Origin of the sequence: Bartonella sp. ML70XJBT.G (assembly GCF_028618575.1) — a bacterium.
Classification (GTDB): domain Bacteria; phylum Pseudomonadota; class Alphaproteobacteria; order Rhizobiales; family Rhizobiaceae; genus Bartonella.
This window is the reverse complement of the sequence record NZ_JAQITA010000011.1, coordinates 1-87005: the sequence shown is the minus strand read 5'-3', so window position 1 is coordinate 87005 and position 87005 is coordinate 1. Positions and strand designations below refer to the sequence as shown.

The 87005-nt window shown below is 40.1% G+C and carries 77 protein-coding genes and 6 pseudogenes; 55 read left to right on the top strand and 28 right to left on the bottom strand.

Annotated features, from left to right (window positions below; translation table 11 throughout):
• Window positions 1–137, top strand: a 137-nt coding sequence (locus tag PVV64_RS06525) for an autotransporter outer membrane beta-barrel domain-containing protein (protein ID WP_273760319.1), incomplete at its 5' end; no start/stop codon positions are given.
• A gap of 143 nt (window positions 138–280) precedes the next feature.
• The gene (locus tag PVV64_RS06520) at window positions 281–2326 is read left to right on the top strand and encodes an autotransporter outer membrane beta-barrel domain-containing protein (protein ID WP_273760317.1); all 2046 of its coding nucleotides are present in this window, start codon (window positions 281–283) and stop codon (window positions 2324–2326) included.
• 203 nt (window positions 2327–2529) lie between these two features.
• Here PVV64_RS06520 and PVV64_RS10530 read toward each other — a convergent pair whose 3' ends face one another.
• Together PVV64_RS10530 and PVV64_RS10525 are read right to left on the bottom strand one after the other, a co-directional pair.
• Window positions 2530–2718: a hypothetical protein gene (locus PVV64_RS10530; RefSeq protein ID WP_404978418.1), complete on the bottom strand. Its 189-nt coding sequence runs from the start codon at window positions 2716–2718 to the stop codon at window positions 2530–2532.
• Between the two features lie 63 nt (window positions 2719–2781).
• On the bottom strand, window positions 2782–3147 hold the full coding sequence (locus tag PVV64_RS10525) for a hypothetical protein (RefSeq protein WP_404978417.1): 366 nt from the start codon (window positions 3145–3147) through the stop codon (window positions 2782–2784).
• Here PVV64_RS10525 and PVV64_RS06515 point away from each other — a divergent pair.
• The gene (locus PVV64_RS06515) at window positions 3098–5422 is read left to right on the top strand and encodes an autotransporter outer membrane beta-barrel domain-containing protein (protein ID WP_404978416.1); all 2325 of its coding nucleotides are present in this window, start codon (window positions 3098–3100) and stop codon (window positions 5420–5422) included. The two genes, PVV64_RS10525 and PVV64_RS06515, sit on opposite strands and share 50 nt — an antisense overlap.
• Before the next feature lie 629 nt (window positions 5423–6051).
• On the opposite strand, the gene PVV64_RS06510 is transcribed toward PVV64_RS06515, so the two are convergent.
• A complete protein-coding gene (locus PVV64_RS06510) occupies window positions 6052–6453 on the bottom strand; it encodes a flagellar protein FlgN (protein WP_273760315.1) in 402 nt (133 codons plus the stop codon).
• Window positions 6454–7980: 1527 nt separating this feature from the next.
• Here PVV64_RS06510 and PVV64_RS10520 point away from each other — a divergent pair.
• Window positions 7981–8103 (top strand): annotated as a pseudogene (locus tag PVV64_RS10520) (DUF4102 domain-containing protein); the annotation flags it as partial.
• Window positions 8104–9173: 1070 nt separating this feature from the next.
• On the opposite strand, the gene PVV64_RS06505 reads toward PVV64_RS10520, so the two are convergent.
• The 9 genes from PVV64_RS06505 to parA all read right to left on the bottom strand — a co-directional run bounded on the left by PVV64_RS06505 (window position 9174) and on the right by parA (window position 13901).
• Window positions 9174–9389: an EexN family lipoprotein gene (locus PVV64_RS06505; RefSeq protein ID WP_273760314.1), complete on the bottom strand. Its 216-nt coding sequence runs from the start codon at window positions 9387–9389 to the stop codon at window positions 9174–9176.
• Entirely contained in the window at window positions 9386–9865 is a 480-nt protein-coding gene (locus PVV64_RS06500) for an EexN family lipoprotein (protein WP_273760313.1), read from the bottom strand. The genes PVV64_RS06505 and PVV64_RS06500 overlap by 4 nt, the downstream gene beginning before the upstream one ends.
• A gap of 243 nt (window positions 9866–10108) precedes the next feature.
• Window positions 10109–10315, bottom strand: coding sequence for an EexN family lipoprotein (locus PVV64_RS06495; RefSeq protein ID WP_273760312.1), 207 nt, complete (start codon window positions 10313–10315; stop codon window positions 10109–10111).
• 44 nt (window positions 10316–10359) lie between these two features.
• Entirely contained in the window at window positions 10360–10572 is a 213-nt protein-coding gene (locus tag PVV64_RS06490) for an EexN family lipoprotein (protein ID WP_273760311.1), read from the bottom strand.
• Between the two features lie 45 nt (window positions 10573–10617).
• Complete coding sequence (locus PVV64_RS06485) at window positions 10618–10833, bottom strand: EexN family lipoprotein (protein ID WP_273760310.1); 216 nt, start codon at window positions 10831–10833, stop codon at window positions 10618–10620.
• Between the two features lie 3 nt (window positions 10834–10836).
• Window positions 10837–11103, bottom strand: coding sequence for an EexN family lipoprotein (locus tag PVV64_RS06480; RefSeq protein WP_273760309.1), 267 nt, complete (start codon window positions 11101–11103; stop codon window positions 10837–10839).
• Between the two features lie 180 nt (window positions 11104–11283).
• The gene (locus PVV64_RS06475) at window positions 11284–11571 is read right to left on the bottom strand and encodes an EexN family lipoprotein (protein ID WP_273760308.1); all 288 of its coding nucleotides are present in this window, start codon (window positions 11569–11571) and stop codon (window positions 11284–11286) included.
• Between the two features lie 1473 nt (window positions 11572–13044).
• Window positions 13045–13275, bottom strand: a complete 231-nt coding sequence (locus PVV64_RS06470) for a hypothetical protein (protein WP_273721471.1) — start codon at window positions 13273–13275, stop codon at window positions 13045–13047.
• Window positions 13272–13901 (bottom strand): ParA family partition ATPase, encoded by a 630-nt coding sequence (gene parA / locus PVV64_RS06465; RefSeq protein WP_273760307.1) that lies wholly within the window; start codon window positions 13899–13901, stop codon window positions 13272–13274. The genes PVV64_RS06470 and parA overlap by 4 nt, the downstream gene beginning before the upstream one ends.
• A 1043-nt stretch (window positions 13902–14944) precedes the next feature.
• On the opposite strand from parA, the gene PVV64_RS06460 reads away from it, so the two are divergent.
• Window positions 14945–15274, top strand: a complete 330-nt coding sequence (locus PVV64_RS06460) for a TIGR01244 family sulfur transferase (protein ID WP_273760306.1) — start codon at window positions 14945–14947, stop codon at window positions 15272–15274.
• Window positions 15275–15684: 410 nt separating this feature from the next.
• Here PVV64_RS06460 and PVV64_RS06455 read toward each other — a convergent pair whose 3' ends face one another.
• Both PVV64_RS06455 and PVV64_RS06450 read right to left on the bottom strand, forming a co-directional pair.
• A complete protein-coding gene (locus PVV64_RS06455) occupies window positions 15685–16686 on the bottom strand; it encodes a bifunctional riboflavin kinase/FAD synthetase (RefSeq protein ID WP_273760305.1) in 1002 nt (333 codons plus the stop codon).
• The gene (locus PVV64_RS06450) at window positions 16686–17531 is read right to left on the bottom strand and encodes a TIGR01459 family HAD-type hydrolase (protein WP_273760304.1); all 846 of its coding nucleotides are present in this window, start codon (window positions 17529–17531) and stop codon (window positions 16686–16688) included. Before PVV64_RS06450 ends, PVV64_RS06455 begins: the two co-directional genes overlap by 1 nt.
• 1245 nt (window positions 17532–18776) lie before the next feature.
• Here PVV64_RS06450 and PVV64_RS06445 point away from each other — a divergent pair.
• Complete coding sequence (locus tag PVV64_RS06445) at window positions 18777–19166, top strand: hypothetical protein (RefSeq protein WP_273760303.1); 390 nt, start codon at window positions 18777–18779, stop codon at window positions 19164–19166.
• Between the two features lie 104 nt (window positions 19167–19270).
• Here PVV64_RS06445 and PVV64_RS06440 read toward each other — a convergent pair whose 3' ends face one another.
• Window positions 19271–20005, bottom strand: coding sequence for a nuclease (locus PVV64_RS06440; protein WP_273760302.1), 735 nt, complete (start codon window positions 20003–20005; stop codon window positions 19271–19273).
• Window positions 20006–20153: 148 nt separating this feature from the next.
• Here PVV64_RS06440 and PVV64_RS06435 point away from each other — a divergent pair, with 148 nt between their 5' ends.
• The 16 genes and pseudogenes from PVV64_RS06435 to PVV64_RS06360 all read left to right on the top strand — a co-directional run.
• On the top strand, window positions 20154–20501 hold the full coding sequence (locus tag PVV64_RS06435; protein ID WP_273760301.1) for a TrbC/VirB2 family protein: 348 nt from the start codon (window positions 20154–20156) through the stop codon (window positions 20499–20501).
• A gap of 28 nt (window positions 20502–20529) precedes the next feature.
• Window positions 20530–20856, top strand: coding sequence for a type IV secretion system protein VirB3 (locus PVV64_RS06430; protein ID WP_273760300.1), 327 nt, complete (start codon window positions 20530–20532; stop codon window positions 20854–20856).
• Complete coding sequence (locus PVV64_RS06425) at window positions 20853–23213, top strand: VirB4 family type IV secretion/conjugal transfer ATPase (RefSeq protein WP_273760299.1); 2361 nt, start codon at window positions 20853–20855, stop codon at window positions 23211–23213. The genes PVV64_RS06430 and PVV64_RS06425 overlap by 4 nt, the downstream gene beginning before the upstream one ends.
• Window positions 23210–23944, top strand: a complete 735-nt coding sequence (locus PVV64_RS06420) for a type IV secretion system protein (RefSeq protein ID WP_273760298.1) — start codon at window positions 23210–23212, stop codon at window positions 23942–23944. The genes PVV64_RS06425 and PVV64_RS06420 overlap by 4 nt, the downstream gene beginning before the upstream one ends.
• 23 nt (window positions 23945–23967) lie before the next feature.
• Window positions 23968–24234, top strand: coding sequence for an EexN family lipoprotein (locus PVV64_RS06415; protein ID WP_273760297.1), 267 nt, complete (start codon window positions 23968–23970; stop codon window positions 24232–24234).
• 2 nt (window positions 24235–24236) lie between these two features.
• Window positions 24237–24587 (top strand): EexN family lipoprotein, encoded by a 351-nt coding sequence (locus PVV64_RS06410; protein ID WP_273760296.1) that lies wholly within the window; start codon window positions 24237–24239, stop codon window positions 24585–24587.
• Window positions 24588–24728: 141 nt separating this feature from the next.
• The gene (locus PVV64_RS06405; RefSeq protein ID WP_273760295.1) at window positions 24729–25133 is read left to right on the top strand and encodes an EexN family lipoprotein; all 405 of its coding nucleotides are present in this window, start codon (window positions 24729–24731) and stop codon (window positions 25131–25133) included.
• A 26-nt stretch (window positions 25134–25159) separates the two neighbouring features.
• Window positions 25160–26086 carry a type IV secretion system protein gene (locus tag PVV64_RS06400; protein WP_273760294.1) on the top strand — a complete coding sequence of 309 codons (927 nt, stop codon included), beginning with the start codon at window positions 25160–25162 and terminating at the stop codon, window positions 26084–26086.
• 8 nt (window positions 26087–26094) lie between these two features.
• Window positions 26095–26382 carry a type IV secretion protein VblB7 gene (locus PVV64_RS06395; protein WP_273760293.1) on the top strand — a complete coding sequence of 96 codons (288 nt, stop codon included), beginning with the start codon at window positions 26095–26097 and terminating at the stop codon, window positions 26380–26382.
• Window positions 26379–27050 (top strand): virB8 family protein, encoded by a 672-nt coding sequence (locus PVV64_RS06390; RefSeq protein ID WP_273760292.1) that lies wholly within the window; start codon window positions 26379–26381, stop codon window positions 27048–27050. Before PVV64_RS06395 ends, PVV64_RS06390 begins: the two co-directional genes overlap by 4 nt.
• A 3-nt stretch (window positions 27051–27053) precedes the next feature.
• Complete coding sequence (virB9, locus tag PVV64_RS06385; RefSeq protein WP_273756635.1) at window positions 27054–27905, top strand: P-type conjugative transfer protein VirB9; 852 nt, start codon at window positions 27054–27056, stop codon at window positions 27903–27905.
• 28 nt (window positions 27906–27933) lie between these two features.
• Window positions 27934–29130 (top strand): type IV secretion system protein VirB10, encoded by a 1197-nt coding sequence (gene virB10 / locus PVV64_RS06380; protein ID WP_273760291.1) that lies wholly within the window; start codon window positions 27934–27936, stop codon window positions 29128–29130.
• 12 nt (window positions 29131–29142) lie between these two features.
• Window positions 29143–30195 carry a P-type DNA transfer ATPase VirB11 gene (gene virB11, locus PVV64_RS06375; RefSeq protein ID WP_273760290.1) on the top strand — a complete coding sequence of 351 codons (1053 nt, stop codon included), beginning with the start codon at window positions 29143–29145 and terminating at the stop codon, window positions 30193–30195.
• A 256-nt stretch (window positions 30196–30451) separates the two neighbouring features.
• Entirely contained in the window at window positions 30452–30712 is a 261-nt protein-coding gene (locus PVV64_RS06370) for an EexN family lipoprotein (protein WP_273760289.1), read from the top strand.
• Between the two features lie 131 nt (window positions 30713–30843).
• The gene (locus tag PVV64_RS06365) at window positions 30844–31230 is read left to right on the top strand and encodes an EexN family lipoprotein (protein ID WP_273760287.1); all 387 of its coding nucleotides are present in this window, start codon (window positions 30844–30846) and stop codon (window positions 31228–31230) included.
• 80 nt (window positions 31231–31310) lie between these two features.
• A pseudogene (locus tag PVV64_RS06360) lies at window positions 31311–31526 on the top strand (type IV secretion system protein); the annotation flags it as partial.
• Here PVV64_RS06360 and PVV64_RS06355 read toward each other — a convergent pair.
• Window positions 31523–32116 (bottom strand): Fic family protein, encoded by a 594-nt coding sequence (locus tag PVV64_RS06355; RefSeq protein ID WP_273760286.1) that lies wholly within the window; start codon window positions 32114–32116, stop codon window positions 31523–31525. The pseudogene PVV64_RS06360 and the gene PVV64_RS06355 sit on opposite strands and share 4 nt — an antisense overlap.
• Window positions 32103–32291, bottom strand: a complete 189-nt coding sequence (locus tag PVV64_RS06350) for an antitoxin VbhA family protein (protein ID WP_273760285.1) — start codon at window positions 32289–32291, stop codon at window positions 32103–32105. Before PVV64_RS06350 ends, PVV64_RS06355 begins: the two co-directional genes overlap by 14 nt.
• 605 nt (window positions 32292–32896) lie before the next feature.
• On the opposite strand from PVV64_RS06350, the gene PVV64_RS06345 reads away from it, so the two are divergent.
• The 4 genes from PVV64_RS06345 (at window position 32897) to PVV64_RS06330 (ending at window position 37284) form a co-directional block, all read left to right on the top strand.
• Window positions 32897–33916 (top strand): ATP-binding cassette domain-containing protein, encoded by a 1020-nt coding sequence (locus PVV64_RS06345; RefSeq protein ID WP_273760284.1) that lies wholly within the window; start codon window positions 32897–32899, stop codon window positions 33914–33916.
• Window positions 33891–34715, top strand: a complete 825-nt coding sequence (locus PVV64_RS06340) for an ABC-2 family transporter protein (protein ID WP_273760283.1) — start codon at window positions 33891–33893, stop codon at window positions 34713–34715. The genes PVV64_RS06345 and PVV64_RS06340 overlap by 26 nt, the downstream gene beginning before the upstream one ends.
• Window positions 34699–35487 (top strand): ABC-2 family transporter protein, encoded by a 789-nt coding sequence (locus PVV64_RS06335; protein WP_273760282.1) that lies wholly within the window; start codon window positions 34699–34701, stop codon window positions 35485–35487. The genes PVV64_RS06340 and PVV64_RS06335 overlap by 17 nt, the downstream gene beginning before the upstream one ends.
• Before the next feature lie 1578 nt (window positions 35488–37065).
• A complete protein-coding gene (locus tag PVV64_RS06330; protein WP_273760281.1) occupies window positions 37066–37284 on the top strand; it encodes a hypothetical protein in 219 nt (72 codons plus the stop codon).
• 339 nt (window positions 37285–37623) lie between these two features.
• On the opposite strand, the gene PVV64_RS06325 is transcribed toward PVV64_RS06330, so the two are convergent.
• Entirely contained in the window at window positions 37624–38367 is a 744-nt protein-coding gene (locus tag PVV64_RS06325; protein ID WP_273760280.1) for a hypothetical protein, read from the bottom strand.
• Between the two features lie 366 nt (window positions 38368–38733).
• Here PVV64_RS06325 and PVV64_RS06320 point away from each other — a divergent pair, with 366 nt between their 5' ends.
• The 23 genes from PVV64_RS06320 (at window position 38734) to PVV64_RS06205 (ending at window position 69082) form a co-directional block, all read left to right on the top strand.
• Window positions 38734–39042, top strand: coding sequence for a TrbC/VirB2 family protein (locus tag PVV64_RS06320; RefSeq protein WP_273760279.1), 309 nt, complete (start codon window positions 38734–38736; stop codon window positions 39040–39042).
• Window positions 39043–39064: 22 nt separating this feature from the next.
• A complete protein-coding gene (locus PVV64_RS06315) occupies window positions 39065–39376 on the top strand; it encodes a type IV secretion system protein VirB3 (protein WP_273721029.1) in 312 nt (103 codons plus the stop codon).
• Window positions 39373–41736, top strand: a complete 2364-nt coding sequence (locus tag PVV64_RS06310) for a VirB4 family type IV secretion/conjugal transfer ATPase (protein ID WP_273760278.1) — start codon at window positions 39373–39375, stop codon at window positions 41734–41736. The genes PVV64_RS06315 and PVV64_RS06310 overlap by 4 nt, the downstream gene beginning before the upstream one ends.
• Complete coding sequence (locus PVV64_RS06305; RefSeq protein ID WP_273760277.1) at window positions 41733–42209, top strand: type IV secretion system protein VirB5; 477 nt, start codon at window positions 41733–41735, stop codon at window positions 42207–42209. The genes PVV64_RS06310 and PVV64_RS06305 overlap by 4 nt, the downstream gene beginning before the upstream one ends.
• A gap of 1 nt (window position 42210) precedes the next feature.
• The gene (locus PVV64_RS06300; RefSeq protein WP_273760276.1) at window positions 42211–43179 is read left to right on the top strand and encodes a type IV secretion system protein; all 969 of its coding nucleotides are present in this window, start codon (window positions 42211–42213) and stop codon (window positions 43177–43179) included.
• 205 nt (window positions 43180–43384) lie between these two features.
• A complete protein-coding gene (locus PVV64_RS06295; RefSeq protein WP_273760275.1) occupies window positions 43385–43699 on the top strand; it encodes a type IV secretion system protein VirB7 in 315 nt (104 codons plus the stop codon).
• Window positions 43689–44357 (top strand): VirB8/TrbF family protein, encoded by a 669-nt coding sequence (locus PVV64_RS06290; RefSeq protein ID WP_273760274.1) that lies wholly within the window; start codon window positions 43689–43691, stop codon window positions 44355–44357. Before PVV64_RS06295 ends, PVV64_RS06290 begins: the two co-directional genes overlap by 11 nt.
• Complete coding sequence (gene virB9 / locus PVV64_RS06285) at window positions 44354–45217, top strand: P-type conjugative transfer protein VirB9 (protein WP_273760273.1); 864 nt, start codon at window positions 44354–44356, stop codon at window positions 45215–45217. Before PVV64_RS06290 ends, virB9 (PVV64_RS06285) begins: the two co-directional genes overlap by 4 nt.
• Complete coding sequence (gene virB10, locus PVV64_RS06280; RefSeq protein ID WP_273760272.1) at window positions 45210–46415, top strand: type IV secretion system protein VirB10; 1206 nt, start codon at window positions 45210–45212, stop codon at window positions 46413–46415. Before virB9 (PVV64_RS06285) ends, virB10 (PVV64_RS06280) begins: the two co-directional genes overlap by 8 nt.
• Window positions 46416–46422: 7 nt before the next feature.
• On the top strand, window positions 46423–47493 hold the full coding sequence (gene virB11, locus PVV64_RS06275) for a P-type DNA transfer ATPase VirB11 (protein WP_273760271.1): 1071 nt from the start codon (window positions 46423–46425) through the stop codon (window positions 47491–47493).
• 66 nt (window positions 47494–47559) lie between these two features.
• Window positions 47560–47727, top strand: coding sequence for an antitoxin VbhA family protein (locus PVV64_RS06270; protein ID WP_273760270.1), 168 nt, complete (start codon window positions 47560–47562; stop codon window positions 47725–47727).
• A gap of 49 nt (window positions 47728–47776) precedes the next feature.
• The gene (locus tag PVV64_RS06265; protein ID WP_273760269.1) at window positions 47777–49411 is read left to right on the top strand and encodes a BID domain-containing T4SS effector; all 1635 of its coding nucleotides are present in this window, start codon (window positions 47777–47779) and stop codon (window positions 49409–49411) included.
• A gap of 264 nt (window positions 49412–49675) precedes the next feature.
• Complete coding sequence (locus tag PVV64_RS06255; RefSeq protein ID WP_273760268.1) at window positions 49676–51310, top strand: BID domain-containing T4SS effector; 1635 nt, start codon at window positions 49676–49678, stop codon at window positions 51308–51310.
• 151 nt (window positions 51311–51461) lie between these two features.
• On the top strand, window positions 51462–53378 hold the full coding sequence (traG, locus tag PVV64_RS06250; protein WP_273760267.1) for a Ti-type conjugative transfer system protein TraG: 1917 nt from the start codon (window positions 51462–51464) through the stop codon (window positions 53376–53378).
• Window positions 53379–53959: 581 nt separating this feature from the next.
• Window positions 53960–55558, top strand: a complete 1599-nt coding sequence (locus PVV64_RS06245) for a BID domain-containing T4SS effector (RefSeq protein ID WP_273760266.1) — start codon at window positions 53960–53962, stop codon at window positions 55556–55558.
• Window positions 55559–55857: 299 nt separating this feature from the next.
• Window positions 55858–57099: a BID domain-containing T4SS effector gene (locus PVV64_RS06240; RefSeq protein WP_273760265.1), complete on the top strand. Its 1242-nt coding sequence runs from the start codon at window positions 55858–55860 to the stop codon at window positions 57097–57099.
• A gap of 303 nt (window positions 57100–57402) precedes the next feature.
• Window positions 57403–58953, top strand: a complete 1551-nt coding sequence (locus PVV64_RS06235) for a BID domain-containing T4SS effector (protein ID WP_273760264.1) — start codon at window positions 57403–57405, stop codon at window positions 58951–58953.
• 323 nt (window positions 58954–59276) lie between these two features.
• Window positions 59277–60677 (top strand): BID domain-containing T4SS effector, encoded by a 1401-nt coding sequence (locus PVV64_RS06230; RefSeq protein ID WP_273760263.1) that lies wholly within the window; start codon window positions 59277–59279, stop codon window positions 60675–60677.
• A gap of 250 nt (window positions 60678–60927) precedes the next feature.
• Window positions 60928–63843: a BID domain-containing T4SS effector gene (locus tag PVV64_RS06225; RefSeq protein ID WP_273760262.1), complete on the top strand. Its 2916-nt coding sequence runs from the start codon at window positions 60928–60930 to the stop codon at window positions 63841–63843.
• Between the two features lie 1372 nt (window positions 63844–65215).
• Window positions 65216–66787 (top strand): murein biosynthesis integral membrane protein MurJ, encoded by a 1572-nt coding sequence (gene murJ, locus PVV64_RS06220; protein ID WP_273760260.1) that lies wholly within the window; start codon window positions 65216–65218, stop codon window positions 66785–66787.
• A 79-nt stretch (window positions 66788–66866) separates the two neighbouring features.
• The gene (gene trpS / locus PVV64_RS06215) at window positions 66867–67937 is read left to right on the top strand and encodes a tryptophan--tRNA ligase (RefSeq protein ID WP_273760259.1); all 1071 of its coding nucleotides are present in this window, start codon (window positions 66867–66869) and stop codon (window positions 67935–67937) included.
• 24 nt (window positions 67938–67961) lie between these two features.
• Window positions 67962–68453 carry a universal stress protein gene (locus tag PVV64_RS06210; RefSeq protein ID WP_273760258.1) on the top strand — a complete coding sequence of 164 codons (492 nt, stop codon included), beginning with the start codon at window positions 67962–67964 and terminating at the stop codon, window positions 68451–68453.
• A gap of 50 nt (window positions 68454–68503) precedes the next feature.
• Window positions 68504–69082, top strand: a complete 579-nt coding sequence (locus tag PVV64_RS06205; protein WP_273721007.1) for a NifU family protein — start codon at window positions 68504–68506, stop codon at window positions 69080–69082.
• A 635-nt stretch (window positions 69083–69717) separates the two neighbouring features.
• Here the strand turns inward: PVV64_RS06205 and PVV64_RS06200 are convergent.
• A complete protein-coding gene (locus PVV64_RS06200; RefSeq protein WP_273760257.1) occupies window positions 69718–70050 on the bottom strand; it encodes a zinc ribbon domain-containing protein YjdM in 333 nt (110 codons plus the stop codon).
• A 1194-nt stretch (window positions 70051–71244) separates the two neighbouring features.
• Between PVV64_RS06200 and PVV64_RS06195 the strand changes: the two genes are divergently transcribed.
• Window positions 71245–71658, top strand: a complete 414-nt coding sequence (locus tag PVV64_RS06195; RefSeq protein ID WP_273760256.1) for a helix-turn-helix domain-containing protein — start codon at window positions 71245–71247, stop codon at window positions 71656–71658.
• A gap of 396 nt (window positions 71659–72054) precedes the next feature.
• A complete protein-coding gene (locus PVV64_RS06190; protein ID WP_273760255.1) occupies window positions 72055–72435 on the top strand; it encodes a helix-turn-helix domain-containing protein in 381 nt (126 codons plus the stop codon).
• Window positions 72436–72541: 106 nt separating this feature from the next.
• On the opposite strand, the pseudogene groEL (PVV64_RS10515) reads toward PVV64_RS06190, so the two are convergent.
• The 3 genes and pseudogenes from groEL (PVV64_RS10515) to groES all read right to left on the bottom strand — a co-directional run.
• A pseudogene (groEL, locus tag PVV64_RS10515) lies at window positions 72542–72776 on the bottom strand (chaperonin GroEL); the annotation flags it as partial.
• A 170-nt stretch (window positions 72777–72946) separates the two neighbouring features.
• On the bottom strand, window positions 72947–74590 hold the full coding sequence (gene groL / locus PVV64_RS06185; protein ID WP_273760254.1) for a chaperonin GroEL: 1644 nt from the start codon (window positions 74588–74590) through the stop codon (window positions 72947–72949).
• A 60-nt stretch (window positions 74591–74650) separates the two neighbouring features.
• A complete protein-coding gene (gene groES, locus PVV64_RS06180; RefSeq protein ID WP_005864441.1) occupies window positions 74651–74947 on the bottom strand; it encodes a co-chaperone GroES in 297 nt (98 codons plus the stop codon).
• A gap of 226 nt (window positions 74948–75173) precedes the next feature.
• On the opposite strand from groES, the gene fumC reads away from it, so the two are divergent.
• Together fumC and groEL (PVV64_RS06170) are read left to right on the top strand one after the other, a co-directional pair.
• The gene (fumC, locus tag PVV64_RS06175; protein WP_273760253.1) at window positions 75174–76562 is read left to right on the top strand and encodes a class II fumarate hydratase; all 1389 of its coding nucleotides are present in this window, start codon (window positions 75174–75176) and stop codon (window positions 76560–76562) included.
• Window positions 76563–77217: 655 nt separating this feature from the next.
• A pseudogene (groEL, locus tag PVV64_RS06170) lies at window positions 77218–77457 on the top strand (chaperonin GroEL); the annotation flags it as partial.
• Window positions 77458–77573: 116 nt separating this feature from the next.
• Here groEL (PVV64_RS06170) and PVV64_RS06165 read toward each other — a convergent pair.
• From PVV64_RS06165 to PVV64_RS06155, 3 genes and pseudogenes are all read right to left on the bottom strand, one after another.
• Window positions 77574–77954, bottom strand: a complete 381-nt coding sequence (locus tag PVV64_RS06165; protein WP_273760251.1) for a helix-turn-helix domain-containing protein — start codon at window positions 77952–77954, stop codon at window positions 77574–77576.
• Window positions 77955–78329: 375 nt separating this feature from the next.
• Window positions 78330–78708 (bottom strand): annotated as a pseudogene (locus PVV64_RS06160) (helix-turn-helix domain-containing protein).
• Between the two features lie 359 nt (window positions 78709–79067).
• Entirely contained in the window at window positions 79068–80696 is a 1629-nt protein-coding gene (locus PVV64_RS06155) for an alpha-D-glucose phosphate-specific phosphoglucomutase (protein WP_273760250.1), read from the bottom strand.
• 200 nt (window positions 80697–80896) lie between these two features.
• On the opposite strand from PVV64_RS06155, the gene PVV64_RS06150 reads away from it, so the two are divergent.
• Together PVV64_RS06150 and PVV64_RS06145 are read left to right on the top strand one after the other, a co-directional pair.
• Window positions 80897–81421 (top strand): peroxiredoxin, encoded by a 525-nt coding sequence (locus PVV64_RS06150; protein ID WP_273760249.1) that lies wholly within the window; start codon window positions 80897–80899, stop codon window positions 81419–81421.
• A gap of 335 nt (window positions 81422–81756) precedes the next feature.
• Window positions 81757–82060 (top strand): annotated as a pseudogene (locus PVV64_RS06145) (redoxin family protein); the annotation flags it as partial.
• 523 nt (window positions 82061–82583) lie between these two features.
• On the opposite strand, the gene PVV64_RS06140 reads toward PVV64_RS06145, so the two are convergent.
• From PVV64_RS06140 to pyrF, 3 genes are all read right to left on the bottom strand, one after another.
• Entirely contained in the window at window positions 82584–83114 is a 531-nt protein-coding gene (locus tag PVV64_RS06140; protein ID WP_273760248.1) for a replication protein, read from the bottom strand.
• A 540-nt stretch (window positions 83115–83654) separates the two neighbouring features.
• On the bottom strand, window positions 83655–85142 hold the full coding sequence (hisS, locus tag PVV64_RS06135) for a histidine--tRNA ligase (protein WP_273760247.1): 1488 nt from the start codon (window positions 85140–85142) through the stop codon (window positions 83655–83657).
• Between the two features lie 693 nt (window positions 85143–85835).
• Window positions 85836–86681: an orotidine-5'-phosphate decarboxylase gene (pyrF, locus tag PVV64_RS06130; RefSeq protein WP_273760246.1), complete on the bottom strand. Its 846-nt coding sequence runs from the start codon at window positions 86679–86681 to the stop codon at window positions 85836–85838.
• Between the last annotated feature and the right edge of the window lie 324 nt (window positions 86682–87005).

The following is an 87005-nucleotide window of genomic DNA, read 5'->3' as shown; positions in this document are numbered from 1 at the left end:
TTGAAGGTGGGCTTGGCGTGAATGCACAACTTTCACAAAAGTTTACCCTTCATGCCGATGTGAATTACCAACATAAACTGCAAAAAGCTGGTGTATCGGGAGTGAATGTCTCTGGTGGAATGCGGTACCGCTTTTAAAAATCTCTCATTTTTATTTTAAAAATATCTGCAGCGCTGAAAGACAAACAGCGCTGCTTAGTTTTGTGTATTACAAAAAACGAAAACCAACCTCAAATTATTCAGTCTTCATCAATAAAGAAAAATATATCAGGAGCATTTCTATGCATAAAAAATGTTTACTATTATGTACAACCGCTTGTGCTTTGTTTTTTTCTTATTTTAATGCAACGTATATTAGTAATGCCTCTGATTTAAGCCCGCACGCGCGCCATACACTTGAAGAGATTATCAAATTACCTGAACAATATCGCCATGCCATTGATCTCATCAATACTCCAACGCAGGAAGAAAAAAATCTTGAGATAATAGCTGCTGGTAGCATGGTGGAGGGAAATTCTCATTTTGGTCAGATGCTTCAAGAAGGATTGGATGAGGTAGAAACTAGAATTAACAGATATTTTTCAGGTATCGGTCGTTATGAAACTTCTAATGACAAAGATGAATTGCGAAAGACAAGCAGTTCTGTTTATGCACATGCAATGGCTAATCAATATAATAAGAATGTGCAATATATGCTACAAGCCAATGCCTATCTTGATCGCTTGCGACAAAACCGCTTAAAAATGACGGAAGACTTATTAAAAGGCTACGAGAAAGCCCTTTCCGATTCTGCACAGGCAAAAGCAATACTTGAAGCTGATAACCAACAGCGTGTTAATGGCACACACAAACAATGGATAATGCAAAACAATCAAGAGTGGCATAAACTACAAAATAAAGTGGAAACACTGCACGAAGTGACAGCGATAGATAACGCTTTACAAGGACACAACAAAGAACTTTCCGATACTATACGCACAGCGCTCATAGATACTTGGAATGTCGATACGATAAAAAACGCAGAAGAAAAAAGAGAGGCTTTTGTATCTTCTCTCCCATCCAGAGGAAATAAATCTTCTCTTATCGACCAAAATACAAATAAAGAAGGTTCTATCAGTAAGTTCTCCCCTTTTCATGCGAGTCTAAAAGGCAAAGACAATACATCAACAATAACAGATCCTAGAATGATCCCACAGCCTAAAACCGATAAAGATTTGCAAAAGGATGTGAATTCCAAAACAAACGCCTCATCACCAGATCATGTGAATTTGCCCATAAAAGTTGAAGCTGCCACTCAAACTCCCGCTGATACTGAGAGAGCATCTAAACTTGCAGAGGGTAGAGAAACCGCAGCTTTATCTCATGACTTGCCTCATCCTGAAGAACAAAGTGAAGCTCTCACCCCACAAATAGCGAGCTATTTGGTCATGCCTCAGACGCTGTTTTCCGTTGGAATTGCTGATGTAAATAATCAAAATACATTATTAGACAATATACGAATAACAATGTTTGAAGCAAAAGATCATGAAGAAAAAGGAGTTTTCTTTTCTACTTATGGAAAGAGGAGTATCTTCTCTTCCAACTCTCATACACCACAAAATAGTGCTGATGCCGATATCCGCTATGCGGCCTTACAAGCAGCTCTGACATTAATAGTCTTAGAAGAGCAAAATACCAGCACAGATTTTGGTCTTTTGGGGACATATGGAAAACTCGCTTTCACCCCAAAGAAGAAAGAAAGCGCGCAAAAGAATATGCTGAATAAATGGTCCCTTACCGCATATGGTCACATTCAACATGACAGTGGTATCTATGCAAGTGCATTTCTTTCCTATGGACACTTTAAGGGAGAAAATACCACCGCTCTCATGAGAAACACAAAAACATTGGCGGCCTCTGCGACCATTGGTCAAAAATTGCCAACCATTGTGGAGGGAATAATACTTGAACCACAAGCACAATTTGTTTACCAGCGTCTCATGCTTGGCATTCTTTCCGATACAGAGAGCTTTAAAATCAACATGGGCAATCCAGATCAATGGTTACTGCGTATTGGTGGACGTTTAACGCAAAACAAAGGTGAGGCTGTTTCCTTCTATGGTAAAGCAAATATTATAAATAGTTTCGGTAACAATAACACTGTACAGATTGATAAAAAAAGTTTTCAAATTTCTCCTATAGGAACAAGCCTTGAAGGCGGTTTAGGTATTAATGCCTATTTATCGCAAAATGTAGCGCTTCATGGTGATGTCAGTTATCAGCATAAACTCAAAGAAGCTGGTGAATCTTCTATAAATGTATCTGCTGGAATGCGCTATCGCTTTTAAAAATACTTTTCTTCATATCTTGAAATATAAAGACCCTCCCATATGTTTTATTTTGTATTTTATAAAAAAACATAATGGGAGGAATCCCATTTTTTTCTGTGAGAGGGGGGGGGAGAAAATATTTAGGGATATATTTATATGAAGAAAAGCTTCTTATTATACACAGTTTCGGGAGTTCTCTTTTACTCCTCTTCCAGCCTATCTTATGCCCGTAATGAAATACCTACTCCACAACCAACTATAAGTTCTTCATCTGCACAAGCTACAGCAGACAGTACAACAGCTAAGAAGCGGAAGAGGAGTTTATCTACAAGCGCCACAACTCCAGAAACAGTATCTACAAGCCAAAGCACACCAGAGAGAGTCTCTTCATTGCAAGCTTCAGCTTCCACAACTGCACACTCCAGCTCTCAACCATCTGAAAAACCTAAAGAAAATACTTTACCGCAAAATCCTCATTCCACAGAAGATAGTGTTATGGAATCTGTAACAACGACAGTTCCTAAATCTAGAAAACGTCCCTCCCATTCTTCTACAAGTCCAACCACAGAAGAGACACTACGGAGTTCCTCTGCTCCTACACAATCAATGCCTTCAAAATCTGAGGATGCAGCAACAACCGCATCACCAGCTCCTGCAAACCTTAAAGCTGTAAGACCAACAGTGGGAGCCCCTGAGGGAATACGACCAGCAACAGGAGCATCACCAGCACTCACAAAACCTGAGGATGCAAAACCAGCAACAGAAGCCGTAGCAGCGCCTGTACAACCAATGCCTAAACAGCCAGTGCCAGAACAGCCTGAACAACCAGAACAGGGCAAGAATACACAATCTAAAGTTGAAGCAAAAGCGGGGAAAACTGTAGAACTGCATGATGCTGAGGTTCAAGACAGATATTTTGCTGTATCCGCAGAGGGTGAAAATTCACTTGTTAAAATACACGGGGGGACAGTTGAAGCAAATTTTGTTGCACTCAGTGTATCAGATGGGGGAACAATTGATGCCACAGGTGTTAATGTCACAACAGCATTAACTGGTTTGTTCAACATCAATGGTACAATTAATCTTAAAGATTCAACCATAACTGTTACAAGTGATTATGGGGCAAATGGCATTATTTTCCGAAATGATCCATATTTTGCCTCCAGACAACGCCATGCACGCAGTGCTGAAACAAAATCAGATACCAACCAAGAACAAAATCTTGTCAATCAAGTAACCTTGAAAAACACAAAGCTTTTTGTTGAAAATGGCGTTGGCATAAGCATCTATGGGTTGGATGTGGATGCTGAAGTTTTCCTCAAAAATTCAGCAATCCATGCCGATCTTTTAGTAAAAAATGCAACCGAGCTGGGAGGTGGTACACATAGCTTCATATTAACAGCAGATCATTCTGATTTAGAAGGGCGCGTAAGAACATTGAGTGAAAACCAAACCCTTTTTGATCTTAAAAATGGTACAAAATGGCTTTTAAAAGCAAATAAAAATACAGAACATAATGATAAAGATCTATCTGACTATGAACCGTTTGGTGCTCATGAAAAGACCTATTCTAACCTTTCTGCACTCCAGCTTGCAGACAGCACGATTATGTTTGAAACGCCAAAGGAGGGACAATATCAAACTTTGTTTGTAGGCCCTCCCCCACGACAAGAGGAAAAAGAATCCGAAGATAGCAACGGATCTCATGCAGCAGTGGTTTATAGTGCAAAAGGGAAAGCAGAAGTTCATCTGAACTCTCGGTGGAGTAAACATTCTCCAGTGACTGAACAAGCAACCGACCGCCTTATAATTCATGGTGATGTATCGGGTACTACCACAGTTCACGTCAATCTCTTGGAAAGCAATCAAAAAATGACCGATAGTGGTTCGGTTTGGGGAGAGCAGATGCTTTCGCTTCCCGTCGAGTCCCATGGAATTTCACTCATTCAGGTTTCTGGCAAAGCCAGTGAAAATTCCTTCAAATTAGCAGAAGGTTATTTGACAATGGCTGGCCTGCCTTATAAATATGTCCTGACCGGCTTTGCACCAGGGACATCCCATGAGAGCCAAAATCTCTTTGGCCAAAATAATAGCGATTTCTGGGATTTCCGCTTGCAAAATGATTACCTTGATAAGGATAAGAAAATCAGAGCAGTTTTACCACAGGTAGCAAATTATGTGGTAATGCCTAGTGCTTTATTTTCCGCTGGATATGCTGATGTAAACAACCAAAACACATTGTTAGACAATATATATACAACAATATTTGTAGAAAAACATAAGAAGAAGAACGCTTTCTTTTTATCCTCCTATGGTGAAAAAGTTACCTTATCTTCTAACCGTGACCCACTCCATTATGGCTATGGCGCTGATATAAACTATAATGCCCTACAAGGGGGTGTCGTATTAGCTGCGTTGGAAAGCAAAAATATCAGTACACATTTTGGTCTTTTAGGAACATACGGAAAGCTTTCTTTTACGCCAAAGGGTATGGAAGATTCTGAAAAGACCACTCTTGATAAATGGTCTCTCACAGCCTATAGTGGCGTCAAACATAGCAATGGTTTATACGTAAACGCACTTCTTTCCTACGGAGCCTTGAAAGGAAATATTACCACACCTCTCATTGGCCATGCTGCAAAATTGGATGGTACTAAAATATTAAATGTATCTGCAACGGTTGGCCAAAAATTAGCCACCGGTATGCAGGGGCTGATGTTTGAACCACAAGCACAATTTATTTATCAAAGTCTCATGTTTGACGTACTCTCCGATGCCAATAATTTTGAAGTTGATATGAATAATCCGCATCAATGGTTGGTACGCATTGGTGGACGTTTAACACAAACTCTCACCACCTTAGAAGAAAATTATCCTGTTTCCTTCTATAGTAAATTGAATGTCATCAAAACCTTTGGTGATGGTGGAACAATAAAAATTGCTGATACATTTTATTTGGATCCGATGGGTTCCTCTATTGAGGGAGGTGTTGGTTTTAATGCTTTTCTCTCTCAAAATATTGCTCTTCATGGTGATGTTAGTTACCGGCAGAAACTGCAAAAAGCCGGTGTATCTGGAACCAATTTCTCGGGCGGAATACGATATCAATTCTAAAATAACATGAGTATTATTTTTCATAAAAGGCAGCTTAAAAGGCTGCCTTTTATGTATAAATGACTATTTTGCCAAAAAAAATTATAAGAGAGAGCTAAAAAACTCTCCTATACCCAAGGAAAAACTTTTTTACGCAAAAGAATTTCTTACCTACAAGATATCGATTTATCATAATCATCTAGCGTTGTTCATATTCAAGAAGAGGCTCGTGTATCCTAGAATTCTCTTATGGCAAATCTCTCTCCTATTAGATCAAGTGGAACCATTCATTTATAAATTATAAGCGGAAAGAGCATGGAAATAAAAACATGAAAGAAAGAATGAATAACACTTCTCATGAACCGTTTTTAATTCAAGGGCGACAGCAACTTTTGGAGGCTCCGCAAATCTCTTGGCTCATACAATGTACAACAGCTTATTACAACTTCATCCTCTTACGAGCTAAAGAGCATTATAGCTTTAAGAAACAGTTCTTCTTCCTGTAAGCATCAAAACCGCGTAAATTATGCTGCGCATATGAAACCTCCGCAAGAGATGATAAAATGAGACATAACTGCGAGAGGGCACCACAAGTTATATTATTCTCTTTATTCTTGAGAGCGTCCTGTATTAACTGAAGGTTCACCAGTTCACTCTATTTCTCTTGTACGAGCAGCAATTTGCATATCTTGTGAAAGATCGTTGATCGCATCTAAGTGCGTTTGCAACAATTTGCTATTACGGTGTAATTTTTCCTGTAAATCCGATAATAAACTTTCAACCTCATTCTCAATATCTTCATTCATATAGCGTTTCACATCGCTTATAGATTTATTAAGGTCACGTAAGCCACGTATTTTACAGAGATTGATTTCTTCATAATCTGGAATACCACTGCTCTCTAACATATTGCTTTCGTAATCAACCACTTGTGCTAAACTTTTAACAGCAGCAACAAATTTTGTCATAGCCCAATCACGATCAATAAGATTGTTATCAAGGACTTTTGCTTTTGCTGCAAAACTCTCATCACCATATTGCACAACAGACATTTTTATTTCCCCTTCAACAGTATTGTTCAATCTTACTCTCAAATATCCAATAAGGGAGATTAAACAGCTTTCTCTTCAATGCTGATACACTCAATTGCGTTCATTGTGCGAATATTGCCCCGACAACAGCACGATAATCCTAAAAGCGTATACCCACTTGACTTTCAACACATTACTTTTACAACATTATATAAATTTCTTTGCTTCCCAATCACCCCTGACGCAATACCATTTCAGCAAAGCGCCACAAATTATCAAATCAACTTGCAGGAGATATCCAAAAGTCCGAAATTTATTTTGCCTCTTTTATTCCGCCTATCTGAGACAAGAAACAATAATGCAAACAATAACGCGTTACTCCCTATGCAACAAAAATTTGTTGCATATAAAGGCTTAAACCCTTTAAGGTTTTAGCATTTTAAAGATTGCAGCATTTTACCCTCCATAGCCTTGGCTTTCTATGCACCACTGTCCTCGCCTTTTTGTATTGAGCAAAACCAGTAAGCACACATTCAGAAAGATTCACTCTCCCATGCTGTTTTTTGCACACATACAGCATTTTGTATGAGATACAAAACAGCATTGCTTTTTGAACAAATCAATCACACACCAATATCAAAAGAGGCATTTTAAAATAGCTAAACAGCTATAAATCCCCCTTTTTCAATGATCACTCGCTTTTCTTTGCAATGATCGACTATATAAGATTTTTAAACTTCTTTCAAGAGTTCATAAAAAACACAATTTGATAATTTTTTTATACTATAAGACCTTCAAATGATTTTTCAAGGATGTTTTCAGCATTTTATTGACAACCAAGCTCCTCCCAAACCATTCTACTCTAAACAGAGAGTTGGTTATTCATGCTGCCATCTCGTTACACTCACGCATACATAAAGAAAAAATCATAAATTTCTTAACAAACAAAACTTCTACTGCCAATTGTTATTCCAAATATTCAAGATAAAGCTATAGCGTTGCTCTTTCTTCATAAAACAGCTACGCATCTTGTTTGCTGTAAAATAAAACAGAAAATGTATTTAAAAAGACTTTTTATCAGACGTAGCTTACACATAAAAAATAAAGCAACAGCATAAGTTTTAACTGTTTCTATGTTCCACAGTGCTCAGTTCCTCCCATCGTCATACGAAATAAGAACAATTTTAAGCTTGCCGCAAATATTTTATCACCATATATTACAGTCTGTAACAGACTGTTATTCATAAAGCCCATACTCCCAAGAACGAAAGAGGTTCTTATGGCTGATATCATAAAAACTGCTATGCTTTATTCAACATTGATTGTCACCAGTAATGCTTTTGTTGTGTTCATCCTTATAATGACAATGCATTGATTTATAATAATAAATTGTCATTTTTCAATTTGAACACAATTCTGAATATCGTAAGATTTTCTCATCACAGCCCTCTCATATTGAATCAATGAAGATCACTTTCTTGCACATCAAAAGCGGGGTTGGTGTGTGGGTAAAAACTGACAAGAAAGAAGTAAAAACGTCTCTTATGAATGCTCTCAAATGCAAGGGCTGTCGCAATATTGAACGCTGCCAAAGTGAATAATGGTGCCGGCTTGCTGCTTCATAAGCGTAAAGATGGTGATATTCAATGGCTTTATTGTTATACCATTCACGAGCTACTATCATGATATGGGATAAGGAGCGTTGAAAAATATTTTTTTAAAACAAGCCGTACATTGCAACCCAAGAGAAACACTATAGGCATATTCTGTTAAGTGTTTGTTATAATCTGCGCAATTGAGCGCTTTAATCTTAATATCAAAGAGACGTCTTAAAGCAGCAAGATGATTCATAGATCAAACTATCACTTTTCAGCCTTTTCACATTACTATGTGCTTTTAGATGCACTTTGCACAGTTACACCCAATATTTATTCTTCCTGAATGCCCCTGACTGAATCCCTCCCGCATAAAAGTATGACTCTTCTCCTTCCACCCATCTGCAACAAAATTGATTTTTTTAAAAAGAGTTCTAATACCCAGAATATATTGACTTATAATGATAATTTACAGTTATTCTCTGAAACAACTGCCCAAAATATCAGAGGTTTCTCTCATTTCATCCCCCTATATCAAGCAACACCATTCGCTTGCGCATGGTACACAGAATGAGCCTATGGATAAAAACATCAAAAAAGGGCTAAAAATGCCTGTCATGAACGCCCACAGATGCCAAAAGCTATACTCATTGGCAGCGAACAAAGAGTACGATAGTACTGGCTGTGACTGAACAACCATGCACCTAACGCACCGGCCATTCTCTATTAGGCTTGTATCCTTGATGAGGCAAAAGAAATCTTAAATCAGAAAGAGATGACATGGTTCAATATGCTTGAATATACTCACCGTACTGCAAAACTTTTAAACACTACGGAAATTTTTTCATTCTCCCTATAAGGAGAAAAAGATCCTAAAACCTCGTGAATTGTAAAGTACATGAAGGGGGTGCTCGTTGTGCCGATATGATTTGAAATACAATTTTTTCTCAAAAGCGCTGCTAAAGATTTCCTCCAAAACAAAAAACTCTCCACAGAGGAGAGGTTTTCATTTATTGAAAGTTTTCTCTTTGCGGTTCAAAGCAAAATGATCTCTCACTTGAAGTAGAAAAAACAAGATCCCCATTCTTGTTGAGAATTTCACAGCTGTCCTTTTATGCTTAGATCAACAAGGCCTGAGAGCAAGATTTAACCTCCAAAAAGAAGTTGGTAACCCGCTTTTGCAACATTATCACAATTTTGTGACGCTTGTACAGATGTCCCACCGAGGAAACACTTCTTTTCCCATTTGAGACGTAATTCTTTATCTTTCTTAAATTCTTCGATGCTGTAAGTTCTTTCTTTACAACCACCAGCAACAAATCCAGTGCAAAGCAATAGTGCTGTGATAATAACTTTGTTCATGGATTGGATTCTTTCCAGATCTTATCTATTCTTTTTTGATCTTCTTTAATTCTCTCTCGCCATTTAGCATCTTCTTCAATTCTCTGCCTTTCATATTCAGCTTCCCGTTTTCCAGATTCAGAGAGCCATTTTTCAAATTCTGCGTCGCTTTTCGCTTGTTCTTCTTTTCGCTTTTTCTCGTACTCTTCCATATATTTAAGGTATTCTTCGTGTTCTTTTTTTTGCTTCTTCTCAAGCTCTTCCATATATTTACGGTTTTCTTCTTCTGCTTTTTTCCGGCGTTCTTCGGAAAGTTCGTGATCAGCTACTCGTACATTTTCACAATTTTTTGAAGTTCCTGACCATCCACATCTCACTGCCCATTCTTCAAATAATTTTGGATCTTTCTTAAATTCCTCGACGCTGTAAGTTTTTTCACAACCAGCAACGGCAAGTCCAGTGCAAAGCAACAATGCGGCAATAATAGTTTTATTCATTAAGTAATTCCCCTTTTTTTCAAATTTACAAAGTTTGGGCAAATTGAGTATCTCACTAAAATTGCACATTCTCTTCATTGTGCATTTTTTTTAAATCTTAAATTCCACTTCTGTACGCGGTTTTTCACAACCTGCGACGATAAACCGCGTACAAAGAAAATACTACTATCAATCTTTTGTTGATGATTTAACTGTTATCCTATCTTCAGTTTTTTCATCCTTTTGCATTAAGTTCGAGTGAGACTAACCACCTTTACGAATTTCACGCTCAGCTTGCTCTGCATTTATACAATTTTGTGAATCGAACTTTCCTGTAGCAAAACATTTCCTTTTCCACTGCTCGATTAATTTTGGATCTTTCTTAAATTCCTCGACACTGTAAGTTTTTTCACAACCAACAACGACAAGCCCAGTGCAAAGCAACAATGCGGCAATAATAGTTTTATTCATTAAGTAATTCCCCTTTTTTCAGATTTACGAAGTTTGGTCACAATTTAGTGTCCCATAAAAAGCTCCACATACGCTTGTCGAAGGTTTTTACAATTTTGAGATGACTTTAGTGGTGAATCATCCTTCTCACACTTCTTTGCCCATTCCTCATACAATTTTTCATTTGTTTTAAACTCTTCAACACTATAAGTTTTTTCACAACCAGCAACGGCAAGTCCAGTGCAAAGCAGCAATGCTGCAATAATGGCTTTATTCATTAAGTAATTCCCCTTTTTTTCAAATTTACAAAGTTTGGACACAATTTAGCGCCCCATAAAAAGCTCCATATACGCTTGTTGAACATTTTTACAATTTTTGGACGTTTTTACAGAAGAAGGTCCCATTTTTTCACATTTTGCTCCCCATTCATCAAGTAACTTGTGATCTTTCTTAAACTCTTCGACGCTGTAAGTTTTTTCGCAACCCGCAACAGCAAGGCCAGTACAAAACAGTAATGCTGTGATAATGACTTTGTTCATGATTTAATTCCCCTCCTTTTTCTCTTCCGTTTTTCTCTCATCATCCTTTCCAGAGCCAAAAATTCCCCATTTTTTACGAGTTTCAAATTCAGCCTGTTCTGCGTTTTTACAATTTTTTGAATCGAAATTCCCCTCAATAAAACATTTCTCTAACCACTGATTGAGTAATTTGGGATCTTTTTTAAACTCTTCAACACTATAGGTTTTTTCACAACCAGCAACAGCAAACCCAGTGCAAAGCAGCAATGCTGCAATAATGGCTTTATACATCAAGTAATTCCCCTTTTTTCAAATTTACAAAATTTGAGCCCAACCTATCTGCCCATAAAAAGTTGCAAATTCACCCCATCGTGTGCTTTCACCATAAACCGTCTATGCGCGCAATTTTTGCAACCAGTAGAAGCCGCTTCAATGCAAGAAAGCATCTTCCCATCCAAAATTTCTTATGATTTAATGATTATCTTGTTGCTTCTCCGTTTCATCTTTCTTGAGACCTTCACGAAGTTCCTTAGCAAGATTTTTATAATGATCTTGAAAAAGCTCCATACTGGCTTGGACAACATTTTGACAATTTTTGGATGTCATGGCAGAAGAGAATTCCATCTTTTCACATTTCTTTCCCCATTCTTCCATCAATTTTTTATCTTTTTTAAAATCTGCTACGCTATAGTCTTTTTCGCAACCAGCAACAGACAATCCAGTGCAAAGCAACAGTGCTGCAATAACGACTTTATTCATCAGTAAATTCCCCTTTTTCCTTCTCACTTAAAAAATAATGTGTTTCATATATTCTCTATATCGTACGAACAGATTTCTTTGCTGAATACGCAAAACGGTAAGGCAAATATATTGAGCCATCATAGCTGCCTGCATTTTAAAGATGTGTCTTTATTACATGCCCCGCACAGCACCCCATTGTGAAGTCCTTGAACTTCCATACCACTTGTAAAGCCTTCGTACTGTTCAAGAAGCTTTACACTTCTTTTCTGTCATATCACGCCATTATGAGACATAAAACAATACGAATATCTGCCTTAACCACTTGGTGTGCTTATAATCATGGCAATAGATCAGCAAACAAAAACACCATCTTCTTCAATTCACTGATTGCACTCTCATTATTCTGAAATCACCGGAAAATCAAAGCAAGCTTTGATACAATTTCCCCCTGCATTAACAACAATGCCAATAGAAATAGTCAACAAGCAATCTGATATGTTCAAACAGAACAGAAAAATTGGGCCCTATCCCCTCAAAATTCATAACAACTCATAATGTCACTCCCTTAAACAGTACAGATGTAAGAAACAACATCAAGAGAAAACAACAAATAAGTTCTTTTATGTATTGAGAAAGAATAAATCTTAGCAAGCACCAATATCAATGAACAAATGAATTCTTTTCACTCCCCCTCTAAACTTTAATAAAGTTTAACAAAACAATATAGTGCTGAAAAACAATCAGCATCCCCATTTTCCTACAGTATTAGCTTGTTTATCATAAAATAAACAAGAAATAACTTCGCATTTAAAAACATTATCAACACAATTCTCTAGAAAATTATCCTCATCTATAAAGATAACAAACAGTATGACTTTACAAATGATCACCATCATAAATGAAAAACAAAAAGAATTGGCCATATCTGATTATATGCTATTAAAATCTATGAAATACAGCCCTTTACCTCACCTCGTAGAATGAAGTGGCAGAGTGGAAAAAGTTCTTTTTTGTTATCAGATGGTGTTTTTGTCATCAGGGCTTTTCGTTTGAACAAACCAAGAGGGCTTTTAGAAAAATACCTCTTATTCAAAACAATATGGTGCGCAGTCTTATTTATGGAGTTGAGCTTGCGAGACCACAAAAAACATCACGGTCAAATTTCACAAATAGAGGATATGCTCTCCCTTCTCTGTATGCATATCGCCCTATCTTTTATGGCTGCGAGAATAAATCTCACACCAACAGTACACGCTTTCATTCTCATCACCCAACATCTATTTTCTTAAATATCGTTGATGTTCCATACATACAAAATAACGCGCCAAGTGAAGATTTATTCAATCCAGCTCTTTGAAAGGATGCGGAAGAATAGAGTCTCAACTATAATGCACAATTACAACATGGCTTCCCCTAAAGGGTATATTGAGAATATCTCTTTGTGAGAAAGATAAAAGAAGCCCGTAAAAACGTATTATCGTGTATCATTTTTTACACTTTTCCGTATTTTTGTGCAAGCAATTCGCGCACCTCATCAGCCATTTTTGTTCCACGACTTGCACAACTCACCTTAATCAAACGATGTAAACTTTCCGGTATATCAATTGTGAGACGTTTCATCCCTCCATCCATGCTGCCTTTATTATTTCCAACCCATGCATCCGCCGTTAAAGGAATGGGTTTATTGGTTGGCTTCGTGCCAATCTTAATTTTTTTATTCATCGTGCTAACTCCTTGATTTCCGCTGCAACAGCTTCAATCTCTGCTGCGGCTGGACCTTGCTTATCAACTTCATAAACGGCTTTCCCCTGTGCCACAGCTTCTGCAAAAATCACGCGCTGGGCAATGCTGGCAGAAAGGACATCTATAGGATACACTCCAAGAGCTTCACTCACATCACGCCCTATTGCTGTATTGACTATTTTACGATTAATAACAAAAGCAGATTGCAAATTTTCTTTATAGACTCGTGCTTCATCAAGGAGTTTTACAATTCCATCTGCTGCCCAAATATCATAGGGGCTAGGCTGCACAGGAATGAGAACAAAATCCGAAGCCATAAGAGCACTGCGCGCAAGATCCGTTACGCGTGGAGGACCGTCAATAATAATATGATCGTAACCATGACCAATCTGAGTAATTTCTTTATGAATCGTTGCGCGCGGCAAACCAACAACCGAAAACAAGGGATCCCCTTCACGAGCCGCCGCCCAATCCAATGCACTTCCCTGCGGATCACCATCAATAAGCAATACACGTGCTCCATCCCGTGCAAAGCTAGCAGCAAGGTTTACGCTCAAGGTCGTTTTGCCCACCCCTCCCTTTTGGTTTAAGAGTCCAATAATCATGAATTCCGTCTTTCCGCTTTATCGTTTTTACGATTATACAGAAAACCACAAAGGAAGCAAGCATCGAACCCGCACAAACCAACAGCTCCCTTCTTTATAAGACAAAGCAATGGCTCCCAATTTTCCTTTATAACGTTGTAGAAAACATCATAAAAACAGTCTGAGAGACAAACAAGAATAAACGAACAACAAATTCTTCCTGATATTTTAAACCAGTGCCAAAATCCGTATAGAAAGCATCAAATCTCAGCACAAGCAAACTTTAAAACGATTATCTCTAACCGCTCTCATCAAGAAGAGTTGCATCAACCTGATTTCCCATTATAAAAGCAACAACACACCCAACAAGCACCATTGCCTCCATTGAATGCTTAAAGCATACTCCCCCTTCTGTAAGTTGATATAAACCACTCAACGAAAAAGAGCATATTTTAAAAACACAGGTATTCGCTACCGAATTTATGAATACAACTCCGCATTGCCCACCCCGCACAAAGCATCTGTGCTAAAACAACGGCGAACCACGCGATATCGTACAAAAATTGAGAAAAACATTCAGAATTGAACCATTTTTTGAGTATCCCTCCCACAACAATCTTTCTAGAAAAACCTCCCACATAATCACAGAGCAAATAACAGCAAAAGCCATCACGCTCCCCTTCCCTGTTACAGCGATCCTTACCTGAAAACACTTTGAAAAAGAATTGAAACGCTTTTATCCACTTGCGTCTTGTCTCCTGCCACGTGAAAGCAAACAACTTTTAAAATGGATATAAGAGAAATAAACGCAAAAAAGAATTTTCTTTTTTGCGTTCTCACTTTACAGAAGAAGGGCAATAAATTATCCAATATCAATCAGACAGTTCATCAATATAAAAGAGAACGTGTTGAAAATAAAACGCCTCATACAGCACAATGTGTTTTTTCAAAACCACATCTTATTTTTCTGGATGAAGGAACGTTTTTCAAAGAAAGAACACACATACCCTTAAGATATTCTTTTGGCATGGCAGAGAACATCATAATATGAGGAATAAAGAAATATGCAGTTACAACAAATTGACCCCGATATTTTCATCAGCGCCCAGATTAGCGTTGAAAATATCAAAACATTAGCACAAGCAGGCTTTAAAACGATTATCTGTAACCGCCCCGATCAAGAAGAACCCCATCAACCTAACTTTTTGATCATTAAAGCAGCGGCATGTGAGTATGGCATAACAGCACATCATATTCCTATCGTACCACCGACCATAAATCGGTCAGAGATTGAAACCATGAGAACAATTTTAAAAACAGCATCTCTGCCTCTTCTCGCCTATTGCCACCACGGAACACGCTCCATGCATCTTTATCGCTTAGCCCGTCTTTAATTACTTTTCTTAATAGATAAAAAGAATCCATCATTTAAAACTCTAAAAAATAAGTTTTTATAAAATTCTGCAATCAAAGAGGGAAGCCACGCGGACAATCTTAAAACAGCAGGTTGTCTTCAGCAATTACCCCCACGAAATATGCTCCCTCCATCTTGATCAATGAGCCTGCTTTTCATCACTTGTCTTAACAGATCATAAAGAAACAAGCAGTAAAGTTTTAAAACCATAGAATTTCAGAAAATTATGCAAAAGATTAAAAACAATGCTCAAATCAGATCTTCAGATATTCGATACCCCTTCCCAACAGCGCAAAAAGCATATATTTCATGATATTTTAGAATATATTTTCGTGATTATCGTCAGTTTAACGGCTATTTTTGCTGCTCTTCTTTCTTTTTCAGCTCAACTTAAGTCATATTTTTAAAAGTAAGCAGCCTATCCAAAGGTGATAATGGCTGTACTTTTGCTAAAATTGCTTTTGCTGCTTTTTCATCACGTTGCATTTGCGCAATCAAAGGCTCTAGCCCATCAAATTTTTCTTGTCCTCGCAAAAACTGAAAGAAAGAAACGGTGCAGCTTTCTCCATAAAGATCATCGTTAAAATCAAACAGATAGGTTTCTAACAAAGGAGCACCATCTTCTACAACCGTTGGACGACAGCCAAAACTTGCAACCCCATCATGTAAAACACCATTGGCACGACGCAATCGCACAGCATAAACACCATGCGCCAAACTGGCTTGGAGAGGAAGCATTTGATTAGCGGTAGGAAATCCCAACAGGCGACCGAGTTGCTCACCTTGGATAACATTTGAGCGCACCCGATAATGATAGCCCAACAAATGAGCTGCTTTTTTCACCTCACATTGGGAGAGAAGCTTACGGATAGAACTAGAGGAAATGATCAACGGTTGCTGGTTCTGTTTGCTCGATAGGCAAGGAATTTTCACAACTTCAAAACCACATTCTTTTCCCCATTGAGAAAGCAACTGTGCATTTCCACTTTTTTTGTGACCAAATTGAAAATTTTCACCCGTTACCACCACACAAACATCAAAAGCTTCCTTTAAAATCGCATGAACAAATTGCTCCGCTGAAAGAGTAGCAAAATGCGCATCAAAGGGCTGCTCAATGACGCCATTAAACCCGAGAATTTTAAAAATTTCAGCCTTTTCAGCCGCTTCTGTCAAGCGATCCACAGGCATTGAGGGCTGGAAAAAACTTCTTGGATGCGGTTCAAAGGTTAAGACAACAGCGGGTTTATTTTTGAGCCGTGCTAAATCAAGTGCTTTTTGCAGCACCCTCTGATGTCCACAATGAACACCATCAAAATTTCCAAGTGCCAACACGGCTCCCCGCCAAGCCATAGGAAGCTTATGAACCCCCTGAAGACGCAAAAAATCCGACATTACTGAAGTGCCCACATGACTGCTTGTGGCTTATAGCCATGACGTTCAAGAAAAGATTGCAATGCTTGCTTATCCACCACACCATTTTGCATATAGTCATAACGATGAATACCACCCATGATATAGAGAACATCAAGACCAAAATGCGCCGCCCCTTTCACATCGGTCAAAAGCCCATCACCAATAGCCAAAACCTGACTTTTTTCCACTCTTCCGCGCATTTTTTCTAAGTGTTCAAAGGCACATTCATAAATAGGCGCATGGGGTTTTCCAGCAATACGCACCTCACCTCCTAATTGTTGGTAAAGACGCGCCAATGCACCAGCACACCAAAATTCCTGATTGCCATAATGAACAATCACATCGGGATTGGCACAAATAAAGGGCAAATTCCGCGCACGCATACGCAAAAACATTTCCTTATAAGCGGCTGGTTCTTCATCAAGATCGTCCAGAAAACCACTACACACCACAACCGAAGCTTCCCATTCTTCCACCAATTCGCAATCCAATCCTTCAAACAACATCAAATCACGTTGTTGACCAATGAAAAACACTTTACGCGGTGCAGCGCGAATAAGATCGCGAGTGACATCTCCTGAAGTGATAATGGCATCATAATAATCGCTATGAACGTTCATATTATACAACTGAGCAATAACATCTTCCCGTGGTCGAGGTGAATTGGTCAAAAAAATGACATTTTTTCCCATTTGCCGAATTTTGTACAACACTTTCAATGCCGGTTCAAATGCATGTACACCATTGTGCACGACACCCCACACATCACAAAAAACAGCATCGTAATGCGCTATAACAGTCTCAATATGGGTAAGTTCATTCATGTTGCACCTCTTTTATCTCTTTGCCATTTATCAAACTGTCTTTTGCTTTAAAACTCCTTATCGAAAGAGTGTTGTTCTGTCATCTACTTTCCCACTGTTTTTTCGCCTGTATTAACGCCTCATTCCCTATAGGGAGCATGAGAAAGAATAAAACCCATGAAGTTATCGTTGCACGGTGCAAATTCATGCCTCGTATTAAAAGCTGAGCATTCTGCAAGAATGCTTTTCCTCATAAAAACTTCAATTCTTAAGAATCGCTGTCTTGATACAGTTTTTGATCTTAAATATTCAAGTTATTCTTTTGCAAACAAACCAATAAATCTTTGAAAAAGAAAACCTTTTAAAAGAAAAAGTTCCCCTCCTCTCAAGCACATGAACAAGTACAAAGAGAACAGACAGCAGAGAAATGATGGGCTATTGTATACAATACAATGACACTCAGCTGAAAAGAATACCATAGATTGGAGTAAGAGGACTTAATATTTTGGATTTAGTCTTTCCAAGATTCTTTTATAGCAAGGCAATATGATAAGATCACAAAAACTTTGCGAGAAGAGTTTTTGATGTTTCTCAAAAAATCTATCTCTATACAAGAATGCGTTGATTTATAGGGATAATTCACATGCATCTTGAATAAGAGAGCCGTATATTCTAAAATTTTCTCATTGCAAATTTCTCCCATGGAACATCAATCAAAACCATCCCCCTGCATGCGGTAAACCTATGGATAAAAATTGTACAACAAAGCAGCAAAAATGCCCCTTATGAAGAGTTTTAGCACAAGGGCTGTAAGCAATATGGGGGGTGAGCAAAATGAGAGATGATACCGGTCTATAACTGCAAAGAATGATCGGTTTCCTTGCCTTTTTCAGTAATTTTCTACAATGAGTGATCATTGAAATGATCAGTACTCTCCTCTGTTCTTTACTCAAACTCTTCCATTCTTTGGGCTCTTTAAAGGAAGCAAAATCAGCATACTATACTTTTTGCACGGCAAATGAGAAGTCATCTACTGATGAGAAAAAGCAAAAAACACGAGGGGTATCCATCATTGATTTTTATGATAACCAGCAGCATCTCTCACCACCCCCCTCACCCTTGACATAACCTCTCACACCATCCAGTTTTGGCTTTTACAGTTGTAATAAAGTAACAGTTGCATATTTTATTTCTGCCATGTAATGAAAAATGTGGTGAGAGACGAATAAAGTTGTACCTATGAACTGAGAAATCAAGGGGGGGATAATGGAAGATTTGATCACGCGTCAAGAAATTGAAGAAGAAGTAGAAGAAATAAATTCAGAACCAGAACGAGAGATCTTACGCCGCATCCACTGGAAAAGACATAAGGTACGGATCTACTCCATTTTCCTTTTTCTCTATACTATTCGTGGATGGGTTAAACGCATATTAGGAATCATAGCAGGAATAAGCTTTGTTATGCTCATTGCGGATATTCTGACATACTGGTTAGAAATTCTGGGACCTAGAACCGTAGAACTTAGAGTACCTTTCATAATCATAACAATTATATTGATAATCCTCACTTGTAGTGCTGTAGCTCTCAGTTGGTTTTATGACATGCTTTTATTTCGTTTTGCACCACCAGATATTCGTCTGTTGCTCTCTGATTAAATTGACGCAACACACCCTCAACAGCACTCACACACAGCACGGTTAACGGAAAACGACTTAACCGTGCTACTATCTCTCTTCCTTCTCAGTTTGTTTTAAAATCTTTAAGGATCAATAGGATTATAGCTGCCATGGTCTCTTCTCCACTCTTCTGGCTGGTCAAATTCGCTAGACCATAATCCCACTTGTGCTTTTTGCGCAGCAAATTGTAGGTTTTTATAATCTGCTGGTGAGGGAAAATGCTGCTGATCTTTTGTCAACACCATCATGCCTTCTGCAAGCCCCAAGCGCGCCAAATCAACCCCATCAACAAAACATTGTGCATAATGAACTTGTTGAAGAACACGCGTTTGCCGACAAGTAATATTTTTATCGATTGTTTTTGCCACGAGCCATGCTGTGACAAAAGCCCCACAGGGCCACTTAATACCATGGCGTGAGGCAAATTGCCGCGTTTCACATGTTTCAACACCATATAATCGGATATTGCGCACGATTCTTTTTCTCCACCCCTCATCCATAGGCGTGATCATTTTAAAAGTAATACCGCTTGTCACCTGTATAGCACCAGAATAAACGGGGACATTTTCTTCATAAAATTCTGTTGATAATGATTCTAACGATAAAGGCATTTCTTGTTTATGATCATGATCATGATCCCGTACTGTTAAATCTGGTTCTTGAAACTGTTTTTCCACGGTCTTTTTTATTTTTTGCACAACAGGATTTTCCATAACATCTTCAGAGTTTTCACGAAAATAAAAAACAGCCGCAAGAATAATATAAATAAAAATCAGATATTTAAATGATGATCGAAAAGGTTTTTTAAAAAGTATCATTTTGAATATTATAAAATAATTGTTTATATTACTAAAAAAAAGAAAATACTGTAAATGAAACAGTAGCATTTTTAATTTATTTCCGTTATACATTACATTTAGTTAATATTAAGCAATTTTTATTCTATTAATACGCGGGGACATTTCCATGCTGAAAACAAGCAATTATTCTACAAATAGTCGTGCTTTATCCAAATTCGCCTTTTCAAACGCCCAAAAGAAATGGTTAACGACAATACTGATGTTGTTCATTGCCTTTATAGCACTCAGCGATCCAGCATTTGCAGAAGGCTTTGGAAAAATCGACGATGCTCTTAAAAAAATCGTTGAAGCTTTAACAGGAGCCATTGCAAAATCGATAGCCACCATTGCCGTTGCTGGTGTTGGGCTTGCCTGGATTGCTGGTTATGTTGAAATGCGCAAAGCATTTTTTGTTTGTGTTGGTATCGGCATTGTTATGGGTGCGTCTCAAATCGTATCGATGCTTTCCAATTAAGTAACTGACTTTAGCATTTTCAAAAATCATGAAAGAGCGCGATAAGCTAACGGAAGATACGTTGTTTCTCGCTTGCACCCGTCCTGCAATGATTGCAGGTGTAACGGTGGAAGCTATGGGGTTAAATGCCATGGGAACAATGATATTGTTTATTATGACGGGCAATTTTTTCCTTATAACCTTTGGTGTTACGACACACTTTATCTTTAAGGAAATTCTCAAACACGACCATAATAAATTTCGTATCCTCCTGACATGGCAAAAGACGCACCTCTTTGCCAGAAATTCTAGTCTATGGGGTGGGGGAAGTCTTTCTCCATTACGATTAATTCGTAATTATGAGGAATTGAAATGAAAACACTAGAGCGCAAGCGTGAAAAACAACCGGAATCCATTATTCCTTATGTGCGTCATGTCAACAAGCATGTGATCGCACTGGATTCACGCGCGCTCATGATGGTTGTGAAACTTGAAGGAATTAACTTTGAGACAGCCGATATTATTGATCTCAATGTACTTCATGAACAGTTAAACAACTTGTTTAAGAATATCGCTGATGAACGTATTGCCATTTATAGCCATATTATCAGAAAGCGTGAGACGGTTTATCCGGATGGTACTTTTAGATCAGCATTTGCCAAACAGTTAGATGACAAATACCGTGAACGGATGGTTTCTCAAGAACTTTATCGGAATGATCTTTATCTTTCCATTTTGTGGAATCCCCATGTCGATAAAGCGGATAAATTAGCGGAATTTTTCAAACGTTTAGGCAAAGCAAAAGCGGAAAAAACGGAAGTTGATGAAGAATCCATTCGCAAGCTTGAAGATGTTACCACGGATATTGTTCAAAATTTAGAGCGCTATGGTGCAAAAAGGCTGAGCCTTTATGAACATGAAGGCAATATTTATTCACAGCAAAGTGAATTTATTCACCAATTGGTAGGAGGTCGTCGTGAACGTGTGCCTCTAACATGGGGAACGATAGCCTCCTCTGTCTATTCAGACCGCCTCATTTTCGGTAAAGAAGTGATAGAAATACGCTATGAGGCAGGGCAAAGATTTGCCGGTATGTTTGGTTGGAAAGAATATCCAGCAAAGACCAGAGCAGGCATGACAGATGGTCTTCTCACCCTACCCTTTGAATTTATTTTTACCCAATCCTTTGTCTTTAAAAGCAAAAACATTGCCAAACAGATTATGGGACGCAAGCAAAATCAAATGGTCAATGCAGGAGATCGCGCCGGCTCACAAATTATGGAATTGGATGATGCACTAGATGATCTTGAATCCAACCGTTTTGTTTTAGGCGAGCATCATTTATCCTTAGCTGTTTTTGCTGATAGCACCCAAGAATTAGCAGATAATCTTGCCAAAGCTCGCTCTCGTCTCACCGATGGCGGCGCTGTGATTGCGCGGGAAGATCTTGGTCTTGCGGCGGCGTGGTGGGCACAATTGCCTGGAAATTATGCCTATCGTATTCGCTCTGGTGCCATTACCAGCCGCAATTATGCAGCTCTTTCTCCTTTTCATTCCTTTCCGGTTGGCAAAATAGATGGCAATGTATGGGGACCAGCGGTAGCATTGATGAAAACCTCTGCTGGCTCACCCTTTTATTTTAATTTTCACTTTGGCGATTTAGGCAATACCTTTGTCTGCGGTCCCTCTGGTTCGGGGAAAACCGTCATTGTGAACTTTCTTCTTGCACAACTGCAAAAGCATGATCCCCATATGGTCTTTTTTGATAAAGACCGTGGAGCAGAGCTTTTTGTCAGAGCGGGTGGCGGCACCTATATGCCTTTGAAAAACGGCAAGCCGACAGGGATAGCGCCGTTAAAAGGCTTAGACTATAACAATCCAGCAGACAGAGTCTTTTTGCGGCAATGGATTACCAAACTTGTTTCTGCAGAGGGGCAAAAGATTAGTGAATCCGAAAGACAAGACATTGCTGCAGCTGTAGATCAACTTGCCTTGCTTCCCAAAGAACAACGCACAATTTCTGCTCTGCAAATGTTTTTTGACACCACGCACAGAGAAGGCATAGCAGGGCGTTTAGAGCGATGGTGCAAGGGCAATGCCTTGGGCTGGGTATTTGACAATCCTGATGATGACATTGGCATTGAGGCAAAATTTATTGGTTATGATATGACCGACTTTTTGGACAATGACGAAATTCGCCCCCCGTTAATGATGTATCTCTTTCATAGAATTCTGTCTCTGATTGACGGGCGTCGTATTATCATTGTCATTGATGAGTTTTGGAAAGCCCTAGAGGATGATTCCTTTAAAGCCTTTGCGCAAGATAGGCTGAAGACCATTCGAAAACAGAATGGCTTGATGTTGTTTGCCACACAATCGCCAAAAGATGCGCTCAATTCAACAATTGCCCACACCATTATAGAGCAATGCCCAACCCAGATTTATTTTCCCAACCAAAAGGGAAATCACGCAGATTATATAGAGGGTTTTAAATTATCCGAAAGAGAATTCAACCTGATACAAACAGAATTAAGCCGTGAGTCACGGCGTTTTCTCATCAAACAGGGGCAAAGTTCTGTTGTCGCAGAGCTGAATTTACGTGGCTTTGATGATGAAATAGCCATCCTCAGCGGCACCACCAAAAACATTGAACTTTTAGAAACCATCATGGATGAAGTTGGTGAATCTCCAGAAAAATGGCTTCCTCTTTTTCAAGAAAGGTCAAAACAATGAAAAAACTTTTATATGCAACAGCCTTCTGCACAATTTCTTTTGCATCTCAAGCAAATGCACTTGGCGGTGGTCCCTTTGATTGGCAAATACTGCAGCAAAACATAGGGCAATTGAATCAATTAAAAGAACAGTTTAAAAAATTACAAGATCAACTTGATCAAATGAAAGAGCTCTATAAATCCTTAAATGTCAAGCCTGATATATCGGCATTGAAAGACCTGTTCAACAAGCAGGGGAGCAATGGCGCCCTGCCTTCTGATTTTAACCATTTTCAACAATCGATGGGCAGCGGTGGTGGTAGCGGCGGCGGCGGCGGTGGTGGCAGCAAAAACGCGCAAAAATGGCAAGAAGAACTCTTATACAAAGAGCCCGCGGGGGGCGCAGGGTCAAAAGAGGCAGTGGATGCTTTTTACGCAGAGGAAGTGAAAAAAGCACAACAGCGCATGGTAGGGCAAGCGGCAAAAGGCCAAGATGTTTATGAAGAAGCCAGTGAAACACAAAAAAACATTAACAAACTTCTTGACAAACTTGGCAATACAAAAGACGCTGGGGAAATTCAAGGCATTCAAGCACAATTAGCAGCAATACAAGCAGACCTTCAAACAAAAGTCCTCCAAATGCAAGCCGCGGCAATGATCCAACAAGCGGAAGAAAAAGCTGCAGAAAAACGTGAAATGGAAGAATTTAAAGCACGATACAAAGCTTTGGCAAAACAACTCCGTGGTCAATAAAAGTAAAAAAGAGGGGCTTGAATATGAACAAAATCATCATCACCACATTGCTGCTTTGTACAGGATTTATCGCCACTGGGTGTGAAAAAACCTACAGTGTAGAAGAGTTAAAAAAAGACAAAAAACTGATGGAAGAAGTATTAGTGAAATGTTTGACTTCAGGGGATCTCAAATCAAAAAATTGTAAAAACGCAGAGCAAGCTGAACTTGAAACTCGTAAAAAATGGGGCAGTTTTGGCTCTACAAATGATAATCAGCAAAAATCTGAAAAACAAGAGAACAATCATTAATCATGAACAAAGTCATTCTCACAGCACTATTGCTTTTTACTGGAATTATCACTGCTGGTTGCGAAAAAACCTATAGCGTTGCAGAATTTAAAAAAGATCAAAAATTGATGGAAGAATGGGGCGCAAGATGTGGATTCACAGGAACCTCAAAAAATTGTGAAAACCTGAGATTAGCAGCACTTGAACTTGACAAAGAACGTCGGGAAAAAGCTGCAGAGAGAATTAGTAAACACAACGAAGAGCTTCGTGATGCTATGGAAAAATTTAAAGCCGAAATGCGTGCTCAAAGTGAAAAAAGTGAAGCTGAACAAGAAGCAAAAAAACAAGCTGAACAGAAACAGGACAGCAATTGAATTGTAGACTGAAATATTTATGGCAACATTTTGTCTGTGCCCTAGATTTGTCATCACGGGTTACAAAAACCTAAAACACAGAGCATAATTTAAAAATTGTGCTCACACTTTAAAAACTGAAAAAACGAAGGGGAAATATTTATGAACAAAACAATTCTCACAGCACTGTTGCTTTGCACAGGACTCATCGCTGCTGGATGTGAAAAAACCTATAGTGTCGCAGAATTTAAAAAAGATGAAAAATTACGCTTAGAGTGGGACGCTAGATGTGGATTCGCAGGAACTTCAAAAAATTGTGAAAACATGCGGTTAGCATTTTTAGAACTTGATAAGGAACGTCAGGCAAAAGCAGCAGAAAGAAGTCGTAAAATTGACGAAGAAAATCGCAAATCAACGGAAAAATTGAAAGCTCAAATGAGGGCCGATATAGAAAAAATGAGAGAAGAGAATCAAAAAGTAATAGCTGAACAGAAAGCAAAGCTACGTGCTGAGGAAGAACGAAGAGCAAAAGAGCGCGCGGCAGAAGAACAACAAAATAACCATTAAGACACAATGAAGAGCGGAGCATCTAAATGGCAATAGTAACCAAAGGCGTATTTACTGATATAGATGATATGTTGATGGAGCCCCTTACAGAGACAATGGGTAAAATCATTAATAATCTTTCATCAAGCTTAAGTGCTCCGCTTAAGCTATCTTGTACACTCTACATTATATTTATGGGTTACAATGTCATCTATGGGCGTTCTTCCATGCCACTGTGGGAATTTATAGTGACAACTTTCAAACTGGGCATCATTGTTGCACTCGCCACAAACGCTACTCTTTATAATGAGTGGGTCAGTGGTATATTTTTTCATGATCTACCGAATGCCATTGCAAATGTCACACAAGGTGCAGCACACTCGGATCGAAATGTATGGGATAATATGATGGGCCAAGCTGGAGGACAGGTTTTGGACGCCGCAAACCAGTACACAGGGCTGACTCAAATGGGGAAGTTTATTGCGACATGGTTTGTTGGTATTATCTGCTTAATTATTTCTGCCTTTTTTTGTACAATCGGTTTTACCGTTTCACTATTTGCTAAACTGGGATCATTTCTTGTCCTATCAATAGGACCACTCTTCATAAGCCTTTATATGTTTTCATCCACAAGGCGTTTCACAGAAGCATGGCTAAACCAAACAGCAAACTTCATCATTTTATATGTTTTAGTTGTTTTACTTGGTGGCTTATACGTTAAAATTTCAATGAACATTTTTTCAAAAGGTGTTGACGATATCATCGCTACTTTAATTCAATTCTTGGTTGTTGGCATTGGTGGTATTTTCCTTTTCCTCAGACTACCTGACATAGCATCGGGTTTAGCCTCTGGAGGAGCCTCCCTTACAGGTTCAGGGCCAGTAGCGAAAAAAACTGCTGAACTAAGTGGTCGCGCTGCTAGAGCTGCTTTGCATGGTCTACAAAAACTCTTCAATAAAATACGGGGGCACTAAGTTCAAAAATGCGGGAATTTAAAAAAATTGGGGTCATTTTATCGCTTATCCTCTTAAATGGTTGTATGTCTTCATCAAACACTCTGAAGTCACTTCCAAAATGCGATGGATATTCTAAACGTCCACTCAACAAATCGATGTGGAATTGGGAAGGGAAAAATCCCTCCTCCACCCCCATCATCATCAGCAACAATATCCTATCATCTGTGAAAGAGGGCAAACTCGAAACGCTTCTCAGCCAAAAACTCACCGATGAAGAAATGGAATCCTACAAAGACTGCGGGCAAAAAGCATGAAAGAACAAGACATAGAACAATATATTGCAGATGCGCGATTGTTTGATCAAGACCGCATCCTCACCTCACGCCGCATCACCCGCGCCTCCCTCGCTATCGCCGCCATAGCTGTGATTGTCGCGGTCATCTCTTCGCTTGCGGTCATCACCCTCACCCCCCTTAAAACTGTTGAGCCCTTTGTCATCCGTGTCGACAATTCAACCGGTATCACAGAGGTTGTGGAAGCCTTAAAAGAAGCCCCCACCAACGTTGATGAAGCGATCACTCGCTACTTTGCAGCAAAATACGTCCGCTCTCGTGAAGGTTTTGAGTCTGAGGAGGTACAACACAACTTCCAAACCGTCTCCTTGCTTTCTTCTCCAGAAGAGCAAGAAAGATTTGCCAGCTGGTATGGAGCAAAAAACCCCCAAAGTCCACAAATCCTCTACAAACACGCAAGTGTCACAATAACGATAAAATCAATCTCCTTCATCAATCAGGACGTCGCACAGGTCCGTTATTACAGAACAATACGAGACGATGAAACCAATAAAGAATTCATCAGCCACTGGGTTGCAACACTCACCTTTGAATATATCAACGCCCCCATCTCTGTACAAAACCGTTTGATAAATCCTCTCGGCTTTATTGTTAGTGAATATAGAACAGATCCAGAAGTGGTCAACTAATCCATGAAAAAAAAATTCCTTTTTCTTTTTCTAAGCGCCATCGCTCTTTCTCCTACACCTTGGGGCAATGCCAGTGTTTTTCCCACCCGTGCACCAAATGACAGCCGCATTCGCTTTATCAATTATGATGCCTATAATGTCACAAAAATTATTGGCACCATACGCTCGTCTGTACAGGTAGAATTTTCTGCTGATGAAGAAATTGCCCATGTCGCTATCGGCAACAGCGTTGCCTGGGAAGTAGCACCTGCTGGCAATATTCTGTTCCTCAAAGCACGAGAAGTCCAGCCCATTACCAATCTGCAAGTGGTCACCACCCGCCGTGATGGCTCAAAACGCTCCTATCAATTTGAACTCATGGTCAAAGATGGCGAAATTTCCACCGCACAAGAAACCTATTTTCTTGTCAAATTCCGCTATCCACAAGACGAAGCCGAACGCAGAAGGCTTGCTGCACTTTTACGACAAGAAAAAAAACAAGCCAGACAAATTGATGGTCTTTTTGATGCCTCTGAAACCTATGGACCACGCAATTGGGCTTATAGTGCACAAGGATCGAGCAATCTTGAACCCTCCGCCGTTTATGACAACGGCAAAACCACAACTTTTACCTTTCCAGACAATCAAGAAATCCCTGCCATTTATATTGTTGGCAGTGATGGAACAGAATCCCTCGTTCCCAAAACCACCAAAGGCAATATGGTGATTGTCCATGCCATCAGTGCTAGATTTACCTTAAGAAATGGCAGAAATGTTTTATGCATCTTCAATGAAGCCTATCAACAAAAAGGCATAAATCCAGGAACCGGAACAACCTCACCATCTGTTGAACGCAAAGTCGCATCAGATCTTTAAAGAAGCGGGAATAAAGGGGGGCACACCTATGAGTGATAAAACAACTATCGAAGATCGTGGTGCAATTGGCGATAAACGCAACAATACCTCACAAAGCCTTGGCAAAAAAATTGTCATCGCTCTAGCCTGTATAGGGTTTTGTGGCTATATGCTTTGGAATATCTTATCCACCCCCGAAGAAAAAAAAGACACGGCAAAGTCTCATAAAAAACAAGCACAAAACTTTCACAATACACTAGCGCCTTTAGAATTAGCCCCCGCTGACCCGCGCGCAAAACTTGGTCCCATAACCCTACCACCCCCACAACCACTCACACCAGAACCCAAAAAAGACGATCCTTTGCTTGATGCCGCAAGACGCGCCCCCGTTCTCGCTTTTGCTAAGGGCACGAAGTCTGAATTAAAAGACATCGTCAACAATGGTCTTACCAACGCCTTTGACAAATTGAACCCTCTTGAAAATCTCGGGAATATGCAAAATTCTCCTGCTCTTCAAGACACCAAAAATTTTTCGACTCTGCTAAAACCAACCAAAACAGAAGAGACAAAAGCAAGCTTCATCGGCAACAGAAACTTTATCATCGCCATGGGAACCTCTATCCCCTGTATCTTAGAAACGGCATTAAACAGTGACCAACCAGGCTTTGCAAGCTGCATCATTAACCGCGATATCCTCTCTGACAATGGGCGCGTTGTCTTGCTAGACAAAGGAACCCAAGTAATTGGCGAATACCGCGGAGGAATAAAACAAGGGCAATCCCGCCTCTTCGTCCTCTGGACCAGAGCAAAAACCCCAACCGGTGTCATCATTCCTCTTGCCTCACCCGCAACCGATAGTTTAGGACGAGCAGGCTTTGATGGCAACATCAACACCCATTGGTGGGAGCGCTTTGGCTCTTCCCTGTTGCTTACCGTTATTGATGGCGCCACAACAACCCTCACCAATAAAATGACAAATAATTCCAACAAAGCAGGCGCCAACAACTCTGGAGGGGGAGATTTTGGAGGCGCAAGCAACACTGGCAAAGATGCAGCAAGTATAGCTCTTGAAAACCAAATCAACATCCCCCCTACCTTAGAAAAATACCAAGGTGAACTCGTCAACATTTTTGTGGCACGAGATTTGGATTTTTCATCCGTTTATAAACTCTCCATTACAACAAGAAGAAACAAAATCTTCCCACGCTCTATTCCAAGAAACTTCTTCTACCATTCTCAAATGTAGTAAAAATAAATTATGCCCACAGCAAAAAATTCAGAACGCGCTTCTATCGTCTTAACCAAGTTAAAGATCTTAAGCGACTACCTCAATGACGATAATTTATTTGAAATTGTCATCAATCGCCCTGGTGAAGTGATCGTTGAAGGTCCAAATGGTTGGCAAACCCATACTATCAAAGAATTGACCTACAGTGAATTAGAAGGCATTGCAAAAGTTGTTGCTGCCTATACAACACAAAAGATCAGTGTAGAAAACCCTGTTCTCTCTGCCACACTCCCCAATAATGAACGCATACAAATCGTCATGCCTCCCGCCGTTGCGCCTAATACCATCAGCATGACAATTCGTAAACCTTCATCCCGTACTTTTTCTCTTGAAAGTTTACACGAAAACCAACTGTTTTCTGTAACAAGAAACGTCAGTTTTACCCCTCTTGAACAAATGAAAAAACGAGCCGGTGAACTTTCTGATACGGAACAAGAATTAACCGATCTCTTTATAGCCAAAGACTTTTGTAAGTTTTTAGAGAGAGCGGTTATTACTCAGCAAAATATTTTGATATCTGGCAAAACCGGTTCGGGAAAAACCACCCTCTCTAAAGCTTTAATTGCCAAAATTCCTGACTATGAACGCATTCTCACCATTGAAGATACTCCAGAACTCGTCGTTCCCCATTCAAACAAAGTGCAACTTTTCTACTCAAAAGACAATCAAGGTCTAGCAAAAGCGGGTGCAAAAGAGCTCCTTGAATCGGGATTGCGCATGCGCCCCGACCGCATACTCTTACAAGAATTGCGTGATGGCACAGCTTTCTATTACATCCGCAATGTCAATTCCGGTCACCCAGGCTCCATCACCACGGTTCACGCCTCCACAGCGCTCTCAGCCTTTGAACAAATGACCCTTCTTGTCAAAGAAAGTGATGGCGGTGGAAATTTAGCACGAGAAGATATTCGCGGCTTATTAATTTCTATGATTGATGTCATCATCCAATGCAAACGCCTGGAAGGAAAATTTCGTGTCACAGAAATCTATTACGATCCTTTCAAACGCCGAGATGCTTTTTAAAAAAACGCAAAGCTAAGTAAATAAACATGAAAAAAATGAAGCTGAATATCAAAAAAGGCAAACTGAGCGACAAGAGAGAGAACAAAAAGCTGAAAAGCAACAGGATAACAACGAAACTATAGGCAAAGATCTCTCTCGTAATATGACCTCTGTATCCTAGATTTATCATCACGGATTACAAAAGCTGAAGACACAGAGCAGAAGTTAAAAATGATGCTTAGACCACAAAAACTGAAAGAAAGAAGGGGAAATATCCATGAACAAAGTCATTCTCACAGCATTGTTGCTTTGCACTGGAATTGTCACCGCTGGATGTGAAAGAACCTATAGCGTAGCAGAATTTAAAAAAGATAAAAATTTGATGGAAGAATGGATAGAGAGATGTGGCTTCTCAGGAACTTCAAAAAATTGTGAAAATGTACGAGTAGCAGCAGCTGAACTTCTTAAAGAATATTACCATAACTTTGCAAATCAACTCCTTGGAAACGATAGCGAACCAAAAAAATCTAAAAAATAAAGGAGCAATCATTAATCATGACCTCTGCGCCAGAGATTAATCATCACGGGTTATAAAAACTGAAAACACAAAGCAGAATTTAAAAATTGTACTCACACTTTAAAAACTGAAAGAAAGAAGGGGAAATATTCATGAACAAAGTCATTATTACAGCGCTACTACTTTGCACTGGAATTATCACTGCTGGTTGCGAAAAAACCTATAGCGTCGCAGAATTTAAAAAAGATCAAAAATTGATGGAAGAGTGGAATGCTAAATGCGGATTCGCAGGGACTTCAAAAAATTGTGAAAATCTAAGACTAGCACAGCTTGAACTTGAAAAGGAATATGAAGCAAAAGCTGAAGAAAGAGCGCGTGAAGATACAAAACGTCATAGTCAAACAATGGAAAAACTTAGAGCTAAAATGAGAGCTGATCTTGAAAAAATGGAAGCTGATACTAATAGAATACAAGCCGAACAAGAAGCAAAAGAGCGCGCTAAAGCCAAACAAGCTGAAAAGCAACAAGATAACAATTAATTATAAAAACACACAATGCATAGCGGGATATCTATATGGCAGCAATAGAAAGCAAAGGCATATTTACTGATATAGACAATATGTTAATAGAGCCCCTTACAAAAACAATGGATAACACTATTTCGCATCTTTCATCGGCTTTAGGTGCTCCGCTTAAATTGTCTTGTACAATTTACATTATATTTATGGGCTATAATATCATCTATGGGCGTTCTTCCATGCCACTGTGGGAATTTATAGTGACAACTTTCAAACTGGGCATCATTGTTGCACGCACCACAAACACAGCTTGTTATAAGAGATTGAGGTTCTGGCGGATGAGTGCAGACAAGTGTTCAGAATTTCCATGATACGCCGCAACTGATGCCTTTATCATTTCTTGTTGCTCAAGAGAGCTCCAATCGATACAATAGCCAGCTTCACGAGCAAGCAGCCCCATAAATTCACGCAATGTGCGTCCATTCCCCTCTCGAAAGGGATGCAACACATTCAACTCCCCCATATAATATCCAGCCCTTATACTGAATTCACCCATATCAAGACCCCGCAGATAGTGCTCTTTTGCCAGCTGCTGTGTAATCTTCGGTGCATAACTTTCAATCTGAGTATAATAAGCAAATATGCTATTGCCTTTGGCGATATCCAACAAACGGATCTCCCCTGCCCATGCATAAACGTCACCAAACAGCTTTCTATGGATCTCTTTCATGTGAGCGAGATCAAACTTACCACGAAGAGGTGTCTGCATAAGTTCAAAAGATCTTACATAAGCAAAAGTAGCTTCTACACACTCCAATGTGGCTCGATCTTTAATTTTAAACCGGTTATACAACACACCAGTTTTGGGATCGGTATAAGGATCGTTGCTCCCCTCATACTTCACCACGTTTTACCTGCTCTATATAAGCTTTGATGATATCACTTATTTCAAGCTCACCAATAATAACCCGCTCCATTTGCGCAACAACCTGTGGATCTGGTTCCAACCCCTCTAAACGTTGGCTTGCCAATGCATTTTCAGCATCAAAACGACGGCGTTTAATTTCGTCTTCACTCAACATATAAAATCCTCCCTTGCTTGCCTTTTACTATAACGCAAACACCTCCAAAAACAAAATACTTTACGTTTATTAACCATATGACATCCTTTGACTTTAAACATCGCATGGATATTTTAATCTTGCTACTTAATCGCTGCTATAAAATTTTTACAGCATTTATCAAAAGAATAAAAACAGCTATTCCTTTTTCTAATGCGTTTCCTCTTGAAGCACGGTACCATCACAGGAAAGAAACAGAATAACTCACCATTACTTATCACCTACGATACTGCTCTAATGCAAGTCTAGCATGCTGATAGCATGAATTTACAGTTCATACTTTTGGCTGCATAATAATAATAAAGGACTTCAGCTCCCTGCCCATCAAGCTTCATCTCTGCCAAACATCATCTTGAAAAAACAAGAGCTTAGCATATCAGTGCCTCATACAAACGAGCACATCTTACGGAAGAACACCGTCATATTTCAAATGAAAGATAAGGCATCAAGTGCGTTTTATTACGATAAAGGTCTAGGAATATGTCTCCTTTTCCGGTACATGAGAGCAGAGTTTCAAAGATTACGAGACCCTTAAACAAGATCAATTGAAATGGGGGGGGAAACGAATGGCATCATTATTGATTGACCTTAACAAGGTCTCAAAAATATACTGCAGCAAAGAGCATGCACCTGGTTTTACAAACAAGGTGGTTTCTCTTTTCAAGCCAACCTATAAAAACCATCACGTTCTCAAAGAGATCAGTTTCACCCTTTTTTCAGGGCAATCACTCGCCATCGTTGGACCGAATGGAGCCGGAAAATCAACACTGATTAAAATACTTTCTGGTATACAAACAGCCGATGAGGGGAATATCAAAGTCTTAGGAGTTGATCCTTATAACACGAAAAAAGATTTGTTTAAGTCTCTTGGTGTCGTCTTTGGTCACAAAAATTGCTTATGGTGGGATTTGCCCCTCCGCTATAGTCTCGAAATGGTTCAACCCCTTTATGACCTTGAACGGAGCTCTTTTATTCGTGATCTTAAAGAAATCACTGCGTTATTGGACATTGAGCATATCATGGATAAGCCCGTGCGCATGCTAAGCCTTGGTGAGAGAGTCAAAAGTGAATTGGCGTTTAATTTATCCTTTAGACCTAAGCTGTTGTTTTTAGATGAACCAACCATTGGTCTTGATATTAGCTCCAAACATGAAATCAGAGAGCTGCTTAAAAAACTAAAAAAGGAGCAAGGCTTAGGATATATCATCACAAGTCATGATATGGGAGATATCGATGGCTATGTCGATGATATTCTTCTTTTGCATAAGGGAAAGAAGCAGTTTCATGGCGCTATGAATATACTCAAAGAGATGATCCCTTCATGGGTGAGAATAACAGTTTTTTGTGAACACCTGCCAACACCTTCAAGCCTTATAAAAAACATTGATGAACTCGCCATAAAATTGTCCGCTCCTTTAAAAGAGAAACACTTTAATGATGAAAAATGTACACTAGAAATTTCACTGTTACGTGAAAATGTTCCACGTTTCCTAAGAGAAATCGCAACAGAACTTAACTGTCCGTTTTCTGTCTCCACTCCCTCACTTGAAGAGATGCTCCGTGTTAAATTTAAAGAATTTCTCTAACCATTGCTTTGCTCTGTTTCTCTTTGCCAAAAACGGCTTGCTCACCATCCTCAGTGACAGGGCAATGTTTTTTACCGATTTTGTCATGGGAACACTCTCGCCCTTCATGATTCAACTTCTGTTGTGGAATGCCCTTTTTTCTGATACGGGCGACAACATAAACGGTTTTGGTTTTCATGATATGATGTATTATTATGCCTTTGCCTTAGTTTTCTCACGCTTAAACAATGGTTACGGCATCATTCAATCTTTCTCTAAGCATGTGAAAGAAGGGCAATTAGAAGTCTATCTCACCAAACCATTCAGTTACATGACACAAATGTTGTTGCCCTTTTTGGGTGAAAGTGTGCTCTATGCCATTCCCTTAATAGCTCTTTTTACTGTAAAGCTTATTTTATCATACGAAAATATTTTAGGATTGATAATAGCTTTTCTGTTATTTTTTCTTATTTTTGTTCTCTCGCAATTGCTGTGTTTTTTCCTCTCCTTTGCCATAGCCTTATTGAGTTTCTGGGTGATTGAATACAATATCTTGCTCTCTTTTAGTATTCTCAGTTCAGCACTTCTTGGCGGTACTCTTTTACCTCCCTCTTTTTGGCCAACATGGCTTATTCCATTGATGCAGTTTAATCCTTATCGTTTCATCATATCAGCGCCTGCTGAATTCCTCTCCACAAAAAACCTAGCAGTGTTTCAACAATTGATGTCGGGGAGTGTTTTTTATATTTTGTGTCTTTTATTCTTTATTCATCTTGTCTGGAAAAAAGGAATGAAAGCGTATCATGGAGCGGGGGGATGAGATGAAAATAATTCTTCATTTTATCGGTATGAATATGCGCCGACAACTTGTTTACGGTAAAAACTTCATTGGAGAATTTCTTCTTTCTCTTTGCTATTATTTTATTCAATTCACCTTTATTGACAGAATTTCTTGCTTTTCAGGAAATATTGGAAGCTATAGCAGAGATGAAATTCATTTTATCTTTGTTGTATTCATTTTACTTGGGATATTTTTAAATATTTTTACCAGTTCTATTGAAACATTTTTTGAAAAAGTAGCAGAAGGTAAAATTGAGGGATATTTGACAAAGCCTGTTTCAATTTGGCTATTAATCTTGCTTGGCTGGTGCAGACCTCTTTATCTGATTAAATTTTTGCTTGTTGGTGTGAGTGCTTATTCCTTTGTCTCGTTACCCGATATGTCAGAGATAAAACTGCAATGGCTTTCTTTTATTCTAGCCATAATTTGTATCTTTATCATAAACTTGTATTTTTTCATGATGTTTAACTTTATAACATTCATGACCAACCGTAAGATGCCGGTTGCCTATTTTCATGCAATGATTTACCAACTTTCCTTTATCCCCATAGCAATTTATCCCTTAAATCTTGTGAAAGGACTGCTTTTTTTTCTGCCCATGGCTTTTTCGGCGTCCCTCCCCGTATCACTCCTGCTTGGTAAAAATGAATGGCCTATCGGTTCTCTTGTGTTAAGCACTGTCTTTACCATGGTCATGACTTTGATCGTCTATAAAAAAACAATCCGTAAATTCAACGGATTGGGTGGATGAGATGAAAATGAGCAGAATGCCAGCAACATCCCAACATCATCATTGAAAGAATGATTGTTTAAAAAAACGGATGTTTTTCTGATTTTTTCCACATGATACGGTGCGGTTTAAATGCCAACTCTCCCCTATCATCATGATTTTACAACCGCGTGAGAAAGACAAAATATGCCTCTTTAAAACCTCTTTTCTTTGCATTGATTGTTCCACTCAAGAAGATTGCTTTCCTTAAATGATCACGCCTTACACACTTTCTAACGTACCATGCTCCTTGCTCTGCTCTAGCTTGTCTTCCCATTCTCAGCTGCTCTTCATGAACACGCATCTTAGAACTATCAATAACACCTCTTACAAATCACTTCATTGCCACTCTTTGCCAATAAAAGAGATCAAAATAATTCTCATTCATGGAATGATGATTAAAATCCAAAAAAGCAAAACTTTAAGGATATCAGAGAATAAAGGATCAAGAAAAATTGTTGCCGAAACACCGCTTGCCCATTTTATAATCCTCATTCTCAAAAACTTGTAAGCATTTTTAAAGAAACACAAAAACCAACATTCCATAAGGGGGAAAGTCATGAAAAATTCTATTCCTTGGCTTGGAATTCGCTCTTATGAAAACGAAAAGGAAGCTATTTTCAATGCATGCCATGAACTTGGTTAAATATCGTACTTTTAGCTCCTACTTGCCCTAAAATATGAGAAAATCGTGTCGATTTTTTCAAAGTTAACCTAGCAGATAATCATCAAGTACTCACCCTTGTTGAAGAGATTAAAAAGAACCGAAAATTTGTTTTATCTCTTTTATACACTGATCCTTACGTTGAGCTTAATGCACTAATATTATAGATGTTAGGAACGCCTAGAACAAGTGTTTCATCTGCAACAAGAGCCAGAAATAAATATGAAATGATAAAAACTGTATGGGAAACTTATCCAGAATACACCCCATCATTTAAATGAATGAAAGAAGAGGCAGATCTTAGCAACATCTCATTTCCCTGCGTGCTTAAACCGATAAGCGCTTCCGGTTCAAAAAGAATATATTACGCAAAAACGAAAAACAAATGAAAGATGCATCTTGACTTATCAACCTTGGTAAAGAAGGGCATGATCAATGGAGTTATAACCGTTATGGTCTTCATTTTTTATGTGAATCTTATCTTTCCGGTCAGGAATTTTCTGTCGAAGGTGTTGTGCTAAATGAAGAATGCTATATTGCAGGTATTGGAGATAAAAAAATCACGGAACCTTGGTTTACAGAATAGCAGTATATTTTCCCAACAAGATTGAATGATGAAGTAAAAATCGAAATTGAAAAAACTACATCTCATATTGTAATGTCCTTGGGCTAAAAAATACTCCATTCCATCTCGAAGGAAAATGGATAAAAGAGGGTTTTAAGCTCATGCCCGTATTGGAGGTGGATTAACCACAACACATATTGTCAGCAATGCTTTAGGAATAAACTGGATTAAAACTGTCGTTTCTGCATTTATCAAGAATGAAGTTGTTGAGATTCCGAAAGTAAAAACGTATACAGGCATTCATTACAGTATAGCCACTCAGGCTGGTAGATTGAAGCGCTATGAGTATCCTGAAGATTTACGCCATTCAAAAGCATTTCTTCACGCAAAACATTTGATAAAAAATGGAGATATCATCTTGCTTCTTCCTGAAGATTTTTCCTCTTTAATTTTAGGATATATCCTTGCCAAGGAGGAAAATTATCGTGAAGTAGCGCATTTTTTCAAAAAAGTATCTGAAGAAACCATTATTGATGTAAAAGAATTATAAAGATAAGAAATGGCTAAAAAATTGAATTTTATGACGAAACACGACACTAATGTTCCACTATAGAAAATTTTAGCGTTTTAGATGCTCTCTTTCTCCTATAAACATAAACAATAAAAGATTTCTTGCCACTAACAATAGCAGCTCTTTATTGTGTACAGCACATCCATAAAACAGAGAGCAATATAAAAACAGACTTTGAAAATGGGTATAGAATATATACACCACTTTGAAAAACAGTGGCAAAGATTTTCATATCTTCTTTTAATTTTTCCCCACGCTTTGTTTCTATTCGCGTTGTAAATTTCTCGATAGAATCCATAAAATGAAAGTATTTGCCCATTAAAAGCCTGCAAAAGGATTATAAGATCCATTATCCCGCCGCCATTGGAAAGGTTCCGTAAACTCACTAGACCAAAGACCGATTTTATTTTTGCGTGCAATCTCTTCAGCAGAGCGGTACTGTGTTGGAACAGGATCTTTACTTTCTTTTGAAAGCACCAACATCCCTTCTGCAAGACCTGCCTCAGCGAGATCAACGCCATCGACAAAACATTGTGCATAAGCAATACCATTATGCATAAGAGCCTGCTTACAGGATAAACTTCGCCCCAGTGTTTTGGTCACCAGCCAAGCTGTTGTCACTGCCCCACAGGGCCATTCTTGATCATTTAATTTTGCCTTTTGACGCGGCGCACAACTGTCCACCCCATAGAGGTGAATATTGCGCGTCATATGTTTACGCCAAGATTGTGCAACAGAGGTAAGCAATTTAAATGTAACACCACTCGTAACCAATGCCCTGCCCTGAAAAACAGTCGCATGATCCGGTAAAACACTGTTCTGCAAATCAACAGCTGGCTCATTTATTGCTAACTTCTGTTTGATAATGGGTTCCACCCGCCTTTTCTCTTCTAAATAGATATCAACAATCTCTTGAGCATCCTGCATCAGAAATGTCTTGAAAACATTAAAATCCATTTTATCTTTATATTGGCTTATTCCCCACAGCATCGAGCCTATAATGTAAATAATAACAACCCATTTAAATCGTATTCGCTTGATACATTCGCTTAAAAAGTTCATTGTTTCTTTGCCTTTTCACATTTTTTTCAACAACTTACCTACTCTTTAAGGGAAAAAACTCTAAGTAAGATATGTTGAGCGTTAACTACATTTTGTAAATAAAAAATATTATTCTCACACGATTGGCTCTTACCATCTTGAGATAAGATACAACTTAAAATTGCCATTTTTATGTAACACAATCAAAAAAATGAAAAATATTCTGTCTCTTTAAAAAATTCAAAGAAGAAGATTTTGGCAGTGCGTAAGGACCACTCTCAAAGCTTTTTAAAATGGAGGGGAATTTAGGCTGTAAATTGTCGGGCAGAAAAATTCTTAACCCCTAAAAAGAGACAAGAGATCAATAAACAGTCAAAGAGAGGTAAAATGACAAAAACTCTATCCAAAAACGGCATACTTATCGTTTTCATGCTGCTTTTAACAGCACTCATTTTAATAGAACCTTCTTATGCCGCTGATACTTCACAGGGTTTTGGAAAGCTTGATAGTGTTTTAAAAAGTATCGTTGATACGATGACAGGAACTACTGCAAAGCTTATTGCGGTTATATGTGTTATTGGCGTGGGGATTGCTTGGATGTACGGCTTTTTTGATTTACGCAAAGCAGCCTTTGTTATTATCGGCATTGGCATTGTTTTTGGTGCCCCTGCTCTCGTTGGTAAGTTCATTGGATAATTAATTGAATAAGTTGGCTTAAATGAATGAAGATACTCTTTTCCTTGCCTGTACAAGGCCTGCCATGATTGCCGGTGTCACAATAGAAGCGATGGCACTTAATGGTATGGCAACAACCATCCTTTTTATTCTAACCAGCGGTTTTACCATGATTGGCCTTGGCGTTGGTATGCACTTTGTTTTGCGTGAAGTCACAAAATACGACCACAATCAATTTCGCGTACTCTTTGCTTGGCTCAATACAAGGGGAAAACAAAAAAACATCACAAGATGGGGAGGAGGCTCTACATCTCCTCTACGTCTTATCCGTACTTATAAGGAACTAGGCAGATGAAGCAGACGGCCATCATGAAACGGGAAATTTTGCCTGAAGAATATATTCCCTATATACGCCACGTCAATCAGCATGTCATTGCTTTGAACTCGCGTTGCTTGATGATTGTGATGGCCGTTGATGGTGTGAATTTTGACACGGTCGATATCGATCAAATAAATTCTTTGCACAACCAATTAAACACGCTGTTAAAAAATATTGCCGATGAGCGTGTTGCTTTATATTCTCACATCATCCGCCGGCGTGAAACGATTTATCCAGACAGTCAATTTTCTTCATCCTTTGCTGCAACCTTAGATGCAAAATACAAAAAGAAAATGGTTTCACAAGAGCTTTATAGAAATGATCTTTTTGTTTCCCTACTGTGGAATCCAGCATCCGATAAAACAGAACAGCTCGCTTCCTTTTTTCAGCGCTTAACAAAAGCCAAAAAAACACAATCTGAACCAGATCAGGAAGCCATCCGAAAACTTGAAGAGTTAAGCCAAGACTTTATGGAAGGTTTGGAAGCCTATAATCCACGTCTCTTATCGATTTACGAACATGACGAAATTTTATTTTCTGAACAAAGTGAATTTCTGCACCAGTTGGTGGGAGGAAGACGTGAACGTATTCCCCTAACATTTGGCACCATTGCCTCAACGATTTATTCCGATCGTGTCATTTTTGGCAAAGAAATTATTGAAATTCGCCATGAAAGCAATGAACGCTTTGTTGGTATGTTTGGCTGGAAAGAATATCCCTCAAGAACACGCCCAGGTATGACCGATGGTTTACTCACCGTCCCCTTTGAATTCATTTTAACACAATCTTTTGTCTTTAAGAGTAAAACGGCTGCCAGTACCATTATGGGACGCAAACAAAATCAAATGATTAGTGCGGCCGATCGTGCCAGTTCACAAATTGTAGCGCTCGATGAAGCCCTTGATGATTTAGAGTCCAACCGTTTTGTTTTGGGCGAACATCATATTTCTCTCGCCGTTTTTGCTGACCATCCCAAAACATTGTCTGAAAATCTCTCAAAAGCACGTGCACATTTAACCAATGGTGGAGCCATTATTGCACGAGAGGATTTAGGATTGGAAGCGACATGGTGGGCACAATTACCAGGAAACTTCAGCTATCGTGCACGCTCTGGAGCAATTACCAGCAGAAATTTTGCAGCGTTATCGCCCTTTCACTCCTTTCCCATTGGGAAACTGCAAGGCAATGTTTGGGGAACTGCCGTTGCATTGTTGAAAACACAAGCGGGTTCGCCTTATTATTTCAATTTTCATTATGGTGATCTTGGCAACACCTTTGTTTGCGGTCCATCGGGATCTGGTAAAACGGTGATTGTTAATTTTCTTCTCGCCCAATTACAAAAACACAATCCGACCATGGTCTTTTTCGACAAAGATCAAGGGGCCGAAATTTTTGTACGAGCAGGAGGCGGTAAATACAAACCTTTAAAAAACGGACAGCCCACGGGTATTGCGCCCTTAAAAGGCATGGAATACACCGAAAAAAATAAAATCTTTCTGCGTAATTGGATCTTAAAGCTCGTCACGACTGAAGGACAAACAGTTACCGAAGAAGAGCGGCAAGATATTGCCAATGCCATTGATTCCTTAGCAAGTTTGCCCCGTGCACAACGCTCTTTAAGCGCCCTTCAACTGTTTTTTGATAACACGTCAAAAGAAGGCATTGCCATACGCCTACAACCTTGGATAAGAGGAGATGCTTTAGGCTGGGTGTTTGATAACGATGAAGATGATCTCAATTTAAACGCTCAATTTATCGGTTATGACATGACCGATTTCTTAGACAATGAAGAAATTCGGCGTCCCTTGATGATGTACCTCTTTCACCGTATTCTTGATCTTATTGATGGGCGGCGCATTATTATTGTTATTGATGAATTCTGGAAAGCACTTGAAGATGATTCATTCAAAGCTTTTGCCCAAGACCGTCTCAAAACAATCCGTAAACAAAACGGGATGATGTTGTTTGCAACGCAAAGTCCCAAAGATGCTTTAAACTCAACAATTGCCCATACAATTATTGAGCAATGTCCCACCCAAATATTTTTTCCAAATCAAAAAGCAAATTATCAAGATTATGTTGAAGATTTCAAACTGACTGAACGTGAATTTGAACTGATACAGTCAGAATTGAGCAGAGAGTCCCGTCGTTTCCTGATCAAACAAGGACAAAATTCCGTTGTTGCAGAACTTAACTTACGCGGAATGAACGATGAGATCGCCGTCTTAAGCGGCACAACCAAAAATATTGAACTCATGAACCAAATTATCAATGAATATGGAGAAGACCCCGATCAATGGCTCCCCATATTTCATCAAAGGAGAGAAAATCAATGAAAAAATGTAGCTTAATCACACTGTTATCTTTGGCTTTCGCCTCTCAGGCACATGCGCAAAACACCCCAAATGTAGATGAATATTACAAAAGTGCAGTAGAAAGTACACAGAAAGGAGAAACTTCCACATCACAAACAGCTGAATCGATCTATGCATCAACAGCTGAAACTAGCCAAAAAATTGAGGAAATAAAGCAAAAAATTGAAAATCTCAAAGCAAAAAAAGAGTCAAAACCTGAAGAACTGCAAGCGCATCAACAAGAGCTTCAGGCAGAACTCGCCCTTCTTCAAGCAAAGCTTCAAACAGATAGTATAAAACTTCAATATCTCTCTATGGTTCAAGCAAAAAATAGCAAAACGAAAGAAGAGATTCAGGAAGAAACAGCGCAAGGAGAGCGTCAAAAACTTCAAGAGAAAATCGCAGAAAAAGAAAAACAATTAGAAGCAAAAGTAAAAATAAAAGTTGAGAGATAGAATGTCCGACTTTAAATTTTCCCCGTTTGGGACTGTTTCTGAATATATTGTAGCGCCACTCGACAAGGTGATAAACACCACGGTGAGTGGGCTATCTTCTGCAATTTCAGCGCCACTTAATCTTGCTGCAATTATTTTTACCTTTTTATATGGCTATAATGTTATGACAGGTCGTGTAGCTCTTTCTACGCATAGTCTCCTCAATAATGTGGTTAAAATCGTAGTTGTCACAACAATGGCAACCAATGCAGATACATTTAACATCTATGTCAAAGATATTTTCTTTAAGGATTTAGTAAACGCGATAGGAAATGCACTCAACAGCAATCCCGCAGGCTCCAATGTCTTTGACTATATTTTGTTAAAGGCAAGTTATCGCTTTCAAGAAGTCTTATACAATGCTTGGTTTTTTGAAAAGATTGTTGTTGGTCTTCTTGGTGGTATAATGCTTGTGACCGTTATTTTCTTTTGTATCGGTGGTTTTATTGTGCAAATGTTTGCCCAAGTTGCGCTGGTCATGATTATAGGTCTTGGTCCTCTCTTTATTAGTTTGTACTTGTTCAATGTAACACGAAAATATACTGAAGCATGGCTTTCAACTTTGGTTAATTTTACCATTTTACAAGTTCTCGTGATCATGCTTGGAACGATTATATGTGAAATTATCCTGCAAGTTCTCGCAGTTTCCTATGAGTCAATCTATATTCTTTTCCCACCTGTCATCGTTATTTCGATCATAGGGATTATTATCTTCCGTGCACTTCCAGGTCTTGCTTCAGCCTTAGCTGCTGGTGGGCCATACTTTAACGCTGGTATCTCTTCAGGAGGTCAGATTGCTTCAATGATTTACAGTAGCGCTAAATCGGGTGGAAGTAGTATCGCTTCCCACCTCACCAGTTCGGCAAGTGCTGCAAGCAGAGCGGCAAGTACAGCAGCAAAATTGGGAGGGCGAGGCCGTGGTCGCTTTTAAGAGACTTCTCTTGAAAAAAGCCAGAGCTCTTTTTCAAGTATTGCGTGCGCGCTCTCGCGCACGTCCCATACACATACCTCGTGAAACACTTGATATCCTTGGTTTTATACAACCTATCAAGATCTTTCATCACACGTTGTTGTGAAATCATTCAGAGCAAAAGTCTCCATACGTTGTATTCCAAAGTATTTGTGAGTTCAAAAAAATGAAACGAAAAATAACTTTTTTTGTCATCCTAACGGTTGCCCTTACGGGCTGCGCCTCTCTGAGTGGCCCTAAAAAGCCACCACGATGTAATGGCAAAGTTACCCGCGCTTTAAATAAAGACAAATGGGATTGGGACAATAAAGGCATCATCCTACAAGAAAAAGGTGCAAAGCCTGTCACAACACCCATCATTCTCAATACCTTAGAAAGCGAAAAAGCAACAGCAAGTGTGACACTTAAGGAAGCTACCTTAAATCCCATAACCCAAGAAACACTTTCTTATAGAACTGTGGAGGTCATGCGTGAAAAGTAATGAATTTGATAAATATATAAAGGAAGCACGCTCTTTCGATATTGACCGCATGCACGGCATGCGAGTGCGGATGAAAATTGCAATGGCTTTTACAGTTCTCTTTGGCTTAATGACAATTGCTTTAGCTTTGGCTGTTGCAGCATTAACCCCCTTAAAAACTGTAGAGCCTTTTGTGATCCGCGTTGATAATTCAACAGGGATTGTTGAGACAGTGAGTGCACTAAAAGAAATGCCAAACAACTATGATGAAGCGATAACACGCTATTTTGCCGGCCAATATATTCGTGCCCGCGAAAGTTTCCAAGCTTCGGAGGCAGAACATAATTTTAGCTTGGTCTCTCTTTTCTCTTCACCAGAAGAGCAAAACCGTTTTGCCAAATGGTATTCGGGCAACAATCCAGAAAGTCCGCAAAATATCTATCAAAATATGACTGTTACGGTTTCTATCAAATCAATCTCCTTTTTAAACGACGAGCTCGTTCAAGTGCGTTACTACAAAACGCTCAGAGAACTCAATGACATTGAAACTATTTCCCATTGGGTTTCCATTTTAAAGTTTTCCTACGTCAATGCGAAAATTTCAACAAAGGACCGCTTAGTCAACCCACTTGGCTTTCAAGTATCCGAATATAGATCTGATCCAGAGGTGATACAATGAATAGATTTTCTCAGATAATCTTAGCCTTCATTGTCGCAATGAGCTGTCATACAACCTCCTCATTTGCAGAAACAGCCCCCGTGAGTGCCCGCAAAGACAATCGCATCAGATTTGTCAATTATGACCCCTACAATGTCACGCAAATCATTGGCTCTATTCGTTCTTCGGTCCAGCTTGAATTTGCCGATGATGAAGAGGTGAGCTATGTGGGTATTGGCAATTCCGTTGCTTGGCAAGTTGCCCCAGCCGGCCACTTTGTTTTTCTCAAACCGCGCGAAGTTCAGCCCATCACCAATTTACAAATTGTCACAAGCCGACAAGATGGAACAAAGCGTTCTTATCAGTTTGAATTACAAGTGCGTGAGGGTGATGTTTCAGCAGGCAATGAAACATATTTCTTGGTTAAGTTTCGTTATCCAGAAGATGAAGCCTTACGGAGGAAATTAGCCGAAGCCGCTAAAGCTGAACAGCGCGAAGCGAACTTTGTTGATGATGTTTTAAATATCCATGAAGATTTTGGACCACGCAATTGGGCTTATGAAGCACAAGGATCTCCCCTCATTGAACCGTCTTCTGTCTATGACAACGGTAAAACAACAACATTCACATTTTTAGGCAATAGAGAAATTCCTGCCATTTACCTTGTATCGCGTGATGGACAAGAATCGCTTGTTCCAAAATCCATTAAAGGCAACAAAGTCATTGTTCATGCCACAGCTGCGCAATTTACTTTGCGCCGTGGCAAAGACGTGTTGTGTGTCTTCAATAAAAGGTTTGTGCCTGAAGGAATTAATCCCGAAACCGGTACCACATCACCATCCGTACAACGTAAAGTGAACATAGGAAGCAGCCATGAATGACAAAATGGATGAAAAGAGCATCAATGATCGCGATACGATAAAAGATGCTCAAGGAAAAAAACAACAGAGCAATATAGGGAAAGCAATAGCTCTTGTTATTCTTTTTTCTGTTTGTATTTATTTAGCATATTCAACGCTTATCACAGACACAAAACCACCCGTTGAACCCCAAAAAGAAGGAGTTATTAAGCAAACAGAACGTTTCCGCCCTGCAGAACCAAAGCCTGTTGTTTTTGAACAACCTCGGCAAAATGGTACTTTACAACAAAAGGGCCCACTACAACGCAACGCTCTCTTACCCAAGGTTGAACTTCCAGCACCCACAGCAGAGCAACCAAAATCAGAGAATGATGAACTCTTACAAGCGGCACAGCGCGCTCCTGTATTAGCCTATACAAACCCTCAGCAAAATACAGAAAACACCGCAAAAGATAAGAGTGTTATGCTGAACAAGGTGGACAACACATCTGATGAAACAGCACAGCAATTTAATCATCTTCTCAAGCCAACAACCCTTGAAGGGATTCGCGCTTCAGCGCTTCCCAATCGTAACTTCATCATCACAATGGGTACGCCCATTCCCTGTATTTTAGAAACAGCTATCAACAGTGACCAGCAAGGATTTACCAGTTGTATCGTTTCCAGAGATATTTTGTCAGACAATGGTCGCGTTGTTCTCCTTGATAAAGGAACACAAATTATTGGCGAATATCGTGGCGGATTAAAAAAAGGACAACGTCGTCTCTTTGTGCTCTGGACAAGAGCAAAAACACCACAGGGTGTTATTATCGCATTAGCTTCACCCGCAACGGATACTTTAGGACGTTCTGGTATGGATGGAGATGTTGATAATCATTGGCTAGAGAGGATTGGTTCTGCACTTCTTGTGTCGATTGTCAGAGATGCCACAAACTATGCAAAAGAACGTTTATCAAAAAGTCAAAAAAAGAAGGATAAAGAAACCGTAGCTTCTGACGAAACCTCTTCAACGGTTTCTTCAGGACAAAATATTGCAAATATTCTCACCGAAAATTACGCCAATCTTCCTCCCACTCTGACGAAGAACCAAGGGGAAATGGTAAACGTTTTTGTTGCCCGTGATTTAGATTTTTCCAATATTTACAAATTGAAAGTCACCGAAAATAAAAAACAAATTACCAATCGAGCCCTTTCAAGAAACTTTTATAAAAAGCCGTGATTTGAACATGAACCAAGACTTACACCATTCAAACAATGAAACCATTGCCATTGTTTTAACAAAACTTGAACCCATCAATGCTTTTTTGCAAGATGAGAGCCTTTTTGAAATTGTCATCAATCGTCCCTATCAAGTGATGACGGAAGGAATTGAAGGCTGGAAAACCGTAGAAGTTCCTGCTCTCTCGTTTCATGAGCTTATGGGGATAGCTAAAGTTGTCGCGTCCTATTCGAAGCAAAATATATCGGATAAGAATCCCGTCTTATCTGCGACCCTCCCTGGTAATGAGCGTATTCAAATTGTCATTCCTCCAGCGGTCGAAAAAGACACCATCAGTATGACAATTCGCAAACCTTCATCACGAAATTTTTCTCTTGAAGATCTTGCTAAAAATGGTCTCTTTTCGCTGTGTGAGCAAATATCATTTACGCCCTTAAGGGATTATCGCTCACGTTTTAACGAACTTAAAAGCGTTGAGCATGGCTTAGTAGACGCTTACTGTAACAAGGACTTTGTCTCCTTTTTAAATCAGGCTGTAGCGTGCCAAAAAAATATTCTGATTGCTGGTAAAACCGGCTCGGGAAAGACAACCTTGTCCAAAGCATTAATTGCTAAAATTCCTGATGATGAGCGTATTATTACCATTGAAGACACACAAGAATTGGTTGTGCCTCAACAAAATCATGTTTCTATGATCTATTCAAAAGATGGTCAAGGTTTATCCTCTGTTGGTCCAAAAGAGCTGCTTGAATCTGCATTACGCATGCGTCCTGATCGCATTCTTTTACAAGAACTTCGAGATGGTACAGCCTTTTATTATATCCGCAATGTCAATTCAGGTCACCCTGGCTCGATCACGACGGTTCATGCCTCAACAGCACTTGCTGCCTTTGAACAAATGACCCTCTTGGTCAAAGAAAGTGAGGGAGGAAGTGATTTAGAGCGTGATGATATCCGTGGTCTGCTAATTTCAATGATTGACATCATCATTCAATGCAAACGGATTGAAGGAAAATTTAAGGTGACGGAAATCTATTATGATCCGTTTAAACAACGAAACATCTTTGGGGGAAACTAAAAAAGCCATGCCTTCTAAAAAAGTTTTTTTTAAGGCAATTCTTGAAAAAGTGGAAAGGAAGAATAAATGCCAATGAAGGCGCTAAGAAATCCTTTATCAATGACTCCAGAAGAACTGAAAAAGCGCCGTGAAGCAGTTGATGCAGCCGTCAACAGCCACCCCTTTGAAGGAATAACACTTCATTGCGAAACACTTACAATTTTAGAAGCATATGTGAGGGGAAATATTTCATGAGAGAAATTTTACACCCTTATGGACAACGCTATATTCTAAGGAAGAAACGATGCCAAAAGCCAAAGCAAAGACAAAAAATAGAGATCAGCCCTCACCCCATCATTATCTCTATCCTGGTACCAACATACTCAAAAATAAATATGGCGAAACAGATCTACAACTTTTTCGAGAAAAATCTTCGTATGATATAGAAAAAGCGACAAAAGATCTGCGGAAAGAGTCCCTCCCAGAATATTTTGATTCCAGGTATCTCTGCCATCTTCATCACCAGTTATTTAAAAATACTTTTGAATGGGCTGGAAAGCTACGCAGTGCCCCCTTCACCTTTGCCGACGACAGCATTGCCGCCATGCCAGAAATGAAAAGAATGGAAGGAGAAAGAATTTTTGTACGTGATGAAGACATCCTAGAAAGCTTGCAAAAATTTGATCAACAGCTTTCCGAAAAAAACAATTTGCAAGACTTAACGCGCAAAGAATTTATCAATGAAGCAATGGGATTATTTACCACTCTCAAACAAATACACCCATTTATAGATGGCAATGAACACGCAGCGCTGTTGTTTTTGGAAAAGCTTGCTCGCGCAGCAGGACACCAGCTAGACTTTTCGCTTGCCACCAGAGAGCGCATAATGTTTGCCAATGTCTCAGAATCCGAAAGAGGTGATCTAGAGCCTATGCAACATCTGTTTGAGGATATCTCCAATCCAGAAAAAACGATTCTTTTAAAAGAATTTTTGGACAATATGAAAGCGACTGGGCGCAATGTGAATAATCATCTCGTAATAGCGACAAAAGCAGGAGAAACCTACACAGGGATCTATAAAGGTGTTGGTTTTAATCACTTTTTTCTCGAGGCGCATGGTACTTACATCATTGGCAACAAAGATAATCTCACCCCAGAACAAGTAAAAACATTACAACTCGGTGATAAGTTTACCTTTACCGCCCCAAACAGTAGGGACTTTGAGAACATACTCATCCCCAAAGAGATATTAGCCCCTCTCACAGCCCATGAACAAGAAGAAAGGGTGAGAGAAAGTGCTCGTGTCCACACAGCGCGAACTCAAGTTCAACAGTTATCAAAAACCATTTATGGAACATCACAAGCATTAAATAAACAGATGGCAGAAATTCTTAAAAATCCAAGCCTAACTCAACAGCTTGTCGATCAGATCCAACAATCTCCCAGCTCTATTTCTCCTCTTGCCGGTTTGAGTGTATGCGGTCTGCAAAATCAAACACGTGTAAACGCGCGAAATCATCTTGCTATGCTCCCTCATGCTGTGAGGAATTTTGGACATGCTGTAGAATATATGCATTATGCCATCACTAAAAACTATCAACTTGAACAAGAACGCTGCGCAAAAGCGATAGAGAAGCCGAGTAAAAACTTGCAAGATCTCTTTTGCTTATCACCCCAAGCACAAAAAGAGGTCTTATCCCAAAATCCCATGATGTGCCAAGAGCTATGCACTTTTGTGTGCCAATTAGAGCATCGTCTCTCAGCCGAGGAATGTAGGGCAATCAGACAGAAGGATTATGCAACCCTTGCGCAAAATATTGGTGTATCACAACAGAAAGCACAAGAAATTACTGAGACTGTTCAAAAAGCCAAAGAAGCACATCAGCAAGTCCACACACGCAGACTCAATCACTCCAATGCGCTCGCTATGGCCAGCTAAAAGGAGCACTTTACCACATACCCAATGAAAAACCGAAAGGAAGAGCCAATGCAAAACACGAAAACACAGCAAGCCATTCTTTTGATGCGAGAAGACTTGCCAAAATACAGAGAACAGTTTGCCTCGCTGTCAATGCCCATGCATTTGCAAGGATAATGCTTCATTGCAAAACACTTAACATTTTAGAAGCATATGCGAAGGGCAATCTTTCACGAGAGGAATTTAACACCCTTATGGAAAATGCTAAATTATAAGGAAGGAACAATGCCAAAAGCCAAAGCAAAAACAAAAAATATATCCACCCCTTCACCTCATCATTATGTCTATCCTAAAACGACAACACTCAAAAATAAATATGGAATAAAAGACTTAAAATCCTTTCTGGAAAAATGCTCACATGATACGGCACAAGCAATGGGTGATCTGCGGAAAGAACCCCTCCCAGAATATTTTGATAGCGCCTATCTATGCCATATTCATAAACAGTTATTTCACAATACCTTTGAATGGGCTGGACATCCCCGCCATATCCCTTTCACATTTGCAGATGGCACCACAGCCGCCATGCCCGAAATGAAAAGAACGGGCTGGGAACATCCTTTTGCAATCGGTGATGAAGTCCAAGAAGGCTTACAAAGATTAGAGCAAACACTTGCAGAAAAAGATAATTTGCGAGGCTTAACGCGTGAAGAATTTAACACTGAAGCAATAGACTTATTTAATGCTCTCAACCAAATTCACCCATTCAGAGAAGGCAATGGACGCACACAGCGGGTATTTTTTGAAAATCTCTCTCTTGCAGCAGGACATCAGCTTGACTTTTCGCTTGTTACCAAAGAACGCATGATGCTCGCCAGTGTTGCAGTAGCAGAAAAAGGCGATCTAGAGCCTATGCAACATCTGTTTGAGGATATCTCCAATCCAGAAAAAATTGGGCTTTTACAAGAATTTATGGGCAATATGAAAGCTCTTGGACGCAATGTAAGTGATCGTCCTGTTATGGTTGCAAAAGAAGGTAAAACTTACACGGGCACCTATAGAGGTGCTGGTTTTAACAGCTTCGCCTTCAACGTAAAAGGTGCTTACATCATCGGCAATAAAGAGCATCTCACCCCAGAACAATTAAAAACATTACAACCTGGTGATAAATTTACCTTTACCGCTCCCAAAGGCAGAGATCTGGAGAACACCCTTATCCCTAAAGAAACATTAGCCCCTCTGACAAAAAGCGAAATGGTGGAATTAATTGCCGAAGACGCCTGTGTCCAGACAAGTCGCAAACAACTCAAACAGTTGTCGAAAACTGTTTATGGCAGCTCGAAAAAATGTGATGATAAAATGATTGCGATTATTAAAAATCCAAGTTGTGGTCAACATATCGCCAATCAGATTGAACAAGTACCGCATTCTGTTGCTCCACTTGCAGGTTTCAGTTTATGTGGTCTACAAAGTCATACACGCGCAAATGCTAAAAATCATGTTGAGCTACTCTGTGCTGCAATTATGAATTTTACCCATGCGGTACAACATGCTGAAAAAGAAATCACACAAGAGCATCAAAGAGAACAAAATCGCCGCGCAACAGCAGTAGAGAAGCCAAGTCAAAGCTTGCAAGATGTCCTCGCCTTGCCAAAAGAATTACAGCAAGAGGCTTTAGCGAGCAATCCTAGTCTTCAAAAAGAACTCAGCAATTTTACAAAAAGCGTCAATGCTCGTCTTTCCGCACAAGAGCATAGAGCAATCAAAAATGGTGATCATGAAGCACTCGCGCAAGCTCTTGGCACATCTGTCAATAAAGCACAAGAAATTACACAAACCGTTCAGAAAAGCAAAGAAGCATACCAGAACAACCAAGAACGTACGCTCTATTGTGCAAAAACACTGGCTATAGCGAGCTAAAGGCAATGACGTTTTGTCGCTTTATTGCAACAGCATACCAAGAGATGTTTCGACATTCTCTCAAAGCGTGAAAGAGGCAAACTGTTTAGAACCTTGTCACCGTAAAATATGGATGACACCAGATCTGGAGAAAACTGAGAGTCAGATACAAATGAAATATACAAAAACACAGATGGCGCTTATTTTAGCGCCAATTGCTTTAGGGATTTTAACAATATTCCTTATTCCTCATTTATTGACTTTTGCCACAAATGGGCTGGATAGCACGCAACTTTATTGGTATATTCGTTCAGAACCTTTATTAACACTGGTTATGGTTACCAGCATATCGCTGCTTTATAGTCTCTCCCAAAAACTGTATCTACGCAAAGCAATTACATTTGTCTCAACTGTCTTTTTTTGCATCACCGCTCTCTATCATATTGGCAGAGAGATACAACGCTTAAGTCCTTATGTTGGTCAACAAGGGATAACTTGGAGTTATGCCCTCAAGTTCATGGACCCCATGGTTGTCTTTGGTATCATCATCAGCTTCGCCCTTTTATCAGTGCAACTTATTACAGCCTCTCCATACAAGAACAAGGTCAAGCGTGCCAAAAAAGGCGTTTTCGGTGATGCTTCATGGATGAAGTTAACAGAGGCAGCTAAAATTTTTCCTGCCAACGGCCAAATTGTTGTTGGAGAGAGATACCGTGTTGATAAAGACAGTGTGTGTAATATTCCTTTTGCACCTGGCAATAAGATGACGTGGGGAAAAGGTGGAAAAGTTCCCCTCCTCACCTTTAATCTTGATTTTGGTTCAACCCATATGATTTTTTTTGCTGGTTCTGGTGGCTACAAAACAACCAGCACAGTGGTTCCAACCTGTTTGACCTATCCAGGCTCTATTGTTTGCCTTGACCCTTCCACCGAAGTTGCCCCAATGGTGAGATTTGCACGGAAAAAAATGGGCAATAGAAATGTTATTGTTCTTGATCCCAATTCCATTTTAACAAAAACCTTTAATGTCCTTGATTGGCTTTTAGACGACAGTGTCCCACGTCCACAACGTGAAGCCAATATTGTGGGTTTTTCCAAATTGCTTCTCTCGGATAAAAAATCAGATAATTCTTCGGCAGAATATTTCTCGACACAAGCGCATAATCTTTTAACAGCTCTTCTTGCACATGTCATATTTTCTGATGAATATGAGGACCATGAGCGTACCTTAAAAACATTGCGTGAGATATTGTCTCAATCAGAAACAGCTATTGTCAATCAATTACGCATGATTCAAGAAACGACACCTTCTCCTTTTATTCGTGAAATGGTTGGTATTTTCACGGAAATGGCAGAGCAAACCTTTTCAGGTGTCTACACAACAGCTTCAAAAGACACCCAATGGCTTTCTTTGTCCAATTATGCTGATCTTGTCTGTGGCAATGATTTTGCCTCCTCAGATATTACAAATGGCAATACAGACGTTTTTCTCAATCTCCCTGCCAGCATTTTGAACAGTTATCCAGCAATTGGACGAGTCATTATTGGTGCTTTTTTAAATGCCATGATTACAGCTGATGGAAACTATAAAAAACGTGTTTTATTTGTCTTAGACGAAGTCGATCTTCTTGGTTATATGAATATTTTAGAAGAGGCACGCGATCGTGGTCGTAAATATGGTACTTCGCTCATGCTCTTTTACCAATCCTCCGGTCAGTTGGTCAATCACTTTGGAGAATCAGGTGCACGCTCATGGTTTGAAAGTTGCTCCTTTGTCAGTTATGCCGCCATTAAAGACCTGCAAACAGCCAAAGATATTTCAGAGCGCTGTGGTCAAATGACCGTTGAGGTTGCAGGAACAAACAAATCGAGAGGCTTGTCTTTAGGACAGAGCTCTTACAACATTAATTATCAGCAGAGAGCGCTGATTTTACCCCACGAAATTATTCAAGAGATGCGTCAAGATGAACAAATCATTCTCATGCAAGGGCAACCCCCTTTACGATGTGGTCGTGCGATCTATTTTAGAAGAAAAGAAATGTTAGCAGCTGCTGAAAAAAACCGTTTTGCTCCAAAAGCAAAGAAATAATGAAAAATACCTCTTGATGAGGAATGATCATAAAAACAAGAGCAACACTCTCAAAGGATAAAGACATCTATTTTATTTAAAAAAGCCAATTTACAAGGAATCTCACATGCTCCAACAAGAAAAATATGGGGGAGAAAAATCTTTGAACATGGCTTTTATGCGCGTACTTCCCAACGCTATTGGTTTTTATAAAAAATGCCCGCAAAACCAAAACAATGCTAGCAATCATGACCAGCAATCCCATGCTCCAAAGCTCCATCAAGGGGCTTTGGCAAAAAAAACACCTCGACAAACTTGCCTTTGTCAGCCTGACCAACAGAAAAGAAAAAGACTCTCAAAAAACATTTCCCCAAATACACGAAAGCAACCTGCATTCACAACAACGCGAACCAGCTCTTCTCTCCCTCTCACAGAAAAAATTATAAAAACACCCCGACAAAGGAAGCAAACACTACCTTTCTGTAGGCCAGGAAATGATGCCAACTGCCCAATCTTTCACAAGAATACGCGAAAGGGAACTTTTTACATAAAAAGTTTAACACGCCCTCATCACCAACCCCTATCCTCTAAGGAGAAAATAGATGCTAGAGCAGAATTATCTGTATAAAAACACCAAAACCCTAAAAAATAAATATGGCATTAAAAACCCCAAAAAACTGTATGACCGTGTTGCCCGTGATGCAGCCAAAGAAGCGGAAAACTTTCGCTATGAACCAGCTCCTCCAAAACTTGACGCCGCTTACCTCAAAACAATTCACTGGAGCCTTTTCCATAAAAGTTTTGAGTGGGCAGGCCAGACACGTGATAAATCTTTTACCTTTGCAGATGGCTCTACAGCCCGTATGCCAGCCATGCGCCCCAAAGGCCATGAAGTTCCTTTTGCCGTAGGGGCGCAGATTCAAAAAGAATTGAGACAATTAGAGAAAATACTGCATACAAAGAACAATTTACAAGGCTTATCGCGCCAAGAGTTTGCTGCAAATGCGGCTCACGTTTATATGCTTCTCGACCACGCCCATCCTTTTAGAAAAGGCAATGGGCGTGTACAACGAATGTTTATGGAAAAACTTGGACAAGTTGCAGGTCATAACATTGATTTCTCTGTGATAACACATGAGCGCTTAACCCAAGCCAGTATTCAAGCCATGCAGCGTAGTAATCCAGAACCGATGCATCATCTCTTTGAAGATATGACCCATCCAAAAAAAGCACAGCTTTTAAAAGAGTTCATCTCCAACATGCGGAACGCTGGACTTGGAGAAATCAACAATCGTCTTGTTGTAGCAGCAAAAGAAGGTGAAATCTATAATGGCATCTATAGAGGTGCAGGAGCAGAAGGTTTTGTCATAGAGGTGGATGATGCTTTCGTTGTCGCGCCCAAAGATGATCTCACCCCAGAACAAGTAAAGACATTACAAAACGGCGCATCCATTTGCTTTGCAAAATCAAACGTAGAAAATTTAACAGAAACACTCATTCCCAAAGAAACATTAGCACCTCTCAGCAATGAAGAAGTATTCGCAAGAGTTACAAGCGATCCCTTCGTTGAAGCAAGCCAAAGAGACATCCAACGCTTATCAAAGCGCGTCTATGGCAACAAGAAAGTCCTCAGATCACAAATGGATTTGATCACTGCTGATCCAAGCTTGGGACAAGGATTTGCCGAGCAAATTTCTCAAGAACCGCAATCAGTCTCTAAGCTTGCAGGGATCAAAATATGTGGTCTGAAAAGTCCAAAACGCAGGCAAGCAGAAAATCATATTTTACAGCTGAGTGAAGCACTCAAAAATTATGGCACAGCCGCACAACAAAAAAAGGAGGAAATTCTAGAACAATATGAAAGAGAACAAAATCGCTTGAGCCAATCTGTTGCAAAACCAAGTAAAGACCTACAAGACCTTTTTGCTTTACCAGTAGAACAACAAAAAAATGCTTTGTCTCGTTCTCCTGCCCTACAACAACAACTCCACGGTTTTTCACGCCAATTACACAATCGTCTATCACCAGAAGATCGTCAAGCCATAGAGCAAAAAGATTATACAAGACTTGCTTGCCTGCTTGGCATATCGGAAAGCAAAGCAAAAGAAATTGCCAGCACCGTAAGCCTCACCAGAGAAGCACAATGTCAGGCGCGCAGCCTTAAAGTGAGCCGCTCCTCATCCCTAGCTCTCACCGGCTAAACAGCTCCCCTTTTTTCTCATCCCCTTATGCGCAGCATTCCCTCTTGAGAGCCTTCAGAATTGTTATAAAATGTTACAAAAAAAATTATCAGATAAGAGCAAGCAATTTTATGTAACTTATTGATAAAATTTCACAAAAAAACTGTATTAAAGACATAAATGTCGATTATCCTCATTCCTGAATAGCGCAAGTCTTTGGAGGTCATTTAAATGGATATTTTGCTTTGTATAAAGGAGCCAAAATATAAAGGCGGAGAATGCACCAAAAAGGTTTTCTCAAATATTGAAAGGAAACATGCATGAAAAAGAATCAAGCGTCCCCTTCTAACACTGTAGATCAACTAAGACAACAGTTTGAACAACAAAACCTACAAGAACAAGGAGCCACTAGCCCAGAACCCCTTTACGCACAAGTAAAAAAATCACCAAAACAGCAGCGCCCTCAAGGACCAGCAGAATCTGCCTATGCATCCCCAAGAGCACCAGAAAGAGCACAAGAAGCTGCTCCCCCATACCCAGAAGAAAGGATCTATGCACCCCAAAAGCCACTAGGCAATCCCTATGACAGACTGCCTGAGAATCCAAGTAATGGACAAAAGGCCACAAAACTAGTAGATCCCTATGCAATAGGTGATTTGAGCAAGCTAGGGAGTGATCCTGATTTTCAACAACGAAACAATCCCCTCTACGAGAGTGTTGGCGAGGGTGCAGGAGGTGGGCGAAAGCCTGAAGAAAATCTCTATGCAGAGCTCGACTGGAGTCCAAAGGGACGCTCTCCTACAAAACCCGTAGAGTCTGTTTATGCAACCGTTGGCGGAGGTGCACAGGGTGGGCGAAATCCTCAATCACCAGAACATCTCTATGCAGAGCTTGAGTTTGGTCCAAATGGTGGGCGCTCTCCTACAAAGCCGGTAGAGTCTGTCTATGCAACCGTTGGCGGGGGCGCAACAGGTGGACAAGCCCCTCAACAACAAGCCAATCCCCTCTATGAAGGCGTTGGCACAGGCAGAACAACACCCCCTCCAAGAACGCCGCAAGATCAAATTAGAACAAAGATGATGCAAAACCCAGAATTCCAATATACTTTATTGGAAGTCCAAGAACGATGCCAAGTTGTTTATGGTAATCGGCATGCTTTAAATGAACAACTTGCCGATATTCTCAATAATCCCCAAGGAGGAGACAAGATCCTATGGGGCTTGGCAGAAAATCCTGAAAGCGCTGGTAGACTCGCAGGAAAAGTAGTACTTGGCGTAAAAAGCCCAGCCCGCAAAGAGGCTGAAAATGAATTTGGCAACCTTTGTTCTACTCTTGAAAAACATATACAAACTGCACAAAAGCTACACGCAAATTTGACCCGTGAGCAAGAAAGAGAGCGTGGCCATTCGAGAGAGGCAAGTCCAGAAGGGCATGAACACGGTCATCATCGTCGCCATCATCGTCATCACTCACCAGAGAGGGGAGAACATTCTCCAGAGCAGCAGACGCGAGGCAGACAGAGTCCCGAACAGAGCAAAGGAGGAATGGCTTTTGCTATGTAAGCCTACATGATGTAACAACACATAAATTTTTGCCTTTTAGCGAATTTTTTGGCGCGGTTGCAAGCAAGCGATTGCGCCAAAAAATTGTTATGAAGTGTTACAAAAAATTGTCAAAAAAGAGCGCGTCATTTTATATAACTTATTGATAAAATTTCATAAAAAAACTGTATTAAAGACATAAATATCGATTAGCCTCATCCATGAATAGCGCATCTTCGGAAGCCATTACCATGTAAAATAAAGTACGGCATGCACTGAAGAAATTTTCTAAGGTATATTTAAAAGCCTAAAAGGAAATATTTCATGAAGAAAAAACCTTTCCCCTCGACCCCCGTAAGTGAATTAATAAGACACTTTGAAAACCTAGAAACTTCTAACCAAAGAACTTCTAACCAAAGAGTTTCTAATCCAGAACCTATCTATGCAAAGGTTAATAAACAACCAAAAGAGCCCCCCAAAAAACAAGAAGAAACTGTTTATGCACCCCAAAATCCAGCAGAAACTGCCCATGGTGCCGTTGGTGGTGAGGCACATGGGGGGAGATCTCCTCAAAGACTCGTATCCCCCTATATGGTAACGGATTTGCAGGATCTAGAAAGAGGGCAAGACTCTCAACAATGGGAAAATCCCCTCTACGAACCTATGGGCGCAGTAGGTGGACAATCTCCCCAAGATCCAGAAACACATCTCTATGAGGAAATTGGTGAGGAAGCACAGAGAGAGAGAGCTAGCCAAGACCCTATAGACCCCTATACAATAACTTATCAACAGGATCTAGGAGAGAGCCAAGACTCTCAACAATGGGAAAATCCCCTCTACGAACCTATGGGTGCAGTAGGCGGACAATCCCCCCAAGGATCAAAAACATATATCCATGAAGCAACGAGCGAGGGAGCTCATGAGAGGAGAACTCCCTCAGACCCCCTAGATCCCTATGCAGTAACTTATCAACAGGATCTAGGAGAGAGCCAAGACTCTCAACAATGGGAAAATCCCCTCTACGAACCTATGGGCGCAGTAGGTGGACAATCTCCCCAAGATCCAGAAACACATCTCTATGAGGAAATTGGCGAGGAAGCACAGAGAAGACGCTCCTCACGACCACCAGAAGAAACCGTCTATGCACCCCAAATCCCACCAGAAACTGCCCCAGGACTCGTACCCCCCTATAGAGTAAGTAATCCCCTAGGAAGAGATCCAAACTTTCAACCGCAAAATAGTTCACTCGAACAAGCTATGGGTGAAGGTGCAGTAGGTGGACACGACCCTCAACGCCTAGATAATCCCCTCTATGAGGGTGCTGGCACAGACAGGCCCCCCCTCCCTCCAAGAACACCTCAAGATCAGATTAAGATAAAAATGGCAGAAGACCAAGACTTACAACATGGTGTGTTGAAAATCCAAAAACTGTGCCAAACTGTTTATGGTAACAAATTTGCTTTGGGTGAACACCTCTCTAAGGTTCTTAACGATCCTGAAAATGCAGAGGAAGCCCTATGGGAGCTTTTAGAAAACCCCAAAGGACCTGGTAGACTTGCGGGTCAAAAATTCCTTGGCATAAAAAGCCCAGATCGCAAAGAAGCTGAAAAAGCCTTTGGCTCTCTTTGTGAGGCTCTTGAAGAACATATAGTCAAAGCACAAAAACTACACAAGAATTTGACCCGTGAGCAGGAAAGAGGGCGTAGATATGAGCGAGGAGAACATCAAGAAGAGCAAGAACACAGTCATCGCCATCATCATCGCCGTCGTCATCATGATCACTCACAAGAAAGAGGACAAGAGTCTCCAGAGCGGCAGAGGCGAGGCAGACAGAGTCCCGAACATAGCAAAGAAGGAATGGCTTTTGCTATGTAAGCGTACCGTTATGTAACAACACATAAATTTTTTCCTTTTAACGAATTTTTGGGTATGATTGCAATTAAGCAATTGCACCAAAAAATTGTTATGAAATGTTACAAAAAAAATTGTCAAAAAAGAGCAGGCAATTTTATATAACTTATTGATAAAATTTCACAAAAAAACTGTATTAAAGACATAAATGTCGATTATAAAGAGAGCGAATAGCGCAAGTCTTTGGAGGCTATTCCCATTGATCTCTTCTTTTGTATAAAAACTATAAAAATAAAGGGGAAGAATGCACCAAAGAGGTTTTCTCGAAATATGAAAAGGAAACATGCATGAAGAAACATCAATCCTCCCTCTCTCCCTCAGTAAAAGAACTCATAGCACTTTATGAAAAAGCAGCCGCAGAAGTAGCAAACCAACCTCTCCCCTCCACACCATCTGCCCAACAGCGCCAAGAATCGTCTTCTTCCTCGAAAGCAAAAGGGCAAAAACAATCAAGCCCGACAACTCCAGATGATGTGATATATGCAACGGTGACGACAAGATCCACAGCCACACTGAGTAGATATGCCGAAAGAGTGCCAAGTCAAACTATATACACGGCCGTTGCTCCACAAAGCGGACTTTCTCCTATAGCAGAAGAAAACGAGCAAACACAACCCGTTGCAAGAGAAGAACAAACACCCGCTGCAACAGCAGCTTCGCCAAGAACAAGACTGGCCCTCTCTGAAGCGCAAATTACGGCACTCCTGAAAAACAGCCGATTGGTACGCGAGTATGAAGAAGAAATTCAAACTTTTTGCCAAAAAGTATATGGCAATTCAGATGCTTTGCGAAAACAATTAGAGCAGATTCAAAAAAATCCTTCTACTGGAGAGGACTTATCCACGCACATGAAAGAAGATCCTGAAAGGATTCATAAATTTGCCGGCAAAAAAATGCTTGGCATAAAAAGTAGTGCACGCAGACACGCAAATAACAATTTACCCACCCTTTGTGGCTTGGTCGATTCTTACGTAGCAGCTGTAAAAACTGTAAGAGAAGATTTGTCTATGACCCCAGAAGCAGTGCTTCCATACTATGAAGAGATAATGGGCAAGGAAGCTGTAAACAGAATCTTGCAAAATCCCCATTCTTCTGAAAGATCCTCCGCCTCTCTATCAAATGATGATATTTCTGAGAGAACACAACAACACCCCATGGTCAAAAAGCACCATGCACAAATCAACTATTGGTGTAACGTTGTTTTTGGCAACTCTGATCTTTTCAAACAACAAACTGAAGCAATTTTTGAAAATCCCACTCTGGTAGAAGAGCTCACATGGTCAATTGCGGAATCTCCCCAGTCTTTTGGTCGCTATGCCGGTGTTGGCGTCGGTAACTTAAAAAACAGAGCACGAAGACATGCTGAAGCAGGTCTTCCACACTTAATAAGCGCCATGGGAAATTATGCAAATACTGTACAAAGCGTACGGGAGGGGCTTACACAAAGCCAGCAACAGCAAACAGCACAACAACAACATGAACAGACTGCTCAGACGTCTCAAACCTTGCAGAGACAACAAGAATTTTCACGCTCTCCTCAATTATCACGCTCTGCTAAACCGCCTGAAAGCTTAGCAGCAACATCACATCAGGAAACTGCTGGACCTTCTCGGCATACACAAGAACCAGCCCAAGATGTGAGACCACGTAGAACAACATCATCCAAAGGGATGGCGCTTGCCAGTTAACGATGCATCCCTGTGGACTTTTCATTTTGGTTCTTGGTGCAATCTTGACAAAGGGTTCGTACCAAAAGGGGTGTGGTTTTATCAAAACACTCCCCATCATCACCCTCAATGATTGAAACGACAATATCAATCATCAACCCATAAACAACGCAAAGCTAAAATCATTCAATTGGGCACCAAAACGAAAGGTGAAGAATGCACTAAGAAGATTTGCAAAACAAATAGTGAAACAGCTTGAAAGGAAGCTTGTATGAAAAAACAAAAACTCTCCCCTTCTATAGCACACTTGGTAGCAGCATTTGAAAAAAATAATGAACAATCTATAGCAACGCCTCCTGCCCAAAATACGCAAAAACCATCCCAAACCAAACGTCCAGAACACCTCTCTCATACAAGAGAGACAACACCTCACACCCCTCAGACAAGCGAGGAGTTACAAAGCCAAACAACACAGGGAAGGACTCCGCCACAAAGACCACCGCGTGCAAGAGACAAAGAGCTACTCACAAAACAAAAACAAGAAGATGAAGGAGTATACGCAACACCCGCACCACCAAAGCCCCCACGCACAAGAGTTGATTCTGTTAAGCAGCACCAACAAGAGGAATCCCCTTATGCAACCCCTACCCCAAAAGCAGCACCACGGGCGCAAAATCCCACAACAACACAAGGTGATGACCCCATATACGCCACACCCGCACCACAAAAGCCCCCACGCACAAGAGGTGGTTCTGTTAAGCAACAACAACAAGGGGAATCCCCTTATGCAACCCCTACCCCAAAAGCAGCACCACGGGCGCAAAATCCCACACAAGCACAAGACAATGAACCCATATACGCAGAGCTTGAGATAAAGACACCACCTTCCACCAGCAATAGACAAAGACGGGGTGCAATCACTGAACAAGAGCACCCCATATATGCAACAGTTGCGTCATCAGGAATGACCGTCTCTCTCTCAAAAGAGGAAATGAGCTTAAAAATTAAAAACAGTCCATTGATCCAAGCCTGTAAAGATCAAATCCAAGCTTTATCTGAAACCGTTTATGGCAACCCCAATATTTTTCAGGAAAAACTTGAGGAAATTGAAAAAAATCCTATTCTTGGGGAAAGTCTTTCATGGCAAGTTGCAGCCAATCCTAAACTGGTTGGAAATTTTGCCGGAAAAAAAGTTCTTGGTGTAAAAAATCAAGCACGCAAAGAGGCTGAAGAGAATATTACCCCCTTGTGTCTTGCCCTTGAAAATTATGCTGAGACTGTAAAGCAGGTAAGAGGAAATATTTTGCAAGGCCATAGAGCAGAACAAACACTCCGTAGATCGTCAATGGACCTCAGGCAAATGGCTGAAGATCTACAAAAGCCGCGTAAAGCTGAACAAAAAATGGGCCCCCTTTCGCAAAAGGAAATGGCACGCAGAGTTCAAAGCAGCTCAATGGTTCAATATTGTCACGCAGAAATCATCTATTGGTGCACCGTTGCTTATGGCGACGCGAATATTTTACAGTATAGACTTGAAGAAATTCAAAAAGTTCCCGAAATGGCAGAAAATCTTGCATGGCAAGTGACAGAACACCCTGATACATTTGGTAAACTTGCTGGTCGCAGCCTCTATAGTCTAAAGAGTGAAGCACGCAAACAGGCTGAAAGTGCTCTTCCACGTCTGGGTGAAGCCATAGAAGGTTATGCAGAGGCAATAAAACAGGCAAAAGAAAACATTTCACAAAGCCAAGAGGCAAAACAACAACGCCATGCACAGCCTCCACAGCAAGAGCAAAGCAGGCAACAACAGCAGAGCCTCTCAGAAGCTCCTCAACTGCCTAAACGCCCATCAACACACCGGCATCAAGCAAGGGTTGAATCTTCTATGCAAACAGAACAGAGCCCACAAACTGTTCAACCACGCACAACGCTAGCACCCGAACAACAAAGACAAGAGAGTGCGCCGTCTTCTTCTCCAACACAAACAAAACGCCGTGCACCGCTTCCACCACAAGAGCAAAGCGCGCAAAGGCAGCAGAGCCTATCAGAATCTCCTGAAGTGCCTAAACGCTCATCAACGCACCAGCATCAAGGAGTTTCTAGAACCTCTATGCAAACAGAACAGAGCCCACAAGCAGTTCGATCACGCACAACGCTAGCACCCGAACAACAAAGACAAGAGAGTGCGCTGTCTTCTTCTCCAACGCGGACAAAACGTCATGCACCGCCTCCCCCACAAGAGCAAAGCGCGCAAAGGCAGCAGAGCCTTTCAGAATCTCCTGAAGTGCCTAAACGCTCATCAACGCAACAGCATCAAGCAGCTGCTGCATCCCCCTCGCAAGCGCACTGGGAAAAGCTAGGCGCGAAGCCACGAACAACGCGCCTCCCCGAACAACAAAGACAAGAGGGGGCGCCGTCTTCTTCTCCAACACAAACAAAACGCCGTGCACCGCTTCCACCACAAGAGCAAAGCCCGCAAAGGCAGCAGAGCCTCTCAGAATCTCCTGAAATACCTAAACGCTCATCAACGCACCAGCATCAAGGAATTTCTGGAACCTCTATGCAAACAGAACAAAGCCCACAAGCAGTTCGACCACGCATGGTGAGAGCACCGCAAACGAAATCCCCATCCTCTCTCTCGCTTAAGGAAATCGCAGCAAAAGTTCAAAGTGATCTCTCTGTTCAACGTGCTCTCATAGAAGTCTACAATCATTCTAACATTGTTTACGGTAACCCATTTGTTTTTAAATATCAGGCTGAAGATATTCAAAAAATTCCTGTTCTAGGCGAAGAGCTCTCATGGCAAGTGGCAAACTATCCTAAAATATTTGCTTCCCTTTCTGGAAGGCAAATGCTTGGTATAAAAAACGATGCACGCAAACATGCTGAAGAGGCTATTCCTTCTCTATGCTCTGCTATTGATCATTATACAGAAACTATAAAAAAAGTACGAAAAGAGATTGTAAAGACGCATGAGGAGCAACAAAAACTCCAAGGACAATCTTCGCAGCAAGAGCAAAGCATGCAAAAACAGCAAAGCCTCTCAGAATCTCCTCAAACACCTGAACGCTCAGCAAGGGACAGGCATCAAGAGGCTTCTGAAAAATCTATGCAAGCAGAAAAAAGTCTTCAAGCCGCTCGATCTCGGAAAACGGAATCCTCAAAAGCCATGGCTTTAAGCGGCTAAACTTCATAATCTTTTGTTTTGAATCTCATTTCTTGGTGCAATCTTTGTAAAAGGATTGCGCCAAAAAATATTGTAGAATAACATGGCAAAGAGCACTCAAAATATCCCCCCTCATTTACTTTTCACGGACAAAGAAAATTTCCCAATAATATTGCATAACACAAACATTGCACCGGCAACTCTCAGAAATAAACAAATTTCTTTTATCCAGAGAGCAAGGTGCTCAACAATCAATATTGCATAACCAACCCAGAAATATGAAAAAACAATGTTCTCATGATAGAGAACAAGCAAAAGAACGGCAGTAAAATGTTCCACGGTGTAAAGCCAAGTGCGTAAAAACATAAGATTAAATGTTTGAGCTCTATCTCAAGCAAGCTCACAGTCATGCCTCTTTCCTCCATCAATTACCTGCTATAGAGAGGAGAAAATGTAAACGAACATAGCTTTATAGAAATGTAGAAAATGCATATTTAAAAGAGGAAGGATGAAAAATACTCAACAAATGAGAGGCAATCTGTTTATGCACAGATAAAAACTTTTAAGTATCTTAAAGCAGTAAGACAAATGCCATTGAGTTGCATATTCATGCGCTTGCTTTAATTCTTAAAATCCACAACCCTCTTTCGTAAGCGTCATGCGTGAATGGTATAACGATAAACCTTGAGCACCACTCTCTTTACGCTTGTGAAAAAGCAAGCCGACACCATCATTTATCTTTGCCAGCTCCCAATATTACACGATAAAGCTGCTTTAAGACAGTTCATAAGAGGTATTTTTACCCCTTGTACAGTTTTTACTCACACGCCAACCCCACTTGTAATGTGCAAGCGAATGCTCTTGATTGATTGAACATAAGGAAGATGTGCAATGAGAGAACCCCATATTCGGTGCTCTCTCTCATTCAATATACAAAACAACAAATGATCGTTATAAATCAATATAATATAAAAAGCATTGTTTAACGATTCCAAACAGTCTACGAAGCTTTCTCTTTTATAAAAACATTGAATGATCATAATGATATGCAAATCAATATGATAGCATAACGTACAATAAAGAAACCACATACTGCTCAAGTAAAAAATTCCATTGGTTTCCCATTCTTTCACGCTTTCTTCCACGTATTATATGACTCATATTTTTTACATTAAGGAAAAAGAAACTTTGTTTTTTTATCTAGAGAATGGAAATGTCACCATGACAAAGACAGCCCAAAGAATATCAATGCACTCTTATTGACAGAAGGATAAATACCGCCGTAAAACGTCTTAAGAAATGTATTATTTTATTAACATACTGATCAGATTTTTATGATCTAACAGAGTTTTTATTTAACACCTCTTTTTCATGACAGTCCTAATGTGTTTTTATGATCCTATTTAAAAAATTTGCCACTGTTGCTTCTGGCACCCTGATGAGCCGTATTTTTGGCTTTATACGCGAAATGCTGATGGCTGCGGCGTTGGGAACGGGTCCTGTTTCCGATGCATTCAATGCGGCTTTTCGTTTTCCCAATACATTTCGTCGTTTTTTTGCTGAAGGTGCCTTTAATGCAGCTTTTGTTCCTCTTTTTGCAAAAAAAATTACCGAAGATGGTCAAGAGAGCGCATGCAAATTTGCCGAAGAAGTCTTTGGTGTTCTCTTTACACTACTGTTACTTTTAACCATTGCCATGGAATTAAGCATGCCATTTTTGGTAAGAACAATTATTGCACCAGGTTTTGCCGAAGATAGCACGAAATTTAACGCCACCATTCATTTTACCGCCATCATGTTTCCCTATCTCACATGCATGTCTTTGGCAGCCATGATGGGCGGCATGCTCAATGCCTTGCGACGCTATTTTATTGCAGCCATTGCCCCTCTTTTTCTCAATCTTATTTTAATAAGCGTGCTTGCCTATGCTTGGATTTATCAGCTTGACGCTTGGCATATTGGCTTAAATCTTTCTTGGGGTGTTTTAGCAGCAGGTATTCTCCAGCTCGCCTTAATTGCTGTTGCTTTGCGTCAAAGTGGCATGAAAATTTTTCTCCGCCGCCCTCATTTTAGTCCCAATGTGCGAAAACTTTTAACTCTAGCACTCCCTGCTGCCATCACGGGGGGCATTACACAGATCAATCTGCTCATCAATACCAATATTGCTTCCAGTCAATCGGGTGCAGTATCCTCTTTAATGTATGCGGATCGTCTTTATCAATTGCCCCTAGGTGTGATAGCAATTGCCATTGCCACTGTTCTTTTACCAGAATTAACCAAGGCTCTACGCAGCAAAAAACACCAAGAAACGCACGATTTACAAAATCGCTCTATTGAATTAACCCTATTGTTAACACTCCCTGCCACCATTGCCTTTCTCCTGCTCTCCACTCCCATTGTCAGTTTGCTTTTTGAACGTGGACAATTTACCAGTGAATCCACCCAGCGTGTTGCACAATTGCTTGAACTTTACGGACTAGGACTCCCAGCTTTTGTCCTCATTAAAGTGTTTATCCCTAATTTCTTTGCACATGAAGATACCAAAACACCGATGATTTTCACCGGCGTTAGTGTTTTCATCAATATCAATCTTGCCTTAATATTATTCCCTTTCCTTTCCGCACGCGGCATTGTTATTGCCGAAATTACCTCTGGATGGGTGAACACCCTGTTGCTTTGTTGCGTGCTTATCGAACGCGGTTATTGGAAATATGATGCACAATTGATAAAACGCATTGTTTGTCTGATGATTATCACTCTTTTGAGTGCTGGAGTTCTTTATTATCTTATCGATATACTTGGTTTTTTATCTTACCCTTTATCCTCACAAGCGTCTTTTTTCTTGCGTGCCAGCACTTTGATCGGGATCATGCTTGTTCTATTCGTGGTCTATGTAAGTGCCTATTTTTTACTGGACACACGTTCCTTTTTTCTCACCCTCAAAAATTTCAAAAAACGCCTATGATCTTTTAACTTGCTTTGAGAAAAATGCTTTGTCACAAACCATAAAACGAATAACTTTACTGAAGAGAAAGAACTCTCCTATGGATATTTTCACACCGCTTGTCTTTTCCGGCGTACAACCGAGTGGTCACCTCCATCTTGGCAATTATCTTGGTGCCATCAAACATTGGGTTGAACTACAGACATCCTATCATTGCCTGTATTGCGTTGTGGATATGCATGCACTCACCGTCAATCCAGATCCACAAAGCCTAATTGAATCAACCAGAGCCGTCACAGCAGCGTTTTTAGCTGCCGGGATTGATCCTCAAAAACACATTATTTTCAACCAATCTCGGGTTTTTCAACATGCTGAACTTGCTTGGATTTTCAATTGCATTGCCCGCATTGGTTGGATGCAGCGCATGACACAATTTAAAGATAAAGCAGGAAAAGATCGTGAAAAAGCATCTCTTGGGCTTTTTGCTTATCCAAGTCTCATGGCAGCCGATATTTTACTCTACCGTGCCACGCATGTTCCGGTAGGAGAGGATCAAAAGCAGCATGTTGAACTCACACGCGATATTGCACAAAAATTCAATAACGACTATGCTCAACGCATTGCAGAGTTGAATTTTGCTGTTTCAATACAAATAGGTGATGAAAAAAAACACGTTTTCTTCCCAATACCAGAAGCCCTCATAGGGGAAACGGCCATGCGCGTTATGTCGTTGCGCGATGGAACAAAGAAGATGTCAAAATCAGATCCTTCAGACTTTTCGCGCATTAATTTAACGGATGATGCTGATCTTATTGCCAAAAAGATACGCAAAGCAAAAACGGATTCTGCCCCTCTTCCTGACAGCCTTGCCGAGCTAGAAGGACGACCAGAAATTGATAATTTGCTTGGTATTTATGCAGCCTTTGCCCAAGTCAGCAAAGAAAAGGTTCTTAAAGAGTTTTCGGGACAACAATTTTCGCTTTTTAAAACAGCCTTAGCTGACCTTGCTGTCGATAAGCTTGCCCCCATAACAGCGGAACTGCGTCGTTTGCATCAAGACAGCACTTATATTGACTCTGTTTTGCACGATGGCGCACAACGTGCCAGTGTTCTGGCAGAAAAAAATATGAAAAAAGTCCGTGAAATTGTTGGATTTTTGCATGATACTTAAAAGAAATAAAAGAGAGAGAAAAGCATGGTTTCTAAGCAAAAAGATCGTAAAAGAGATCATAAGAAGAAAATTCTGGTCATTATCGATGAAACTCCAGAATGTCGACGTGCTGTTGCTTTTGCCGCACACCATGCCAAAAACACCAAGAAAACATTGGTATTACTTTGTGTTGTTGACACTGTAGACTTTCAACATTTTCTGGGTGTCAATGATGTTATGCGAACGGAATCGACAGAAAATGCCCATAAAATGTTGGGTGAAATTGCCAATGATATACGCACGACCCACGCACTTGAAACAGAAATCATGATGCGTGAGGGTAAGAAAATCGATGAGATTGCCCAATTGATCGATGAGGATAAAGAAATCGCCCTTATAGTTTTAGCAGCCAGTGGACACACAGAGGGACCAGGACCACTTATCCAATTAATTGGTAACCGAGGGACAGCATTTTCTATTCCCGTCACCATTATTCCAAGCAATCTTGCTGATGAAGATATTGAATCGATTGCCTAAAAAGACTATTTGGATAGAGTAATTTTATCCCTCATAATAAAGGAGCGTATATGTTTATACAAACTGAAGCTACTCCCAATCCTGCAACATTGAAATTTTTGCCAGGTCGTGTGGTTCTTTCTGAGGGCGTATTAGAATTCCGTGATCGTGAAGAAGCCGCTAAAAATTCGCCTTTAGCTGCGAAACTGTTTAACATTCCCAATGTTAATGGTGTTTTTTTAGGCTATGATTTTATCACTGTGAGCAAAAAAGAGGGTGAATGGCAACATCTCAAACCGGTTATTTTAGGCACCATTATGGAGCATTTTCTCTCTGGTGACCCCGTTATCGCCAGCAACGCTGTAATAGGGGCAAAAGCCCACGCCCTTAACGAAGAATTTTATGATGAAAAAGACGCTGATATCGTCTTAACAATTAAAGAGCTCCTTGAAACGCGTGTTCGCCCAGCCGTTGCCAATGATGGTGGAGATATTACTTTTCGTGGCTTTGAAAACGGTATTGTTTACCTCAATATGCGCGGTGCCTGTGCTGGATGCCCCTCTTCAACTGCAACACTCAAACATGGTATTGAAAATCTTTTACGCCATTTTATTCCAGAGGTTTTAGGAGTTGAAGCCATGCCGCAATAAAAACCAGCTTTGATAAAGCACTGATAAAAACAAACAGGATAATAAAAACATTACTTCTTAGAACTCTCTTACAAAAACCAACTTGGCAAGCAAGAACATTACGCCCTCTCTCACCCTAAACACCATAGGTGCACTTTCTCGATAAGAGTTCTATCATGCAAATGATATCTCTACAGTAGCTTGATTTATAAAGATAATTCTTTCACATGGCATCGTATTGAATTAAAAGCCACGCATATCGCAAGTTTCTTACATTTCAAATCCTCTTGAGAAAAAAGCAATCAACCATGTGCTGACATGTCCATAAACTAGCTTGGTGTAAGGGTGAAAACTTTAAGAAAATAAGTAAAATACCTATAGATTGTCTCAGATGCTAAGAGCTTTTACAATCATTTTGAGTAGGTAGGCATTTTGAGTAGGTAGGCATTTTAAACTGGTAGCAAGAATGCAGATACCAGCATGATGCTCTGACAAAGAAAACCACCACAAAACATTGGAGTCTATTTTCTTAAAGTACGCCTTTTCTTTAAAAGATTTAAAAAGAATTGAACAGTTTTTGTTTTAAATCTCTAAATTCTGGTATCCGCTTTGACAGAGGCGCTTTAACAAAGGGAAAATGCTTTACAAATTCTACACTAAATTTTTTTCACGAATTCAGATTTTAAGCCAATCTGACCAATTCCAGGAATCTTACAATCGATATTATGATCTCCCTCCACGAGGCGAATGTTTTTCACCTTTGTACCACTTTTGAGAACGGATGCAGCACCTTTAACTTTCAGATCTTTGACCACCATAACGCTATCCCCATTTATCAAAATCTGACCATGAGCATCGTAAACGGCATCAGAAACAAGCTCTTCACTCTTTTGTGGCCACTCATGGGCACATTCAGGACAAACAAAATTGTCACCCTCTTCATAAGTATAAAGACCACTACAATGCGGACATGGAGGATATTGGTTCATAGTTGCCCTCTTTTCTTCAAGAAAAATCATTTCTTTGAGTGCTCATAGAGCAATCCGTATTCCTTGTCTATTGTCTCATAAAAAACAGCTCTCTTTTTCAATGCTATCTCCTCCTCTCGTAATAAGTAAGCACTTCATAGCACCGCTCTAAAGGGCGATATTTCATAGGCTCCACAGAAAAGCTCAGCACTTCGTATCACCCTATGCTTTAACAAAACACCCTATGCATAAACTTTATATGCCCTGCCTAAAGAATGGAATTTCACGACATAACTGGATAACAGACTAGTGTTCATAAACAAGCATTTCACGGCTTATCATAAAGAATTTTGATGTAATATACCACTCCCACTGAGCATACATAAGGGATGGTTCCTTGCTTTCTCTCAAGAGAACTTAAAATGTAAGAAACTTAAGATATGTGGAAAGAAAATTCAAATTGAAGTCATCATTATTTTCATGAATCAATGCACTTTAGAGATATCATTTGCATGAGAGAACTCTCCTTGAAAAGTTCTCCTATAGCATTTGTAGGGAAGAGAGGGCGTAGTGTTCTCGCTTATTGATTTGGTTTTTAGGAAAGATTTGAAGAAACTGATATTTTTGTTACCCTATTTGTTTGTATCAGTGTTTGGTCAAAGCTGGTTTTATTTCCGCATAGCTCTAACGCCTAAAACCTCTAGAATAAAATGGCGTAAAAATTTTCCAATACCATGTTTTAGCGCCATACGAGGCTTGCTCTTATCATCATAATGTCACAGGTGTGTGAGAAGGACAAAACAATCCGTTTGATTATTGTTCAAGAACGCTATTAAGCGCCCCGTAAGCGGCTTGACCATTAAACCCAAGGATTATGAATCCTCTCAACAAACGCAGTCCTGAGATCATGATTTTGGGGAACGAAGAGAACAATTTGAACAGCACACTGCTTGATTGCATGCAAAACACGCCATCACAAGGCTGTGTTCATTTTTATTGCCAATCTCCTGAAATTACTTTATGAGTTAAGAAATGTTTTGGTCGTGTACGCAGCGACCAATAGGTATTTGAAAGCCCGAAAGCTTAATACATAAAATAAACCCACTTTGTGGGTATCTCCCGGATTCCGGGAGCTTTTGCTATGTCCAGGTGCTGTTACAGCACTAAAAGCAAAAGGCTGATTAAGCTCAGTGCTTTCAAACTCCCGGAATACCAATGCGAGGGCGCTCGCAACCGGTGGGAGGGGAAATGCAAAGTAAAAATCCTCATAATGACAAATTCATTGATCAATTCGTTGGCAAAAAAATTCGCTTCAGACGAAACATGCTGAAAATGTCTCAAAAACACTTAGGGCAGTCTTTAGGAGTAAGCTTCCAGCAAATTCAAAAATATGAAAAAGGATTAAAACGTGTTGGAGCTGGGCAGTTAAAGGAAATTGCCGATATTTTAAATGTTCCCATTGCCTTTTTTTACGCTGATCTCTTCACACAACAACATACTCCCACCCATCATGATGAAGTCATCTCAAGCAGAGAAGAATATCTGCTGCTCAAAAGATTTCGCGTTCTCACCACGATAAAGCGCAGAACGATTTTACAGCTGCTCTCTGAACCAAATGAAAACTTTTAAAATCATGCGCGCGCCCCACAGGCTTTGTTCATCAGTAGTCATACGTCCGTTTTGGACAATCTTCTTATGAATGTTTTTTAATTGAATGAACAACACACTGCTTGATTGCATGCAAAACACGCCATCACAAGGCTGTGTTCATTTTTATTGCCAATCTCCTGAAATTACTTTATGAATTAAAGGATGTTTTGGTCGTATACGCAGCGACCAATAGGGAAGACAAGCCCGAAACCTCGATACATAGATTTGTCCCGCTTTGCGGGTATCCCGGGATTCCGGGAGATTTTGCTATGTCCAAGTGCTTACCAGCACTAAAAGCAAAATGCTGATTCGAGGTCAGTGCTTGTTACTCCCGGAATACCAACGCGAGGGCGCTCGCAACCGGTGGGAGGGGAAATGCAAAGTAAAAATCCTCATAACGACAAATTCATTGATCAATTCGTTGGCAAAAAAATTCGCTTCAGACGAAACATGCTGAAAATATCTCAAAAACAATTAGGACATGCTTTAGGAGTAAGCTTTCAGCAAATTCAAAAATATGAAAAAGGATTAAATCGTGTTGGAGCTGGGCGTTTAAAGGAAATTGCCGATATTTTAAATGTTCCTATTGCCTTTTTTTACGCTGATCTCTTCACACAACAACATACTCCCACCCATCATGATGAAGTCATCTCCAGCAGAGAAGAATATCTGCTACTCAAAAGATTTCGTGTTCTCACCTCGATGAAACGCAAAGCAATTTTACAGCTGCTCTCCGAGCCAAATGAAAACTTTTAACGTAACGCTCTAGAGTGTACATTGCCGCATGCTGTTGTTTTTCGCGTATTTTAATAAGCACATCCTCTACAAGGAATAAAACGCACCACGATCACCAATTTTTGAAAGCACGCAAATCAGCAAATCCACCGGTTGCGATGTTGCACTAAAGGTATCAGCATTATTTTCCAACACTTTGCTACGATCGCAGCTTCTTCACCGGCATTTATGGCAATTTAGCGTGCTGATGCTTGGAGAATACAGTAAATGCTATGAAGCTTCTTGATCGGGATTTTTTCCTTTAACAGTCAGCGCATTATTACACGCAACAACGCGACTCTACTATCAGCAACCATTATTTCAGTTGTGATCAGAAGGCTGGCAATTGAAGCAGCATTCCGCAGAGCAGAAAGCACAACTCCAGACCACCAATTGTCGCAGCAAGCAAAACAAATTTACCGATTATGAAATAGAGAAAAGCATAAAAAACGGGCCAATAGGCCCGTCTCTTTTTTTTCTTTAGGAAAGGAGATTAGAAATCCATTCCGCCCATTCCACCCATTCCGCCAGCTGGCATTGGAGGCATTGGGGTATCTTTCTTTGGCGTTTCAGCAACCATCGCTTCAGTTGTGATCAGAAGGCTTGCAATTGAAGCAGCATTCTGCAGAGCAGAACGCACAACCTTCACAGGATCAACAATTCCCAAAGCAATCAAATCACCAAATTCACCGGTTGCGGTGTTGTAACCAAAGGTATCAGCATTATTCTCCAACACTTTACCAACGATAATCGCTGCTTCTTCACCGGCATTGGTAGCAATTTGGCGTGCTGGTGCTTGAAGAGCACGACGGACGATATTAATACCAGCTTCTTGATCAGGATTGTTTCCTTTAACAGTCAGTGCATTTGCAGCACGCAACAGAGCGGTTCCACCACCAGCAACAATACCTTCTTCCACAGCAGCCCGTGTTGCATTCAAGGCATCATCAACGCGGTCTTTCTTTTCTTTCACTTCAACTTCTGTTGCACCACCAACGCGGATAACAGCGACACCACCAGCAAGCTTAGCAAGTCTTTCTTGCAATTTCTCACGGTCATAGTCAGAAGTTGTTTCTTCAATCTGAGCTTTGATCTGATGGACGCGTGCATTAATTTCAGCCTTTTGTCCAGCACCATCAATAATCGTGGTATTTTCTTTAGAAATATTCACTTTCTTCGCACGACCAAGCATATCCAAAGTGACATTTTCAAGCTTAATACCTACATCTTCAGAAATAACCTGACCAGATGTCAAGATTGCGATATCTTCAAGCATCGCTTTACGACGATCACCAAATCCTGGTGCTTTCACCGCAGCAATTTTCAAACCACCGCGCAACTTGTTGACAACGAGTGTTGCCAAAGCTTCACCTTCCACATCTTCAGCGATAATAAGAAGTGGTTTGCCAGACTGCACAACAGCTTCAAGCACAGGAAGAAGAGATTGCAGATTAGACAATTTCTTTTCGTGAATAAGAATGTAAGGATCATCCAAATCCGCCACCATTTTTTCAGCATTGGTGACAAAGTAAGGAGAAAGATATCCACGATCAAACTGCATACCTTCAACGACTTCTAATTCTGTTTCAGCCGTTTTTGCTTCTTCCACGGTAATGACACCTTCATTGCCAACTTTTTCCATGGCATCAGCAATCATTTTGCCGATTTCAGCAGCACCATTTGCGGAAATTGTTCCCACTTGTGCGATTTCTGCGGAAGTTTGGATTTTCTTCGCTTTTTTGAAGAGATTTGCCACCACTTCATCCACAGCAGCATCAATTCCGCGCTTAAGATCCATTGGGTTCATGCCCGCAGCAACGGCTTTTACACCTTCTTGTACGATAGCTTGCCCCAAAACCGTTGCCGTTGTTGTTCCATCCCCAGCAATATCATTGGTTTTAGAAGCAACTTCACGCAACATTTGCGCACCCATATTTTCAAACTTATCTTCTAGTTCGATTTCCTTTGCCACGGATACACCATCTTTTGTGATGCGGGGTGCACCAAATGATTTATCGATCACCACATTGCGCCCTTTAGGGCCAAGGGTTACCTTTACAGCGTTAGCAAGGATATCAACACCGCGCAACAAACGCTCCCGCGCTTCACGGCCAAATTTGACTTCTTTAGCAGCCATTTAATTTCTCCTTGGAGTTATCTCAAATAATATAAAATGGAAGAATTGAAAGGCTTAAAACTAGCCCAAAATTCCCATAATGTCGGATTCTTTCATGATTAAGAGGTCTTCCCCATTAATCTTTACTTCAGTTCCAGACCATTTTCCAAACAGGATACGGTCACCTGTTTTTACTTCTAAAGGCACGCGCTTTCCATTATCATCGAGAGCACCATTGCCAATAGCAATAACTTCACCTTCTTGAGGTTTTTCTTTTGCTGTATCAGGAATGATAATCCCACCAGCAGTCTTATTTTCAGATTCAACCCGACGGACAACGACACGATCGTGAAGCGGGCGGAATTGTATATTAGCCATGTTTAAAATCCTTAAAACTTAATATAATTGCATTAATCTTAAGTCCTTGCTAGCACTCTCAAAGTATGAGTGCTAACACTACCCAAGATATAAAATTGCCTCTTCTCAATGTCAAGGATTCTTCTGAAAAATAATTTACCTTAAAAAGACTTTGACGTCTTGCCTCTTTTTCCTATTTTGCATTATCTAGCTTTTTATTAATTTGCCAACATAAAAGGATCTTATCATGAGTGAAACACGTCAGGAAACGGATAGCTTGGGGACGATTTCGGTACGTCAAGACCGTTATTGGGGAGCACAGACTGAACGCTCGCTGCATAATTTTAATATTGGCAGTGAAAAACAGCCACTCACTATCATTTATGCCTTAAGCCTTGTCAAAAAAGCCGCAGCCCTTGTGAATATGGAAAAAGGGAAACTTCCGCAAAACATTGGCAAAGCTATCATTACTGCTGCTGACGAAGTGCTCGCCGGTGCATTTGATACACATTTTCCGCTCTCTGTTTGGCAAACGGGTTCTGGTACGCAGAGCAATATGAATGTCAATGAGGTGATTGCCAACTATGCTAGCATGCTTTTGGGAGGAAAACTAGGGAGCAAAAGTCCTGTTCACCCCAATGATCATGTCAATATGAGCCAATCCTCAAACGATTCCTTTCCCACAGCACTTCACATTGCCACCACACTGCAAACACGCCAACACTTATTTCCCATTCTTGAAGCCCTTATTACCACTTTAAAGAAAAAAGAAGAAGAATTTGCCGATATCATTAAAATCGGGCGTACCCATACTCAAGATGCAACACCCTTAACTTTAGCACAAGAATTTTCAGGCTACCGCGCCGCACTCGAAGCTAATCGCCAGCGTATTGAAACAGCTCTTGCCGATGTCCAGATGCTTGCCCAAGGTGGAACCGCTGTCGGGACAGGGCTCAATGCACCACAGGGTTTTGATGTTGCTTTTGCGCAAACAATGAGTACCCTTACAGGGGTTGCCTTTAAAACCGCCAGCAATAAATTTGAGGCGCTTGCCCATCATGGAGCCCTTGCCCATTTCCATGGTAGTCTCAATGCTCTTGCTGCTGATCTGTTTAAGATCGCCAACGATATCCGCTTTTTGGGATCAGGTCCACGTTCAGGTTTGGGCGAATTAAGCCTCCCTGAAAATGAACCAGGCTCTTCTATCATGCCCGGCAAAGTCAACCCCACCCAATGTGAAGCAATGACCATGGTTGCAACCCAAGTATTTGGGAATCATACCACTGTAACATTTGCTGCCAGCCAAGGGCATTTTGAACTCAATGTTTATAAACCTGTCATTGGCTATAATGTTTTGCAATCAATTACGCTCCTTGGAGATTGCATGCGCTCTTTTGATCTCCATTGTGTCCAAGGATTACGTGCTAATCGGGTTCATATTCACACTCTCATGGAGCGCTCTTTGATGCTGGTGACAGCACTTGCCCCAGAAATTGGTTATGAGAAAGCGGCCGAAATTGCCAAAGCAGCGCATAAAAATGATACAACTTTGCGTACTGAAGCACTCAAAGCAGGTGTTTCTGCAGAGGATTATGATCGGCTGGTTGATCCCAAAAAGATGATTGCTCCAAAGTAAACAGCCGGATATGAATTTTTTTGAAACAAATTTTTTAACTATCGGGCTGTTCGCGGTCCGATAGTCATTGTATCATTAACAGTCTACCTACACCTTCAAAAATCTTAACACCTCTGGGACAAGTAAAAGATTTTCTCAACCCTAGCATATTTGTAAAGAGAGCCTCTTACACCCCACAAAGCCATAACAGGTTCTTCCCAACTGTTTTTCATGAACATATTGATAGCTCACCATTTTAGATGCCGAATAAAGGCTTCGAAAACCAAATTTTCTTATTTCGAACTCTCACATACCATACGCTTCTTTCATCTCATCCCCTTTATAGTGAAGCAGATAAAACTTTTTACGCGCACGTCCATAAACAGGATTGATATATAGATAAAAACTCTTGAAGTATAAGCAGGAAACAAACAGTAAAAATACCTCTTATAAATACAATAGCTCTCACGACATTGAGGTAACAGTGTGCTTCTTCATAAGCGTGAAGATGATGGTATGACTTTACCATTATAGAGTTTATGAGCAGCATTGCAAAATGAACTTGAGAGCAACAAGAGATAGCTTTAGCAAATATGTTCACGAACAATACGATAATATTTTGTAGCGTTCTGTTTTGCAGAATGTTGTTTCAATTGCCAGCCTTCTGATCACAACTGAAATAATGGTTGCTGATAGTAGAGCCGCGTTGTTGCGTGTAGTAAATGCGCTGACTGTTAAAGGAAACAATCCTAACCAGAAGCTTCATATCATTTACTGTATTCTCCAAGCATCAGCACGTCAAATTGCAAGCAACTCCGGTGAAGAAGCAGCGATTATCGTTGGCAAAGTGTTGGAAAATAATGCTGATACCTTTGGTTACAACACTGCAACCGGTGAATTTAGTGATTTGATTGCTTTTAAGAATTATTGATTTAAGATTGTGCATTTTATTCCTTGTGGAGGATGTGCTTATTAAAATACGCGAAAAATAACGGCATAAAGCATTGAGGCAATATGACCCTAGTACATAATTTAAAAGTTTTCACTTGGCTCAGAGAGAAGTTGTAAAATCGCTCTGCGTTTTATCGAGGTGAGAACGCGAAATCTTTTGAGCAGCAGATATTCTTCTCTGCTTGAGATGACTTCATCATGATGGGTGGGAGTATGTTGTTGTGTGAAGAGATCAGCGTAAAAAAAGGCAATGGGAACATTTAAGATATCAGCAATTTCCTTTAAACGCCCAGCTCCAACACGATTTAATCCTGTTTCATATTTTTGAATTTGCTGGAAGCTTACTCCTAACGACTGTCCTAATTGTTTTTGAGACATTTTCAGCATGTTTCGTCTGAAGCGAATTTTTTTGCCAACGAATTGATCAATGAATTTGTCGTTATGAGGATTTTTACCTTGCATTTCCCCTCCCACCGGTTGCGAGCGCCCTCGCGTTGGTATTCCGGGAGTCTGAAAGTACTGAGCTCTAGTCAGCTTTTTTGCTTTTAGTGCCTAAAACACCTGGACATAGCAAAAACTCCCGGAATCCCGGGATACCCACATCAGTGGGTCTATTTACACGCTAGAGCTTGGGGCTTTCAGTTCCCTCTTGATCGCCGCGTATGCGATCAAAGCATCTCTCAATTTATAAAGTAATTTCAGGAAATTTACAATAAAAATGAACACAGCTTTTCTTTAGATAAAAGGCGGCATGCTATTCATTCAATCAGCATTTAAAGGGATGCTTTTTTAATACGCTGGATGCTGATAAACAAAGCCTGTGGGGGGCGCATGATTTTAAAAGCTTTCATTTGGTTCAGAAAGTAATTGTAAAATCGCTCTGCGTTTTATCGAGGTGAGAACGCGAAATCTTTTGAGCAGCAGATATTCTTCTCTGCTTGAGATGACTTCATCATGATGGGTGGGAGTGTGTTGTTTTGTGAAGAGATCGGCGTAAAAAAAGGCAATGGGAACATTTAAGATATCGGCAATTTCCTTTAACGCCCAGCTCCAACACGATTTAATCCTGTTTCATATTTTTGAATTTGCTGGAAGCTTACTCCTAAAGACTGTTCTAATTGTTTTTGAGACATTTTCAGCATGTTTCGTCTGAAGCGAATTTTTTGCCAATGAATTTGTCAATGAAAATATCGTTATGAGGATTTCTGGTCTGCATTTTTCCTCCGCCGGTTGCGAGTACCCTCGCATTGGTATTCCGAAAGCTTGAAAATGCTGAACCCTAGTCAGCATTCTGCGTTTAGTGCTGGGAAGCACTTGGACAGTGCAAAATCTCTCGGAATTCTGGGATACCCACAAAGTGGGTTTATTTCACGCTCAGATTTCGGATTTTCAAGACTCTCTTGGTCGCTGCGCATATGATCATTTTTGTCAGCAGCATTTCGCCTTTGCAATCAAATCATGCTTCAGCTTGAAAGAATACGATCTTCTCAAAAATAAGGCGAGCTCTTTTAAGAAAACAAATAAACTCCCCCTCCCCAAAGACATCAAAGTATCTTTAAAAGCAATCCAGCTCTCTCATGTGATAATATCAGGATGCTTGCGCCCCAATTTCTGCTCTATGTTCAACCATTCCAGTGCTGCCCTTTGTATAGGGTGGAGCACTTTTTGCGGATCTTGATGATGTTTACAAGGATCCCCCTCAAATTGTTCAAAATAAAGCCGTAAAGTAGCACCCAACGTTCCTGTCCCCGATAAGCGGACCACAAGCCGTGCGCCATTCTCAAAAAAAACACGTATACCCTGCTTGGTACTCACACTCTGATCAACGGGATCATAATAGGTAAAATCGTCTGCTTTTTCCACCCGCAACCCAGCAATTTCCGCTCTCACTTGTGGTAAATCCGCACGCAATTGCTCTATAAGCGCTTCTGCTTTATCACTCTCCACGCTCTCATAATCATAACGTAACGTGTAAAAACGCCCATAGTTTTTCCAATACTGCTGCACAATCTCTGCAACAGATTTTCCTGTGAGAGCTAAAAGATTTAACCAAAATAATACAGCCCACAAACCATCCTTTTCGCGAATATGGTAAGAACCGGTTCCAAAACTTTCTTCACCACAAAAAGTCACCTTTCCCGCATCCAAAAGCGATCCAAAAAATTTCCACCCCGTTGGTGTTTCAAAACAATTTAATCCTCTTTTTTTAGCAACCAAATCAACAGCACGCGTTGTTGGCATAGAACGCGCAATCCCCACAATACCTTGGCGATAACCTTTAATCAGATGGGCATGCTCAACCATAATAGCCAAGGAATCAGAAGGCGTGACAAATTGCCCACGCCCAATAATAAGATTACGATCTCCATCCCCATCCGATGCTGCCCCCATATCAGGTGCTTGATCAGACATCAATAAATCATAAAGATCTTTAGCATAAACCAAATTAGGATCTGGATGCCCCCCTCCAAAATCTGGTAAAGGAATGCCATTGACCACCGTTCCTTCAGGAAATCCTAAACATTTTTCAAAAATTGCATGAGCATAAGGCCCTGTGACCGCATGCATGGCATCAAATCGCAAACTAAGCCCTCTCTCCACAGCTTGAGCAATGCAATCAAAGTCAAAAATCTCCTGCATCAAAGCAACATAATCCGCTACAGGGTCAATGATATCAATCCGCATAGATCCTAGAAAAGTTGTACCTTCTCTCTCTAAATCAACATCTGCAGCCTCAAAAATTTTATAACAAGAAAGTTGTTGTGAGGCTGAAAAAATAGCTTCACATAGAGCTTCGGGAGCAGGTCCACCATTAGCAATATTATATTTGATACCACAATCGCCCTCTTTTCCCCCAGGATTATGACTTGCGGAAAGAATAAATCCCCCATAAGCATGGGTTTTACGAATAAGATGTGAAACCGCCGGTGTGGAAAGAATGCCCCCTCTTCCCACCTTCACACAAGCAACACCATGAGCCGCCGCCATTTTCAAGACCGTTTGTAAAAGAGTGTGGTTGAAATAGCGCCCATCGCCTCCAAGAATAAGCAGTTTTCCTTCAACAGAGCCAATAGCGTTAAAAACAGACTGTATAAAATTTTCCACATAATGGGGCTGTTGAAAAACCGACACTTTCTTGCGTAAACCAGACGTTCCCAGTCTTTGATCTGGAAAAGCCATGGTTAAAACTGTCGTTATCATCACAAAAACGCCTTTAAAATATTTTCTTTAATTTTAAAGTGAATATCGGTCAAAGTCGATCGTTAATTCTACTTGACGAGGTAACGAAATACTTGCACACTTAAACGGAAAAGCAAGGATTATTTAAGGCGCCCTCTTAAAGAGTCGTTAAATACCAAGACTGCTGAAAACATAAATTTCATAAAGAAGACAGGAGCATAGTTATGATGAAAAGAACAGTTCCCAACACCACCTTCCATACGCGTGTGCGTGATGAATCGGTTGATGGAGATAATCCTTATCGCTGGCAAGACGTAAACAGCGATGCATATTTTAAAGGAAAACGGGTCATTCTTTTTTCTCTTCCTGGAGCCTTTACTCCCACTTGCTCAACCTTTCAGCTTCCTGATTTTGAAAAACTCTATGATGAATTTAAAAAAGTTGGCATTGATGAAATTTATTGCCTTTCCGTCAATGATGCTTTTGTCATGAATGCTTGGGGCAAAGCGCAAGGTATCAAAAATGTCAAATTAATTCCTGATGGCTCTGGTGAATTCACCCGCAAAATGGGTATGCTGGTTGCAAAAGACAATATTGGTTTTGGCATGCGCTCATGGCGTTATGCTGCTGTGATTAATGATGGTGTCGTTGAACAATGGTTTGAAGAACCAGGTTTTGCAGACAATTGTACAACAGACCCCTACGAAATTTCTTCACCACAAAATATTTTAAAAACCTTGAAAAGTTAATTTGAAGACTAATTATACAGTTATCAAATGCAAACTTTCTAGCATAAACTCCTTCTTAGGAAGGAGTTTATGTTTTTTGTGTTTTATGAATGATAAATTGAAAAATTTGTCATCCCTCATATTTGCAACACCTGCGCCTGAAACGATTGACGAGAAGCATTTTACGCCTTTCCTCTATAATTTTATCCACACGCTCATTCCGCTTGTAACGTGCAAATGGTTTTGATGGACGCAACAGGGAAGAAACTGACAATATTGAGGGTATGATTCAATATGAATAACGATAAATCATCATTATAAATGAAGATATGATCCAATATGTACGTGCAAGAATTGGCATTGATGAAATTTATTGCCCTTCCGTCACGATGCTTTTATCATGAATGCTTGGAGCAAAGCGCAAGGTATCAAAAACATCAAATTAATTCCTGATGGTTTGGTAAATTCACCCGCAAAATGGGTATGCTGGTTGCAAAAGACAATATTGGTTTTGGCATGCGCTCATGGCGTTATGCCGCTGTAATTAATGATGGTGTCGTTGAACAATGGTTTGAAGAACCAGGTTTTGCAGACAATTGCACAATAGATCCTTACGAAATTTCTTCACCACAAAATGTTTTAAAAACCTTGAAAAATTAATTTGAAGACTAATTATACAGTTATCAAATGCAAACTTTCTAGCATAAACTCCTTCCTCAGAAGGAGTTTATGTTTTTTGTGTTTTATGAATGATAAATTGAAAAATTTGTCATACCTCATATTTGCAATACCTGCACCTGAAACGATTGACGAGAAGCATTTTACGCCTTTCCTCTATGATTTTTCGCACACGCTCATTCCGCTTGTAACGTGCAAATGGTTTTGATGGACGCAATAGGGAAGAAACTGACAATATTGGGGGATTATTATAAATGAAAATATGGTCCAATATTACATAACAAGAATATGCGACCAACGCATCTCAGCCTCCATCAACACCCTTAACAAATTTTTCTCCCCCCTCAAAAAACATACTCCCCTCAACCATAGCCCTATAATAAAGCAATATATACTCCCTCGCAAAAGGATCAATTTTGCTGCGGTAAAGAATAACCATATACTTTAAACTGTCTCTTTAAAGACACTGGCCCTCAAAATGAAGATTCTTTGAAAAGAACGACCGCTAAAGCAGTCGTTTATTTGGGTGTTCTACAGTAAACAATGTATTCTCTTCTTCCTCTTCAGAGAACTCAAAATCTTCATCACCTTCAGGAAGTCCAAAGATATCTGGATTTATGAAATAGCACCCTTCTTTTATCCCCTTGGCAATAATTTTGTAACGTTCTAATTCGTTGAGACCTTTTTTAAAACTTTCAAAACTAAGATAGTGCGATTCTTGCGTTGAAAAATCGCAATCCAAAAATTCATCAAGAACATCATGATCTAATGTAACCTGATCAAACCATAAATCCATCTCATCTTCCTCTGATATTTTCGCCACTTGCCACAACATAACAAAAAAACTCTTTAATCCAACAAATGAGAGCCCACCAATCATCCTCCGGCTCTCAGGCGCTCCCGAAAAGGTAATTTGCGGAAGATCTTCAAAGCCAAAATGTGAGGGAGGAAGCTTAAATGATTTGCCAATATCCTCAGGCCTTTTAAGAATAAAAGGATTTCTTTCATAAAGCACAGTAAAATCATATTGAACCATTGTATTTCTCCACTAAGCAATTCATTTTGTAAAAAAATAAATATTATCAATTAGTTACTATTATAGCAGCTTCCAATTGATGCAATATTTTGCTGTCAAAAATTGTTCGATTTAAGTTTTTTCATTGTTTTGTGAAACACGAACAAATCTTTGAGAGAAAATGCTCTCGGTCTCTCCCATAATCCGCACATGCTAAATTCTGTATAGTGCACAAGAAAACCAAAGAATTTTATACAAGCAGGTGAGAAAACAAATGTTTAAACCAAGATGAATGACACCTTCCCTTTACTAAAGGGAATGATACAAGTGAGATGACTTTCCCGCATGTTTTGTTCACGAAAATGCCCTCATCATCCCTTCGAAAGGGCTGGTGATAGTACATAAAACGCCTTTACCCCTAAAAAACATTTCTTGTTTATCCAGCACAAGCCAAAAAAAGCACTACAACTTATGCCCTTGTGCATAAGCACATTCAAATGTGCAAAGTACAAATCCTTAAAAGAGAATGACAAAAATCCAGCCGAATGTTTTTTTAAACTTTTACCGCCTTTGGGCAGCCAAAATATCCTGTACGGTTTGGACCAATTGCTCTTCATCAACCATCACTTGCGCTGGTCTGCTTTCACGCCATGTTTGATTATCTTTGATTTCATGGGATAACCGCGCCCCTTCAATCAAATCCTTGATCTGTATTTTTCCACTCTCGCGCTCTTGTGAACCTTGGATAACCACACAAGGTGCTTGGCGGCGATCAGCATATTTCATCTGCGCCTTCATCCCTGCTGCCCCCAAATAGAGTTCAGTACAAATTCCAGCATTACGCAATTGCATGACCATTTTTTGATAACGCGCAACCATTTCTGGTTCTTTATCCATCATCAGCACCACAACAGGCCCCGTCTTTTCTTTGACAGGCAATTTGCCAAGATTCTGCAAAGCAGCGATTAAGCGTGAAATACCAATAGAAAAACCTGTTGCTGGAATATTTTCCCCACGAAAGCGCGCCACCAAGCCATCATAGCGCCCCCCACCACCAACGGAACCAAAAACAACTTTTTGTCCATCATCATTGAGAACATCAAAAAGCAAAGCAGCCTCAAAAACAGGTCCCGTATAATATTCCAACCCCCGCACCACCGAGGGGTCAATTTTGATGCGGTTTTGAGCATCATTTGCAGCAAAGATTTCCTGCATCTCCTCAAGCTCACGCACCCCTTCAAGCCCTTGCTCACTCTGATCAACAACTTGTCTAAGAGCATCAAGCGTTTCCTCTGCCGTTTCAGCTTCTACGGTGAGTAAAGAAAGAATACGATCTATCTCTTTATCTTTAAGCTGTGCACCTTTTGTAAAATCACCACTTTCATCCAAACGCCCTTTGCCCAACAGCAAACGCACCCCTTCAAGACCAAACTTATCCAGTTTATCCATTGCACGAAGAACACTTAAGCGCTTTTCAACTTGATCATCCCCCTGCAAACCAATCAACTCTAAGACCCCCTCGAGAATTTTTCGGTTGTTGAGCCGAATAGCATAGTCATCATGCTGAAAGCCCAATTTTTCCAAACTATCAGCTGCCATCATACAAATTTCGGCATCCGCAGCAACGGTTGGTGTACCAACAATATCAGCATCAAACTGCATAAATTGCCGAAATCGCCCTGGTCCAGGTTTTTCATTGCGGAACACAAAGCCCAAGCGATAACTGCGATAAGGTTTTGGCAAAGTTTCAAAATTCTCTGCAAAATAACGAGCAAGAGGTGCGGTGAGATCATAACGCAAAGACATCCATTGCTCATCATCATCTTGCAGCGAAAAAACCCCTGCATTTGGACGATCTGCATCAGGTAAAAACTTTCCCAACACATCCGTATATTCAAAAATCGGTGTTTCCAGCGCTTCAAAACCATAAAGTTCATAAACTTCACGAATCTGAGCAATCATGGTCTCCGTTGCATATAATTGTGCACTCGTGCGATCCACAAAACCACGAGGTAAACGTGCTTTGGTTTTTTCCGGTAATGATGACATAGGATTCTCTAACAACAATTTGTCTTTACAGATATTATGTGTCTTATCTTATAGCAATAAACCCTGCAATAGCTTTCTCAATGATAAGCCTCATAGACACCAGTGTAACACACACCAACCTTTGCTTTACAAAGGAAATGTCAATTGCCTTGAGATAATCGGCTCTACAAAAATTTGTAGCATGAAGCTATGAACGACACCTTTATTCTCTCTGCCCTCCAAGATCGTCACCGCGCCCTTGTCTTGAGTCGATTCATAACAAGCCTTTTTATTCCTTATCTTCAAGTATTTTTATTGCAAAACTTGTGCATACAAGAGACATGATTTTTCTTCATTCATCATGGGATGAGATTTGAAATGAAAGAATCTTGGGACATTTTGAATTCTCTTTCAATATGCAAAAACAGAAATGATCTCATTATGCCGTAAAACAGCGTTGTTTAGGATAGCGATACAAGATATTATAAGGTTTACATATTGAGTATTAAATGAGAGAAACAAGGCGTGAGGCAATAAGTAATCTCTATTATCTAACAACGCTTTCCCTCTTCCAAAGCCCGTCTTTTGCATGTATATCCCTCTCCCAGCCTAAAAAAAGGAAAACAAGGATTGATTTTAGCAAAACAGAAGCTTTCTCCTCGAAAAAGTCTTCTTTTATGAGGATTCTCCAATTTTTTGTCTATGCAAAAATCTTTAAAACATAAGCGTATTTTTAGCCTGCTCGGCAAAATCATGAATGTGCATTTTTAAATCAACACTCTTTGGACCAGCATCGGTAATGGCTCTTGAAATAGAAGGAATAATATTCTGCCATAGCTTTTGAGGAAACTGATTTGTCAGTTGTGTGATCGTCCCTCCCTGAGCACCAATACCTGGAACAAGAAACAAGCAATTTTTTAATTGTTCGATTGTCTCTTTTGCTTCACTGCCCAGAGTTGCTCCCACAACCGCGCCAATAGGACCAACAGCATGATTTTTTCCCAAAGACTGGCTATTATAGTCACAAATGCGCTGTGCCAAATGAACAGAGACTGTTTGATCACCAATGCGGGCATTACGAATATCCTTACCTTCTGGATTTGAGGATTGCACAACCACAAAAACTGTTGTTGCTGTTTCTTCTGCAATTTTTATCATCGGAATAAGAGCATCAAAACCAAGAAAAGCATTGGCGGTTATGGCATCTGCTTTAAAAGCACTGTTTGAACCAAGCCAAGCTTGACCATATGCTTCAACGGTAGAACCAATATCCCCTCTTTTTGCATCAGCGATCACCAATAAACCTTGTTCCCGTGCATTTTCTATAAGCTCTTTCAGAACTCGAAGACCTTCCACACCATACAATTCAAAAAATGCCACTTGCGGCTTTATAATACCCGCATTGCCCACAACCGCTGTTAAAAGGATATCACAATAATCTCTAAGTCCCCTATCATCAGGGCTCAAACTCCATGATTGCAAAACTTTATGGCTCGGGTCAAAACCAACACAAAGCGGTCCATAGATTTCACGATTTTTAAAAAAACGGGAACAAAACATTCTTACAAAGCCTCTGTTTAAATTTTCTGATACAAAAAAGAAGAAACATATTGATCAAAACGACTGGTAACACGCTTTTCAGCAAAAAGAAAATATTTTCAAATTTCATGACAGGATGTAAACAAACAAGTATTATAGAGCACTTTATAAACAAACCTCGTGGGATAAAATATTCATTCTGCAGTTCTTTCTTTGAGGATATTTCTCTCACCAATCAGCAAAATCCCTATAAACAAGCTCTCGTTTGGAAATCGCCCAAAAACACTTTTCACCATCTGAAGATGGATTATCACAGCATCTTAAAGCACAACAGTCTCAGCACAA

Coding starts and splice junctions, on each gene's coding strand:
- PVV64_RS06520 (WP_273760317.1), top strand. CDS start 281: ATGCATAAAAAATGTTTACTATTATGTACAACCGCTTGTGCTTTGTTT.
- PVV64_RS06515 (WP_404978416.1), top strand. CDS start 3,098: ATGCCTAAACAGCCAGTGCCAGAACAGCCTGAACAACCAGAACAGGGC.
- PVV64_RS06510 (WP_273760315.1), bottom strand. CDS start 6,453: ATGTCTGTTGTGCAATATGGTGATGAGAGTTTTGCAGCAAAAGCAAAA.
- PVV64_RS06505 (WP_273760314.1), bottom strand. CDS start 9,389: ATGAACAAAGTTATTATCACAGCACTATTGCTTTGCACTGGATTTGTT.
- PVV64_RS06500 (WP_273760313.1), bottom strand. CDS start 9,865: ATGAATAAAACTATTATTGCCGCATTGTTGCTTTGCACTGGACTTGCC.
- PVV64_RS06495 (WP_273760312.1), bottom strand. CDS start 10,315: ATGAATAAAACTATTATTGCCGCATTGTTGCTTTGCACTGGGCTTGTC.
- PVV64_RS06490 (WP_273760311.1), bottom strand. CDS start 10,572: ATGAATAAAGCCATTATTGCAGCATTGCTGCTTTGCACTGGACTTGCC.
- PVV64_RS06485 (WP_273760310.1), bottom strand. CDS start 10,833: ATGAACAAAGTCATTATCACAGCATTACTGTTTTGTACTGGCCTTGCT.
- PVV64_RS06480 (WP_273760309.1), bottom strand. CDS start 11,103: ATGTATAAAGCCATTATTGCAGCATTGCTGCTTTGCACTGGGTTTGCT.
- PVV64_RS06475 (WP_273760308.1), bottom strand. CDS start 11,571: ATGAATAAAGTCGTTATTGCAGCACTGTTGCTTTGCACTGGATTGTCT.
- PVV64_RS06470 (WP_273721471.1), bottom strand. CDS start 13,275: ATGAATAAAAAAATTAAGATTGGCACGAAGCCAACCAATAAACCCATT.
- parA (WP_273760307.1), bottom strand. CDS start 13,901: ATGATTATTGGACTCTTAAACCAAAAGGGAGGGGTGGGCAAAACGACC.
- PVV64_RS06460 (WP_273760306.1), top strand. CDS start 14,945: ATGCAGTTACAACAAATTGACCCCGATATTTTCATCAGCGCCCAGATT.
- PVV64_RS06455 (WP_273760305.1), bottom strand. CDS start 16,686: ATGTCGGATTTTTTGCGTCTTCAGGGGGTTCATAAGCTTCCTATGGCT.
- PVV64_RS06450 (WP_273760304.1), bottom strand. CDS start 17,531: ATGAATGAACTTACCCATATTGAGACTGTTATAGCGCATTACGATGCT.
- PVV64_RS06445 (WP_273760303.1), top strand. CDS start 18,777: ATGGAAGATTTGATCACGCGTCAAGAAATTGAAGAAGAAGTAGAAGAA.
- PVV64_RS06440 (WP_273760302.1), bottom strand. CDS start 20,005: ATGATACTTTTTAAAAAACCTTTTCGATCATCATTTAAATATCTGATT.
- PVV64_RS06435 (WP_273760301.1), top strand. CDS start 20,154: ATGCTGAAAACAAGCAATTATTCTACAAATAGTCGTGCTTTATCCAAA.
- PVV64_RS06430 (WP_273760300.1), top strand. CDS start 20,530: ATGAAAGAGCGCGATAAGCTAACGGAAGATACGTTGTTTCTCGCTTGC.
- PVV64_RS06425 (WP_273760299.1), top strand. CDS start 20,853: ATGAAAACACTAGAGCGCAAGCGTGAAAAACAACCGGAATCCATTATT.
- PVV64_RS06420 (WP_273760298.1), top strand. CDS start 23,210: ATGAAAAAACTTTTATATGCAACAGCCTTCTGCACAATTTCTTTTGCA.
- PVV64_RS06415 (WP_273760297.1), top strand. CDS start 23,968: ATGAACAAAATCATCATCACCACATTGCTGCTTTGTACAGGATTTATC.
- PVV64_RS06410 (WP_273760296.1), top strand. CDS start 24,237: ATGAACAAAGTCATTCTCACAGCACTATTGCTTTTTACTGGAATTATC.
- PVV64_RS06405 (WP_273760295.1), top strand. CDS start 24,729: ATGAACAAAACAATTCTCACAGCACTGTTGCTTTGCACAGGACTCATC.
- PVV64_RS06400 (WP_273760294.1), top strand. CDS start 25,160: ATGGCAATAGTAACCAAAGGCGTATTTACTGATATAGATGATATGTTG.
- PVV64_RS06395 (WP_273760293.1), top strand. CDS start 26,095: ATGCGGGAATTTAAAAAAATTGGGGTCATTTTATCGCTTATCCTCTTA.
- PVV64_RS06390 (WP_273760292.1), top strand. CDS start 26,379: ATGAAAGAACAAGACATAGAACAATATATTGCAGATGCGCGATTGTTT.
- virB9 (WP_273756635.1), top strand. CDS start 27,054: ATGAAAAAAAAATTCCTTTTTCTTTTTCTAAGCGCCATCGCTCTTTCT.
- virB10 (WP_273760291.1), top strand. CDS start 27,934: ATGAGTGATAAAACAACTATCGAAGATCGTGGTGCAATTGGCGATAAA.
- virB11 (WP_273760290.1), top strand. CDS start 29,143: ATGCCCACAGCAAAAAATTCAGAACGCGCTTCTATCGTCTTAACCAAG.
- PVV64_RS06370 (WP_273760289.1), top strand. CDS start 30,452: ATGAACAAAGTCATTCTCACAGCATTGTTGCTTTGCACTGGAATTGTC.
- PVV64_RS06365 (WP_273760287.1), top strand. CDS start 30,844: ATGAACAAAGTCATTATTACAGCGCTACTACTTTGCACTGGAATTATC.
- PVV64_RS06350 (WP_273760285.1), bottom strand. CDS start 32,291: ATGTTGAGTGAAGACGAAATTAAACGCCGTCGTTTTGATGCTGAAAAT.
- PVV64_RS06345 (WP_273760284.1), top strand. CDS start 32,897: ATGGCATCATTATTGATTGACCTTAACAAGGTCTCAAAAATATACTGC.
- PVV64_RS06335 (WP_273760282.1), top strand. CDS start 34,699: ATGGAGCGGGGGGATGAGATGAAAATAATTCTTCATTTTATCGGTATG.
- PVV64_RS06325 (WP_273760280.1), bottom strand. CDS start 38,367: ATGAACTTTTTAAGCGAATGTATCAAGCGAATACGATTTAAATGGGTT.
- PVV64_RS06320 (WP_273760279.1), top strand. CDS start 38,734: ATGACAAAAACTCTATCCAAAAACGGCATACTTATCGTTTTCATGCTG.
- PVV64_RS06315 (WP_273721029.1), top strand. CDS start 39,065: ATGAATGAAGATACTCTTTTCCTTGCCTGTACAAGGCCTGCCATGATT.
- PVV64_RS06310 (WP_273760278.1), top strand. CDS start 39,373: ATGAAGCAGACGGCCATCATGAAACGGGAAATTTTGCCTGAAGAATAT.
- PVV64_RS06305 (WP_273760277.1), top strand. CDS start 41,733: ATGAAAAAATGTAGCTTAATCACACTGTTATCTTTGGCTTTCGCCTCT.
- PVV64_RS06300 (WP_273760276.1), top strand. CDS start 42,211: ATGTCCGACTTTAAATTTTCCCCGTTTGGGACTGTTTCTGAATATATT.
- PVV64_RS06295 (WP_273760275.1), top strand. CDS start 43,385: ATGAAACGAAAAATAACTTTTTTTGTCATCCTAACGGTTGCCCTTACG.
- virB9 (WP_273760273.1), top strand. CDS start 44,354: ATGAATAGATTTTCTCAGATAATCTTAGCCTTCATTGTCGCAATGAGC.
- virB10 (WP_273760272.1), top strand. CDS start 45,210: ATGAATGACAAAATGGATGAAAAGAGCATCAATGATCGCGATACGATA.
- virB11 (WP_273760271.1), top strand. CDS start 46,423: ATGAACCAAGACTTACACCATTCAAACAATGAAACCATTGCCATTGTT.
- PVV64_RS06270 (WP_273760270.1), top strand. CDS start 47,560: ATGCCAATGAAGGCGCTAAGAAATCCTTTATCAATGACTCCAGAAGAA.
- PVV64_RS06265 (WP_273760269.1), top strand. CDS start 47,777: ATGCCAAAAGCCAAAGCAAAGACAAAAAATAGAGATCAGCCCTCACCC.
- PVV64_RS06255 (WP_273760268.1), top strand. CDS start 49,676: ATGCCAAAAGCCAAAGCAAAAACAAAAAATATATCCACCCCTTCACCT.
- traG (WP_273760267.1), top strand. CDS start 51,462: ATGAAATATACAAAAACACAGATGGCGCTTATTTTAGCGCCAATTGCT.
- PVV64_RS06245 (WP_273760266.1), top strand. CDS start 53,960: ATGCTAGAGCAGAATTATCTGTATAAAAACACCAAAACCCTAAAAAAT.
- PVV64_RS06240 (WP_273760265.1), top strand. CDS start 55,858: ATGAAAAAGAATCAAGCGTCCCCTTCTAACACTGTAGATCAACTAAGA.
- PVV64_RS06235 (WP_273760264.1), top strand. CDS start 57,403: ATGAAGAAAAAACCTTTCCCCTCGACCCCCGTAAGTGAATTAATAAGA.
- PVV64_RS06230 (WP_273760263.1), top strand. CDS start 59,277: ATGAAGAAACATCAATCCTCCCTCTCTCCCTCAGTAAAAGAACTCATA.
- PVV64_RS06225 (WP_273760262.1), top strand. CDS start 60,928: ATGAAAAAACAAAAACTCTCCCCTTCTATAGCACACTTGGTAGCAGCA.
- murJ (WP_273760260.1), top strand. CDS start 65,216: ATGATCCTATTTAAAAAATTTGCCACTGTTGCTTCTGGCACCCTGATG.
- trpS (WP_273760259.1), top strand. CDS start 66,867: ATGGATATTTTCACACCGCTTGTCTTTTCCGGCGTACAACCGAGTGGT.
- PVV64_RS06210 (WP_273760258.1), top strand. CDS start 67,962: ATGGTTTCTAAGCAAAAAGATCGTAAAAGAGATCATAAGAAGAAAATT.
- PVV64_RS06205 (WP_273721007.1), top strand. CDS start 68,504: ATGTTTATACAAACTGAAGCTACTCCCAATCCTGCAACATTGAAATTT.
- PVV64_RS06200 (WP_273760257.1), bottom strand. CDS start 70,050: ATGAACCAATATCCTCCATGTCCGCATTGTAGTGGTCTTTATACTTAT.
- PVV64_RS06195 (WP_273760256.1), top strand. CDS start 71,245: ATGCGAGGGCGCTCGCAACCGGTGGGAGGGGAAATGCAAAGTAAAAAT.
- PVV64_RS06190 (WP_273760255.1), top strand. CDS start 72,055: ATGCAAAGTAAAAATCCTCATAACGACAAATTCATTGATCAATTCGTT.
- groL (WP_273760254.1), bottom strand. CDS start 74,590: ATGGCTGCTAAAGAAGTCAAATTTGGCCGTGAAGCGCGGGAGCGTTTG.
- groES (WP_005864441.1), bottom strand. CDS start 74,947: ATGGCTAATATACAATTCCGCCCGCTTCACGATCGTGTCGTTGTCCGT.
- fumC (WP_273760253.1), top strand. CDS start 75,174: ATGAGTGAAACACGTCAGGAAACGGATAGCTTGGGGACGATTTCGGTA.
- PVV64_RS06165 (WP_273760251.1), bottom strand. CDS start 77,954: ATGCAAGGTAAAAATCCTCATAACGACAAATTCATTGATCAATTCGTT.
- PVV64_RS06150 (WP_273760249.1), top strand. CDS start 80,897: ATGATGAAAAGAACAGTTCCCAACACCACCTTCCATACGCGTGTGCGT.
- PVV64_RS06140 (WP_273760248.1), bottom strand. CDS start 83,114: ATGGTTCAATATGATTTTACTGTGCTTTATGAAAGAAATCCTTTTATT.
- hisS (WP_273760247.1), bottom strand. CDS start 85,142: ATGTCATCATTACCGGAAAAAACCAAAGCACGTTTACCTCGTGGTTTT.
- pyrF (WP_273760246.1), bottom strand. CDS start 86,681: ATGTTTTGTTCCCGTTTTTTTAAAAATCGTGAAATCTATGGACCGCTT.